General features: G+C 50.2%; 98 protein-coding genes, 2 tRNA genes and 1 riboswitch (2 of these 101 running past the window's edge). Of the genes, 50 read left to right on the top strand and 50 right to left on the bottom strand.

The window, feature by feature from the left end; all coding sequences use genetic code 11:
- A protein-coding gene (locus C7T94_RS13225) for an AI-2E family transporter (protein ID WP_107215767.1) crosses the window boundary here: on the bottom strand, window positions 1–839 show its 5' portion. The gene continues 295 nt to the left of window position 1, outside the view; 839 of the gene's 1,134 nt are visible here — the first part of the coding sequence; it begins with the start codon at window positions 837–839; its stop codon lies off the left edge, out of view.
- Window positions 840–978: 139 nt separating this feature from the next.
- On the opposite strand from C7T94_RS13225, the gene mgrA reads away from it, so the two are divergent.
- Window positions 979–1,971: an L-glyceraldehyde 3-phosphate reductase gene (gene mgrA / locus C7T94_RS13220; RefSeq protein WP_107215766.1), complete on the top strand. Its 993-nt coding sequence runs from the start codon at window positions 979–981 to the stop codon at window positions 1,969–1,971.
- On the opposite strand, the gene C7T94_RS13215 is transcribed toward mgrA, so the two are convergent.
- Window positions 1,968–3,734, bottom strand: coding sequence for a helix-hairpin-helix domain-containing protein (locus tag C7T94_RS13215; protein WP_317046922.1), 1,767 nt, complete (start codon window positions 3,732–3,734; stop codon window positions 1,968–1,970). The genes mgrA and C7T94_RS13215 overlap by 4 nt on opposite strands.
- Here C7T94_RS13215 and C7T94_RS13210 point away from each other — a divergent pair.
- Window positions 3,733–4,371: a hypothetical protein gene (locus C7T94_RS13210; protein ID WP_107215765.1), complete on the top strand. Its 639-nt coding sequence runs from the start codon at window positions 3,733–3,735 to the stop codon at window positions 4,369–4,371. The genes C7T94_RS13215 and C7T94_RS13210 overlap by 2 nt on opposite strands.
- A gap of 15 nt (window positions 4,372–4,386) precedes the next feature.
- Here C7T94_RS13210 and sppA read toward each other — a convergent pair whose 3' ends face one another.
- The gene (gene sppA / locus C7T94_RS13205; RefSeq protein ID WP_107215764.1) at window positions 4,387–6,153 is read right to left on the bottom strand and encodes a signal peptide peptidase SppA; all 1,767 of its coding nucleotides are present in this window, start codon (window positions 6,151–6,153) and stop codon (window positions 4,387–4,389) included.
- Between the two features lie 53 nt (window positions 6,154–6,206).
- Here sppA and folK point away from each other — a divergent pair, with 53 nt between their 5' ends.
- Entirely contained in the window at window positions 6,207–6,701 is a 495-nt protein-coding gene (gene folK / locus C7T94_RS13200; RefSeq protein WP_107215763.1) for a 2-amino-4-hydroxy-6-hydroxymethyldihydropteridine diphosphokinase, read from the top strand.
- 18 nt (window positions 6,702–6,719) lie between these two features.
- Window positions 6,720–7,103 carry an Hpt domain-containing protein gene (locus C7T94_RS13195; RefSeq protein WP_107215762.1) on the top strand — a complete coding sequence of 128 codons (384 nt, stop codon included), beginning with the start codon at window positions 6,720–6,722 and terminating at the stop codon, window positions 7,101–7,103.
- A 37-nt stretch (window positions 7,104–7,140) separates the two neighbouring features.
- Here C7T94_RS13195 and pssA read toward each other — a convergent pair whose 3' ends face one another.
- Together pssA and rho are read right to left on the bottom strand one after the other, a co-directional pair.
- Window positions 7,141–7,827, bottom strand: a complete 687-nt coding sequence (gene pssA / locus C7T94_RS13190) for a CDP-diacylglycerol--serine O-phosphatidyltransferase (protein WP_107215761.1) — start codon at window positions 7,825–7,827, stop codon at window positions 7,141–7,143.
- A gap of 64 nt (window positions 7,828–7,891) precedes the next feature.
- A complete protein-coding gene (gene rho, locus C7T94_RS13185) occupies window positions 7,892–9,523 on the bottom strand; it encodes a transcription termination factor Rho (RefSeq protein WP_107215760.1) in 1,632 nt (543 codons plus the stop codon).
- 266 nt (window positions 9,524–9,789) lie between these two features.
- Here rho and pyrF point away from each other — a divergent pair, with 266 nt between their 5' ends.
- The 3 genes from pyrF to C7T94_RS13170 are packed head-to-tail and all read left to right on the top strand — an operon-like array spanning window position 9,790 to window position 12,177.
- On the top strand, window positions 9,790–10,623 hold the full coding sequence (gene pyrF, locus C7T94_RS13180; protein ID WP_107216118.1) for an orotidine-5'-phosphate decarboxylase: 834 nt from the start codon (window positions 9,790–9,792) through the stop codon (window positions 10,621–10,623).
- A 47-nt stretch (window positions 10,624–10,670) separates the two neighbouring features.
- Window positions 10,671–11,954, top strand: a complete 1,284-nt coding sequence (locus C7T94_RS13175) for a DUF2851 family protein (protein WP_107215759.1) — start codon at window positions 10,671–10,673, stop codon at window positions 11,952–11,954.
- Between the two features lies 1 nt (window position 11,955).
- The gene (locus tag C7T94_RS13170; RefSeq protein ID WP_107215758.1) at window positions 11,956–12,177 is read left to right on the top strand and encodes a PspC domain-containing protein; all 222 of its coding nucleotides are present in this window, start codon (window positions 11,956–11,958) and stop codon (window positions 12,175–12,177) included.
- On the opposite strand, the gene C7T94_RS13165 is transcribed toward C7T94_RS13170, so the two are convergent.
- On the bottom strand, window positions 12,174–12,824 hold the full coding sequence (locus C7T94_RS13165) for an ankyrin repeat domain-containing protein (protein WP_107215757.1): 651 nt from the start codon (window positions 12,822–12,824) through the stop codon (window positions 12,174–12,176). The genes C7T94_RS13170 and C7T94_RS13165 overlap by 4 nt on opposite strands.
- Window positions 12,825–13,107: 283 nt before the next feature.
- On the opposite strand from C7T94_RS13165, the gene C7T94_RS13160 reads away from it, so the two are divergent.
- The 10 genes from C7T94_RS13160 (at window position 13,108) to C7T94_RS13115 (ending at window position 21,011) form a co-directional block, all read left to right on the top strand.
- A complete protein-coding gene (locus C7T94_RS13160; RefSeq protein ID WP_107215756.1) occupies window positions 13,108–15,645 on the top strand; it encodes a DNA translocase FtsK in 2,538 nt (845 codons plus the stop codon).
- 11 nt (window positions 15,646–15,656) lie between these two features.
- On the top strand, window positions 15,657–16,304 hold the full coding sequence (locus C7T94_RS13155) for an outer membrane lipoprotein periplasmic chaperone LolA1 (protein WP_107215755.1): 648 nt from the start codon (window positions 15,657–15,659) through the stop codon (window positions 16,302–16,304).
- A 69-nt stretch (window positions 16,305–16,373) separates the two neighbouring features.
- Window positions 16,374–16,646 (top strand): hypothetical protein, encoded by a 273-nt coding sequence (locus C7T94_RS13150; protein WP_107215754.1) that lies wholly within the window; start codon window positions 16,374–16,376, stop codon window positions 16,644–16,646.
- Window positions 16,647–16,687: 41 nt separating this feature from the next.
- Window positions 16,688–17,482, top strand: coding sequence for an MBL fold metallo-hydrolase (locus C7T94_RS13145; RefSeq protein ID WP_107215753.1), 795 nt, complete (start codon window positions 16,688–16,690; stop codon window positions 17,480–17,482).
- A 91-nt stretch (window positions 17,483–17,573) separates the two neighbouring features.
- Window positions 17,574–17,656: transfer RNA gene (locus tag C7T94_RS13140), tRNA-Leu, on the top strand.
- Window positions 17,657–17,677: 21 nt separating this feature from the next.
- Window positions 17,678–17,761: transfer RNA gene (locus tag C7T94_RS13135), tRNA-Leu, on the top strand.
- Between the two features lie 232 nt (window positions 17,762–17,993).
- Window positions 17,994–18,425, top strand: a complete 432-nt coding sequence (locus C7T94_RS13130) for a DUF2147 domain-containing protein (RefSeq protein ID WP_107215752.1) — start codon at window positions 17,994–17,996, stop codon at window positions 18,423–18,425.
- Entirely contained in the window at window positions 18,425–19,444 is a 1,020-nt protein-coding gene (locus C7T94_RS13125; RefSeq protein ID WP_107215751.1) for a WD40/YVTN/BNR-like repeat-containing protein, read from the top strand. The genes C7T94_RS13130 and C7T94_RS13125 overlap by 1 nt, the downstream gene beginning before the upstream one ends.
- A 96-nt stretch (window positions 19,445–19,540) precedes the next feature.
- Window positions 19,541–19,954, top strand: coding sequence for a response regulator (locus tag C7T94_RS13120; RefSeq protein ID WP_107215750.1), 414 nt, complete (start codon window positions 19,541–19,543; stop codon window positions 19,952–19,954).
- A gap of 4 nt (window positions 19,955–19,958) precedes the next feature.
- Window positions 19,959–21,011 carry a sugar transferase gene (locus C7T94_RS13115; RefSeq protein WP_107215749.1) on the top strand — a complete coding sequence of 351 codons (1,053 nt, stop codon included), beginning with the start codon at window positions 19,959–19,961 and terminating at the stop codon, window positions 21,009–21,011.
- A 3-nt stretch (window positions 21,012–21,014) separates the two neighbouring features.
- On the opposite strand, the gene tatA is transcribed toward C7T94_RS13115, so the two are convergent.
- Together tatA and C7T94_RS13105 are read right to left on the bottom strand one after the other, a co-directional pair.
- Window positions 21,015–21,152 carry a twin-arginine translocase TatA/TatE family subunit gene (tatA, locus tag C7T94_RS13110; protein WP_107216117.1) on the bottom strand — a complete coding sequence of 46 codons (138 nt, stop codon included), beginning with the start codon at window positions 21,150–21,152 and terminating at the stop codon, window positions 21,015–21,017.
- A gap of 19 nt (window positions 21,153–21,171) precedes the next feature.
- A complete protein-coding gene (locus C7T94_RS13105) occupies window positions 21,172–22,008 on the bottom strand; it encodes an SDR family oxidoreductase (RefSeq protein WP_162618678.1) in 837 nt (278 codons plus the stop codon).
- Between the two features lie 68 nt (window positions 22,009–22,076).
- Between C7T94_RS13105 and C7T94_RS13100 the strand changes: the two genes are divergently transcribed.
- On the top strand, window positions 22,077–22,619 hold the full coding sequence (locus tag C7T94_RS13100; protein ID WP_107215747.1) for a hypothetical protein: 543 nt from the start codon (window positions 22,077–22,079) through the stop codon (window positions 22,617–22,619).
- A 57-nt stretch (window positions 22,620–22,676) separates the two neighbouring features.
- Here the strand turns inward: C7T94_RS13100 and C7T94_RS13095 are convergent, their stop codons facing one another.
- Complete coding sequence (locus tag C7T94_RS13095; RefSeq protein ID WP_107215746.1) at window positions 22,677–24,014, bottom strand: sigma-54-dependent transcriptional regulator; 1,338 nt, start codon at window positions 24,012–24,014, stop codon at window positions 22,677–22,679.
- Between the two features lie 88 nt (window positions 24,015–24,102).
- Window positions 24,103–24,414, bottom strand: coding sequence for a hypothetical protein (locus C7T94_RS13090; RefSeq protein ID WP_107215745.1), 312 nt, complete (start codon window positions 24,412–24,414; stop codon window positions 24,103–24,105).
- 256 nt (window positions 24,415–24,670) lie between these two features.
- On the opposite strand from C7T94_RS13090, the gene C7T94_RS13085 reads away from it, so the two are divergent.
- A complete protein-coding gene (locus C7T94_RS13085; RefSeq protein ID WP_204353279.1) occupies window positions 24,671–27,175 on the top strand; it encodes a S9 family peptidase in 2,505 nt (834 codons plus the stop codon).
- A 111-nt stretch (window positions 27,176–27,286) separates the two neighbouring features.
- On the opposite strand, the gene C7T94_RS13080 is transcribed toward C7T94_RS13085, so the two are convergent.
- On the bottom strand, window positions 27,287–27,886 hold the full coding sequence (locus C7T94_RS13080) for an outer membrane beta-barrel protein (RefSeq protein WP_107215744.1): 600 nt from the start codon (window positions 27,884–27,886) through the stop codon (window positions 27,287–27,289).
- 398 nt (window positions 27,887–28,284) lie between these two features.
- On the opposite strand from C7T94_RS13080, the gene C7T94_RS13075 reads away from it, so the two are divergent.
- Entirely contained in the window at window positions 28,285–29,757 is a 1,473-nt protein-coding gene (locus tag C7T94_RS13075; protein WP_107215743.1) for a glycoside hydrolase family 130 protein, read from the top strand.
- On the opposite strand, the gene C7T94_RS13070 is transcribed toward C7T94_RS13075, so the two are convergent.
- The 8 genes from C7T94_RS13070 to C7T94_RS13040 all read right to left on the bottom strand — a co-directional run bounded on the left by C7T94_RS13070 (window position 29,752) and on the right by C7T94_RS13040 (window position 43,031).
- Window positions 29,752–30,765 (bottom strand): glycosyltransferase family 4 protein, encoded by a 1,014-nt coding sequence (locus C7T94_RS13070; protein WP_239495011.1) that lies wholly within the window; start codon window positions 30,763–30,765, stop codon window positions 29,752–29,754. The genes C7T94_RS13075 and C7T94_RS13070 overlap by 6 nt on opposite strands.
- Window positions 30,766–33,033 (bottom strand): glycosyltransferase family 4 protein, encoded by a 2,268-nt coding sequence (locus C7T94_RS13065; RefSeq protein WP_107215742.1) that lies wholly within the window; start codon window positions 33,031–33,033, stop codon window positions 30,766–30,768.
- 224 nt (window positions 33,034–33,257) lie between these two features.
- Window positions 33,258–36,788, bottom strand: a complete 3,531-nt coding sequence (gene smc / locus C7T94_RS13060) for a chromosome segregation protein SMC (protein WP_107215741.1) — start codon at window positions 36,786–36,788, stop codon at window positions 33,258–33,260.
- A gap of 125 nt (window positions 36,789–36,913) precedes the next feature.
- The gene (locus C7T94_RS13055; protein WP_162618677.1) at window positions 36,914–37,606 is read right to left on the bottom strand and encodes an ATP-binding cassette domain-containing protein; all 693 of its coding nucleotides are present in this window, start codon (window positions 37,604–37,606) and stop codon (window positions 36,914–36,916) included.
- Window positions 37,594–37,905: a hypothetical protein gene (locus C7T94_RS19380; RefSeq protein ID WP_162618676.1), complete on the bottom strand. Its 312-nt coding sequence runs from the start codon at window positions 37,903–37,905 to the stop codon at window positions 37,594–37,596. Before C7T94_RS19380 ends, C7T94_RS13055 begins: the two co-directional genes overlap by 13 nt.
- A gap of 61 nt (window positions 37,906–37,966) precedes the next feature.
- Complete coding sequence (locus tag C7T94_RS13050) at window positions 37,967–39,412, bottom strand: glyceraldehyde-3-phosphate dehydrogenase (RefSeq protein ID WP_107215739.1); 1,446 nt, start codon at window positions 39,410–39,412, stop codon at window positions 37,967–37,969.
- Between the two features lie 100 nt (window positions 39,413–39,512).
- Window positions 39,513–40,373 carry a sigma-70 family RNA polymerase sigma factor gene (locus C7T94_RS13045; RefSeq protein ID WP_010601359.1) on the bottom strand — a complete coding sequence of 287 codons (861 nt, stop codon included), beginning with the start codon at window positions 40,371–40,373 and terminating at the stop codon, window positions 39,513–39,515.
- A 399-nt stretch (window positions 40,374–40,772) separates the two neighbouring features.
- A complete protein-coding gene (locus C7T94_RS13040; protein ID WP_107215738.1) occupies window positions 40,773–43,031 on the bottom strand; it encodes an ATP-binding cassette domain-containing protein in 2,259 nt (752 codons plus the stop codon).
- A 155-nt stretch (window positions 43,032–43,186) separates the two neighbouring features.
- On the opposite strand from C7T94_RS13040, the gene C7T94_RS13035 reads away from it, so the two are divergent.
- Window positions 43,187–43,747, top strand: coding sequence for a helix-turn-helix domain-containing protein (locus C7T94_RS13035; RefSeq protein ID WP_107215737.1), 561 nt, complete (start codon window positions 43,187–43,189; stop codon window positions 43,745–43,747).
- Between the two features lie 77 nt (window positions 43,748–43,824).
- Complete coding sequence (locus C7T94_RS13030) at window positions 43,825–46,557, top strand: heavy metal translocating P-type ATPase (protein ID WP_107215736.1); 2,733 nt, start codon at window positions 43,825–43,827, stop codon at window positions 46,555–46,557.
- Window positions 46,558–46,647: 90 nt separating this feature from the next.
- Here C7T94_RS13030 and C7T94_RS13025 read toward each other — a convergent pair whose 3' ends face one another.
- From C7T94_RS13025 to C7T94_RS12945, 18 genes are all read right to left on the bottom strand, one after another.
- Entirely contained in the window at window positions 46,648–47,277 is a 630-nt protein-coding gene (locus C7T94_RS13025; RefSeq protein WP_107215735.1) for a hypothetical protein, read from the bottom strand.
- 57 nt (window positions 47,278–47,334) lie between these two features.
- A complete protein-coding gene (locus C7T94_RS13020) occupies window positions 47,335–48,423 on the bottom strand; it encodes a hypothetical protein (RefSeq protein WP_107215734.1) in 1,089 nt (362 codons plus the stop codon).
- Complete coding sequence (locus C7T94_RS13015) at window positions 48,420–51,101, bottom strand: OmpA family protein (RefSeq protein ID WP_107215733.1); 2,682 nt, start codon at window positions 51,099–51,101, stop codon at window positions 48,420–48,422. The genes C7T94_RS13020 and C7T94_RS13015 overlap by 4 nt, the downstream gene beginning before the upstream one ends.
- Before the next feature lie 3 nt (window positions 51,102–51,104).
- A complete protein-coding gene (locus C7T94_RS13010) occupies window positions 51,105–51,584 on the bottom strand; it encodes a DUF4280 domain-containing protein (RefSeq protein WP_107215732.1) in 480 nt (159 codons plus the stop codon).
- 5 nt (window positions 51,585–51,589) lie between these two features.
- A complete protein-coding gene (locus C7T94_RS13005; protein ID WP_107215731.1) occupies window positions 51,590–52,537 on the bottom strand; it encodes a hypothetical protein in 948 nt (315 codons plus the stop codon).
- Window positions 52,521–53,372: a hypothetical protein gene (locus tag C7T94_RS13000; protein ID WP_162618675.1), complete on the bottom strand. Its 852-nt coding sequence runs from the start codon at window positions 53,370–53,372 to the stop codon at window positions 52,521–52,523. The genes C7T94_RS13005 and C7T94_RS13000 overlap by 17 nt, the downstream gene beginning before the upstream one ends.
- A gap of 98 nt (window positions 53,373–53,470) precedes the next feature.
- Entirely contained in the window at window positions 53,471–54,679 is a 1,209-nt protein-coding gene (locus C7T94_RS19530; protein WP_204353278.1) for a hypothetical protein, read from the bottom strand.
- Window positions 54,680–54,681: 2 nt separating this feature from the next.
- Window positions 54,682–54,831, bottom strand: coding sequence for a hypothetical protein (locus C7T94_RS19375; RefSeq protein WP_162618674.1), 150 nt, complete (start codon window positions 54,829–54,831; stop codon window positions 54,682–54,684).
- A 28-nt stretch (window positions 54,832–54,859) separates the two neighbouring features.
- Window positions 54,860–56,722: a type VI secretion system Vgr family protein gene (locus C7T94_RS12990; protein ID WP_107215729.1), complete on the bottom strand. Its 1,863-nt coding sequence runs from the start codon at window positions 56,720–56,722 to the stop codon at window positions 54,860–54,862.
- A 245-nt stretch (window positions 56,723–56,967) separates the two neighbouring features.
- On the bottom strand, window positions 56,968–57,648 hold the full coding sequence (locus C7T94_RS12985) for a hypothetical protein (RefSeq protein WP_107215728.1): 681 nt from the start codon (window positions 57,646–57,648) through the stop codon (window positions 56,968–56,970).
- 403 nt (window positions 57,649–58,051) lie between these two features.
- The gene (locus C7T94_RS12980; protein WP_107215727.1) at window positions 58,052–58,642 is read right to left on the bottom strand and encodes an NAD(P)H-dependent oxidoreductase; all 591 of its coding nucleotides are present in this window, start codon (window positions 58,640–58,642) and stop codon (window positions 58,052–58,054) included.
- Window positions 58,643–58,769: 127 nt separating this feature from the next.
- Window positions 58,770–60,155: a DUF5458 family protein gene (locus C7T94_RS12975; RefSeq protein ID WP_107215726.1), complete on the bottom strand. Its 1,386-nt coding sequence runs from the start codon at window positions 60,153–60,155 to the stop codon at window positions 58,770–58,772.
- Between the two features lie 33 nt (window positions 60,156–60,188).
- Window positions 60,189–60,635 (bottom strand): hypothetical protein, encoded by a 447-nt coding sequence (locus C7T94_RS12970; RefSeq protein WP_107215725.1) that lies wholly within the window; start codon window positions 60,633–60,635, stop codon window positions 60,189–60,191.
- 52 nt (window positions 60,636–60,687) lie between these two features.
- The gene (locus C7T94_RS12965) at window positions 60,688–63,213 is read right to left on the bottom strand and encodes an ATP-dependent Clp protease ATP-binding subunit (RefSeq protein WP_107215724.1); all 2,526 of its coding nucleotides are present in this window, start codon (window positions 63,211–63,213) and stop codon (window positions 60,688–60,690) included.
- Window positions 63,214–63,231: 18 nt separating this feature from the next.
- Complete coding sequence (gene tssR, locus C7T94_RS12960) at window positions 63,232–65,601, bottom strand: type VI secretion system protein TssR domain-containing protein (RefSeq protein WP_107215723.1); 2,370 nt, start codon at window positions 65,599–65,601, stop codon at window positions 63,232–63,234.
- A gap of 36 nt (window positions 65,602–65,637) precedes the next feature.
- Window positions 65,638–66,606 carry a PKD domain-containing protein gene (locus C7T94_RS12955; RefSeq protein ID WP_107215722.1) on the bottom strand — a complete coding sequence of 323 codons (969 nt, stop codon included), beginning with the start codon at window positions 66,604–66,606 and terminating at the stop codon, window positions 65,638–65,640.
- 42 nt (window positions 66,607–66,648) lie between these two features.
- Window positions 66,649–67,134 (bottom strand): type VI secretion system transmembrane protein TssO, encoded by a 486-nt coding sequence (locus C7T94_RS12950; RefSeq protein WP_107215721.1) that lies wholly within the window; start codon window positions 67,132–67,134, stop codon window positions 66,649–66,651.
- A gap of 10 nt (window positions 67,135–67,144) precedes the next feature.
- The gene (locus tag C7T94_RS12945; RefSeq protein ID WP_107215720.1) at window positions 67,145–67,657 is read right to left on the bottom strand and encodes a type VI secretion system TssO; all 513 of its coding nucleotides are present in this window, start codon (window positions 67,655–67,657) and stop codon (window positions 67,145–67,147) included.
- A gap of 182 nt (window positions 67,658–67,839) precedes the next feature.
- Here C7T94_RS12945 and C7T94_RS12940 point away from each other — a divergent pair, with 182 nt between their 5' ends.
- Both C7T94_RS12940 and C7T94_RS12935 read left to right on the top strand, forming a co-directional pair.
- Entirely contained in the window at window positions 67,840–68,274 is a 435-nt protein-coding gene (locus C7T94_RS12940; RefSeq protein WP_107215719.1) for a GPW/gp25 family protein, read from the top strand.
- Window positions 68,275–68,353: 79 nt separating this feature from the next.
- Complete coding sequence (locus tag C7T94_RS12935) at window positions 68,354–70,228, top strand: type VI secretion system baseplate subunit TssF (protein ID WP_107215718.1); 1,875 nt, start codon at window positions 68,354–68,356, stop codon at window positions 70,226–70,228.
- Here the strand turns inward: C7T94_RS12935 and C7T94_RS12930 are convergent.
- A complete protein-coding gene (locus C7T94_RS12930; protein WP_107215717.1) occupies window positions 70,223–71,161 on the bottom strand; it encodes a type VI secretion system baseplate subunit TssG in 939 nt (312 codons plus the stop codon). The two genes, C7T94_RS12935 and C7T94_RS12930, sit on opposite strands and share 6 nt — an antisense overlap.
- Before the next feature lie 116 nt (window positions 71,162–71,277).
- On the opposite strand from C7T94_RS12930, the gene C7T94_RS12925 reads away from it, so the two are divergent.
- From C7T94_RS12925 to C7T94_RS12860, 14 genes are all read left to right on the top strand, one after another.
- Complete coding sequence (locus C7T94_RS12925; RefSeq protein WP_107215716.1) at window positions 71,278–72,171, top strand: TssN family type VI secretion system protein; 894 nt, start codon at window positions 71,278–71,280, stop codon at window positions 72,169–72,171.
- A 22-nt stretch (window positions 72,172–72,193) separates the two neighbouring features.
- Window positions 72,194–73,348, top strand: coding sequence for a hypothetical protein (locus tag C7T94_RS12920; protein ID WP_107215715.1), 1,155 nt, complete (start codon window positions 72,194–72,196; stop codon window positions 73,346–73,348).
- A 55-nt stretch (window positions 73,349–73,403) separates the two neighbouring features.
- Entirely contained in the window at window positions 73,404–73,928 is a 525-nt protein-coding gene (locus tag C7T94_RS12915) for a DUF2911 domain-containing protein (protein WP_204353277.1), read from the top strand.
- Between the two features lie 82 nt (window positions 73,929–74,010).
- The gene (locus C7T94_RS12910; RefSeq protein ID WP_107215714.1) at window positions 74,011–74,448 is read left to right on the top strand and encodes an RrF2 family transcriptional regulator; all 438 of its coding nucleotides are present in this window, start codon (window positions 74,011–74,013) and stop codon (window positions 74,446–74,448) included.
- Between the two features lie 172 nt (window positions 74,449–74,620).
- Window positions 74,621–76,714 carry a HEPN domain-containing protein gene (locus tag C7T94_RS12905; RefSeq protein WP_107215713.1) on the top strand — a complete coding sequence of 698 codons (2,094 nt, stop codon included), beginning with the start codon at window positions 74,621–74,623 and terminating at the stop codon, window positions 76,712–76,714.
- Entirely contained in the window at window positions 76,711–77,481 is a 771-nt protein-coding gene (gene cobA, locus C7T94_RS12900; protein ID WP_107215712.1) for a uroporphyrinogen-III C-methyltransferase, read from the top strand. The genes C7T94_RS12905 and cobA overlap by 4 nt, the downstream gene beginning before the upstream one ends.
- Complete coding sequence (locus C7T94_RS12895) at window positions 77,429–78,970, top strand: TSUP family transporter (protein ID WP_317046920.1); 1,542 nt, start codon at window positions 77,429–77,431, stop codon at window positions 78,968–78,970. The genes cobA and C7T94_RS12895 overlap by 53 nt, the downstream gene beginning before the upstream one ends.
- A gap of 4 nt (window positions 78,971–78,974) precedes the next feature.
- Complete coding sequence (locus C7T94_RS12890; protein ID WP_107215710.1) at window positions 78,975–79,676, top strand: phosphoadenylyl-sulfate reductase; 702 nt, start codon at window positions 78,975–78,977, stop codon at window positions 79,674–79,676.
- 15 nt (window positions 79,677–79,691) lie between these two features.
- Window positions 79,692–80,597, top strand: a complete 906-nt coding sequence (gene cysD / locus C7T94_RS12885) for a sulfate adenylyltransferase subunit CysD (RefSeq protein ID WP_107215709.1) — start codon at window positions 79,692–79,694, stop codon at window positions 80,595–80,597.
- Between the two features lie 33 nt (window positions 80,598–80,630).
- Window positions 80,631–81,881 (top strand): sulfate adenylyltransferase subunit 1, encoded by a 1,251-nt coding sequence (locus tag C7T94_RS12880; RefSeq protein WP_107215708.1) that lies wholly within the window; start codon window positions 80,631–80,633, stop codon window positions 81,879–81,881.
- 184 nt (window positions 81,882–82,065) lie between these two features.
- A complete protein-coding gene (locus C7T94_RS12875) occupies window positions 82,066–83,427 on the top strand; it encodes a 3-keto-disaccharide hydrolase (RefSeq protein ID WP_107215707.1) in 1,362 nt (453 codons plus the stop codon).
- A gap of 63 nt (window positions 83,428–83,490) precedes the next feature.
- Window positions 83,491–84,849, top strand: a complete 1,359-nt coding sequence (locus tag C7T94_RS12870) for a Gfo/Idh/MocA family protein (RefSeq protein ID WP_107215706.1) — start codon at window positions 83,491–83,493, stop codon at window positions 84,847–84,849.
- A gap of 21 nt (window positions 84,850–84,870) precedes the next feature.
- Window positions 84,871–85,980 (top strand): glycoside hydrolase family 130 protein, encoded by a 1,110-nt coding sequence (locus C7T94_RS12865; protein ID WP_107215705.1) that lies wholly within the window; start codon window positions 84,871–84,873, stop codon window positions 85,978–85,980.
- A gap of 35 nt (window positions 85,981–86,015) precedes the next feature.
- Complete coding sequence (locus C7T94_RS12860) at window positions 86,016–87,425, top strand: serine hydrolase (protein WP_107215704.1); 1,410 nt, start codon at window positions 86,016–86,018, stop codon at window positions 87,423–87,425.
- Here the strand turns inward: C7T94_RS12860 and C7T94_RS12855 are convergent.
- The gene (locus C7T94_RS12855) at window positions 87,422–88,063 is read right to left on the bottom strand and encodes a beta/alpha barrel domain-containing protein (protein WP_107215703.1); all 642 of its coding nucleotides are present in this window, start codon (window positions 88,061–88,063) and stop codon (window positions 87,422–87,424) included. The two genes, C7T94_RS12860 and C7T94_RS12855, sit on opposite strands and share 4 nt — an antisense overlap.
- A gap of 20 nt (window positions 88,064–88,083) precedes the next feature.
- Window positions 88,084–89,079, bottom strand: coding sequence for a sugar kinase (locus tag C7T94_RS12850; RefSeq protein WP_107216113.1), 996 nt, complete (start codon window positions 89,077–89,079; stop codon window positions 88,084–88,086).
- Between the two features lie 183 nt (window positions 89,080–89,262).
- Between C7T94_RS12850 and C7T94_RS12845 the strand changes: the two genes are divergently transcribed.
- Genes C7T94_RS12845 through C7T94_RS12830 form a run of 4 tightly spaced genes read left to right on the top strand, consistent with a single transcriptional unit; the run spans window position 89,263 to window position 94,082 of the window.
- Window positions 89,263–90,087 carry an SDR family oxidoreductase gene (locus tag C7T94_RS12845; protein ID WP_107215702.1) on the top strand — a complete coding sequence of 275 codons (825 nt, stop codon included), beginning with the start codon at window positions 89,263–89,265 and terminating at the stop codon, window positions 90,085–90,087.
- A gap of 13 nt (window positions 90,088–90,100) precedes the next feature.
- Entirely contained in the window at window positions 90,101–91,270 is a 1,170-nt protein-coding gene (uxuA, locus tag C7T94_RS12840; protein WP_107215701.1) for a mannonate dehydratase, read from the top strand.
- 1 nt (window position 91,271) lies between these two features.
- A complete protein-coding gene (gene uxaC / locus C7T94_RS12835; RefSeq protein WP_107215700.1) occupies window positions 91,272–92,675 on the top strand; it encodes a glucuronate isomerase in 1,404 nt (467 codons plus the stop codon).
- Between the two features lie 33 nt (window positions 92,676–92,708).
- On the top strand, window positions 92,709–94,082 hold the full coding sequence (locus C7T94_RS12830) for an MFS transporter (protein ID WP_107215699.1): 1,374 nt from the start codon (window positions 92,709–92,711) through the stop codon (window positions 94,080–94,082).
- Here the strand turns inward: C7T94_RS12830 and C7T94_RS12825 are convergent.
- A complete protein-coding gene (locus C7T94_RS12825) occupies window positions 94,057–95,109 on the bottom strand; it encodes a LacI family DNA-binding transcriptional regulator (RefSeq protein ID WP_107216112.1) in 1,053 nt (350 codons plus the stop codon). The two genes, C7T94_RS12830 and C7T94_RS12825, sit on opposite strands and share 26 nt — an antisense overlap.
- A gap of 89 nt (window positions 95,110–95,198) precedes the next feature.
- Here C7T94_RS12825 and C7T94_RS12820 point away from each other — a divergent pair, with 89 nt between their 5' ends.
- Entirely contained in the window at window positions 95,199–96,023 is an 825-nt protein-coding gene (locus C7T94_RS12820) for a class I SAM-dependent methyltransferase (RefSeq protein ID WP_107215698.1), read from the top strand.
- Between the two features lie 6 nt (window positions 96,024–96,029).
- Here C7T94_RS12820 and C7T94_RS12815 read toward each other — a convergent pair whose 3' ends face one another.
- Complete coding sequence (locus C7T94_RS12815) at window positions 96,030–96,683, bottom strand: YceH family protein (RefSeq protein WP_107215697.1); 654 nt, start codon at window positions 96,681–96,683, stop codon at window positions 96,030–96,032.
- A gap of 117 nt (window positions 96,684–96,800) precedes the next feature.
- Here C7T94_RS12815 and C7T94_RS12810 point away from each other — a divergent pair, with 117 nt between their 5' ends.
- Genes C7T94_RS12810 through C7T94_RS12800 form a run of 3 tightly spaced genes read left to right on the top strand, consistent with a single transcriptional unit; the run spans window position 96,801 to window position 98,200 of the window.
- Window positions 96,801–97,283: a DinB family protein gene (locus C7T94_RS12810; RefSeq protein ID WP_107215696.1), complete on the top strand. Its 483-nt coding sequence runs from the start codon at window positions 96,801–96,803 to the stop codon at window positions 97,281–97,283.
- Between the two features lie 11 nt (window positions 97,284–97,294).
- Complete coding sequence (locus C7T94_RS12805) at window positions 97,295–97,729, top strand: hypothetical protein (protein ID WP_107215695.1); 435 nt, start codon at window positions 97,295–97,297, stop codon at window positions 97,727–97,729.
- Window positions 97,730–97,738: 9 nt separating this feature from the next.
- Window positions 97,739–98,200 (top strand): MaoC family dehydratase, encoded by a 462-nt coding sequence (locus C7T94_RS12800; protein ID WP_107215694.1) that lies wholly within the window; start codon window positions 97,739–97,741, stop codon window positions 98,198–98,200.
- Between the two features lie 40 nt (window positions 98,201–98,240).
- Here the strand turns inward: C7T94_RS12800 and C7T94_RS12795 are convergent, their stop codons facing one another.
- The 3 genes from C7T94_RS12795 to C7T94_RS12785 form a co-directional block, all read right to left on the bottom strand.
- Window positions 98,241–99,182 carry an MlaD family protein gene (locus C7T94_RS12795; RefSeq protein ID WP_107215693.1) on the bottom strand — a complete coding sequence of 314 codons (942 nt, stop codon included), beginning with the start codon at window positions 99,180–99,182 and terminating at the stop codon, window positions 98,241–98,243.
- A 208-nt stretch (window positions 99,183–99,390) separates the two neighbouring features.
- Window positions 99,391–100,185 (bottom strand): N-acetylmuramoyl-L-alanine amidase family protein, encoded by a 795-nt coding sequence (locus C7T94_RS12790; RefSeq protein ID WP_239495010.1) that lies wholly within the window; start codon window positions 100,183–100,185, stop codon window positions 99,391–99,393.
- 120 nt (window positions 100,186–100,305) lie between these two features.
- On the bottom strand, window positions 100,306–101,205 hold the full coding sequence (locus tag C7T94_RS12785; RefSeq protein WP_239495009.1) for an N-acetylmuramoyl-L-alanine amidase family protein: 900 nt from the start codon (window positions 101,203–101,205) through the stop codon (window positions 100,306–100,308).
- Window positions 101,206–101,312: 107 nt separating this feature from the next.
- Here C7T94_RS12785 and C7T94_RS12780 point away from each other — a divergent pair, with 107 nt between their 5' ends.
- The 3 genes from C7T94_RS12780 to C7T94_RS12770 are packed head-to-tail and all read left to right on the top strand — an operon-like array spanning window position 101,313 to window position 106,627.
- Entirely contained in the window at window positions 101,313–103,973 is a 2,661-nt protein-coding gene (locus tag C7T94_RS12780) for a putative LPS assembly protein LptD (protein ID WP_239495008.1), read from the top strand.
- Between the two features lie 9 nt (window positions 103,974–103,982).
- Complete coding sequence (locus C7T94_RS12775) at window positions 103,983–105,230, top strand: competence/damage-inducible protein A (RefSeq protein ID WP_107215690.1); 1,248 nt, start codon at window positions 103,983–103,985, stop codon at window positions 105,228–105,230.
- A gap of 56 nt (window positions 105,231–105,286) precedes the next feature.
- The gene (locus C7T94_RS12770; protein ID WP_107215689.1) at window positions 105,287–106,627 is read left to right on the top strand and encodes a dihydrolipoamide acetyltransferase family protein; all 1,341 of its coding nucleotides are present in this window, start codon (window positions 105,287–105,289) and stop codon (window positions 106,625–106,627) included.
- Between the two features lie 183 nt (window positions 106,628–106,810).
- On the opposite strand, the gene C7T94_RS12765 is transcribed toward C7T94_RS12770, so the two are convergent.
- The 5 genes from C7T94_RS12765 to C7T94_RS12745 all read right to left on the bottom strand — a co-directional run bounded on the left by C7T94_RS12765 (window position 106,811) and on the right by C7T94_RS12745 (window position 114,387).
- A complete protein-coding gene (locus C7T94_RS12765; protein WP_107215688.1) occupies window positions 106,811–108,049 on the bottom strand; it encodes a homoserine dehydrogenase in 1,239 nt (412 codons plus the stop codon).
- Between the two features lies 1 nt (window position 108,050).
- Complete coding sequence (locus tag C7T94_RS12760; RefSeq protein ID WP_107215687.1) at window positions 108,051–109,109, bottom strand: homoserine O-acetyltransferase family protein; 1,059 nt, start codon at window positions 109,107–109,109, stop codon at window positions 108,051–108,053.
- A 26-nt stretch (window positions 109,110–109,135) separates the two neighbouring features.
- Window positions 109,136–110,437 carry an O-acetylhomoserine aminocarboxypropyltransferase/cysteine synthase family protein gene (locus C7T94_RS12755; RefSeq protein WP_107215686.1) on the bottom strand — a complete coding sequence of 434 codons (1,302 nt, stop codon included), beginning with the start codon at window positions 110,435–110,437 and terminating at the stop codon, window positions 109,136–109,138.
- A 249-nt stretch (window positions 110,438–110,686) separates the two neighbouring features.
- Window positions 110,687–110,798, bottom strand: a riboswitch (SAM riboswitch).
- Window positions 110,799–110,928: 130 nt separating this feature from the next.
- Window positions 110,929–112,110 (bottom strand): AIR synthase related protein, encoded by a 1,182-nt coding sequence (locus tag C7T94_RS12750; RefSeq protein WP_107215685.1) that lies wholly within the window; start codon window positions 112,108–112,110, stop codon window positions 110,929–110,931.
- A gap of 93 nt (window positions 112,111–112,203) precedes the next feature.
- Window positions 112,204–114,387, bottom strand: a complete 2,184-nt coding sequence (locus tag C7T94_RS12745; RefSeq protein ID WP_107215684.1) for a glutamine synthetase III family protein — start codon at window positions 114,385–114,387, stop codon at window positions 112,204–112,206.
- Window positions 114,388–114,596: 209 nt separating this feature from the next.
- Between C7T94_RS12745 and C7T94_RS12740 the strand changes: the two genes are divergently transcribed.
- A protein-coding gene (locus tag C7T94_RS12740; RefSeq protein ID WP_162618673.1) for an energy transducer TonB crosses the window boundary here: on the top strand, window positions 114,597–115,343 show its 5' portion. It continues 72 nt past the right edge of the window; 747 of the gene's 819 nt are visible here — the first part of the coding sequence; the start codon lies at window positions 114,597–114,599; its stop codon lies beyond the right edge, outside the window.

Below are 115,343 nucleotides of genomic sequence, written 5' to 3'. Positions count from 1 at the left end.
TCGAGAAACTGCACGAATGCAATGACGGCAAGTACAGTGACAACCGGCCAGAGCTCCTGGGAAGAGGCCAGGGTAATCAACACCCCGATTATATTCCCGATCAGGGCACCAACGTATGGAATAAGATTCAGCAGCGCAAAGATTACGCCGATCAGCAGCGCATGTTTGATGCCGATAATAAGCAAAATACCACCCAGGAGTATCGTCATATACGTAACCTGGATCAGCAGCCCGACCAGGTAACTTTTGATAATCGATTCAGTCTCGTATATAGCTTCTTTTACTTTATCATGCTGCTCAACCTTAAACCACATAAAAATAAAGCGCAAAAGTATATCCTTGTAGAACAGCATCAGGTAAATGTATATAGGCAACAAGCCGATAAATACGAATGTAGACGAAACGGAACTGGCCGCGCCGCCCGCAAGTCCGCCTGCCATGTTCAGCAGGTCATTGCTTTTCTCGTCGAGGAACTTCCGTTGCTCGGTCGTTGAATAATTGGTCAGGTTTTCGATCCAGGTACTTAATGAATTGATGTGCAGCGTGACATTCTTTTTAATCTGCGGAAAGTCCTGAGCCAGTATGCCCAACTGCGAAGAAAAAAACCAACCCAGACCGCCAAAGACGATGGCAACAAGCAGGATCGGAAGCACAATGGCCAGGACCTCGGGAAACTTTTTTCGCTTCAGGAACCTGAACATCGGCAAGAGCATGATGCTGATAAAAAAAGCCATAAGAACCGGCATGATGATGTGGTTGCCGATGACCAGGACCGTGCCGATGGCCAGCAGTCCGAGAAGTTCAATAGCGCGTTTTACGGTGAGCGGGAAATCCTTCATTTCATAGAGTTTGCTTGATTTTAAACAGGATTCGCAGTCGAATGTTTTAAAAGGCTTATGGGCTTGCCAGGACTGGTACCAATACAGTTTTGCCGCTTGGCAAATTTTGGTAAGTTTGCGCTACCAAAAACCCTGAACCATGACCTACTTGCCTAACCCTGGCCGTTATACTGATATGCAATACCGCCGCTGCGGGAACAGCGGATTGAAACTTCCGGCACTGTCACTTGGCCTGTGGCACAACTTCGGGGGAGTAAATAATTTCGAAAACGGCCGTGCCATGGTTCATACGGCGTTCAACCTTGGCGTAACACACTTTGATCTGGCCAATAACTACGGGCCGCCTCCGGGCTCGGCAGAAGAGAACTTTGGCCGTATATTGGAAAAAGATTTTTCGAATTATCGCGATGAGCTCATCATTTCCTCAAAAGCGGGTTACACCATGTGGGACGGACCTTACGGTGACTGGGGCTCGAAGAAATACCTGGTATCCAGCCTTGACCAGAGCCTGAAACGCATGAAGCTCGATTATGTCGATATCTTTTATCACCACAGGCCAGATCCCCAGACCCCGCTCGAGGAAACCATGGCTGCTCTTGACCTGATCGTGAGGCAAGGCAAGGCGCTGTATGTCGGGATTTCAAATTATGCAGCTCCCGAAGCAGAAAGGGCAATTCAAATCCTGAATTCGCTGGGCACACCCTGTCTCATTCACCAGCCCAAATACTCCATGTTTGAACGCTGGGCAGAAGGGGGACTGATGGACCTGCTCGGCCGCGAAGGTGTAGGCTGTATCCCTTTTTCTCCGCTTGCACAAGGTCTTCTGACGGATAAGTACCTGCACGGTATCCCGGCAGATTCGCGCGTTGCCACGAGTGGTCAATTTCTCAACGAGAGCCACATCACACCAGCCAGTGTTGAAAAGGCGACGCGGCTGAATGAAATTGCGGTACAGCGAAACCAGAAACTGGCCCAAATGGCACTCTCATGGCTGCTTAAAGACGAACGGGTCACCTCGGTGCTGATCGGTGCAAGCCGGCCTGAACAGATTGCCGAATCGGTAGCCTGTATGCACAACATCGATTTCAGTGCGGCCGAACTCGAAGCTATAGAAGCGATCCTGGCCGCTTAAATGCGGCTTTTCCGATCGTTAAAATAGGCTTCGATCTCAGATCGGTTCAGTGCATTCAGACAGGCGGTTTTGCTCAGGCCGCCTTTGCGGCCAACCAGTACGCCATAACGCATGTCATGAAACCCCTCGTTCCGGTGGGCATCGGGATTAATGGATAGCATGACGCCGCGGTCCAGCGCGTACCGGTGCCAGCGCCAGTCCAGGTCGAGCCGAAGCGGGTTGGAATTGATCTCAATCACTACGCCGTTTGCCGCACAGGCATCAATGATTTTTCTGTAATCAACCGGGTAACCTGATCGCGTAAGGAGCAGGCGGCCGGTAGGGTGACCAAGAATGGTGGTGTATGGGTTCTCAATTGCCTTAATGAGCCGCTGGGTGGCCTTTTGCTCGTCCATTTTCAGGTTGCTGTGTATCGATGCAACAACAAAGTCAAAGGTTTTCAGTACGTCATCAGGATAATCCAGCGCGCCATCGCTTAAAATGTCGCTCTCAATGCCTTTGAAAATTTTGAAACCTTCCAGGCGGGCGTTCAGGGCTTCAATTTCCAGGTGCTGCGCGGCCACACGCTCTTCGTACAATCCATGTGCATAAACGGCGGTCCTTGAGTGGTCAGAAATGCCCAGGTATTCCAGTTTGAGTACATCGCGGCAAAAGACAGCCATTTCTTCCAGGCTGTGCACGCCGTCGCTCCAGGTAGAGTGGTTGTGAATTGAGCCCTTCAGATCCTCGAGCCGGATCAGTTCAGGCAGGTTACCGGCTTCTGCCTGGCTAAGGTACGTATCGTCTTCGCGCAGTTCTGGAGCTACGAAGGCCAGCCCGGCTGCCGCGTAAATCGCTGCTTCATTTTCAAAATGCCGGGCGGCAACGCGGCTCAGCACCGCTTCAACATGTGCCGCACTGCCCGTTTTCCTGAAATATTCAATATAAAAATCACGCAGATCGCAGAAAAAGAGGTTTACCTGCATGCCATCTGTCGTCTGGCCCGCATAGTGGCTTTCGCCGGCGGGGATCAGAGGAACATCTTCAAATTGCGGCAGGCGGCTTTCTACTTCTTCCCGGCGGGAGGTAGCCAGGATAAAGTCCAGTCCGTCAATCACTTCGTCGCAACGCCTGAAAGCGCCGCCAAGGCCAAGAAGGGCATGCTCATCCAGCGGGTGCAGCCATGCTGACAAAGCCTGGTGCAGGGCAGTCGCTGCCGGCTCAGCCCGGGCATACAAGAACCGGCCGTTTCCTGCAAGTTTGAATTCAATGGCTTTTTTGATCTCTTCCTGGGTTTTTAAGCCGAAACCTTTCGCTTCAATCAGCCGGTTCTCATTGCAGGCATAATACAGTTCACCAACCGTTTCTATGCCCAGTGTTCGCCAGATGATGGCGATTTTTTTTGGACCGATCCCCTTTATGCCCATCATTTCGACGATACCGGCAGGGGTGAGCGCGAACAGTTCGTCCATCTCGCGCATGCTTCCTGTGGTTAGCAGCTCACTGATTTTCGAAGCAATACTTTTCCCGATGCCATCAATCTTTGACAGTTCCTCTTCGCTTTTTGAATCAAGGCGGAAAGGCAGCTTGTCAGCTTTGAAGGCGGCATTGGCGACGGATCTGATCTTGAACGGGTTTTGTTCGTGCAGTTCCATCAGTTGAGACAGTGTGCGCAGGCTGCGGGAAATGGCTTTGTTCTCCATACGGCTAAAATAGAAAAAAGCGGCTGCGCAGCCAACGGTGTTGATAAAACAGATTGGCCGACCCGGCTGTTCAATGTTCATGAAAAAGTATGTTTTTCTGAGCCTGCTCGGCCTCGTGCTGGGCACGGCCTGCACCAGGCCGAAGCAGAAACAGGCCGAGCAGCTGGACGCAGCGGCCTCCCGCAAGGATTCTGTATCTGTCGCCGACATTCCCGAACAAAAACTCGTCGTACCGGGTGCTGCGGTCGGCATGCTCGACATCGGCACCGACATGCAGGAAATTTTCCAGAAGTTGGGCAAGCCCGATGCAGGCGACGCAGCCATGGGCAGGGCCTGGTCAGTCTGGTATCATCCCGACTCAACCAGCCAGGTGAACGACGATGAACTTAACCTGTTTTCCGCTTATGCAGACAGTGGCATGGTGAAGAAAGAGGTCAGGCAGATCCGGGTCACTTCACCAGAATACCGGACAGATCTGGGCATCGGCGTTGGCTCTCCCTATGAAGAGATGAAGAAACAATATCCTGCCGTTCGCGAGGTGCAGCGGCTGGTAAACATGCGCCGAGGCGATACATTGGTCGTTTACGACGACGTGCAGCAAGGGATTGCTTTCGATGTATGCAAACGCCGGGTCTTCGCGCTGACTGTGCACCGCAGGAGTACGCCCATGCAGCATGGTTATCTTACGCTGAAACCCGGATGGAAACCGGTCAGGTAGCCGCTTGCCGTTTGCTTATTTTAGCATTACTTCGAAAGGCATTTTTGCCAGAATACCCGACCGGCTCGTGATTGATCTAATCTGTTGATATACGGGGTACTGTGCACCCAGTTCTTCTTTAATCCAGGCCGTGCGGATCTTGTCTGTACTGTTGTCAAGGAGTGATTGCAGCGGACTGATGATCTCAGGATATTCGACCACCCGGTAGCTTTTAAGGCCTGCTTTCTTACCCGCGGCAGCAATGGCATCCTGAAATGAGCCGAGACGGTCAGCAAGTCCGATGCGTACGGCATCTGTACCCACCCAAACGTGTCCGCCGCCTATGCTATCAATATAAGCCGTCGTTTTTTTGCGGCCATCGGCAACCCGTTTAACGAAGCCTTTATAAATCCGGTTTAGCTCAGCCTGAATGATGGCGCGTTCTGCCGGGGTCATGGGGCGGTTGGTACTCATGATGTCAGCATATTTGCCTGTCTTTACGCCGTCGAAAGTAACACCGAGTTTTTCATTCATCAGCCGCTGAAAGTTGGGGATGATGCCGAAAACGCCTATTGAGCCTGTAATGGTGTTCGGCTGAACGATGATGCTGTCGGCCGCGCAGCCGATGTAATAACCACCTGATGCGGCAACATCACCGAATGAAGCGATGACCGGTTTGCTTTTCCTGGTCAGCACCACCTCGCGCCAAATCACATCAGAGGCGAGCGCACTGCCGCCGGGCGAGTTTACCCGGATGACAACCGCTTTAACTTTTTTATCCTGTCTTGCTTTCCTGATGGCTCGCGAAATGCGTTCAGAGCCTATCGTTTCGTCATCGCCCTCGCCACCGGTGATATCGCCATTGGCATAGATGACCGCGACGCGGTCTGTGGTCTCCGCTTTTTCGGCAGCATTCTGGGCATAATCGTTAATGGTTACTGAACTGATCGTTTCGTCGGCGGCGGTTCCGCTGAGCTTCTTGAGCTCGTTCAGCACTTCGTCTTTGTACCGGAGCGCATCTACAACTTTGAAGCGCAGGGCATCGGCAGGTGTCTGAACCAGCAATTCGTTGGCTATCTGTGCCAGGCTGTCTTTTTGCAATTTTCTTGCCGTGGCAATATCGCCTAGAAAGGTCTGGTAAAGCCCGTTAACATAGGCTGTGACCTGCTTGCGGTTGTAGTCGCTCATTTTGTCGTATAAGAACGGTTCTACAGCGCTTTTGTAATTCCCTACCCGGATAACCTGGGCTTCAATGCCAAGCTTTTCCAGTGCTCCTTTGAAAAAAGTAAGTTCTGAACTGAAGCCTTTCAGCTCAAGGGTACCCTCGGGATGGAGGTAAACCTTATCGGCAGCGGAGGCCAGGTAATACGCGCCTTGTGTATAGATCTCGCTATAGGCGATGACCTGTTTTTTACTGCTGCGGAAATCGAGAATTGCATTCCTGACCTCGCGCATGGTGGCAAGTCCGGCATTGGGCGCGCTTACATTTACGTAAACACAGCGAATGTTGTCATCTGTCTTCGCTTTTTTAAGCGCACGGATCACATCTGCAAAACCGAGTTTCTTTGAGCCTTCGCCACCCAGGCCGGGAACATTTGCCAGTGGATTTTTGGTGGTGCGTTCACCGATCTCCTGGTCAAGGTTCAAAAAGAGCACAGAGTTTTTTGAGACTTCGACGCTCTTTTCATCGTCTGCTGCACTGATGATCACTCCGATAATAACGAAAAAAACGAGAAACAAGAGGAATATCGATATAAAGAAACCCAGTATTGTTGCAAAAAGCGTCCGAAAAAATGCTCTCATGTGGTAGTTAAATATTTATTTTGTAAAGGTATAAAAATAGATCAGAGACCTACATGCTGTCAGACGTCAAGAATGCGTATTTGTTACTGGGAAGTAACCTGGGCGACCGCCCGCAACACCTGCATAATGCCATTGCGATGATCGCGGAGCGGGCGGGTGTGGTAAGCGCAACATCATCTACTTACGAGACGGCAGCTTGGGGGAAAACCGATCAGCCGGCTTTCCTGAACCTGGCGGTAGCATTGCAAACGAGGCTCGGGCCGTTGCAGTTGCTCGGGCAGGTGCTGTCTATTGAACAGGAACTGGGGCGGGTGCGCCATGAAAAGTGGGGCGAACGCGTCATTGATATTGACATCATTTTCTATGATGACGAGGTTGTGGCCATCGAGGGCAAACTGCATATTCCTCACCCAGAACTTCAGAACCGCAAATTCGTCCTGGCACCCCTGGCCGAAATCGCTCCGGAGCTACGGCATCCGGTTTCAGGTTTTACGGTCACAGAGATGTTGGCAAAAATAGATGACCCGCTTGCGGTTACAAAGATTTAATTCTATAGATTTGTCTCTATGATAGATGCCAGTAAAAATTCCCAGCCGGTAGATCTTTCTTACCTGAGCGACATGGCCGGCGATAGCCCGGAGTTCATGATTGAAATGATTGACCTGTTCAAGTCTCAGACTCCGGTTTACATTGCCGAACTGGAACAGGCCGTGAAGGAAAACGATTGGGCAAAAGTGTCTATGCACGCGCACCGGGTCAAACCAACGTTTATTTATGTTGGCCGTGATGACGCCAAGAACCACATGCAAATGATGGAGAACAATGCAAAGAATGGAGAGGACCTGGACAAGATGCCCCACGCGCTTGACGAGATTAAATCCATGCTCGAAGTCCTGTACCAGCAGCTTGCCGTAGCCCGAAGGGCGCTTGAACAAAGGGTTGGCTCTTAAGGCTGATTTCGAAATCTCACCGGCGCTGCCGGTTTTTTTATGCCAGTCTCTTTTTTTTCCGGAAGTGCAGGAGGGAAAATGCCAGGTACAACACAAGTACAAACGGTACCGCTGCAAACTGCAGCACCGCCAAAAGAACTGCTGACAATAGCAGGAAGATGTATTTGAACTTGTTGTCTTTCCAGGAGACCGAGCCCATTTTTAATGAAAAAATGCGGAGTTCGCTAACAAGCAGCAGGCTGCACACAACCGCAATAGACAGCAGGAGCAGGGTCGAACCGATCAGGTGGGGGTAGTCGGCCGCGATAAAGGGCAGGGAAACGATAAACAAGGTGTTCATCGGGGTATTCAGGCCTATAAAGTCTTCAGTTTGTCGTTCGTCGATATTAAATTTCGCAAGCCGCAATGCTGAAAATATGGTAATCAAAAAGCCAAAGTAAGGCAACAGCGGTGATGTGAAATCAGACGTGCCGAGCAACTTAAACATAACAACCCCCGGCAGGAATCCGAAACTTACCATATCAGCGAGCGAGTCGAGTTCCTTGCCGATGGCTGATTTCACACGAAGCAACCGTGCAGCGAAACCATCAAAAAAATCGAAAATTCCAGAAATAAGCACGCAATATGCGCTGGCTTGCAATTCGCCGCGAAAAGCCAGGACGATGCCAACGCATCCGGCCGCCAGATTGGCACAGGTCAGGGCGTTGGGAATATGTTTTTTCATGCCTCGAAATTAAAAAAAGCCGGCAAATACTGCCGGCTTTTAATGTCGGTTTGCCGTGGCTGGCTTATGAATTCATTGAAATCAGGAACTCTTCGTTGGTTTTAGTGCCTTTAATCTGCCCCTGGACAAACTCCATCGCCTCCTGGGCATTCATGTCGGCAAGGTGATTGCGCAGAATCCAGACGCGCTGCAACGTGTCGCGGTCATGAAGCAGATCGTCGCGGCGGGTACTCGAAGCGGTAATGTCGATAGCCGGGAAGATCCGTTTGTTGGAGAGCTTGCGGTCAAGCTGCAGCTCCATGTTACCTGTACCCTTGAATTCTTCGAAAATAACTTCGTCCATTTTCGATCCCGTATCGGTCAGGGCGGTAGCCAGAATGGTCAGTGAGCCACCCCGTTCAATGTTACGTGCCGCACCAAAAAATCTCTTTGGTTTGTGTAATGCATTTGCATCGACACCACCCGAAAGAATTTTACCCGACGCAGGTGCAACGGTGTTGTAAGCCCTGGCCAGCCTGGTAATCGAATCGAGCAGGATCACCACGTCATGGCCGCTTTCAACAAGCCGTTTGGCTTTCTCAAGCACAATATTGGCAATCTTTACATGGCGGTCTGCCGGTTCGTCGAAAGTAGAAGAGATCACTTCAGCACGCACACTGCGCGCCATATCGGTTACTTCTTCAGGCCGCTCGTCAATGAGCAGGATAATCAGATATACCTCGGGGTGGTTTTTAGCTATCGAGTTCGCAACCTCTTTAAGGAGGTTGGTTTTTCCTGTCTTCGGCTGTGCAACGATCAAACCGCGCTGCCCTTTGCCAATTGGCGTGAACAGGTCCATGATGCGTGTAGAATAGTTGCTGGAATCTGTAAACAGGTTCAGTCTTTCAGTTGGGAAAAGGGGGGTCAGGTAGTCGAAAGGAACGCGGTCACGTACATCTGCCGGCAGGCGGCCGTTAATGGTCTCCACTCGAACCAGTGGGAAATATTTTTCGCCTTCTTTCGGCGGGCGGATACTTCCTTTTACCGTGTCGCCGGTCTTCAGGCCAAATAACTTGATCTGTGACTGCGAAACATAAATATCATCGGGAGAGGTCAGGTAGTTGTAATCTGCCGATCGCAGGAAGCCATAACCATCGGGCATGATCTCCAACACGCCCTCGTTGGTGATGACATTGTCGAAATCGAGGTTGGAATAACTGTTCTCGTTTTTTCCCTGATTCTGATGGTTCTGGTTGCTCTTATTGTGGTTGCGGCTTTCGTCTTTCTGCTGGTGCCGGTTGCGCTGTTGTTCAGCTGCAGCGGCTTCTTCTGCCGCTTTATATGGATCTGTTTCTACAGGTGCCGCAGGGCTTTCCGTGCGCGCCTCCCGTTCCGGTTGTTCAAAAAGGGTAACGCTATCAGCAGGCGACTTGGCAGGAGCGGCATCTTTGCTGATCCTGGCCCGCTTGCGCGATGGTTTTTCGGCTGTTTCTGCTTTTTCTGGCCTGGATGCCCTCACTTTCGGAGTGGCAACGGCAACCTCCGGTTCTGGTTCGGGGGCAGCTTGCGGCGTTGCTGCCGCCTGTTGCTGAAAGTACATGATGCCTTCTACCAGGTCGATTTTTCGAAGTTTATCGGCATTTTCGATACCAAACGACTTGGCAAGCTCACGTAACTCGGGTGTGAGTTTATCATTTAGGTCTGTTTTGCTAAACATTGAATTGTGTGTTACAAGAAAATTGAATAATTATTCTGTCTGATGAACAAGGTAAAAAATGCTAAAGCTATTTTGGGAAGCTGAAATTGCTAGATTTTTCCGAGATGGTCAGACAAACTTTTGAGAATTATGGTGCAATTGTATGGATTTGTTAAGTAATCTACAAGAGAAAATTAAAATTGTTTGAAAAAAATAACCTAGCGTACAAAGCATTTTATATAAAACACGCCTGCAAAATCAGCATATTTGCAGCCAAAACACCGTTTATGACCAAGGCGCAACTCTTCGACCAAATCAAACTGAAACGCTCTTTTTTATGTATCGGACTGGATCCGGTGCTTGAGAACCTGCCAGAACACTTGCTCGACGATGAAGATCCGATATTTTCATTTAATAAAGCAATCATCGATGCAACCGAAGACCTCTGCGTAGCTTATAAACCCAATACGGCTTTTTATGAAATGTATGGCACAAAAGGCTGGAATTCCCTTCAGAAGACCTGGAGTTACTTCAGCAAAGACCTTTTTACCATTGCAGATGCAAAAAGGGGCGACATAGGCAACACATCAAAAATGTATGCAGCCGCCTTTTTTAACGAAGAAAGGTCGGGCATGGGGTTCGATGCCGTCACTGTAGCCCCTTACATGGGCAGTGATTCTGTCGTGCCTTTTCTGAACCACGAGCACAAATGGGTTATCCTGCTCGCGCTGACTTCCAACGCAGGCAGTACAGACTTCCAGTCTTTGCACGTGGGCGGGAAAAACAGGTTATACGAAGAAGTCATTGCCCGCTCTTCAAAATGGGGCAATTCAGAGCAGATCATGTATGTTGTCGGGGCAACAAAGGCAGATGCCTTTGAAAGCTTGCGTGCACTGGCGCCTGATAGCTTCTTCCTGGTACCGGGCATTGGCGCACAGGGTGGCAGTCTGGCCGAGGTATGTCGTTTTGGACTGAACAAAACATGCGGCCTGCTGGTCAATTCTGCCCGCCAGATTATTTACGCCGGCAAGGGGACCGATTTTGCGGAGATGGCCCGGGCCGAGGCACTAAAGGTGCAGCAGGAGATGGAAGTTATATTGCACCAACACGACCTGATATAAACTAAAAATTAATTTTATTTCTTATGTAATAAAAATTATCTTCGGGGATGGATTTTTCCGAAGAATTTCTTCATTATGTCTGGCGTTTCAGACGCTATGATCCGGTAGCGCTTGTTTGCGATGGCGCACGTGTTCAGGTGATCAGCCCGGGAACATACCAACACAACTCAGGTCCGGATTTCAATTTGGCCCGTGTACGCATCGGAGCCACGTTATGGGTAGGTGATGTGGAAATTCATCTTAAAACTTCAGACTGGCTGCTGCACGGACATCAGCAAGACAAATCATATAACAATGTCATTCTTCATGTGGTCTACGAGCATGACCGCGAGATCAGCCGGCCTGACGGAAGCCCGCTGCCGGTCTTGCCCCTTGCAGGCCACATCCCGCTTCAACTGGTCAGCAGTTACAACCGGCTCCAGCTGTCTGCTGCCTATTTTCCATGTGCAGGCAACATTGCAGCAGTAAGCAAAACGGTTGTCAGGGCGGCACTGACGCGGCAGCTGGTTGCGCGGATGGAGAAAAAATCGTCAGAAGTGCTGCAGGTGCTTTCGGCCTTGCGCGGCGATTGGGAAGAGACTTTTTATCGGTTCTTAGCCAGGAATTTCGGTTTCAAGATAAACGCCCAGCCCTTCGAATTGCTAGCGCAGCTTATGCCTTACCGCATTTTGGGCCGCTGCCGAGGCAACCGTTTTCAGATGGAAGCGCTGCTGTTTGGTGTGGCAGGCATGCTCGACCACCTGCGCAGCACAGACACCTACCCGCTGAAACTGCGCAATGAGTTTTCATTCCTTCAGAAGAAATACCGCCTGAAAAAAGTGCCTTTATCTATGTGGAAATTCATGCGCATGCGACCGCAAAATTTTCCTTCGCTGCGCATTGCCCAGTTTGCGGCCCTGCTCAACCGGCCTGCACCGCTGTTTTCTGCTGTCCTGGCGTTACGCAAGCCCGAAGACATTGCTGCGGTATTTGGCAGGAGCAACATGCATGAGTTCTGGAAAACGCATTATCATTTTGGCAAACCAGCCGGCCAGGTAGGCAGCCAGCTGGGAAGAGATTCGATAGAAAATGTACTGATCAATACAGTTTCCCTGTTTTTGTTCGTTTATGGCAGATACACAGACAATGATATTTACGTACAGGCCGGGCTTGAATTGCTTGAATTTCTTCAGCCCGAAAATAATGCCATTGTGCGCCATTACCGCGGGGCTGGTCTGGAGATAGACAATGCTTTCTTCTCGCAGGCCGTTCTGGAGTTGAAAAAAAACTGGTGCGACGAAAAAAAATGTGTACATTGTAGTATAGGAATCAACCTGTTAAAAAACGTTTGATATGTTCCAGCGAATCGTGACCTATTTTGAGCAACAAAGCTTCGGCGTTTGTACGTATCTCGCAGAGCGGCTGAAACTTTCTACTGGCCGTGTGCGGCTGTTTTTTATTTATTCATCATTCCTGGCAGTCGGTTTCCCTATTGTATTTTATGTGCTGGCGGCTTTTGTTCTGGATGTAAGGCGGTACATGAGAAAAATTAGAACCCGTATCTGGGACCTTTAGTCTTCCAGTATTTTCGCTATTTCGATAAGGCCGGCATCGTGCGCCAGGTCTGCTGGTAGTTTTCCACCTTCCATTCTTGCGTCTGTCCGGGCGCCATATTCAAGGAGTAAAATAATCAAGGCTATATTCCCTGTTGCCGCCGCCGAATGCAGCGGCGTCATCCCGGCCTGTTGTATCACATTAACGTTTGCGCCGGCATGAAGCAGGAGTGATGCAATGGCTGTATCGCCAGCCGCGGCGGCCGAGTGTAGGGGGTAAACATCGTAACCATTTGCAGATGGAATGTTGCAGTCAGCACCACGGCTTAATAAAATTTTTACTGCGTCTTCCCTGCAAAAATAGCAGGCCAGGCCAAGGGCCGTGAACCCATCGCTCGAATGCCGGTTTACCAGTCCGGGTTCACTGAACAATAGCTCGGACAGGGCAGACAGATCGCCGATCGCGGCGGCCTCGTATATACTAAGCGGACCGCTGAACTCAGCCAGGAGTGATGCCAACGCGGTCTGCTTATAATAACAGGCCAGCAACAGGGGGCTTACACCGTATGAGGTTTGACGGGTAGCCAGTTCAGGCTGATTCATCAGGAGGGATTGCAGACCTGCACGATCTCCTGAAGCAATCAGGCTTTCGACAATCGGATTGTCCATAAGCAGCAGTGTTTGGTTTGTTAAATATAGAAACAAAGTGCAAGAGTAGGTATCCGGCGTGCAGCAAAAAAAATCCGCCCGGTTTACCGGGCGGAACAAAACCTAAAACAAAATTAGTTTCATTGGCTGAAACTTCATTGGTGCTATTGTAAACATCTGACTCGCATGGCAACCAAAGGTTTAACGGAATTTTATGATGGTAGTTACTGGTCAGGATAATTTGATCGATGTAAGCAGTTCAGCGGATATCTTTTATATTTGTTGCTGGCATTAAATTTAGAAAATGGCGTTGAAGGGCAATCAATTCAGAAACAATACTTTCAAGAACCCAGGCGATAGGACGGCTGAGCGGGGAACGGGCAGGTCCCGGCAAAAAACGATCAGCTTTCCCCAGCTTGATATGCACGACGGCCGCGTGTTTAAAATCGCCGGCCTGCTGCTTGTGCTGCTGGCTTTTTATTTTCTGGGCGCTTTTACCTCATACCTGTTTACCTGGCGCGATGACCAGAGTTATGTTATTGATGCCAATGGCGGTTGGAGTAACTTGTTCCGGACGGTCGAGGAACTGAAAGATGCAGGCGTAACGACGCCTGTTGTTCAAAACTGGCTGGGCAAAGTCGGCGCGTTGCTGTCTCACCAATTTATCTATGAATGGTTTGGCCTGGCTTCTTTTCTTTTTGTGTTCGTTTTTTTTGTGGCCGGATACCGCCTGCTTTTTAAGGTCCGGGTGCTGCCAATGGGCAAAACACTGGCCTATAGTTTTTTTTTCCTGATATTTATATCGGTGTTCCTCGGCTTTGCACAAAGCTTTTTTAAAGATACCCCGCATTTTATTGAAGGTGAATTTGGTTACTGGACCAACAGGTTGCTGGCCGCCCAGATTGGTACGGCAGGGGTAGGCGGGGTTCTTGCATTTGCTTTCCTTACGCTGCTGATCGTTGCTTATAACATCGACTTTAAACTTCCTGAAAGGAAAGCACGGCCGGCTTTTGTCCCCGATACAAGCGACGACATCGAGCTTGAAAACGAAGTGCGTTCAGAACCGGTTGAGTTCCCCTTGCGTGCCAGGGCTGAGCCGGTTAAGCGTCGCGAGCAAAACGTGGTGCTGACGCCCGGCCGTTTTGAGGCAGAAGAAACTGTAGTTGATTTCCCTGTTGAAGCGCCGGAACCGGCGGCTCCTGTAGAAAATGTTTTCCAGCCGGTGCCCCTGGCTGTAACCCCGATACCCGAGCCAGACAAGCCAGAGCCGGAACTCACCATAGAGAAGTCTGAAGAAGAGCGCAAGGCTGAAGACCTGGTGGAGCAATTCGGTAATTATGACCCTACGCTCGATCTTTCCAGCTACCGGTATCCGACACTGGACCTGCTTGAAAACTATGGCTCAAATAAAATATCAGTAAACGCCGAAGAACTGGAGGCCAATAAGAACAAGATTGTCGAAACGCTGAATCACTACAACATTGAAATCGATAAGATCAAGGCTACGATCGGTCCGACAGTAACGCTATATGAAATTATACCGGCACCGGGCGTGCGGATTTCAAAAATTAAAAACCTGGAAGACGATATTGCGCTTTCGCTGGCTGCACTGGGTATCCGTATCATTGCACCCATGCCTGGTAAGGGTACCATCGGGATTGAAGTTCCCAACCAGCACCCGGAAATGGTAGCCATGAGAAGCGTACTCGCGACCGAGAAGTTCCAGCAGACCACGATGGATCTGCCTATAGCACTTGGCAAAACCATTTCTAACGAAGTTTACATTGCCGATCTCGCCAAGATGCCTCACCTGCTCGTTGCAGGGGCCACAGGCCAGGGTAAATCGGTTGGCATCAACTCGATCCTTGTTTCACTGCTTTATAAAAAGCACCCTTCTCAGCTCAAATTTGTACTGGTCGATCCTAAAAAGGTGGAACTGACGCTATTCAATAAAATTGAGCGGCATTTCCTGGCCAAATTGCCCGGTGAAGCCGATGCAATCATCACCGATACCAAAAAAGTGATCAATACACTGAATTCACTTTGTATTGAAATGGACCAGCGCTATGACCTGCTTAAAGATGCACAGGTACGTAATCTGAAGGAATACAATGACAAATTCATAAAAAGGAAACTGAATCCGAACAACGGACACCGATTCCTTCCTTTTATTGTCCTGATCATCGATGAGTTTGCTGACCTCATGATGACCGCCGGCAAAGAGGTTGAAACGCCGATTGCGCGTCTGGCGCAGCTGGCCCGGGCCATCGGAGTACACCTGGTACTGGCCACGCAGCGGCCTTCGGTGAACATCATTACGGGTACCATCAAAGCGAATTTCCCCGCGCGTCTGGCTTTCAGGGTGCTGTCTAAAATCGATTCACGCACGATCCTGGACAGCGGGGGGGCCGATCAGCTCATTGGCCGGGGCGATATGCTGCTCGCCACCGGCAGCGACCTGATCAGGCTCCAATGTGCTTTCGTTGATACCCCAGAGGTTGACCGCGTTTCAGAATACATTGGCAACCAGCGCGGGTACTCAGAGGCATACCAGCTGCCTGAATACCATGATGAGGCGGCAGAAAGCAGCGCCAAAGACTTTGATCCCGACGATCGTGACCCCATGTTTGAAGATGCAGCGCGGCTTATCGTCTTGCACCAGCAGGGATCAACCTCACTGATACAGCGTAAGCTGAAGCTTGGATACAACCGTGCCGGCCGCATCATTGACCAACTGGAAGCGGCAGGGGTGGTAGGGCCGTTCGAAGGAAGCAAGGCCCGTGAGGTACTGCTGCCTGACGAATATGCTTTGGAACAGTTCTTGACTAACCTCAATAACTGAAAATTTAAAAGATGAAGAAGATCATTCTGACCCTCCTGATCGCAGCCGGGGTAACCGGCCTGCAGGCCCAGTCAGACACAAAAGCAAAAGCGATTCTAGCAGAGGTAAGTAAAAAATACCGTTCTTACGACGTTGTCAAGAGTGACTTTACTCTTACTGTCTCCAATGCCAAAACCAAAGCAAAACAAACCCAGCAGGGTACTTTGCTGGTTAAAGCGAATTCAAATAAATACAAAGTCAGCATGCCCGGTCAGGAGCTGATCAGCGACGGTAAAAGCCAATGGACATACCTGAAAGATGATAAGGAAGTACAGGTAAGCGATGCTGATAACAGCAGCGATGCCTTGAACCCGGCTAAAATCTTCACGATTTTTGAGCGCGGGTTTAAACCCGCTTATACAGGCCAGAAAAAGCTGGGCACAAAAGTTTACGAACTGATCGACCTGGTTGCCCTGGATGCCAGAAAGCCGTTTTCAAAAATCAAACTAACAGTAGACAAAGCAGGAAAACAGATTTCGAACGTCGTGCTTTACGATAAAAACGGCAACACCTATACCTATAACGTGCGTTCATTCACGCCAAACGTGAAAGTGCCTGAAACCGCTTTCGCCTTTGATGCAAAAAAACACCCTGGTGTGGAAGTGGTAGACCTTCGGTAAGCACAATTTAACTGGCTAGAAAAAGGTTTGTGGGCGTACCCGCAAACCTTTTTTATTACATTTGCTTTCATGAGTTTGCCAATGACCAACCATACGCTGGAAAAGCTGGAGCAGCTTTTTGCAGCATCAGGTTACAAGATCAGGTATGAAAAAGGGAACTTCAAATCAGGCTCGTGTGTTCTCGAGCATAGCAAGGTCGTTGTCATTAACCGGTTTTCGAACCTGGAAGGCAAGATACAGGCTATGGTCAACCTGCTGAGACGCGGAGAAACAGACCTGAGCGTACTCGACGAAAAACAGAAACAATTTTATCTTTCACTTACACAGAGTGAATTATTTTAGGGACCGGTTCAGTACCCGGGGCTGAAAGCTGACAGATATATATGAAAATAACTTTTTTGGGTACGGGAACTTCTCAGGGCATCCCTGTTATTACCTGTCCATGCGAGGTCTGCCATTCGACAGATCCAAGAGACAAGCGGCTGCGGGTATCGGTTTTTATTGAGACCGGTACAGAGTCGATCTGCATAGACAGCGGACCTGATTTTCGATACCAAATGCTTCGCGCTGGCGTGCAGGATCTCGATGCCATCATCTATACGCACGAGCACAAGGACCATATTGCCGGGCTGGACGATATCAGGCCATTCAATTACCTTCGGCACAAGCACATTGATATTTATGCGGTAGAGCGGGTTCAGCAGGCGTTAAAACGGGAGTTCTCTTACATTTTTGCCGAAACGAAATACCCGGGGCTGCCACAGATTAACCTGCATGAGATCCATAACGGGCATCCTTTTGCCATTGGCAGCACAGCGGTCAGGCCGTTTCGCATCATGCATCACCTGCTGCCCATTACCGGTTACAGGATCGGCGGCTTCGTTTACATTACAGATGCAAAAATGGTTCCCGACGAATCTTTTGCCGAACTGGAAAATTGCGATGTCCTGGTCATCAACGCCCTGCAGCGGCAGCCGCACATTTCACATTTTACTTTCGATGAGGCGCTCGCATTTGCCGCCAGGGCAGGGGCAAAACGAACCTACCTTACGCACATGAGCCATAATCTCGGTAAACACGCCGATGTTGAAAGCGAACTGCCGGATGGTGTATTTCTCGCGCATGACGGACTGGTGCTGAATCTGAGCCAGGAAGATGAAAATAACCACTTGATTTAAAGGAACTAAGCTTTTGTACCAAAAAAACCTGAAAAAAAACCAACAAATAGTTTTGTCGTCTTTGTATTAAGCCTATATTTGCACCACAATAACCCGGGTGGCGAAATTGGTAGACGCACCATCTTGAGGGGGTGGCGCCCTACGGGCGTGGCAGTTCGAATCTGCTCCCGGGTACAGTTCTTGAAAATATTGAATGCCCGGATGGCGAAATTGGTAAACGTTGCGGTCTCAGAAGCCGTTGGAAGAAGTTCCTTGAGAGTTCGAGTCTCTCTCCGGGCACAGTCATCGAAATCAAGCAGGTAAGCCTTAATCTGCTTGATACATTCAGCTTTCATTTTTAATTTTGTGCATCGGCAGTCGGGCCAGTGCAACGCCTGCTCTCGCATGTAGTTCTCTACACCCAATCACTGTCGGGGTATACTTCCAGGCAAACAAAATCAGCTTTTTTTTCTTATTCATTGCGTATTCTGTACCCAGTTTCATAAATTAGAATCCCTAACCATAAAAGAACATGAACAAATTTTTTGCATGCCTGCTGCTCATCACATCTGTGTCTCTAGGCGCATTTGCCCAAAACAAAGATGCCATTATTGGGCGTTGGCTTAACCCTTCCGGTGAAGGACAGATCGAGATATACAAGAGAGGAACGAAATACTTCGGTAAACTCGCCTGGATGAAAGAACCGAACGAGAATGGCAAACCAAAGTTAGATGCAAAAAATCCGGATGCTAAACTGCGCAGCCGCCAGCTGCTTAATCTTGAAATTTTGCGCGACTTTGAATTTGAAGACGGGGAATGGACAAACGGGAAAATATATGACCCCAAGTCGGGCAAAACCTATAGTTGCAACATCAGCCTGAAAGGCCAGGATAAAATGAGCGTTAGGGGTTACATCGGGATTTCGCTCATAGGCAGGTCCGAAACTTTCACCCGCGTAAAATAGTGAGGTTTTTAGTTCTTTGCTTGCTTTGTTTACCGCTGCTGAGCAGCGCGCAGGAATTCACGCTTACCCAGGTGGCTTCAGGAAAAGGCACCAGCCTTCGTGGCCTTTCTGCGGTAAATGACAGTACTGTTTGGGTCAGTGGCAGCAACGGCTGGATCGGGCGTACTGTAACCGCAGGTGTGGAATGGCAATGGGTACAACCCCGGGGTTTTGAAAAACTTGATTTCCGGGACATCGAGGCCTTTGACGACCAAAATGCAATCGCCGTAAATGCAGGTTCTCCAGCTTATATCCTTCTGACGACTGATGGCGGGCAGAATTGGGAAAAGGTATATGAAAATACTGATTCGGCTATTTTTCTGGACGGCATGGCGTTTTGGGGGCGCATGAACGGGATCGTGTTTGGCGATCCCATCGGTAACAAAATGCCTATACTCAAAACAACAGATGGCGGCAAAACCTGGCAGGAAGTTTCAGAAAATATGAAGTTCGATCTGGCCAGAGGTGAGGCGTCGTTCGCAGCAAGCGGCACAACGATCAAAGCGCTGCCGGGCGGACGTACCTGGATCGCCACGGGCGGCGCGACTTCAAATATTTACTTTTCCCCCGACTATGGGACCACCTGGGAGCGCTACGCCCTGCCGATTCTGCAGGGAACCGACAGTACTGGTCCTTTTTCCATCGATTTTCTGGACCGCAACCGCGGACTGGCTGTTGGTGGCGACTATAAAAAAGACAAGGAAAACACGAACAACGTGTTGCTAACGACCGATGGCGGGAAAACCTGGCGAAAGCCGTCCCGTCCCGTAAAGGGTTACCGTTCGGGAGTCGTCTTTTATTCTGAAAAATATGCATTTGCCACCGGGACTTCAGGTACAGATGTTTCGCTGGACGGAGGCAACAGCTGGCTCAATATTTCGTCCAGAAGTTTTAATGCTGTACAGCGTGCGGGCACGGGCAAATCTGTTTGGCTGGCCGGTACCGAGGGCAGTATCTACGTGCTCGGCTTTAATCCCTAAAAGTTGCTGATTTCAATTAAATTTATGTAAAAAAGCTGTGCACCGTAGATTTTTGGTATATTTGAATACCTATAGCTGTTGAATTGTTGAAATTCTATGCCCGTTTTTGCAAACCCTTCCCCGTCAGATAAGAAAAGAATTCTCATTGTAGATGATGAACCCAGCATCCTGAAATTGCTGAACTTCATCCTGTCGCCGATTTACCAGGTTTTTACGGTAACGAGCGGCTACAATGCACACCTTTGGCTCGAAGAAGGGAACATGCCAGACTTGATCATTTCCGATATGAACATGCCGCATTTTGACGGCCAGTCTTTCATGAAGAGCATCAAGATCAGCGGGTTTTACAGGGACATTCCCCTGGTCATTCTTTCTGCAGCAGAAGACCTGCAGATGATTGTAAAAGAGATGCCATTTACGGTTGAGGCCTTCCTGCCAAAACCATTCAATCCCGAGGTATTGAAAAATAAGATTTCTGAAATTTTGAGCGAAGATTATGTCCAGCACTAGTCCCATGAGCAGGAGCCACGATCGGAGCCGGGTTGTTTATTCAGGCAGCCGGGCTGAACACTTTCTGGGCAGCAAGATCGATGATTTTGAAATGCACCTTGTCGGTGATCTTGAAAACCTTCGTTCTTATCTCGATACGCTGACCATATTTACCGCTCCTGATGTGATCATGATGGAGGTGGAAGCCGAAAATCCGGTACTCAGCATGGTTCATTACATTAAAGATAACCTGCTCACCGCCGGTATCATCATCATCCTGCTTTCAGAAAAAAAAGACCCCGCCCTGCGAAAAAAAGCCATTGAAGCGAAAGTGCATGACCTGTATTTTTCGCCTTTTAACCCGGCAGACCTCGAAGAGCGGCTTGACTTTCTTGTTCGTTTCAGGCTGATTCGACCTAACCTGGCCAACCTGAATAATGCGAAGGTCGTCCCATACCGGATACCCACGCTCAAACGGGTTTTCGATATCGTGGCCTCGGTTGGTATCCTGCTCATGCTTTCTCCACTCATGCTCATCATTGCTATTCTGATCAAACTCGACTCGAAAGGACCGCTGATCTATAAGAGTAAACGAGTGGGTACGGGGTATAGGATATTTGATTTTTATAAGTTCCGATCTATGAAGGTAGGTGCTGACGCGCAGCTGAAAGAACTGGCAGCGCTTAACCAATATGCTGACAAGGCTGAAGGTGGTGCTTTCTTTAAACTGAAAGACGACCCGCGGGTAACCAAGCTTGGGAATTTTATCCGCAAGACCAGCATAGATGAGCTGCCTCAGCTCTTTAATGTATTAAAAGGAGATATGTCGCTGGTCGGCAACCGGCCATTGCCGCTTTACGAAGCTGAAATGCTGACTTCAAACGAATGGTCCATGCGGTTTTTGGGGCCGTCAGGGCTGACCGGTCTATGGCAAATCAGCAAACGGGGAAAAGCAGACATGTCAGAAACGGAACGCAAAAAGCTGGATAACTTCTATGCCAGGAATTATTCCATTCTTTTCGACCTGAAAATTCTCCTTGGAACGATTCCGGCGCTGTTCCAAAAGGAAAAAGTCTGACGCTTACTGGTCTTTTCCTTCCTTACCTGCTTTAAATTCGCGTACAGATTTACCGATGCCGTTCATTAATTCGGGCAGTTTTCTGCCTCCGAAGATCAGGACAAGGATGACGGCGATTAAAAGAATTTCGGTGGCGCTCATGGACTGGTTTTTGAGCAATTTACGTATTTTTTTCTGAAAGCCTGTCAGGTGCGAATCCTTCCAGCGGCGAAAAATGAAAGTTGAGTTCATTCGCGGCACGGTTTGCATGCACCACTTTCCATTTTTTTGCTTCTTCACGGAACTCAGGCAGGGCAAGTCCCGCCCGCAATGCCGCGTAACGATAATAGTCCTGTTTGGCAGGGTGGGAGGGGCTGCAGGCATTGTAAACCCCACCAAAAGTTTGCTTACGGATTAGCTGGCAGATGAAATTCACGGCATCCTGCAATGAAAGCATGTTGACCGGTGCCTGGCCATCAGGCAGGCCGGTTTTTCCGGCAAAAAACCGGGCCGGGTCGCGACCGGGTCCGAACAGTCCGCCGCAACGCACTATGGTCGCCGTACCTGGAAAGTTCTGCGCAGCCAGCTCTGCCTGACGAATATTGATGCCTCCGGGCGTATCCGGCTCACTGCTCTCCTGCTCATCGAAATGCCGGCAGGCGTCCGGATACACGCCGGTTGAACTGGTCATGATAACCTGGCCTATGCCTGCCTGCGCTGCCTGATCGAGCAGGCTTTGTACCCTGGCCGCGTACAAACTTCCCAGTCCCGACTTGTTCCCGGGCGGAATGTTGATCAGAAGCAGATCAGCATTCAGCAGGCCGTTATGCAGCAACAACTGGTCAGTTCCGGCCTCAACCAGGTAGGCGTCGATGCCTGCATCACGCAAAAGCGGCACTTTTTCGGCGGTCGTGGTAGAGCCCCGTACCCGGTAACCCGAATCCATGAGCAACTTTGCCAGCGGCAGGCCCAGCCAGCCGCATCCTATTATACTTATTGTGCTGATCGTATGGTTCATATTTGTAACAAACTTAGTGTTTTTGGCCGCGGGAACTTCAGCAAGCAATAATTTTCTAATTTCATAGCATGAAAAAATCAATACTTATCATCGCTGCCGCTGCATTGATGGCTGCATGCGGACCTAAGAAAGAGGAGGGATTTACGCATAAAACAGACGTATTCCTCGAAAACAAAGTTGGAAATTATCTTGCCAAACATCCGGACTGGAAATCGACAGAAGACAAAGATGCCGAAGTAACCAGCGATTTCCGGGACAGCGTAATTATCTGGAGCAATGACGACCGGTTTTTTGAAAACCTGCCGCTCGAACTTAAAAAACTGGAAAATGAAAAGGTACAGAACCAGGATGTTAAAATTGCTTATTTCGAAACCTTCAATGATCCTACGAGGGTAAAGGAATCTTTACTGAACGACATGCGCCTGACCATTCGGGGAATCGTGCCACCAAGCCAGGTTGCCCAGCTTAAGGAAGGACAGCGTTACACCATTTCGGCTTCCATGTACAAACAAGGTCGCAAAAAAGATGTAAGCTATACCAAGGAGGAAAAATCGCAGGTTTTTGACCTTGGTTCTTATACGTTTGCAGTTACTGGTGTAAAACCGTTATAGATTTCGCCAGCAGCATAAATGGTTTAGGCCCCGCAGCTTAAACCATTTTCTTAGGGCCTACTCGATCCCGTATCGCTCCATTTTATTGTAAAGCGTTTTCCTGTCAATATTCAGCAGTTTGGCTGCCTGCGATTTATTGTGCTTTACTTTGATCAGCGTTTCCTGGATCAGCACTTTTTCGTTTTGTTCGTTCTGGGCTTTCAGATCTGAATGGTTGCTGCGCTGTGGCTGCCGAATGGCATAGATCATTTCTTCGGGCAGGGACGATTTTTCGGCCACATGGCCCGGGGTAAGCAGAACCATTCGTTTGATCACGTTTTTCAGTTCCCGCAGGTTTCCTGGCCAGTCATATTGCAACAGGATTTCCATGGCATCAGGAGCAACCTGCTCCACCCGCCGTTCCAGTTCCCGGTTAGCCAGGTTGATAAAGTGCTGAATAAACAGTTTCAGATCGCCGCCCCGTTCTCGCAAGGGTGGCAACTGGATCTTAAACTCATTTAACCGGTGGTACAAGTCCTCACGAAACTCTCCATTCGCAATGCTGTTGACGAGGTCATCATTCGTGGCAGATACGATCCGCACGTCTACGGGAATATTTTTTGTACTGCCCAGCGGCTGGATAATGCGTTCCTGCAGCGCCCTGAGCAATTTGACCTGTACCTCGTAACTCAGGTTGCCAATTTCGTCCAGGAAGAGCGTTCCGCCTTCTGCCGCTTCAAAGCGGCCCTTTTTGTCGTTTAAAGCGCCGGTAAAGGCTCCCTTGACGTGTCCGAACAGCTCACTTGCCGCCAGGTCTTTTGATAGCGCCCCGCAGTCAATGGCAATAAACGGCTTGTTTTTTCTTTTGCTTTGCTGATGAAGGGTTCGGGCAGCATGTTCTTTCCCGGTGCCGCTTTCGCCCTGAATGATCACAGACATGTCGGTTGGCGCTACGAGATTGATGTGCTCGTAAAGCCTGGCGGCAACAGCACTTTTCCCTCTGATCAGGTCATCTTCCGGCAGCGCCGTCCCAGCTGGCAACGGGCCAGGCGCCATTTTTTTATTCAGTGCCTGCTGCAACACCATCAGCAGCTCGTCAGGATTTACCGGCTTGGTAATATAGTCAAGCGCTCCCATCTGAATGGATTTCACCGCAATCCGAACATCATTGAAGCCGGTCATCATAATGGCGGGAATGTTGAGTTGGTAGTCCCGTATGTGACTCATCACATCCAGCCCGGTACCGTCGGGCAGGCGGTAGTCGGTCAGGATCAGGTCGAACTGTTCAGGCACAGCCTGCCTGGTAAATGACCTGGTGTCGTAAAGTACCTGAACCTCATGGCCATGTTTGCCCAGGAATGCTTCTAGTATCTGAGAGAAAGTCGTATCATCTTCGATTATCAGTATTCTGGCCATGGGTAGTTTCGCTATAGAATACCGCAAAAATACAAAAGCCGGAGTAAATCCGGCCTTTGTATTTGTTAATCATAGGTGTATAGGGTGCTTATTGGATCACTTTTCCGTCTTTGTCGATTTTAAGTGAGGCAGTTTCCTGCTCTTTTTTAACATCGATCCAGTAGTAAGAAACGTTGTTCGCTTCAGTTACCAGGAAGGCTGCTGATGGAGTCCATGCTTTGTACGGATCTTTCTGTAACGTAGCTTTCACCGAATCAGGAAGTTCTTCCAGTTTTACAGGTTCTTTTTTAGAACTGTCCTGCTGTGCAACGATTGCGGTTGAAACGTTAACATCTTTTGCACTTACTGTTGCTACTCCTGCGAAAGCCAAAAACGCGGCTGATAAAATGAACTTTTTCATAGATTTTGTATTTAAAATTTTTAGTTGCACATCGCTGTGCCATGCCAGATAAGGTTACATAATGATGCCAACAGCCATTATTTTATCTAAGTCGTTATTTTACAGGTTGTTATCTGTGTGTGTCAGGATTTTGCGTTGTGGACTTTTTCTACAGTTTGTGGCGATAGTAGCCAGATTCAGCAACCAACGCGATTATTATGTTACATTTTTCCCAATCCTGCAGCTGAACATTATTTTTACGGCTTATTCCAAACAAATGAAGAAACAAGTATGCTTTGCTGCTTTGCTCAGCATGTGGGGCGTAGCATTGCAGGCACAAGACCGCGGCCCGGCAGCAGTGGCCGAACGCCAGCCTGTTACAAAGGCTAATTACCAGGCGGCGGCCAGATTTTCGCCGCAAAAGTTAAAGAAGATGATCTACTCAACCCAAGTAGATGCGCATTGGTTGAAACAGAGCAACCGTTTTTGGTATGAGTACGAAACGCCGTCGGGTAAATACTGGTACCTTGTAGATCCGGCCAAGCGGGAAAAGAAAAAGATGTTCGACCCGGCAAAGATCGCTGCCGAGGTGACGCTGATCATGCGTGACCCTTTTGATGCGCAGCACCTGCCTCTGGAGAACCTGAAGTTCTCACCAGACGAGCGCAGCGTCACATTTGAACTGACCGGTACCACCGAGGAGGTGAAGAAAGACCGGAAAGACAAAAAAGCCGCAGACTCCATGCAGCGTAAAATCTATTCATTCAAATATGATCTTGAATCCGCTAAGCTTACAGAGATCCCAAATTACAGCAAACCGAAACCAAGGCCACGCTGGGGTTCGGTAGCTCCCGACTCTTCTGCCATTATTTATTCAAAAAATTACAACCTGTATTGGATGGATAAAGTCAATTACAGGAAAGCCATACAGAACGAAGAAGACAGCACGATCGTTGAACACCAGCTAACGAAAGACGGCGAGAAATTTTATGCTTACGGTTCAAACGGTGACGGAGAAAACAACGAAGAGAACGAGAAAAACAACAAAAAACGGCGACCTGCTTACGTGCTTTGGTCGCCCGATGCCAAATACTTCATTTTAAGCCGCAGCGACTCCCGCAAAGTCAAGGACCTTTGGGTCATTAACAGCATCACAAACGGGAGGCCTACACTGGAAAGTTATAAATACCAGATGCCCGGAGAAAAGGAAGCACCAATTGACGAGATCCTGCTCTTTGATTTTGCGGCCAAAAGTTATAAAAAGCTGAACACGACCGCTTTCAAAGACCAGAGCATCGGTGTCTGGAGCCAGCCGTTTTTAAACAAGGACCGGGACAACGAATTCAGGCCATCAATCTGGCTGGGCGATAACAACCGCTTTTATCTTTCGCGCACCAGCCGCGACCTCAAACGCATCGATGTGTGCGTAGCAGACATTCGCACGGGTGCGATCAAGCCACTGATCGAGGAACGTTTCAATACCTATGTCGAAATTAACCGCCCCGGGCTGGTCGGCAACGGCAAAGAGATCATTCATTGGTCTGAGCGTGATGGCTGGGCACATTTCTACCTGTTTGATGGCGAAGGCAAACTTAAAAACCAGATCACCAAAGGCGCTTTTCACTGCGAGAACATTGTCAACATAGATGAAAGAAACCGGGTGCTGTATTTCACTGCTAACGGACGGGAAGACAAGGAGGATCCGTATTTTGTACACCTGTACAAGGTCAACTTTGACGGTTCCGGGCTTAAATTGCTGAATGCCGGCGATTTTGAGCACCGCAGCAGCATGAGCGACGACAGTAATTTTTTTGTAGACAACTATTCACGCGTAAATACGGTGCCCAAGTCGACACTGTATGACAACACCGGGAAAAAAGTCATGGAACTGGAAACAGCAGATCTGTCATTGCTGATGGCTTCAGGATACAAGTTCCCCGAGCCGTTTAAAGTGAAAGCAGACGACGGGATTACCGATATTTACGGGGTCATGTATAAACCCTTCGATTTTGATCCCAACAAAAAATACCCGATCATCGAATACGTTTATCCTGGTCCGCAGACAGAGGCGGTAGACAAGGCTTTCAGTCGAGCAATGGACCGCACCGACCGCCTTGCGCAGTTTGGTTACGTGGTCATAACAGTAGGCAACCGCGGCGGAAACCCGGCGCGGTCCAAGTGGTACCATACTTTCGGTTACGGCAACCTGCGCGATTATGGCCTGGCTGATAAAAAAGCAGCAGTCGAGCAGCTGGCGGCACGCTATCCTTTCATTGATGACCAGAAGGTGGGCATTACCGGGCATTCAGGCGGCGGGTTCATGTCTACCGCAGCCATGCTCGTGTACCCTGAGTTCTTTAAGGTCGCCGTATCTAACGCAGGCAACCATGACAATAGCATCTACAACCGTTGGTGGAGCGAAAAACATCATGGCGTGAAGGAGATCGTTTCTGCGAAAGGCGATACAACTTTTAAATATGCGATTGATAAAAACCCTGACCTTGCTAAAAACCTGAAAGGGCATCTCATGCTGATGACCGGCGACATTGACAACAACGTGCATCCGGCAAATACAATCAGGGTTGCAAATGCCCTGATGAAGGCGGGTAAACGTTTCGAGTTTGTGATTGTACCGGGGCAGCGTCACGGATTCGGCGAACTGACTGAGTACACGTTCTGGAAACTTTCAGACCACTTCAATAAATACCTGATCGGCGACTTTAGCGGCAGCGCCCAGACCGATATGGTCGAGATGGACCGCGATATAGAAAAGAAGAGATAACTTCATAAATCGTTCTGAGAGTCGGTTTAAGTTCAGATAACTTTCAGCTCAGAACATGACGCAAAAAGCCCCGGGTCATCCCCGGGGCTTTTTTATTTCAGTGCTGTATTACTAGAAGTGGAACTGAACGCCCAGTTTAGGTGCGAAGAAGTTTCCATTAACGCTGAAAGAGTTGGTGGTCGATTTTGCACCTGAACCCTCAGCTTTTAACTGCTCATTTTCCCAGCTAAGGCCTTGAACTGAAAATTCAATACCTACGCTTTTGGTTGGGAAGAAAGCGAAACCTGGAGACAGTGCAACGCCGATATTGGTTGTTGTTCCCAGTTTAGGACCAACCTCGCCAGCTGCGTCTACATCTTTAGCACTTCCGAACGCCATCGGAACTGACAACTGTCCGAAGAATTTGAATTGTCCTGACAGGTCAGTATAGTAACGTGCAAAAGGAGCAACTACAAATGCCTGATCTTCAGTGTCGCCGATTTGTTTGCTGTACGAATAACCAACACCGGTACCGATCGCAATGTTGTTGTCTACAAAGTAACCGATGCTTGGAACAACCTGGAAGCTAACGTCTGATTTAGGTGCACCTTCCGCTTTGGTCGAGTTGAAGCTTACATTACCACCCAGGATCACCTTGCCTTGTTCAGTCTGAGCGCTGGCGCCATAAGTTAAACCTGCTACTGCTACCAACGATAATAATAATTTTTTCATTTTGATATGTTTTTAAATTTTCAATGGTCTTTGAGTTGTTTATATTTCTTGACCATTTGTGGCATATAGTCAATCGCTGTGCCAGACAGAAACTTTGTTTTAGCCTATGCTACACAGCTTTTTCCTAAACGTTTGACTACAAGCTTTCTAAAATTTTAAAAACTGACCAAAATTATACTGTACTGACACTGGGACTTTTTTATGACATTTCCTGCGCTGCCACAAACAATACGGACTGACTAATTTTGTAAAACTGTCAGTTTTTTTACGACCATTATGGCAGCGTGTGGCAGGCTTTCTCTGACAAGGCAGCATTCAGATGAACCGGCAGGGCACTGCTGTTTAAAAAAAATGCCTTTATAAAAACAATTGCGGGTAACACAAACGTTTTATTGGTTATGAGACTATCTATAGAGCGCAAACCTGTTAAGGTTTACCCGGACCCTAAACGCGTTATTGCACGTTTTTTTTACAATGGAGATGACCGGGCCAAAGATGTGATCAGGCATGTGATCGCCTTGTCAGAAAGAGAAGTTTTTTCAATTATCTCGCCGCTGCTTCAGGAATACTCCAAACGACACCGTAACATTACAAAAATACTGAACAAGCACTGTAAAAAAATTCGTGCAAGTATTGAAGACTGCGGGATCGATTACGATACGCTGGACAAATACCAGAAGCTCCTGATCGGATCTTACTTTACGCACGAGTATTCTATTGAATCAGCAGCGTTTTTTAACCCCTCAATCGTTGAGGACCCTGACCAGACTGACCTGGTGGCCGGCGAGAAACGGGTCATCATCAGTTTCCGGGCAGTAGGAGAAGGCCACATTTCATCCGTAGTGTTCAGGCGGGCGCTGATAGACAAGCACAACAACATTAAGGTCATTGAAGCCGGAAACTATATAGATGAAGCAGAGGTGATCAAAAATGCGGTATATAACAAAAAGCTGTTCCTGAAAAAAGCAGCCGATGCAAATATCAATGCGTTGGTACTTGATGAAATAGACGGAAAACTGCAGGAAAAATTTGACTATTCGGTATTGAGGCGGCTGGTGGTCGATTCCCAGAACATGGCAGACGATGACCTTAAAAAGCTGGAATACGATAAAGTGCTTTGGCTGTCAGATACCTATCACGAGATCAGTTTTTCGCGCGATACAGACATTTCTGACCGGATCATTTTTCCGATATCTGAATTTGAGCGCAAAGGCATCGAAGATGCGCGGTTTGTCCGCTTTACGAAAGACGACGGCTCAATCATTTATTATGCAACCTATACGGCCTATGATGGCGCTATGATCATGCCCAAGCTGCTGCAGACCACAGATTTTTATGACTTCAAGGTTAGCCCGTTACATGGGGCAGGCGCACGCAACAAGAACCTCGCCCTGTTTCCGCGTAAGATTAAAGGCAAATATGTCATGATGTCGCGGATAGACGGGGTAAACAACTACCTGATGTATTCAGATAAGATTACCATCTGGGACAATCCTGTTATTCTGCAGCAACCGAAGTTTACCTGGGAGTATATACAGATCGGTAATTGTGGCTCACCGATTGAAACGGAGGACGGTTGGCTGGTTATTACACATGGGGTTGGGCCGATGCGGCGATATGTGCTGGGTGTGAGCCTTTTGGATCTTGAAGATCCCTCAAAAGAAATAGGCCGCCTGCGTGAACCGCTCCTCATTCCAAATGATGACGAGCGCGAAGGGTATGTGCCCAATGTGCTGTATTCTTGCGGAGCGATCATTCATAACAATGAGCTGATCATTCCTTACGGATTGTCAGACTATTGTTCTTCATTTGCAACTGTTAAATTGAACGAGCTGCTGGATAAACTCAAAAGCCAAGATTGCAGTTTATAAAATGCGGTTATAGAGCTCCATGTAATCTGCAACCATTTTCTCGGTCGAGAAACACGCAATTGCACGGGTCCTGCAAGCCATCCGGTCAAGGTTTGAAAGCGCCTTGACCGCCTCGGCAGCCCCGTCTACATCATGGACCAGGAACCCGGTCTTTCCGTCTTCGATCAGTTCAGGCATGGACCCGCGGTTAAAAGCAATAACGGGCGTGCCACAGCACATGGACTCAGCTACGCTCAGTCCAAAAGGCTCGTCGAATGAAATAGGGTGCAGCAGGCATGCAGCGCTGCCAAGCAAAGTATTTCGTTTCTCAGGGCCCGCCGATCCCACATAACGGATCTGGTCGCTAAGCCTGGGCTCAACCTTTTCTTCGAAATAGCGCCTGTCCTGCACAATCCCTGCCATAATGAGTTCACGCCCGCTTTGCAGCGCAATATCAATGGCTTCTGCCGCCCCCTTATCCGGATGGATGCGTCCAAAAAATAGCAGGTAATCTTCAGGTGTCTCTGTAAATTCGAAATCGCCCACTGAGATGCCATTATAAATGTTTGCTGCATAAGACAGGCTGGCATGGCGGTTAGCCATGCTGATCGACACGTAGTTTACATGACCATCATATTTCTGGTAAACAGGTAAGATCTGATCAGATGAAAAGCCATGGATCGTCGTAACCATAGGGGTGGTTATGAGCCTGGAGTAGGTGAGGGGTAGAAAATCGAAATGGTTGTGAACCAGGTCAAATTCTGAGGCCCTTTCCATGACATTGCTGATATGAAGGCACTCGAGCACCTTGGCATCCTGGCCAGGCTGATCTTCATACCCAACAGCGACAACAGCATCCAACCGGCCAGTTGTCATTGAGTCGCCGGTGGCGAACAGTGTCACATCATGGCCGGCAGCCACAAGTCCTTCGCAGAGGTTCGAAGCCATTTGTTCCCAGGGGCCATAATGCCTGGGCGGTGTACGCCAGGCTACCGGCGACAGTACCGCAATCTTTAAACGTGCAGACATCTAGGCTACGAAACTCGAGTTCTCCTGTCTTTCTTCAGTATACTGATGCTCAAGCGCAAGCGCTTTCAGGATCATGAGGTGCGAGATGAGGTAGGCCAGTGTACTTTCGGCACCCTGGTTCCGGTTTACGCCGTGCGGCTGCAGGCCATCGCCGCAACCTTTTGTCTCATAATCATATAAGGGAAGGCGCAGGCTGTTCTCACCGAGGAACCACTGGTAACAGAGGTTCATTTGTTTGATGTAATCATAATCATGCGTCACCTCATATGCCTGATAGTACAGCAGGACCATGGCCATAGACTCGATGGCCTGTTGGTCGTAAACCGCCATATCGCTGTTTTTATAGAACCAGCCATCATTGCCAATAGGGTTGAGGTATCCTTTACTCAGCGTCTTTTCATACAGGAAATCCATAGCCTCGAGCGCGATTTCAAGAGATTCGCGGTTGTCAGATACCTGGTAGTGATGCAGCAAAGCCAGTGGCAGGATTGCATTGTCATATGTCAGGCCGCTCTCGAACCAGTGCCAGTTCTCATCGCTGGCTTCCCGGTAAGCTTTTTTAAGTTGTGCCGCACGCGCGTCGAGTTCTGCTGCCACGCCCAGGTTGTATGGATTGACTTTGAGGTAATATGCAATGCCAATCATTGTATTGGCAATGCCGCGTAAGTATTGTAGTGTCGAAAAATGTGGGATCGATTTAACGAAGAGGTCTTCAGCAAATTCCTTGTAAGAGTTATTCGGCGCATTGCTGATCAGGAAACCCAGGGCCCAGATGGTGCGGCCAAATGAATCTTCAGACCCTACCTCGTCAAGGTAGTTCCGGTTAAAACTCAGGAAATTGCGAAAGTTACCATCTTCCCGCTGCATGTATTGAATATAACTCAGGTAAATGGGCAGCAGGTCAAGTGCCACTTTACTCTTGTTCTGCTGGTAAGAAAGCAGGGCCATGATCAGGGCACGTGCGTTATCGTCCAGGCAGTAACCCTCTTTCAGGTTTGGAATTCCGTACTTGGCATGCTGCACAATGCCGGTATCATCTGTAAGGCGCAGAACGTGGCTCAGGCTAAAGGTAGGCATCATGTCGGCATCAATCACCGGCTTGCGGACCCGGGTGTGTGCCTCTGCTTCGCGAATGGCTTCACGAAAAGCATTGATGTAAATTTTACCGATTTGCGGCCAGCGAAGTTTAAGCCCGTATGTGTAGGCGTTCTCTTTCAGCCGCTGCAGCTTTTCTGGCGCATCAAGCAGACCAGTCACCATATCGGCCAGCCCGGTGTTGTCTTTAAAAGCGAACAGTTCGCCGCGGTTGTCGGCCAGCAGCTCCTGCGCATGCCAGTATGGTGTGGACAGAACGGCCGCACCCGCGCCAACTGCATACGATAACGTGCCGCTGGTAATCTGGGCCTCATTGAGGTAGGGTGTTATATAGATTGTTGCTGCAGAAAGGTAATTGTGTAATTCATCTTCCTCCACGAATTTATTGATGAACATCAGGTGGTTTTCAACATTCAGCTGCCTGGCCAGGCGCTTCAGGCTGTCCCGGTATTCTTCACCATTGCTTTTGACAACGCCCGGATGGGTATTGCCCAGGATCACGTAGTTCACTTCAGGGTGTTTAGCAACGATGTCAGGTAATGCCCGGATTACAGTTTCCAGCCCCTTATTCCGGCTAATCAGGCCAAATGTCAGCAACACCTTACGTCCTTTGAAAGGAAGTGACTGCTCTACCGGATTCACGACCGGCGTATTGATATCAGGCACGCCGTGCTCCACAAACTGGATCTTGTGTGCCGGGATGCTGTAAATATCTGTAAGGAAACCAATAGCGCGGTGGCTCATAACCAGAATGCGGCTCGCATACTTGGCAATTTCCCGGATAATCGTTTTTTGGGTATAACTTGGCTCCCGCAACACCGTATGCAACACGACGATCAGCGGTTTTTTCAGCCTGGCTATAAGCGGCAATACGTAAACACCATTGTCGCCTCCAAAAATCCCGAATTCGTGTTCAAGCAGTACCGCATCTGCAAGACTGGTATTGATATAGTCTGCCGCCTTAATGTAATCGTTTTGGTTTTCCTGGCGAACAACATATTTAACTTCTTCAGGGTACTCATACATATCTGTAGTCTCACCATCATTCATCGCAATCACATAGGAAGATTGCTGATTTTGCTGGCCGCCGTTCATGGCTGCAAACAGATTCTGATTGAAAGTCGCAATCCCGCACGCACGTGGAGGGTAAGTCGATATATAAGCTATTTTCATGGATATTATTGGTCGTTTTAGGCGTTTTAGCCACCTTAATAACACATTCTGACCAAAAAAGTTCTGAGAGCGATGTAAAAGATTGGCCCCGAAATCGTTAAACACGGGCTGCAAGGGGGAAGGGCAGGTGCTCTGAAAAGAACGTATAATTAAAGCCCTTGATTATGAGTAAGTTATTTTATTCGAACAATTACCGGGAAAACAGGACTTGGCAAGCTAAGCTGTCATGCAACTTCCCGAAGGTCGACGGCGACCACCCTCGATACGCCCTGCTCGACCATTGTTACACCATAGATGATATCGGTCGATGCGATCGTGCGCTTGTTGTGCGACACAATAATAAATTGGGACCGATCAGAAAATTTGCGGATGATCTTGTTGAATTTGTCAATGTTCGTGTCGTCAAGCGGCGCGTCAACCTCATCAAAGATACAGAAGGGCGCCGGTTTGAGGAGGTAGAGGGAGAACAGCAGGGCAGTGGCAGTAAGGGTTTTTTCCCCACCCGAAAGCTGGTTGATAGACAGCGGGCGCTTACCTTTCGGACGGGCTACGATATCAATATCAGCGTCGAGCGGGTTTTTCTCGTCAGAAAGGATCAGGTCGCAGTTGTCTTCTTCGTTAAAAAGCGAGCGGAAAACATTGATGAAATGTTCCCGTGCCTGTGTAAAGGCCTGCATAAATTTTTCCCTGGCGGTATCGTCAATTTCTTTGATCGTTTGGAGTAAATCGTTCTTTGCTGACAAAAGGTCTTTCTTTTGGGTCTGAATGAACTCAAAACGTTCACTCATTTCCTGGAAGGCCTCCATGGCCATGCTGTTGATTGACCCAAAGTCGTCCAGCTGGCGTTTCATCCGGTCTACTTTTTCTCGCAACTGTAATTCGTTGTCGGTGCTTTCAACTTCCTGTTCAAGCAGTGCCGCGATGTCGATGTTAAATTCTACAGCAAGCCTTTCCTTCAGTGCATTCAGTTCAATGCGCAGGTTGTTTTTCTGGTCTTTCAAGGCATTGATCAGGTAATCGGTCTCTTCGCGGTTTTTTCGCAGCGCGGCCGCACTGTTTTCGTGCTCATTGATTGTGCCTTTATCTGTGTAATACGCTTCTTCGGCTTCCGTTACCGCCGCTTCCATCTCTTCACGCTGCTTGTACATCTCGAGCAGCTGGTCATCGTTCAGGTCGGTATGCTGTACCGTTGCACCGATCTCATTCTTTACGACCCGTAATTCCTCCCTGTTCTGGCCTAACTTTTTAGCCAGGCTCTCCTGCTGCACATGCCGGTAGTCGAGGTCTTTTTCCAGCCCCGATAACTTATTTTGCTGCTGGTGAAACCGGATATTCAATGCATTATATCTGCTCGCGGCTTCATTGACCTCATCGGCAGTTTCATTGTAAGCCAGCTGAAGTTCCTGCAATGCAAGGTAGGCCTGATGGTGCTGCTGCTGCAAGCCGACCAAGCGCGGGAGTTTTTCGTGCAATTGTGCCTCTATCACGGCGATCTTGTTCAGAATATCGGATTTGCGGTTTTCGCTGCTCGTTATAAATTCATGATATTGGTCGCGGCGTGTGCTGACAGATACCTTTTCGTTACCCAGACGGTTGAGTTCCTGCTTAAGGCGTTCGATCTCCGTACTTTTTGATGCCGCTTTCGAAGAGCGGATCAGTTCTTGCGCAGCCGAGATCCCTGCATTGAGGGTGGCAATTTCTTTTTCGCTCTCCTTGATCTGCCGGGCAAGGTTTTCCAGGTTTTTTGCCCTCCCTATGCGTTTGCCTTCAAACAGGCCCACAGACCCACCCGATAAGGTAAACCTGCTTTTCGCAAATTTGCCGTTTCTTGCCAGCAGGGTAACTGTTGGCTGCCGGGACGATTGGAAAACGGCCTCATCGTCGCCGACAGATAAGTACACCTGCTGCAACAGCAATTCGCACAGTTTCCGGTAACGCGCATCGCATTCTACAACAGCAAGCGCGGGAACGAAACCGTCAATTTCCTGCAGGTTTGGCTGGCGTTCAGGAATGTCTTCGAGAATAAAGAAATTGGCCCTGCCGCGACTCGAAGCAGTGAGCAGGTCAATTGCCTGAAGCGCGTCGGCATAACGCTCAACTACATAATGGTTCATTACGGGCTCCAGGTAGTTTTCAATCGCAATGCGGTAAGCTTCGCTGCAAAACAAAATATCTGAAAGCAGCGGCGCATTTTTTGCCCAGCTGGTGTTTTTTTTCAGGAAACGGATCGACTCCGGAAATCCTTCCAGACTGTCTACGAGTGATTTTGTCAGGTTGTATTCATTTTGCCTGGCATCTTTGGCGCGGCTTTGCACCGCAAGCTGTTCTTTGTGAAGCGACATAGCGGCCTCGGCGCCTGTTACCAGCTCATTGATCCGCGCTTCTTCTGCCGCCATCCCGTCGAGCAGTGCCTGTTTCTGGGTCATGGTCAGCTCCAGCTCGGCCAGTGCATGGTTGAACGCCTTCAGTTCGGCGCTTTTTGCGGTCGTATCGTCGACATTGCGGTTGCCTTCCTGCGTAAGGGTTTCTTTCTGAATGTTTAGAATGTCGATCTCCTTTTGGGCCTGGTAAATCTGGTTCTGAAGTTCGTTCCCATTTTTTGACTGGTCATCGACCCGGTTTTTTTCAAGCTGCTGCCGTTCACGCAGGGCCTCCAGTCCTTGTTTCAATCCCTGTAGCTCGGCTTCAATTTTCTTCAGCGTTTCGGTCTCGGTCAAAAGCTCCTCATTCAGCCGCTTCAGGTTATACTTGACGTGATTTTCCTGGTTGGTATCGCGTTCGATTTCTTCGGCAAGTTTTTGCTCCTTTTCCCGAAGGTATTTCATTTGTTCGTTCTTTATCTTCTTCTCGCTCTCGTAGGCCCGGATCCTGGCAACAAACTCATTCGTAGCCTTCTGTTGAACCGAGAGGTTTTTTTCTTTTTGTATGATGTTCAACTTAAGCAGCTGCAGGGTCGCTTCGAGCTTATCGATCTCCCCGCTTTGCTCGGCGCGAAGTGCCACCTGACGTGCTTCCTTGTTTTCAAGTGTTTCCAGTTCCTGCCTGAAGCCACCAATGCGCAGGCTGGCCAGTTGCACGCTCAGTTCTTTGTATTGGTCTTTCAGTTTATAATACCGCTCTGCTTTTTTTGCCTGGTTTTCGAGTGTTTTCAAATTTTTATCGATCTCAACAAGCAGGTCTTCCACCCGTTCCAGGTCAGATTCGGTATCCTTAAGTTTGCTGAAGGTTTGCTTTTTGCGGAGTTTATATTTGGAAATACCCGATGCCTCTTCGAAAAGGTTGCGGCGCGAGTGTTCTTTGTTGGCAATGATCTCATCGACCATTTTCAGTTCAATGATCGAGTAACTGTCAGAGCCGACACCGGTATCAAGAAAAAGGTCAGTAATATCTTTTAACCGGCACTGTACATCGTTGATGCGGTACTCGCTGTCGCCATTGCGGTACAGTTTCCTGGTAATCGTGATCTGCGAAAAAGAGGTGGGCAGCACGTTCCTGGTGTTGTCAAAGCTAAGCGAAACTTCGGCAAGCTGTGCAGGCTTCCGGTTGCGTGTGCCATTGAAAATGATGTTCTCCATTTTTTCAGAACGCAGCATCCTGGTGCTCTGCTCGCCGAGCACCCAGCGTATGGCATCGACCACATTTGATTTTCCGCAGCCATTGGGGCCAACAATAGCCGTAACCCCTTCGTTGAAGTTGATATTGACCTTGTCGCCGAAGCTCTTAAACCCCTTAATCTCTAACCGCGTTAATTGCATTTTGCCTGGAAAAACGAGGGTCAATAATACGAAAAAAGAGAGAAATTTACGCTCAGAATGGTTTGCGTATGCCGGCCGGCCTTTAACGTGTTGTAACTACTTGTTTTACAATCTAGTCCTGACTTTCAGAGAGGTGATGGGAAGCTCTCGCTTTCGGGAATGAATGCTCCCTGGGGCAGGTAGCCGTAGCGAACCAGTTCTTCGGGTGCACGGATCGTGTAGTTGCTGTTGTTGTGCAGCAGAATGAGGTCATCGCTGCAGCTGATCAGCTGCGCATACCGGTGGTCGGTCAGGACAAAGGCCTTGTGTGCTTTCATGGCCTTGATATGCTGCATAGCTTCTTCGGCGAGCAGGGGCGACAGGTTGGCGAAGGGCTCATCGAGCAGTACAAAAGGGGCATCTGAATAGATCGCAGCCAGCACAAATAAAAAGCGCCGCTCGCCGCCCGATAAGGTATGTATTCCCATATTCAGCCTGTCTTTAACGAACGGCAGGGCGCTCAGCACTTCGCGGTATTTGAAACAGCTAATGCCGATAAAGCTGCCGGTATGCAGCTGTGCGGGTATTTCATAGTTTTGGCTTAACAGGTGTAAAAGGCCGCTCCGGTACGGGCGGTTATAGTGTCGGCCATTTATTCTCACATGCTGAAACGATGCCGGCTCTATACCATACACGATCTTCAGCAAAGTCGATTTTCCAGAGCCGTTGCGCCCCAGCAATCCGGTTACCCTGCCGGTCTGGCAGCTCAGGTAAACACCATTCAGCACTTGCCGGGAACCGAAACTTTTGGTAATGCTGTCGGCAGTCAGCGTCTGCATAAAATGGCCAGGATTGCGAGTACCAAAAAAATGCAGAGATCGATCCCCAGGCTGCCTGCGAAAAGGCTGCGCATGCTGAAACCCATGTTCCTGTAAAACAGGTGTGTTCGGGAAGCCCTGACGTAATGCAATGCCAAACTGCCGGCATAACCGCCTGCCTTTACAAAGGGAAGCAAAATGTATGCAGCCGCCAGGTTTTTGGAGGCAACGATGAAAAACAGACCGGCCAGGCTGAACACGGCATTGAGCGGCCATAACCGCGCATACAAAAATAGACTGACCTGGAAATACCGCTGCATTGCAAACGAATATAACAAGAAAAGTCCGGCACTGCGGCCGGACCCTGGTAAAATAGCTACATTAATAATACGTAAGGCGAACCACGCCGGCCAGCTTTTTGGCCAGTCTGATGACCTGGCGGGTATATCCGTATTCATTGTCGTACCAGACATACAGGATAAGCGACTTGCCATCCTGCGAAATGATGGTAGCCGGGCCATCAACAACCGCCGGATGGCTGTTCCCGATACTATCACTGCTGACCACTTCATTGGATACCGAATACTCGATCTGCTCAGACAGGGGGCCGAACAGGGAAGCGCTGCGCAACAGCGTGCCTACCTCTTCCAGGCTTACGGCTTTTGCAAGCGTCAGGTTCAGGATAGCGAGCGAGCCGTTGGGCGTTGGCACCCGAACGGCGTTACCGGTCAGTTTCCCGGCAAGCTCTGGCAGTACCTGTGCTACTGCCTTATCTGCGCCGGTTTCAGTGATCACCAGGTTGAGTGCTGCAGACCGGCCACGCCTGTATTTTGGATGGTAGTTATCAAGCAGGTTCTGGTCATTCGTGTAGGCATGTACGGTTTCGATATGGCCTTTTCTGATACTGACATGATTGTGAATAACCTGCAATACGGGCACAATGGCATTGGTGGTGCAGGAGGCAGCTGAAAACACCGATTCAGGACCAGGATAGCCGGCATCATTGATTCCACATACAATATTCGGTACATCACCTTTAGCCGGCGCGGTCAGCAGCACCTGAGCAATCCCCTTCGCCGCCAGGTGACGGCTCAGTCCGGTGCGGTCGCGAAAAACGCCTGTATTGTCGATCAGCAATGCATCGCTAATGCCGTACTGCGTATAATCGACATCTTCCGGGGCTGGAGCAGCAATGAAGAAGATGGCTTGTCCGTTAATGATGAGCGCCTGCCGGGGTACATCAATTTTAACTGTCCCCTGAAAGGGGCCATGGACCGAATCGGTACGAAAGAGTTCGGCACGTTTGATCAGTTCCTTTTCACTGCAGGAGCGGGTCACAATAGCGCGCAGTCGCAACTGTTCGCCCTTACCGGTTTGCCTGATCAGCTCCCTGGCCGCCAGCCGGCCAATGCGCCCGAAACCATATAGCACCACGTCTTTCGGCTGAAGGTTGCGTTTTTCCCTGCCTATGTGGTCTTTTAACCTGACACCGAGAAAGTCCCTTACAGCAGGAAAGCGGCTGTGTTCATCCTGCCATTCGGCGCAGAGGCGGCCCAGGTCAATGCGGGAAGGCGCAAGGTTGCAGGAGGTCAGTGTTTCGGCAATTTCAAGGGTATCATACACGGAGATTGACCTGCCGCTCACTTCGCTTGCATACTGGTGGTGTGCAAGGATTTCGCTGCTGCCGATATCAAATAGCGGTTTGCGGAAAAGCACGAGTTCGACAGAACGTTCAAACCACAGCGTGCCAACCAGGTTGATCAGGGAAACGGCGCACCGCTCCCTATCAATCCAATGCTGAAATTCAGCCTGGTAATTGTTGCTCATACAGTTTTTTTATTTGGTTGAAATAATAAGTGCCCAAAAATAAAAAAGATCGGCTTAGTGGCCGATCTTTCTGTATGATTTTTCCCGAGTGGCTAAAAATTTAACCAAGGTATGATTTTAGGATCTTGCTTCGTGAGGTATGACGCAGCCGCTGAAGTGCTTTGTCTTTGATCTGACGCACACGCTCGCGTGTCAGGTTAAATTTCTCGCCAATCTCCTCCAGGGACAGTGGGTGGTTCGAACCCAGGCCAAAGAACAAAACGATAATTTCGCGTTCGCGCTCTGTAAGCGTAGAAAGAGAACGTTTGATCTCTTCAGAGAGCGACTCATTGATCAGCGAACTATCGGTGTTCGGCTCGTGGTTTTCAAGAACGTCGAGCAGTGTGTTTTCCTCGCCCTGTACAAAAGGGGCATCCATAGACACATGGCGGCCGGAGTTGCTGAGCGTATCGGAAATTTTGTCGACAGTAGTTTCCAGGATATCTGCCAGTTCTTCAGGTGAAGGCTCCCGCTCATACTCCTGTTCGAGCTTTGAAAAGGCTTTGCTGATCTTGCTTAAAGATCCGACCTGGTTCAATGGAAGCCTTACAATACGGCTTTGTTCTGCAATAGCCTGAAGAATAGACTGGCGAATCCACCAAACAGCATAAGAAATGAACTTGAAACCTTTTGTTTCGTCAAAACGTTTGGCAGCCTTGATCAGACCGAGATTTCCTTCGTTGATCAGGTCTCCAAGTGTAAGCCCTTGATTCTGATATTGTTTTGCCACCGATACGACGAACCGGAGGTTGGTCTTTGTTAAACGTTCTAAAGCAGCCTGGTCACCCTCCCTGATCTTTCTTGCCAGAATAACTTCTTCTTCGGCTGTAATCAAATCTACCTTGCCGATTTCGTGAAGGTATTTATCCAAAGACTGACTTTCACGGTTGGTGATAGATTGCGTTATCTTGAGTTGTCTCATTTATTACGTGCGTGCTCCTTAAAATTATGAACGTGCAAAGTTACGGTTTCTCGTGGTATTCTGAAAGATAATTTGTTGAAAACGTAGGGGTTTGCATCTTATATTTGTAATTTTAGCTTACATCAAAAATTATTCCATAAACCGCTCCTGCCGCTTTATTCCTGCATCGTTCCTTGTTATAACACGAGGGCTCAAAGACTGTTTTGATAGAAATGAAAATGCCTTTAGCACACATATACAATGTGTTGGAAAGCACAGTCACCGGAATGAAATGTTTTCAATTTGCTGACACCGGTCCTGGCATGTTCCTGACTTTACAAATGCCGGCTAAAGTAAACTGCCAGTCTGACAAGAAGCTGAAGCAAATCGACTACAACCGTTTCCATAGCAGATCCTTTGCTAATAAGCCGCCTGTACAAATCGCCGCAAGTGCCTGCCCGTGAGCGATCCTTCGTGCTTGCAGAGTTCCTCCGGTGTGCCCTCGAACACAATCTCTCCGCCCAGGGTGCCGGCGCCGGGACCCATGTCAATGATCCAGTCAGCCTGGCGTATCACATCTAAATTGTGTTCAATCAGCAGCACAGAATTGCCCCGGTCAATAAGTTCCCTGAATATGATCATCAGCTTATCAATATCAGCGGGGTGGAGGCCGGTGGTGGGCTCGTCAAAAACGAAAAATCCGGAATCTTGGTCCATTTCGATGGCCAGCTTGAGGCGCTGGCGTTCGCCGCCTGAAAAAGTGTCGAGCGACTGTCCAAGGCTCATATAACCTAAACCGGTATGTTCCAGTTTGCGCAAAACAGCAGCCATTGGCTGTTCTTTAAAAAAAGCAAGTGCCTCGCTTACGTCCATTTCCATTACTTCGGCAATGTTCCTGCCCTTGTACTGATATCCCAGCACCGCATCTTTGTAGCCGCTTCCCTGGCAAACTTCGCAGGTTTCGACCACATCATCCATGAAGGCCAGGTCGAGGACCTGCTTACCCAGTCCCTTGCATTCGGGACAGGCACCTTCAGAATTTCTGCTGAAAAGGGCCGGGGATACCTGGTTGGCCGCAGCGAACAGTGTCCTGATCTCGTCGAAAATCCCCGAATAGGAGGCGAGGTGCGACCTTCGCGATCCGCGAAGCGGCTGCTGGTCAATGACGCGCAGTGCTGGAAGCTGCCTGGACAGGGCATGATTGATCAGGCTGCTTTTACCAGACCCAGCAACGCCTGTTACTACCGTTAAAATGCCTGTAGCAATGCGGACACTGACGTTTTTCAGGTTGTGGTCGTTTGCGTGGCTGATCTCCACATACCCGGTTGCCGCGACAGGCTGGGTATTAAGCTTTCTTTCCTGCCTGAAATATTGTCCGGTCTGCCCTTTAGACCGTCTGAGGCCGTTTAGGGAACCATCAAAGACGATTTTGCCGCCAAGCCTGCCCGCGCCCGGCCCCATATCTATAATGTGGTCTGCGATGGCAATCACATCGGGATCATGTTCTACAATCAGGATGGTGTTGCCCTTATCGCGCAGCTGTTTCATTTGTCTGTTCAGCCTGTCCACATCGGCCGGGTGCAGGCCGGTACTTGGCTCATCAAATATGTAAACCAGGTTGGTCAGGCTGCTGCCCAGGTGTTTGACCATCTTGATGCGCTGCGATTCGCCACCGGAAAGGGTTGATGTTTCCCGGTCAAGACTGAGGTAGGAGAGACCGACGTCCTGCAGGTGGCCGAGTTTGGAAATCAGCAAGCGTACAACCCCCTGCATGTTGCGGTCACTGATGCCGGCAATAAAGTCACGAAGCTGATCGATCTGCATGGCAGAACAGTCTGCAATGTTTTTCCCTTTAATGCGGCAGGTCAGCACATCTTCATTTAGCCGGGCCCCATTACAGGCCGGGCAGACTTGTCGCACGACAACCCGGTTAATGTCAGAAGAATACCGGGCAAGTTCTTTTGACTCCTTTTTCAGAAAACCACGGCGGATACGCGGCAGTACACCCTCGTAAAGCACGGTTTTGCCCCAGTCGTTTGCCGGATGCTGCGGTTTGTGCGGCGCTGCATGCAGCAGCATGTCCCACTCAGAATCGCTGTATTCCTCCAGTTTTTTATCGTTATCAAAATATCCTGAACGCACATAACGCAACCAGCGATAGGACCCGGGGGTGAACGTGGGAAAGAGGATCGCCCCTTCGTTAAGCGATTTTTCCCGGTCAAACAGTTTTGCTGTATCTATATCTGATATTTTTCCCAGGCCTTCGCAACGGGGGCACATGCCCTGGGGGTTATTGAACGAGAACCGGGATGAGTAACCGATAAAAGGTTTTCCGAACCGCGAAAACAGCAGGCGCAGCAAGGCGTAAATATCTGTAGCCGTGCCGAGCGTTGACCGGGCGTTTCCGCCGATCTTTTTCTGGTTGATGATGATGGCCACATTCAGGTTGCTGATGCTTTCCACTTCAGGCCGGGGCATCTGCGGCAGCCGGTTGCGAATGTAACTGTCATACGTGTCATTCAGTTCGCGCTGCGCTTCTGCACCGATCGTTTCAAAAACCAGCGATGATTTGCCGGAACCGGAGACCCCGGTAAAAACGGTAATTTTGTTTTTCGGAATGGCGACTGAGACATTCTTTAAATTATTGCCATTCGCATTCTTTACAACGATTGAGTTCATGGGATGGGGATAATAAGTTAAGCAAAAACGAACTTGCGGTCAAATTGTTCGGACACAATCAGGATAAAATTGTACAAATAAAACTTCAAATTCTGTAAGGCAGCGCGGCGGGCCCGGCTTAACTTTGGTCTGCACATAACCGTAGCTGATTCAATATGAAGCTTTACATCAAAAATATGGTTTGCGACCGGTGTAAGCTCGCGGTTCAGGCTGTATTCAGTGAGCTGGGCCATCCTGTGCTGCACATGCAGCTCGGCGAGGCAGAGACTGCGACCGACCTGACAGCCACCGAAAAGGAAGAACTGGAACGGCGACTTACCGCACTCGGATTTGAACTAATCGGCGACAAAACAAGCCGCCTCATTGAGCAGGTTAAAACGCTGATCATTGATCTTGTTCAAAAGCAGCATGGGGAACTGCAGCAAAATCTTTCCGACTACCTGTCTTCCCGCGTTGGCAAAGATTACCATGTGCTCAGTTCGCTTTTCTCGACCGTTGAGGGCATCACGATCGAAAAGTTTTACATTGCCCACAAGATCGAGAAGGTAAAAGAACTGCTCGTTTATGATGAACTCTCACTCAGCGAGATTGCCTACCGGCTGAATTATTCAAGTGTCGCTTACCTCAGCAGCCAGTTTAAGAAAGTGACCGGTCTTACGCCAAGCCATTTTAAGAAGATCAAAGGCCAAAAGCGTAAATCGCTGAACGATGTATAAAATCACAAAATTTCTGCACAAAACCATAACAAGCGCGGCTCCGGCTTTACCGAAATTTGTTGTATAACAAATAAGATATGAAAACGCAACCTAAACAGACCGTTATCCTGCCCCTGGAGGGAGTGGAAAGCGGGCATTGCGCAAATATTGTAGAAAAAGGGCTGGCTGGCCTAACGGGTGTTCAGGACAGCCGGGTCGAGCTGAATAACCAGCGCGCGATTGTACAGATGGACACTAGCCTGGCACTGAAGGATGTAGTCCGTACGGTGCGCGACCTGGGTTATGGCGTGACTGCTCTGAAAAGCAGTTTTCCGGTCCTGGGTATGACCTGCGCTTCGTGCGCCGTTAGTGTTCAGACATTATTGTCCAGGCAGCCCGGTGTGGTCAATGCAACTGTGAATTATGCGGCAGCCACCGTGCAGATTGAATACCTGGCTGATGAGACCGGCCCGGCCGCCTTCAGGCAAACACTGCAGGCTATAGGGTACGACCTGTTTGCTGACGAAGCGGATGGCACATCGTCACTCGAAGCTGTCAGGCACCAAAGCCTGGTGTTGCTCAGGCGCAAAGCCTGGCTGGCCATTGCGCTTTCTGTGCCCCTGGCAGCTATTGGTATGTTTTTTATGGACATGCCTTATGCCAACTACATCATGTGGGCGCTTGCAAGCCCCATTGTACTTTGGGTGGGAAAAGATTTTTTCGTCAATGCCTGGAAGCAGGCCCGGCATGGCTCTGCGAACATGGATACGCTTGTGGCCCTAAGTACAGGCGTGGCATACGGATTCAGTGTCTTTAACACCCTGTTTCCGGAGGTATGGCATGCACACGGACTGCACGGGCATGTATATTTCGAGGCTGCCGGCGTTGTCATAGCCTTTATATTGCTTGGCAAGCTGCTCGAAGAACGGGCAAAAGGCAACACCTCGTCGGCCATAAAAAAGCTTATCGGTATGCAACCGAAGTTTGTTAACCTGATCGCTCCCTCTGGCGAAGAAACACAGGTTGAAATTGCAAACGTGAAACCCGGCGATACCGTTCTGGTTCGGCCAGGGGAAAAGATCGCCGTTGACGGGGTGCTGGAATCAGGCGCTTCATACGTAGACGAAAGTATGCTATCTGGCGAGCCTGTGCCGGTATTGAAACAGACCGGCGATACCGCATACGCTGGTACCCTGAATCAAAAAGGCAGTTTTCGCCTGCGGGCAAGCAAGGCTGCGGGAGAAAGTCTGCTCGCCCAGATTATCCGGACGGTCCAGGATGCCCAGGGCAGCAAAGCACCTGTTCAAAAACTGGTAGACCGCATTGCGGCCGTTTTTGTGCCGGTTGTCCTGGAAACAGCGGTCATTTCATTTCTCACATGGTACGTATGGGGAGGTGAAGATGGCCTCACCCGCGGATTGCTGGCTTTTGTTACGGTCCTGGTTATTGCCTGTCCGTGTGCACTTGGCCTGGCAACACCTACTGCTGTCATGGTAGGGGTGGGCAAGGGTGCGGAGCAGGGAATTTTAATCCGGAACGCAGAAAGCCTTGAACTTGCCAGGCAGATTGATACCATTGTTCTGGACAAAACGGGTACCATCACCGAAGGGAAACCCCGGGTTACAAACGAATGGTGGCTTGATCCTTCAGCAGACATAAAAGGCGTGTTGAAGGGGCTTGAACAGGCATCAGAACATCCGTTGGCGGGGGCGGTGGTCAGCCACCTGCAGGGAATCACATCAGTACCGGTATCCGGTTTTCAAAGCCATACCGGCGAAGGTGTTTCGGGTCTGGTAACAGACAAAACCTACTTTGCCGGCAGTAAGGACATGCTATCGCGCCGGCAAATCAACTTGCGTCCAGACTTGCTGCAGCAGGCCAAAAAATGGCAGGCGCAGGAAAAAACGGTGGTCTGGTTTGCAGACGCAGCGCATGTACTGGCCATTTTTGCAATCTCAGACCAGGTTAAAGCCGGGTCGGCGGCTGCCATTGCCACGATGAAAGAATTGGGCATGCAGGTCTATATGCTTACCGGCGACCAGGAGCCAACAGCCCGGGCCATTGCAGCGCAGGTCGGTCTGGCCAATGCTGAGGTTGTTGCCGGTGTGCTGCCGAATGAAAAGGCAGACTTCATTTCCCGGCTTCAGCAAGCGGGCAAGAAAGTAGCTATGGTCGGCGATGGTATTAATGACAGCCCGGCACTGGCGCAGGCAGATGTTAGCATTGCTATGGGTAAAGGGAGTGATGTAGCTATCGATATAGCCAAAATGACCATCATTTCTTCAGACCTGGGCAAGGTGCCTGAAGCCATACAGCTGTCCAGGGAAACCATCAAGACCATCAGGCAGAACCTGTTCTGGGCTTTTATTTACAACCTGATCGGTATCCCGCTTGCCGCGGGGATTCTTTACCCGCTGAACGGTTTCCTCCTGAGCCCGATGGTTGCAGGCGCAGCCATGGCCTTGAGCAGCGTAAGCGTGGTTGCCAACAGCCTGAGGTTAAAAATGAAGAGCGCTCATGGGCAGGCCAATCCGGCCAATGTAGAGGAAGTAGCCGGCCATGAAAAAGTAAAATTGTTAATTGAACAAAATACAGATCATATGGAAACAACAACAAACAAGGGGTCACTGACCTTCAAAACAAATATCAATTGCGGCGGCTGTGTGGCCGGCGTAACGCCTGCGCTGAACAAGGTTGCCGGAGAAGGCAAGTGGCGTGTAGATACAGACAATCCTGAAAAGATACTTCAGGTAGAAGGTTCTGACGCGAGTGCAGCAGAAATTGAATCGGCAGTGAAATCGGCTGGTTTTAAAATCGAACCGGTTCACTAATCCGCCCGTCGCCGGGTTATGCCCGGTTGCAGCTTTAAGATAAAAGGCCGATGCACATGATGTGTATCGGCCTTTATTTTTTTTTCGTACCTAGCGCTGTTTTTCCGGAAACTTCGTCTCAAAATATTGCCTGATCGTACTCATGCCCGGGTCGTTGCGGTTCGCCATGCGGGTATTCTTTTTCACGACCACAAAACTAACGGGCTGGTCGGCCTTGCCGTTGGGATCAAAGATCTGTCCGGGGAAAACGAAGAGCCATGCGCCTGTCGGCAAGTCCCATGAATAAGCAGCCTGTGGCCCGCCCGATTCGTGTTCACGAAAGCGTGGATACGCTTTTTTTAGCTGGGTAATGATCTCCTGGCTTTTCTGTTTGTCTGATGAGATGTATTTAAAGCCCAGGTAAGCCGCCTGGTCTTGGCCGCCGGCATAGGCCATCAGCGCAGGCTGACTGCCCTGAGCGCTTGATTCTGAGCCCCCTGCGGGCAGTGCAATGCCTGCAAGCGTGTATTGAGCCGGCTTTTCAATCGCGTAGCCCAAAAGTCCGAAACCAAGGTCGCGTACGTGTTTTGCCTTAACATCCACACCAGGTAAAGCGTCGAGCGGGCTGTCAAACCGGAGCGTCAGCAGGTCACTTTTTTTTACCTGGCAAGCCAGCGTAAACAAAAGAATGCCTGCAAGCAAGAGCGTTTTATGCGGGATAATTTTTTTAATGCTGATCATAGGAGTGAGATGTATGCTCTAAATTCAATTTGAAAACTAATTGGGTTAAAAGGTATTTCAGATCACCGATAATTTCGATCCTTTGTGCTTACGCTGGAACCGGAAATCCATGTAAATAACGTCATTTGGGTCATTCCTGTTTTTAAACCGGATCGCGCCTTCTCCGTCCGTATTGTTGACAAGCGCGACGAGTTTGCCATAACCCTGGTAGTCCAGGCGACAGGTCTCGGGCAGCAACGGTTGCAGTTCGTAAGCCTCATCGCGGATCAGCTTCACAAATTCCTGTTCCCGGAGTTTTTTTTCATTGTCCCTGTAGAACAGCGTTTGAGTAATCAGCTCTTCCCGTTCTGTGACCAGCTTAAGGTAAGCAGCGGCATCCCGTGCGGAGAGGTGGGCATGAATTTCCCGAGATATTTCAAGCACTTCCCTGCGAATATTTTTGTCTTCATCATCCTGCTCCTTTTGCAGGTTAACCGATTCGCGCCAGCCGGTATGGGCAAAGGGCAGCTCTGCGTCGAAGGTGCGGCGCCACTCGTAGGCCTGGAGGCCTTTGAACCGGTCTGGTTGCTTGGCCACGTAATCGCCTTCATAGCCCACCTGGTTTTCATGGTCCCATTTCTCGATCCATTGCTTATCTGCCTGGTTAATCTGGATGCCATTGTGGCTGTTCATCGCCGGATCGTAAACCGGCTTTCTGAAGGTTTCCCGCGTAAAATGTGAGAATTTAAGGTTAACGTAACCTTCGTCGCCGAAGACCGGTTGTCCGAACTTAGGGTACATCCTGACTTTGACCTCATGTTTGCCGGGACTGAGCAAAAGCTGGTTGATGTCATGGTCCCCATTCATGCCGCCGCCGTTCCTGGTAATTTCTCCCATGGTACGCAGCAGCAGGACATCGTCTACAAAAACCTCGAACTGGCAGGCCATGTTGTCTATATAAATCCTGTGAATGCGCTTCTCAGCAATATGGGGCTCTTTTTTTACCGGGTATTCCATCGTTTCATTTAGTTTGCGCACAGACAGCGCGCCTTGTTTCCAAAATAAAGTTTGATCGCTGCCCCCGTTTTCCGGGCTGGCTGAGCTTTGCCGGCAGGCTGCGGCTAGCAGAGTCAGGGCAATCAGGACAGCGATCTTTATGCCGCTCATGGCAGAATGTACTGTTTCGTCAGGTTTGGCACATCGGCTTTCAAAAACGGCTCCTTGTCATTGCTGAATTTCAGCATGCGCTTAAACCCGCCCACCACAATTTCTGCCTCGAAGGTAAAAATGAGGCCTGAGAAACCGAGTTCTGGTTTGTAAAATACGCCTTTCTCATCAGAGTCTAGCGTCATTTTGGCGGCGAAGTAGGCTTTGGCGGCACCCTGTGCACGCAGCTGAACCTCAACCTCCATAAACCAGGACTTGTATTTTACCTCGAAGCTGATGCGCAGGGTAATTTCGACGCCCATTTGTGCGCCCAGGTCCAGCGAGCCGGCTTTTACGCCTGTCAGGCTGTTGATCTCCAGTGCTTTGAAGTCGAAGTCGAGTTTGCCGTAAAATTTAGCTTCGAAAGTGATTCCGCCATGCAGGGCGCTGAGCGCCAGTTCTGCACCGGTAATCATGGCTGCGACCAGCGGATGAAGCCTGCTGCCGACTGCAAGCAGGTCGATTACAAACTGGGCACCAATGAGGGGATCACCCTTGAAATTCAGCTTTCCGACCGTTGCGATTTTACCAACATGTTTTCCTTCGCCTTTGGCCAGGTTCCAGGTGATGGCCGCGTTGAGAGAGGGCGCCTGCACCTCGAACATAAAGGGAGGGCTGAGCGGGCTTTTTTTAACCGCGCCGCCAACCGAATTTTTGACCTTGTCGGCAATCTCCTTGTACTTGACAAATACGTTTAGCACCCGCCTCAGCTTTTTCGCAAATTCAACGCCTACTTCCGCTTTTGAGCCTTTTGCGTCCCATTCAGCCTGCAGTTTGAGGCCGAATTTTGTCATCATCTCGGGGCTGTTTTTAACCCTTTTCGATTCCATCCCCGCAGAAACCGCTTTCGACTGCGCCTTTCTGCGGTCACGGATAAGATCCTGGACAGCGTCTGGTTTAGGGTCGTTCCGGCTATACTCAGGCAAGTTGCCATGGGTGTAGGCCGCAGGATTTGTAAAATTGAACGAGAATTCCAGCGTCCATTCAATGTCGGGGTAGGCCTGGATCGAGACAGTCGGATTATTTTCGACTGCAAAGTACCGGCACGAATGGATATGCACCAGGTACTCATTGGCAGAACTGTAAATGCCGCTGGCGGTGATCTTGTTGCTCGGCCAAATGTACTGTATGGGCATTGGGTTTGCCTTGCTGATGCCTGACACTGCCGGAACGCCAATGCTGCCCTCGTTCTGTGCTTTTTTCTCGTTCAGGTTATATAAGGTCAGCATCCGGGTATGTTTGGTCCGCTCGTAACAGGCCTTTGTATCAAAATTTACCGGCTGCACGGTAATAGTCTTGGGTGTGGAGCCAACGATTGTCTGGTAGATAATCGTTTCTGCATTGTGCGCGTAGTATTCGAAACTGATGTCTACCCGCCTGTTGTTGACATAGCTAAGTTCATTTTTGTACTTGATATTATCTCTTCCCATTTTATCATCGGTGGGGTTCGCTTCCCCCCGGCCAATGGTCGAGATCCGTGCCGGGTCGAGTTTGCCACGGATGAAAAATTCCTTTACCGTCTTTGCACGGTTCATAGACAGGACGTTGTTGTGGTTCTGCTTGCCGATCACGCAGGCAAACCCCTCCAGCTGGATCGAACTGTGGCGGTGTTCCAGCAGAAACTGCAGTATATTGTTGAGTTTCTTGAGGCTGGCAGCAGACAGTTCGGTGCTGTCGTAGTTAAAAACGATAGATTCGAGCGTCTTCTCGCGCCGCGGCTGTAGTTTTTTCGCACCCCGGCCATTATCAAAGATGAGGATCGGCTTGCCGTCTTCGATCACCTTGATCTGTTCGAACTTGCACAACTCGTACCTGACGGCGCTTTTGTCGGGCTGATAGATGGTTACCGGCGTACGGTTTTGCGGGCGCTCCACCACTTGCGACATGACCTTCTTTTTAATCCGCAGAAACCGGGCGTGCGCGCTGTCGCCCCTGTCGTCTTCAATATACTTCCCGGTAGCCGGGTGAATCACCCTGACGTAGAACTCCTCCACAGCCGCCGGGTCGCCAATAGACTGATACCAGGAATAGGTATTCGGAATGCGGAGGTTGATCTCGCCATTAATGACGTTGACATAATAAATTTTCCTGGTCACCTCGTCGTCTTTAGGCAAAAGACCCATGGCAGCACGCAGTCTTCTGTAAACCCGTACTTCGACATTTTTGTAACCATTCAGTCCCTCTGTAAAAAGGCGCAGCCAAAGAAGCTCCCCATATGAGAAATGATAGTCTTTGCGTACATCGGGTCCGCCTTCTACGCGGGTCCACCGGCTGTCGACCAGTCGCGCCGGGGCATGTCCCCGAAACCTTAAACCCGATTTGCCATCGAAATTTCCGCTCCAGGATGCCTCGATATACCAGGTATAAGGACCGCAAAGGCGTCTTGGTACCTTGTAAGCGTATTTGAAGGTTCCCGGAATGGTGCGCTGGTGCTCAATATACCCTTTGCCATTGAATATTGCCCATTTAACATTTTTTGCCTTTTCCGGCTGACTGGTTCCTTCATGCCACTCAGAGATCTTGAACCACACGAACTGATCGGGCGCAACAACCAGCAACTGGTTCGGAACCGGTCCTTTGGCAGCATTGTAAACTTTTCCTTCGCCGGTCCACGCAATCTTTTTTATTCCTTTTGCCATATCTTAAGCTTTCACTTGAACCTCGGTTTCCCCGAAGCATTCGGGCGTATCTTCAATTGTTTCTGACAGCGGGTTGAGCTGCGCCTGAACGTTTTTGTCTGCATTTGCAAAGTTTTGTGCAGAGGGTTCAGCTTTTTGCCCATGCTGAATAATCTCGATGCAGTCTTTGCCGCCAACAGGGCAGGTTGCCTTGCTGTCTTCGAGCAAGACCTTGCCACCATTTGACAAGATTGTGTCTTCATAATATGCCGACCATTCGGTCACCACAGCATTGCAGGGCCGGTTGTTCATTTTTGAACAGGATCCGAACATGTTTTTTTCGAAGGTGGCGCCAATATCTTTGGTTGTGGCAATAGGTTTTGTGCTGCCTTCCTGATCATTTGCATATTCCTTTGCGTGCGTAAGCACTTTTAACTTGTCTGGCGCCGAGCCGAACTTGCACATGCACTGCGCGCCCTGAACTACAATGTGTTTTTCTGCCATGTCTTTTAGTTGAAAAGCCGCTCCCAAAAACTTTTTCTGCGCGGGCCGTCAATTACCAGCAGGTTCGAACCTGTCGAATCTGCCGCCAGGTCTGATCCGAAATCTTCATCAAAGGCACTGCCCGGCTCCGGAAGCAGGTTGATGCGAACTTTGGCGATGGTGATTCTGCCCTGCAGGTAACTGTGGTCTGCCGCCAGCGAAATAATGTGGCGGTGGCGGGGGTGGAGTACATACCGTGCCTGGTAGCTGCCTTCAGGAGGCTGCACATGCAGCAAGTCCGGTTCGAGCGCCAGCAGCTGACCTTCGTGCAAGAGTTCGATGGCGCCAAAGCTGTTGGGCAGCTTTTCCAACTGCTCAGCGGTCTGGTAACCGAGCACATCAAAACCGCGCGTCAGCGGAAAGCTAAATAATTGTTCCCCCGTATTGTTCATGTCATATTTTTTATAGATCGGACTGAAGAAGCTTTGCAGGAACCAATCATTGCGCAGCAAAGCAGTCTGGACGCTCGCCTGATCGGCCAGAAGTTTCTCCATTCGTTCCAGGTAACTACCCGTCAGTTCGCCTTCGTAAGCTTCCTGAATGCGCTCACGAATTGCCGGCCAGCGCGACACAATCTCCTGGTGGTTGCAGACCGCCTCGAACGCGCCGTTGCGGCTAACGGCGATCGTGAGCGGATAAAAAACTTTACCCGCTTCATAAGCCAGCTGATCAGCCACCAGGTCGGGCAAGGTTTCATTTACAAACACTTCACCAATCCGTCGCACTTCGAAACGTGCCAGATGGTCTTCTCCTGGTTCAAGCCGGGTTACCTGCACCTCGTATTTCACTTCATTGGTTGCAGTTTCCTCTTCGAAGGTCAGGCGTACACCGTAACGCAGCGACTGTCCTGGTGGCCATTTCAGCCTCAGCACATTGCCGCCATCGAGCAATACAGGCTTATTCTCTGCTTCCATTCTTGGTGCGTACGGTTAATTTCAATAGTTCTGCCTGCGCCAGGTTCATGGACGCAACCGGCTGTGCCGGGTTTTTATAAAGTATTGCCGAGAGCTCCGTTTCCCGGTTCTTGCCGGTCTCTACAATATGGTCCTGCCACTTGACCCTTTCTGCGCTGGCAGGCTGCAGGGTCATTTTTCTTTCGGTGATCTGCCGGTCCTCGATGTTCCGGTATACCTTCATCGCGATGGCGCCGCCGGCAGGATAACTGAGTTGCTTGCGAAACCGCACATCATCGCCCGATGCTGCTTTAACCGACAATAATTTTCCATCTTTTCCATAGTCATACACACAGTTCCAGGTGTCTTTGATGTCGTCAGACTGGCTGCGCGGCGTTACGATGCTGGCGCTTCGCAGGCGCTTATCGAGCCGTGCCCGTGTTGTGAGGAGAAGCGGGTGCACCAGGTCGACCGGATAATCGCCAATATTATCCTCGAGCAGGCCGAAAACGCCCATTACGGATTGATCTGTATAGATTTGCTGCCTGACTTGTTTATAATATTCCGGGTAAAGCAGGTACAAGTCGCGACGGTTGATCCGGATGCTGTAATCCTTGTCGTTGAAATCCATTGTTAAGCTGTCTGCCAATTCGCTGTTTGTATTAAGCGCCCGTGCGCGCAATACGGCCGTATTCCCGCCTGTTTGCAGGGTGTAGCCGGTGGCTTCAGATAAAGCGCCTTTTGCCACGAGGTAAACATTCAGGCTGTCGCCCCGCTGGTTGCGCACGTAAATAAACTGGCTCGTGTCGCGGGTGCTGACACCGTCCTGCTGCACGGTGGTAACTTTACTGATCAAAGTGGCCCGGTGCGGCCCGCCCGGACCGTCAACAGGTATGTCACTGCGGCAGAATGCCGTCAGCAAGACCAAAATAGGTATGTAAGACAGGTTCATCATTATGGAGCTCGTCTGGGTGGCGGTTGTGGTCTGCCGGGTTCCTGGCCCTGCCCGGGCCCTTGCGGTTGTCCCGGCTGCGGTGGCCCCGGTCTTTGCCCCGGCTGCTGCGGTTGCCCTGGTCGTTGTTGTCCAGGCTGTTGTGGTTGGCCGGGCCGTTGTTGCCCGGGATGCTGCGGTTGCCCAGGCCGTTGTTGTCCGGGCTGTTGTGGTTGTCCGGGCCGTTGTTGCCCCGGTTGCTGTGGTTGGCCGGGCTGCTGGGCAGGCTGCGGTTGCCCCGGCTGCGGCTGACCGCCCTGTTGCGGGGTTGCAGACGTAAGCCGGGTGGGGGTGATCTTCCAGAAAATACTTTTACCGGCAGTGATCGTAGCCGAGATGCCGTTGGGCGTTCGCACGCCCGTTTCATAATAAAAGCTGCCGCTGGTCCAGTATTGCTGGTCCTCGAAGTCAGCAGCGGGAATCTGGTAACGGATTTTCGCTTTCTCGCGCCCGCGGCGGTCTTTTACCGTAACGTGTTCGTGTGTTCCGGGATCGTTTTGGGTGTTATGATTTCCTGAATCCCCATAAGTTGTTGAGGTCACACCCTGGGCGGCCAGGAAATCATCATAAATCGCTTTTGGAATCTCGATAAATTTATACTCGTCGAACTTGTTCTGCCCCAGTTTGTTGTAAGGATTCTGTTCTGAGTTTCCCCAGGCCAGGAAGTCCGTGCCATCCCAGAATTCAGCCCCGTTGGTCAGGTCTTCCAGGCCATGCAGCACATCGAGCACCGCATATCTGGCCAGCTTAGATTTTTCATCGTTTTCATCTGCCAGTTCCTGTTTGCTCGGTACCGAAGAATAGCCCGAAGCGAGAAGCGCACGCCATGTTCTTTTTGTGGTCTCCGAGCGGTTGTAACTGGTAAAGGCGATACAACGTAACTCCCGGATGTCAGTTTCGCCCGATTCGTGGTGGACGATGTATGATATGTAACGGAAATCAGAATGACTCAGCGCTTTCTCGTCGTACTTCACAAGGAAAGTTTCATCGTTTATATCTTCCCATTTCGAAGCTGCTGCCGCTGCCTCATATTTCTCCCTGTCGGTCGTAAAAATTTTGGCACTGCCCGTTGTGCCGCCAAGGTATTCTCCCCGCCGGGTATAGTAGACATATCGTGTTGAGTCTTTGGGGTCCTCTGTAGGACTGTAAGTTCCGAACTGAACGTTTGCCATAGTTAACTTTCCTTTCCGCCCTGTCCAACAACCCGCTTGTTGCTGGCCAGCACCAAGTTTTTTTTCCGGGCTTCCACATTTATTCTGCCTGCAATCTTTTGCAGCGTCTTGCCTACTGTCAGTTCATACCCGGACTTAACCCGGATTGTCATATTGTTGCATGTTTTGGAGATCGCCATCTTAGAACATTTTAGATTTCTCAGCACTGTTTACTTCCACGGTTTTACCGCTCTGCAGGGTCATATTTTCCTGCTGACTGAAGAGAACGATCTCGCTGGCCAGTTCGTTTGACACGTCTGACTGGCGCATGAAATCTTTAGTGACCGACTCTTTCCTCGTATCTGAACTTTCCTGAATGTCGCCGCTGGCGCTTAATGCATAATTGTTGCCCGCAGTTACCGAGATGTCTTTTTGAACAGATGTGCTCTGGCTGTTGCCTACGCTGGTACTCTGGTCTTTCCCCACAGAAATGTTCATGTTCTCCTCGACATTGATCTGCATGTTCTTGCAATTCAGGCTCATGTTCTCGAGCGCCGTTACGGTGATGTTGTTCCCTTTTGTGTCGATGTGGATAATATTATTGTGAATGTCGGTAATCTTGATACCCTGGGTCGACTCGTTGTCATCGAACTCGATCAGGTGACCACTGCGCGTCATGATGCTTTTGAGGTGGTTCTGAATCAGCGGACTGCTGTCCACATTGCTTTTGTGGTAAACGCTTCCGATCACCACCGGGCGTGCCACATTGCCTTCTTCAAAAGCGATCATGACCTGGTCGTCAATTTCAGGGATGGCGAAGAAGCCGCGGTTCGATCCCCGGTCGCCGGTGCCGGCGTTCGGGCTGACCACACGCAGCCATTCGCTTACATCGTTCGTTTTGCATTTCCACTGGAAGCTGATCTTGATGCGGCCCAGGCCTTGGGGATCATTGTTGTCTACCACTTTAGCTAGCTGCATTTCAGGCAGCGGTTCCTGCCAGTCGTGTACCACGATCTTTTCTGAGTTCGCCACGATACCCTCGAACGTGTTGTGGTAAATTCCTGTGCCTTCAATATGGTGAACAACGCCGGTTACCAGGTATTTGCCAAGGCTTTGGGTGTTGAACGCCAACTCCTGGCGCAGGCTCATGGAGATATCTACCACCGTTCCTATTCCGACCATCGGATTATCGCCACCGCCCTTGATGTTTAACAGGTTGCTTACCCGCGCTTTTTCTTCGTTCTCGACATACTCACGGATGTCTGAACTGCTGTCTACGCGGATCTGTGCCGGCTGATTATACACCTTGCTAAAGGTGCTGTTCGATGCACGGACCGCGTGAACCAGATCAGGCTGGCCTTCGGCTTTTCCTGCACTCTCGCTTTCCAGGATCGTGTCCTGCCTGGAATCGTACGAAAAGCGTTTGCTTTTTATCGGCGCGACTTCCATGCCATACTGCAGGTTCTGCACATCCCGTCCGTAAAACAACGCAACTTCCTTCAAATCGTCGGGTTTACCGAAATGCAATTGCTGCCCGTCATAGAAAAACCATTCATGATACGTTGCCGAAAGTCGGTTCAAAAAACTGAAATCGCTTTCCTTGTACTGAATAACGTAATCGATCGCAGCTTTTCGGCTGGAATTGGTTACAAGTTTCAAATCGTTGGTTGCCGTATCTTCTATAGCTATCTGGGCAATCGTATTGAGGTCTTTGTCCAGGTAGGAGCCCAGGTCGCGCCCCCGGTCAATAAGAATGGTGGGGCTGTAACCACTAACGATGATAATGCCATGGTAACCATGACTTTGAGCCAACTCGACCTTGGTCACGATACCAGAAAAGAGCTGCATCTGCCCCTGTGTATAACCAAACGAAGCGGTGAGCGACTTGCCCATGAAATTTCTGCAGGAATCAAGACTGATGAGTCCCGGCGCGCCCATCTTATCGTGATTGAATCGCAGTTCGAACTCGTGATGGGCGTTGAACTTCTGCTTGAGTCTGAATGATGCGAAATGCAAGATCGGGGCGTCTTCGATGTTGATCTCAGCAATTAATTTCTTTTCCATGGATAGCTGGGTTTTTTCAATAATGTTGCCTGAATGCGCTGGTATCTGTTGTTAGAGGAACGGAATATATGGGACCGGGCGTGAGGTGGCTCGATACCTGGTAGAGGCCGCTGCCGGAAGATGTCTGGCATGCGGGACAGAACGGCCTGTTTGCCATAGCTACCGCAACAAGCCGGCAGGCCACGCAGTTTTTGCTGCTAACCTCTGGCGGTGCGATTGAAACAAATGACGACCCCCTCATGCTTTCAATATCTTGGTATCTGAATAATGCCGCGGTTTTCGAGACCCTTTAGTACCACGGCTGCGCCGAGTGGTCCGGTCGCTGAAGCCGGAGGAGGGAAGCCCGTTCTGAAAGCGAGGACCGATGGGTGGTTCGAGCCACTCCAAAGGTCTGAACTGTTCGCATTGCTCCGGTCGCTGTTGTGCCGTTCGAAAACCCGCAGGATGTTTGGAAGTGTCCAGCATTTAACGGCGTCTCCCTTTAGGGTACGGCGAATCGCTGCCACGGGGTCTCGCAATGCGCCCGAAATGGGTATCATACGCTGACCTGGCGAACTCAGTGGGTTTCGCAGACCGCCGGTTCGCCCTGAACGCAGCCTTTGGTTCAGGTCAACCTGTTCGTGGTAATGGAGGCAAGCCACCACATACCAGGGCATGGAAACCTGCGAGCCTGCAAAGTCAGTTCTTGCAGCGGCTGCCACAGGCGTGGATGGCGCATAACTGAATGCCGAAAAGCCGCTTGCAGCCGGCGCATACGCTGATGCCGGTACAGTCTGTGGCGGCGTGAAAAGCTGGTCACGCAATTGCGTGTAAAGTGTTTTTCCGGCTAATATTTTATTGTCAATGAGCATATTCAGCTCCGGCACGCGTGCAGGTGCGATCACGCATGAATCGAAAAGCCGGATGTATTCTAAATCGCTGAGCATAGATGATTGTTGCTTTTTCCAGACATACCACCTGCATTGCAAGAAACGCCAGGTGTTTAAACACCCAGCTTACAACGGCTGGTATGCGTTCGGACTTTTTCTCTACGAGGATTGATAACAAAAAATTAATGCTGCGTGAGGAGAATGCCGGGAAAGACAAATCCTGAAATCGGTGTTTAGGCTCGTTTTCATAGAGAGTAAGTAAGTATTCAAATGGTAGTGCAGGCCTGATCACATTGCCAAAGCAGGGGATGAAGTTGTGTCAGGTTATTTGGAAAACGTCAAAAACTTTGCCGTTATTATGTAAAGTTCAGGATGTTGAAAAATACTTATTGCTAAAATGATGGAAGCAGGTCCCGGATTTCAATGCGCAGGGGTATTTATATTGCGTTAGGCAGAAGGGCTATATTAAGTCAGTGCCAAACTTTTCCATCTTTCTCAGCCATTTTTTGCTGTAATCATTCTCAAGCGAAAGGAGGTGACCGATGGTACTGGTATGTACCGGGCTGATGCGGCAGTTCTCAAAGGTGGTGCGCTTGATAGAAAGATACGTGGTTTTTCTGTTCTGTTTCCAGTCTTCGAAAGTTGCCTGGTCGAGGATCGATACGATTCTTGCCGACTTGCCGCTGAAATTGTTGTTGAAGCTTTGCCGCTGGAAGGTAAAGACACTGTCTGGCAAAAACAGGCGATCAAAGAATCCCTTTACTTTGGCCGGTATAACATCTACGTAGACAGGACAGAAGAGCACGATGTGGTTAGCGCGTTTGATCGCATCAAATGACTTTTGTAAGTCAGGCTCGAGATCCGCAGCCTGTCGGTTAATGAACTGCTTGTTCGAATTGAAGATGAGGTCGACAATGGCGATCTCCTTAACAATGGCGCCACTTTTTACTGCTCCGTTCACGTACGCATCGATGAGAAAACGAGTGGATTCAGATTTTTCAAGGTCGGCGTTCAGGATCAGCAATTGTTTCATGTGTGTTCCCCGGTCCATTTGGACCGGGTTACAAAATTATAAAGAAATCATTAAGTCCAAAGGTTTGCAGCGCTTTACCCGAAACCAGGGCGGCACCAAACAAAAAAACCGGCAGTTGCCGGTTTGAATATGGATAGCGTAGGGGCTACTGTTGTTTGTATTCACTGGCCCAGGTTGTGCTTTCATCTTCTCCTTTATGGCCGTCCAGTTTTACAACGAAACTTTTGGCAGGGAAGTAGGGCGTAATGTGAATGTCTAAGTGGATGCGGTCTTTTTGCGTCTCATCCCGTTCAAAACGCATGATTTTGAATCGCTCGATCAGGCGCTCGGGACCCTGAATGCCGTCCAGGAATTTTACAATCTGGCTGCGCAGGTCCTGTTCGGTTTTTGAAGTCCAGTTTTCGAAGGCGCGCCTGTTCAGGAAATCGAAAAGCACTTTCGTAATGTAGTCAAACACCCGAACCACAGAATAGGTCTGCAGGCCAATGTTGTCGCCATTGAAAAGTGTTTTGGCTGAAAAAGCCATAACCTTTCCATATTCGTTCACCATCGGTACCAGTCCGATCCGCTCCAGGTGTGAGATCTCGCTTTTTTTCAAATCGAATTTGACGCCGTCGACCTCGTTAATGGCACCGTGTTTTTTACCGGCCGTAACCTGCGACATGAGCGTGTAGTACATTTTTCCGGCAAGGGCGGCAGACCCAGGCACGGTCAGGTCATCTTCTTCGCCTACCTCGTCTACTTTGCCGCGGCCCACAAGCCAGTTGCAGGTCATGATCACGTTAGAGCGGAATGCGTCGCCACCGGTATAATTGGCAGCTGAAAAAAGGTCGATCACATCATCGGGCTGATCCAGGTCGGCGAAATCGGTAACAAGCATCGCTTTGTTGTTGTAGGCAATTTTGCCCCAGCGTTCCAGCACCTTATTCGAGCCCATATAACCGGGAATAACCACCAGCGAATAATTTTCGCGCAGGTCCAGCCGGTCATACTTTTGTTTAAGCTCTTCGGCTACATAATCGATGAAACGCGGATTGTCCAGATCGGTCAGCTGGTCCATTGCAGCGTTCATGATCACGACGTTTTTCAGCTTGTCTTCTTCTGTATTTTTATAAAACAGGTGTACGCTGCGGTAAGCCTGTTCCAGTTCACGGGTGCTTTTGAGCGCTTCTGCAATATTCTTATTCAGGTTTTCCTCTGCGTTCTGCAGTTTTTCGGTGCTCTTTTCGACCATGTCTGCGACGGAGTTCGAACCTTCAAGCACCTCGATCCAAAGCTGTATTTTTTTCTTCAGCTCCTCGCGTTCCTTTTTCTTTTCATCGCCCGTCAGGAAAATCTGTTTCCTTGCTTTGCGTTCCGGGTTCAGGTTTTGAAGCCCGTCGACGGTTGCTTCCAGGAGGTCGAATCCGCCGACTCGCGCGAGTTTGTCCAGGCTTTCCTGCAGGCCTATGGTTTTCGCCGGGCGGTCTGCTGTTTTGAATTGCGACTCAGCGGCGCCTGGGGTTATGTTTTGTTCTTGTGGAGTTGCCATAATGTGGTCGTGTTAGATCGTCAGTTCAGGTGATTATTTGTTCTGCTCCAGCTCTGCAACAAAATTCTTAAGTGCGCTGATGAAAGCTTCTTTGGTTTCTTCATTGTCGAGCGTCGATTTCAGGGTCTTATTAGATTTAAGCTGTTTGATCACGTTCAAAGACATTTCCTTTTCAAGGTTCACATTGCTGAGGTGCTCGCTCTGGTTCACGATGTTTTTAACAGAAAAATCGCCGAGGTTGCTGAAACTCAGGGTCTCTGATTTTACAGAACCGTCCTGGCGCTCGAAAGAAACATCGACTTTTGGTTTATAATAGTCGAAAACATCTTCAACCGTTCTTAGTCCTTCAACTTTTTCCGGCTTAATGGGTTCGTTATCGGTTAGTTTTTGAATGAAGAGCGTTTTATTGTGCGCAATGTCAGCAAATGCTTCAGAGGTATCGATTTTTTTCTCGTTCCCGCCAATTTCATAATTGAACATAGTCTTGTTTTTTAGTTTTAATTCGATTCGTTATTTATGATGACTGCATTCGTTATATAACAGTCAACAGGTCATTTTGTTGTTCCATCATGTCTGAAGAAGGAAGGATTTCCCACTCGAGCGCATCTTCATGCTCATTTTTGGTGATTTTTACGGTTTGTCCCTTCTTCAGTTCTCCTGAAATGATGTATTTGGAAATAGGTCTTCTGAGCTGATTTCTGATCACTCCAGACAACTGCCTGGCCCCGTATTTGGGGGTAAAGCCACTGAGTGCGATCATTTTACGCGCTTCGTCATCCATCTCAAAATTGATGCCTTGTTTTTCCAGCGCGTCGATCAGGCTGCGCAGCTGGATGTTAAAGATATCAACGACATGTTTTTCGCTGATCGGCGCGAAGGGTACGATCTCAGACAAACGGGCAAGAAATTCCGGCCTGAAATGTCCGGCCATGATCTCCATCAACTGGCTGTGTGCAGGAATTTTGCCTTCAGCAATTTGTGCGGCAATCCATTCGCTGCCAATGTTTGAGGTAAACAGGATCAGCGCATTTGAGAAATCACCTTCTTTGCCGAGCCGGTCATGCATGTGCCCCTCGTCCAGGATCTGAAGAAAGGTATCGAACACCGAAGGATGTGCTTTTTCGATCTCATCGAAGAGCAGTACCGAGTAGGGCTGCTGCCTGATTTTATTGACCAGCAGGCCGCCCTCTTCGTACCCCACGTAACCCGGAGGCGCGCCATAGAGCAAGGCAGCCGAATGTTCTTCCTTGAACTCAGACATGTCGAAACGGATCATTGCTTTTTCATCATTAAAGAGAAATTCCGCAATTGACTTGGCCAGTTCGGTTTTTCCCGTGCCGGTTGGACCGAGAAGGAAAAACGAGCCGATGGGCTGGCCTTTTTTGTTCAGGCCGCTGCGCGATTCCAGGATGGCGTCTGCAACAGCCTTAAGAGCCTGGTCCTGGCCAACGACGCGTTTTTTCAGGTAGCCTTCCATGTTCATCAGTTTTTCCTTTTCGCCGGCCTGAAGTTTGCCCATCGGGATACCTGTCTTGTAAGAAACGACCGAGGCAATGTCTTGCGGCGTAACCTCGAGCCGCACCGTTTCAGCAAAACCCCGCAGTTCCCCGAGGCTGCGCGAAATAAATTCGTCGAATTCTGCAGCTTCTTCAAAGGTATCTGTCTGCGTTTCGTCTGTCAGCAAACCGAGCAGAACAGGGCTGAGTTTGTGCTGCATCTGGCTGTAAAGCCAGCGGTATTCGGCAAGCTGTTCATCGGAAGGTGTGTTTTCCTGGTCGCGAAGCTGCGCGAGCGACCCGTCAAGTTCGTCGAGCACGCGGGCCGACGTATCGTTCATCATTTTCAGGGCAGCCATGGTGCGGTCAAGCAGGTCGAAAGCCGAATCGGGCAGCCGGCGGTCTTTCATATACCTTTTAGCCAGCCGTACACATTCTGCAACGGTTTTTTCGGCAACGGTAAGGCCGTGGTGGGTTTCATAACGGTCTTTTAGTGTGTCGAGCATTTTTACGGCTGCGGCATCGCCGGGCTCGCTGACCTGTAAAATTTCAAACCGGCGGCTGAAAGCCTGCTCAGGTTCGATGATTTTCCGGTACTCATCCATCGTGGTCGCTCCGATTACGGTAAGCTCTCCACGGGCAAGCTCGGGTTTCAACAGGTTTCCTGCACCACCGCCCATAGGGCCTTTCTGGTCAAGGAGTGTATGGATCTCATCGATAAAGAGCACTGCCTTGTCGAATTGCTTGATCTCACGGATGATGTTTTTCAGGCGGTCTTCAATTTCGCCTTTGTATGAAGCGCCCGCGATCAGTGCGCCCAGGTCCAGTTCGAATAACTGGATGTCTGTCAGTGCAGCGGGAACATTTCCTTTTACAATGTCGAGCGCAAAACCGTCTACGAGCGCGGTTTTTCCAACCCCTGCATCGCCGGTAATGATTACATTAGGCTTGCTGCGCCGGCACAGGATCTCCATCATTTGCCGCGTTTCTTTATCCCGGCCAATGATGGGATCGGTCTTTCCCTCGCGCGCCAGGCTGATCCTGTCACTGCAGTACTTCAGCAAGGCGCCCATGGTTTTAGAGGCGCTGCCTGAAGCAGCGTTCTGAGCCGGCTGGATGCTTTGCTGAACCTCTTCGTCTTTAATGTACAGGTCGAGCATTTCCCGCTCTTTGATCGGAAATGATTTCAGCTGCTCGACGCTGAAGCCCACATTGGGTTTGGCGAGCGCGGTGAGCACGCAGACCGGTGTGATGAGGTCGAGGCCGAGTTTGATGCGTACGTTGTCGGCCTCTTCGAAAATAACAGGAATTTCGGCGCTGCCCCGGGGCTCTTCGCCGGCGCTGGCCTTCTCAAGTTCATCGATCCGCACTTCTGCCCATTCAGATAAATAAGCAGCATCCTTTCCGATCGATTCAAGAAAGGCCCGAATACCTACTTCTGTGTGCATCAGTCCTTTAAGAAGATGCGCCGGGCCGAATACCGCATTCTTGTATTCACGGGCCAGCGCTTGCGCCACCCGGACCGCGGTTTTAACCGATTCGCTTAAATTGCTGGGGTTCATGATTGTCGGGTTGGGGGTTTATTTAGCGGCTTCTGCTGGGCTGAAATTGCTTTCTGTAATGTAATAGTAGGTTTTACCATTCGAGATAAACTGCTGCTCGATCTGGGTATTCCGTTTAATGCGCTGTGACGAGTCGATGAGGAATTTGATGTACTGCTCAAACTCTTGCTGAGACATTGTTCCAGGCCGTTTCAGGTCGACGACACGGAATTTACCGAGCTGTTCGTTCTGAAGAGGCAAACCGGTTACCGTCTTAAAGTAATTTTGCAGGCTCATGCGTTTAATGTCTCCGCGCGAAAGCTTCAGGTCCAGCTGATTTTTAGGAATACTGATATAGTTGGATACGAGTTTACTGCGGAAAGATCCCTGGTCGGCCTGGAGGTTTTCTCCGATCATGAGCGAAAAGATGTCGTTTAACTGCTTGTACTCCATGCTGTTTAGCAAAATGGTGTATTGCAGTGCGTCACGGTGCTCGGAGACCGTACTGGCGCGGGCAGCCGTGGGGATATAGTATTTGAAGGCATTATGCGGCATGCGGTCGGCTACGGTTGCATCGACGGGGCTTTGCAGTACGCTTTCTACAGCTGGGGTCAAGTTTTTTCTCTCAATGCCTGTGAGCCTGAAAGCGCTGTCCAGGCTGCTGATCTGCGTGGTAATGTCCATGTCGGTCTCTTTCATAAACCGGCGCAGGGCCACGTTCATGGCGTCATTCGACTTGACCATACCTTTGGTCGGGAAAACCACGGCACCCTGGATCAGGCTGTTTGCAGGATAGTCAAGGTAATAAGAAATGGAGTCCTGCCGCGTCGTGTTGTACGGCTGCATGGTGGTCAGGCCTTCACCCTTTACCATATAGTTTTTCTTCATGTCGGCCGACTTAAAAGCGGCTTCTGAGACAAGCTTACGCGACTGAATAACGAAATTATTAAAAGAAGGATCAAAGGCGCTGTACAGCTGGATGGCCAGGATGCGGGCATTGGCACCGGCTACCTCTTCACTGAGTTTGCTGAGCTGGTAGCTGCTTTGGCTTTCGCTGCCCGTGCTGCCGATCAGAACGATGAGGTTGGTTTCTTTGTCCTTGCCGTTAAACAGGCCAAGTGCGCTGCGAACACCTTCAAAAACAGGCTGTTCTGTTACCCGGCCGTTGCAGCGCTCGGTATTTTTCGATTCGTTGGAGAAAAACCGCATCAGTTCCCGGTAGTCGGTGCTGATGCCCTGGTTGGTTACACCGGCGGCGGGGCAGTTGCCACCTCCGCGGTACACAACCCCGCCATAACGGATGTTGTGTTTTTTACCAAACTCGTTGAAAACATTCTCGAAAGACTGGATCGTATTGGTCAGACTGGAAAAGTAATTTGTCATCGGGCTGCCGCCATCGATCACAAATACCACATTGATATTGTGAATGTTCCGGCGAAGCTTCAGGTATTCCAGGTAGGGGAGTGCGGTACCCTTAATGCTGATCACCTTGTTCTGCGATTTCTCGTAAACGTCGTAGGCCGTACCAACTGTGTATTCATTTCCCTCTGCATCAGACACCACCGGGATGCTTCTCAACACAACGTTATTCGGCTGCAGGAGCGGATCAGCCTGGTAACCCTGCCCGCCACGAAGCCCGGCATTTATCGAAGTTGCAACAGAGTCGTAGCCATTGGTAGTCTGCAGATCGCGCGGACTGATAAAGAGCCGGTCTCCCCAGCTGTGAATCACATCTGCCGACACCCAACCATACATGCTTTTCCGTGCACTGTCTGCAATTAGCTGGTCGTCGCCGCCGATCAGGTATTTTTTGCCGTCTTCAGACTTTTTGTAGATGTAGGCAATTTCATGCAGGCGGATCTTCGTGGCCCGGTCTTTCAGGTCTGGCGTGGTGTAGACGAATACGGAATCTGTATTGTCGAAATAGAAACGCGGTTCAGTAAGCGGGTTTTTCCCGTTCACGATACTGATCGCTTTGCTGGCATAGCCCGACCGGGGGTTAGAGTATGCGCGCTGCCAAAGCAGCAATTTAGACTTGGGCAGCCAGCCATAACTGATGGCTGTTTTTTTATCTGTAATCTTGCGCCCGCGTACCATGCCGGCCTTGTATTTGACCAGTTTCAGGTAACCGTTCATTTCTTTCGAAACATAGAACGATTCCATGAAATTCAGTTTTTTCATGATGAGGCTTCCACCCGGCGCGGTGGTGGTATAATTCTCATCGCGGTCAGAAAAGACGATCCACGGCAGGCTGCTGTTGCCTTCAGTTTCATTGATGTCTGTGCCGGCGGCTGGTTTTTCGAAGTTCCTGGGCATATATTTCACCTTTTTGCCGAAGGCGGCCGGGCTCTGCGCCTGCAGGCCCAGTGCGCAAAGCAGGAGGATGGAGAGTGCGTATGTTTTTTTCATAAGTTCAGGGGGCATGATGGTTAATGAGCAGATGGTCTATTTAGATGATTTTGTTGCTTCGGCGGCAGCAGTATTGGCCGTGTGCTGTTTGATATTTAGCAAGGTTGCGCAGGCCGAATTTGGTGCTACAGTCACCTGCGCCTCGTCGATCACAATCTCGCCGCCAAACGTGAGGCCCATGCAATAGGAATAAAAGTCCTTTTGTTTTTTCTCACCGTTCTGGTCTATCGCAACAGTTACTTTTTCCTTGTTGCACATGTATTTCCTGACCAGGTAGTAATAATGTGTATTGAAGTCGGCACCATTGGCAATAGCCTGCAGCCTGGCCCGGATATCATCGACCACTTTGCGCTCACCTTCGCCGGGAGCTACGATTTCGCCGTTCAGGTCGGCATTCGGATCTGTGATCTCAATAACATGGTAAAGCGGTCTGCGGGTCTGGTCATTCATCAGTTTAACCCAGTACCGGCCGGGGGCCCGGTAAGTGTAAAGGGCAGTGCGTCCCGTAATGTCAACGCGGCCGGTTTCGCCGAATGACCACTGGAAAATCTTGGCATTTCCCTCAGCTTCGAGGCGGACCTGTTCATTGATCACCCCCGATGTTGGTCCGCTGATCGTAACCAGCGTATCGATGGTGCTGCGTACCGTATCGCGAACGTTGACCGGGTACTGCTGTTTCAACTCGCCGTCTACGGTCAGGCGAACAATGTATGCGCCCGCTTTTCGGTAGCGGTAACTGCCATTCTGGGTAGTTGACTTGTCGCCGTTGCCAAATTCCCAAAGCCATTTTTTTGCGCCTTTGGTGTTGTCTGTGTAAACGAGGTCTTCGTTCAGGTCAATCTCATCTTTGAGGATCTGGGCATCAATAGCTTTGTTATCGAATATCGAGCTTTTGAACAGGAAGATGCCGCCTGCTAGCAGGAGAATAGCGACCAGGATGTACAGGATAATGTAGCCGGTAGAATTGCTGTTAACCGCTCTGCCGCTGGTATTGGTGTCTGTCATAGGTTGAGGTGGGGGTTAGAGTTAATTTGAATGCATGGTAGATTACCTGGAAATGAGCGATTGCTGCAGTTGCCTGCGTGTCATGATGCAATCTTCGAGGTTCCGGTTGTAAGTATCTATGTCGTTGTAGTTTTGTTTCAGTTCCACCTTATCAAAAAACAGGCGGTTGTAAAACTGGGCGGCATGGAGGAATGTTTTGTACCGCTGGTCGCTCGCACGGCGGTCGTAATGTGACCGGATCGCATCGATAGATGTGGTAATATCTGCCTGAAGAAAAACCGCCTGCACTTTCGGGTCGAAATGCACGATCTGCTTATAAGTGGTGTCGATTGCCGGCATGACCTCCTTAACGAGTTCCTCGTATTCGGTATTTTGCTTCAGGCGGCTGGCTAATTCCTGTTTGGATATCTGGCGTGAGGGGCCGAAGTCATAAAAGATGCCGAAGCACAGCACAGCTGTGGTAAGCAGGAACACCGCTACCAAAAATAAAAACTGCTCCCGGCGCTCTTTAGTACTGAGTTTTATCATATCTGTCTGGTTATCGGCCCCGGTTTATTTTTACTTCTGCCGCTTTGTTATTTCGCAGGCAAGCCTTCAGCTGGTCTTTTAAAGTCTCAATCTGGTATCCTGTCATGGACAGGGAATCCTGAACGCCGGCCATTGTGGCCACATTGTCGCTAAGCTTATCGTACAGCTTAAAACTCGGCGCGGGGCTTTCGTTGTCCTTGATCAATGTTTTGATACGTACGTTCGCATCTTTGATATCGGTAAGCATAACTGCTTGCCTGTTCATCTCTTCGGCGTTCGTAACGGTGAATGTAGAAAGTTCCCGGAAACGAAGCAGTGCAATGTCGAAGTTCCTGTTGATTTCCTTTCTGAGGCTGATGAGTTTGTCGGTTTCCTTTACTTTGGCGCTGAGCAGCTCATATTCATGTGCAGAGGCTCTGAAATAGAAGAACACACAGAGAACAGCGAACAGCAGTAGGAATATAAAATTTAAGACAAACACCCGGTAAGACTTTTTCAGTTCGTAGGCGTTAATAGGCTTCATAAACGAGGTTCAATTTAGGCGCAGGCAGTTTTTTTGGACTGCCTTTTGTTTTAGTGCTTTCAGTTCTGTTTGAGAGACGTCAACTGAGCAAATCAGGTATCCGCTTACGCCATATCTGGCAGGTAGGCGAGATCAAGACCCTGAACCAGTCAACAATTTTTGTTCCATTTAAATAAGCGCCAATGGCCGCAAGTTTTTACAGCAAGCCTTTCAACTTTAAAAATATCTTTGAGCAGCGGGAATTTCAGGAAGCTGATCTGGGTAAATCCATATCGAACAATATCCAGCTGATCATTTTTACCCGCTACGGGGAACATCGTTTTAATCCTGATTTTGGCTGTGAGATCTGGGATCTTGATTTTGAGCTGATTGTGAGCGAAACAATTTGGGAAGAGAAATTCAGAAAGTCCCTGTTCCGTTCTATTACCGAGTATGAAAAACGCCTGTACGATGTTACTGTTGAGGTTAAAATGAGTGAAGTTGAAAAATTTTACCCGCAACGAAATGTAACGGAAATCAAAAAGAAGGTGGATATTGTAGTGAAGGGAAAAATAAATTCGACAGGAGAAAAATATTTTTTCAGCACAGCGCTTTTTTTAAGTCCGCTGACGAGCTAAAAGTGTTCTCAATTGCAGAAAACACTGCTCATTTTTCTGGACAACATCGCGGCGTGCCGCTGAATCACTGAACTAATCAATGGACAAGATATTTTATTCCTCTAAAGATGAGATCCGCAACCGGATCCTGAAGAATGCCCGCGATTTCTGGGGCGTACGCAATGCAACCGATTTTGATCCGCTGGTCAAATTGCTGCTCGAGGCACTGAGCTCCGAACTCTTTGCTGTTTCGAACGATGTCAAAAACCTTGAAAACAGGATCCTAGACAAAATTTCGAGAATTCTGTCATCAGATATTCTGACCAGCCCGTTGCCGGCCCATGGCATCCTGCAGGCGCTTCCGGTCGAGGCATCGGAAATACTGGGCCCGCACCAGAGTTTTATCTACCAGAAAAAGTTGAAACAGCCCGATGGAAAGGGGGAAGACAAAACGGTCGATATTTCTTTCAGTCCGCTGGCGCGAACGCGCATATTCAATGCAAAAATTCGTTTTTCTGCTGCCGGGTCTCACTTGTTTAAACTTGAGGATAACGGGTTCAAGACGGTTGCAGCCAATACGTTACCGGGATATACGGTGGGCCAGAACAGCCTTTACCTGGCGCTGGAGTGCGACACCCGGCTGGCATCACCCGAAGGTATGAGCTTTTATTTTGATTGGCGCAATTACCGCGTTCAGGATGATGCATATGAGCTGCTTGCGCTGAGCAGGTGGTTTGCCGGCAACGCTGAAATGGAAATGCTGCGCGACGCTTTTTTTATCCGCGACCAGCGTGCAGAGGCGCTTGCGCCTTTCAGAAACCAGAACCTCATGTACCGGCTTACCGAAGACGTGCAAAGTCACTACCGGAACCGGTTTTTAACCATCAGTCAGGAAGGCGCCTCAGGCCTGGCCGGCATGCTTGTTCCGTATCCCGAAGCTTTCAATGGCGTCTTCCAGCCAGCTGCGCTCGGCATTTTGAACAAACCCCTGTTCTGGATCAGGATCGAGCTGCCTGCAGCGATTACCGCACAAATGATCGAAGAACTGCAGGTTTCCGTGAATGCCTTTCCGGTTGTCAATAAAAAACTGCGCGAGATCAAACACCGGCTGCGCACCATGACAACGATCATCCCGGTTAAAACTGAGGGTCATGAGCAGCTTCTCGCCGTAGACAGCCTGAAAGACAAGCAGGGAAACAGCTATAAAGAGGTCCCTTTTGCCGACGAGGATGAGCGTGCCGACGGCTCGTTCACCATTCGCTACGGTGGAACTGAACGTTTTGACAGCCGCAATGCGCGCGAGCTTGTCGAATACCTGTTCGAATTGCTGCGTGATGAGAAGGCTGCCTTTTATTCTTATGGTTCTGACTTTCTGAACAATACGCTTAAAAGCCTGGAGCAGACGCTGTCGCTGATCGAACAGAAGACGCTGAACCAAAGCGCCAATTTCAGGGAGCTTCTCAACTACGTTGTCGTTAAACCAGTTCATGAAACCGATATTATGTTCCTGGATTACTGGCTAACCGATGCCGAACTTGGCAACAAGATCAAGGCCGGCAGCAAACTGCTGCCCCTCAAGACTACGGGCGTACGGCCGGATGGTGTGAGCCTGCTGAGCACCACGCTTGGCGGCCGTTCGCGGCTGAATTCTAGTGACCGTATACAGGCTTACAAGTATGGCCTGACAACGGCAGACCGGATCGTGACCAAGTCAGATATCGTCAATTTCTGTCTTTTGGAACTGGGCGACCGAATCCAGTCAGTTGATATACGTAAAGGACTTTTTGCATCAAAGAACCCGAAAGAAGGATTTATCCGCACAACCGACATCTTTCTGCGGCCTGCGGAATCTGCCAGGCTGCAGGCCGAGGAATGGGAGTCGCTTCTTGAGTTAACGCGTTCCCGGTTGCTGGCGCGAAGCAGCATGGATGCACACTTTCGGTTGATGCTGGAGCCGGGGAGATCCGGTTTATAAATAGACGGTATATCCGAGGTAGGCGTTTTGCTGGTCGTCGCCGATCGAACCATTCCTGTCTTCAGCTGAGGCTTCCAAAATCACTTCATAAGCGGTATCGAAAGGCAGGAGGTAGGAGGCTACCAGTTCGGTGATTTTTGTATTGATGCCCTCGGGCAGGAAGTCTAGCAGGTTTTCAGTGTGGCAGGGCCCAATGTTGATGAGCACCCGGTCTTCATCACTTTCAAATGTATCGCCAGCTACACAATCAACGCCGAGCGTACCGTGGCCAAGCCGGAACTGCATGCCTTCATCTATGGCGCTTTTGCGGCCCGGCGAGCGGTCGCGCTCCAGAGTCACGGGTACCGAAAATAAGACCTGCAGCAACTGGCCCATGAACGCCAGGTCGTTCCGCTTTTCATGAATAACGGGTAGAAAGTGCATCCAAACAATGCTCTGGTCACGGTTAAAAAGGTCAAACTCAGGCCATTTGTTTCTGAAAATACCCGTCAGGTTATCAAAACTGGTTTTTTTATCCAGCCGGCTTTCATAACGCTCCAGCACAATCCGCAGGTTGTTCAGTTCGGCCTCGAAAGGCATGAAAAATTTTCGCGCTTGTTTTTCTTCTTCACGACGCTGCTGCACATCGCGGATCATCTCTTCTTCAGACAAGGCGCCTTTGCGGGCAAAGGGCTCGTGAAACATGCCTTCAGGAAGCATGTCGTAGAAACCTTCGCGGTTAGCCTCTATACGCAGGCACTCGAGCAGTCTTACTTCAGAAAAGTAAGTTTGCACCGCTGCAATTTCCTTGCTGAAAGAGCGACGGTCTGCAGACCGCGGCAAAACCACCACCTGCTCGGCAGAAAGCTGTCCATTTTCAATGATTTCCGCTGCCCTGGCAACCGCTTTGTAATCTGTAGATAAGTCGTTCGTTTCTTTGAGGCCTGGATTCATGTAAGTAGATGGCGTTAAGAAATAGCGACCCGGAATAATTGTGCCAGAAATTCATCAGCCCCGCGAATTTTAAGGTACTATATTTGCTTAAAGAAATTACCTCTTTAAAACTACTAATGGACGTAAAATCATTCTTCATCCGCTACCTTTTATTTCCACTCATTTTCATCATCTCGGCCGCGGTTATGGCGGTCATCAATAAAAAAAACAAGTTCCTCAACAACAAGCGGTTAATCGTCTGTGTCCTGGTTACGGCGATCGCGCTTGCCCTGCCGGGTTTTATGGGTATGCTTGGCTTCGACTTTATGCCCTGGGGTTATATCATCTGTCAGATTTATTACCTGGGCATGGGCAGTCTGCTCGTGTACCTGCTTACAAAGTATTACCCGGCAGAGTTGAATGACAGAAAATTTTTCATTTTTTTTGCCTTGCTGATCTCGGCACTGCTCGGTGTATACCTGTATCAGCTTGCCTTCAATTGGCTCAGCGATCTGCGCATGGGCCTGTGGGCTGCTACCGCTGCCAGCGTGTTTTTTCTGCCCTTGGTTTTCTGGTGGACGTATGTGGCCTTTATCAGCATTCCGACAGAGATATACAAGATCTGGCAATACCCGCCAACACCGCTGCGCATTGATATGGAGCACCTGGATTTTGACCGGCTCCTGGTACTCGAGCTCGAGCTTTATAAAAATACCAATGACGCTGAACCCCTGAAGGTGAAAGTAAAGGCGCCTGAGAACATGAATTTTGGGATTTGGTTTCATAAATTTATAGACGATTACAACCTGAAGTTCCCTAAAAACCCGATCGAATTCAGAAATGAGGAAAACCAGACTTATAAGTGGATGTTCTTTGTAAAAACTTCATTCTTCAAAAAGAATCTTTTCCTGGATCCGGATCTCGACATTACGCGGAACGGTATCAATGAAAAGATGACCATTTATGCCAAGCGCGTTTCAGAAAATGTAGCCATGATACAGCCAGGCGAGGAGCAGGCCGTTTTTATTTAATCCAAATCAATAATTTAACGTAATGATATCTCCGCTGAAATATAAACCTGTTAACTGGGTCGATGGCATGAAGTTGTCAGGTGCCCACTTTACAAGTACCGACCATTTTATCCAGGACTTTGTCAGGGACGCTTCATCCATTTACCTTAACAACAGCAATTATGGTCTGCTGCCGCCCTTTGCAGGCAAAAACAGCTCGCACGACATTGACATCATTGAAAAGGCGACCAACCATGTCGAGGTTCGTGTCAGACACTGCAACGCCATAACAGCAGAAGGCTGCCGGATTGATCTGGCAGGCAATGACCTGAATGAACATATTGTATACAACCATTATTTTACGCCCGAGCAAATGGAGGGTGCATTGCATACTTCATTTCATGTGCTGCTCGTTGTAAACCCTTTTGACCGGCAACCAGCCGGCGTTCCTGATACAGCAGAAAACCCGCCCCGCTACCCGGAAATTCGCAAAAGATATAGCATTACCGTGCTGCCGGCTGCCGAAATCTCGCGCGATACCGCCGATGGGTTCCACCTCACCATTGGGAAACTTTACCTGGAATCGGGCCGTATATCGGTAGACCGGTCCTATATTCCGCCCAGTGCAACAATCATCAGTCATCCGCTGCTGATCCGTTACTACGAACTCCTCAATTCGCTCATCAACGAACTGCAACAAGCTGCCTTCCGGATCATTGATAAAACGACCGGGAAAGACTCCATTACGCCTCTGGGCCGAAACATCAGGTTGCTTTCTGAAAAGATGCTCGATTACCTGGCGCAGATCTTTTATGCTTACCGCAATGTGGCCTACCAGCAGACACCCATGACCGTACCCGGTTATTTCTCTACACTGGCGCACGTTTTTTTTACCGGTGTTAAACAGATCGAGACCAGGGAGCGCGAAGAAATGCTTAAATACTTTTACGAGTGGAAAGATGTGACTCCCGGCAATTTCGAAGAACTGCTGGCCCGCACCATAGAGCTGGTTTACGATCACAAAGACATCAATTCGGCATTCAGTATGGTGGAAGAGTTTATGCGGGTACTTGTTGCGCTGTGGAATAAACTCAGTACACTCGAGTACATTGGTCAGCGCCGCGAAAATATCGTGGTTGCCGAACAGCAAATGGTTCAGCAGGTACAAACCCGCAAAACCTGGACACTGCTCGACTAAAATAATTTTTTATTTAAGTACGGCGACTTATATTTATAAACTAGAAAACAAAGACATGAATCTCTTCAAACATTCAATTACAGGCCTGGCATTTGCCGGCACCGTGCTGGTCTCTGCCATGACTTATGCACAGGATGCCAAGCCAAAGCCGAGCCCGGCCGAGACGGTCACTGGCAAAGTTAAAGGTGCAAACATTACCATCAGCTACAGCAGCCCCGCGGTTAAAGGCCGTGAGATCTGGGGTGCCATGGAGAAATACGATGCCGTATGGCGCGCAGGTGCGAACGAAGCTACCACGGTTGAAACTGACAAAGACCTGAGCGTAAATGGAAAGCCATTACCGGCAGGCAAGTATGCCTTTTTCGTGATTCCGAAGCAGGGCGATACCTGGACTGTTATCTTCAACAAGGAGCCTAAACAATGGGGCGCGTATAAATATGACCAGGCAAAAGATCAGCTTCGTGCCGATGTGAAAATCCAGCGGGTTGCGGCAGTTCAGGAACGCTTGGAATACGAAATTACCAAAAGCGGTTTCGTACTGAAGTGGGAAAAAGTAGCTGTTCCGGTTACCCTGAAATAAACACCTTACGAAACCCGCGCAGCTGCGGCTTTGCCCCGGCTGCGCGGGTTTTTTCATAAAGATTTGTTAGTTTTGTGCCTGCATGCTTTCTAAAAAGACCAAATACGCAATCAAAGCCCTGGTGGCACTAGGTAAAAATGCCGGTCAGCCGCCTGTCCAGATCTCAAGAATTGCGGAAGAAGAGCACATCCCTAAAAAATTCCTCGAGCAGATCCTGCTCGACCTGCGCAACAGCGGATTTCTGTATAGCAAAAAAGGGGCGGGTGGAGGCTACAGCCTGAACAAACCGGCCAGCGATATTTACCTGGTCGATGTGATGCGCATCACAGACGGACCAATTGCCATGGTGCCCTGTGCCAGCTTAAAGTTTTACCACAAGTGTGATGAATGTCACGACGAAGTGACCTGCGGCATTCGCAATGTCTTTATTGACGTGAGAGATGCAACGTTGAAAATCCTGAGCGAAACCAGTATCGCCGATATTATATCGCGCGAAGGCGGACTAAAAATCGGCATCTGATCCCGATTTTTTTTGATTAAAAACACGACTATATCCATATACTTTATATATTTGCTTAATTTACAAAACAGGAGGGGTCCGGTGTGTTGCTTCATGCCCTGGCATGCTGAAACCGGCCGGATGCCGTGCTTGTCCGGACGCCTGTCCGGAAAGCCGCTAAATAAAGACGAATATGCAAAGTTTCAGGACCGAGCTGGAAAATCCGCTCGTTGAACAGGATATCATTGACCTCGATAAAAAAATCAGGCTGTTTCGCGAGGGCGTTATACACGAAGAAAAATTCAGAAGCCTGCGTTTAGCCAGGGGCGTTTACGGACAGCGCCAGCCGGGGGTACAAATGGTGCGGATCAAACTGCCTTTTGGCCGGGTTACCTTCAGGCAATTTCTGCGGATAGCCGACATTTCAGACGAATATGCAAGCAGCAACCTGCATCTGACCACCCGTCAGGACATCCAAATCCACTATGTAAGCCTTGACCGTACGCCCGAACTCTGGGCAAAACTGTCTGAGGATGATATTACGCTTCGCGAGGCTTGCGGCAATACCGTTCGCAATGTGACCTCTTCGCCGGCGGCTGGGATTGACCCGAAAGAACCGTTTGATGTATCACCCTACGCACAGGCTACCTTCGCTTATTTTCTTCGCAACCCCATTTGCCAGGAAATGGGCAGAAAGTTTAAGATCGCCTTTTCGTCTTCCGAAGACGATACGGCCTTTAGCTATATCCATGATCTCGGTTTTATCCCGAAAATAAATGCCGCAGGTGAGCGCGGCTTCCGTGTGCTGTTTGCAGGTGGACTTGGTGCCCAGCCGGTGCTTGCCCACCTGGTGCATGATTTTCTGCACGAAGACCAGGTCATTCCTTACATTGAGTCTACGCTCAGGGTTTTTGACCGGTATGGCGAGCGCAACAACAGAAACAAGGCGCGTTTTAAATTCCTTGTCCAGAAACTCGGCCTTGATGAAGTGCTGCGCCTGATTGATGAGGAGCGTACAGCCAATAAAGTAAAAACTTATAAAATTGACCGCGAGGTTGTGGCCGATCCCGCGCTGCCTGCAACACAGGCAGACAATCCCGCGCCTATTGCCGATGAGGCCCACTACCAGGCCTGGCTGAAGACCAACGTTTTCGAACAGAAACAGCCTGGTTTCTATGGCGTTTACTTAAAAATATTAAAAGGCGATATTCCGACGGCGCAGGCCCGCGAACTGGTCGAAGCCATACGGCCGTACGCTGCAGACGAGATGCGCATTACCCAGAACCAGGGCCTGCTGCTTAAATATGTCAGGGCAGAATACCTTTCGCATCTGTACGTTGCACTGCACCGGTTGGGTTATACTGCGCTTGGTTTTGACAGCCTGGCTGATATTACCACTTGTCCGGGCACCGATACCTGCAACCTGGGTATATCGAACAGCATGACGCTGGCGGCCGTACTGGAAGATCTTGTTTATCAGGAATATCCGGAATTTATTTACGACAAGCAACTGAAGGTCAAGATCAGCGGGTGCATGAATTCCTGCGGACAGCACGGCCTGGCCGAGATCGGTTTTCACGGCAGCTCGCTGAAGGCAGCCGGCAAGGTGGTACCCGCTGTGCAGGTGATGCTGGGCGGCGGCACGGTTGGCGACGGGATAGGCCGGGTCGCTGAACGGGTAATCAAAGTTCCCTCGAAACGGGCTACAGATGTACTGCGGGTGGTTTTGAACGACTACCGTGCGGAACGCACCGGTACCGAAAATTTTCATACATATTACGACCGGCAGGGCAAGGATTATTTTTACCGCCTGCTGAAACCGCTTGCCGACCTTAGCACACTGCAGCCGGAGGAGTTTGTAGACTGGGGTCATGAAGAAACATTCGAAACGGCGATTGGCGTTGGCGAGTGTGCTGGTGTCATGATTGACCTGGTCGCTACCCTGCTGCTCGAGTCTGAAGAAAAACTTGGCTGGTCTGAAGCTTCCTTGCAGCAGGGCGCCTGGGCAGATGCCATTTATCATGCCTATGCCGTGTTTGTAGGTTCAGCAAAGGCACTCCTGCTGGATAAGGCGGTGAACAGCAGCACCCAGGCTGGCGTGATCCGGGAATTTGACGAACGTTACGTGCAGACGGGTGAGATCGAACTAACAGGGAGTTTCAGTGAGCTTGTTCTTCAGATTAACAAGAATGAGCCGTCAGAAGTCTTTGCGAAACAATATTTTACCCTGGCCGTGGATTTCTTAAATCAGGTCAGGACCAAAAGAGAGGCGGTTGTACAATCATGAGACAGAAAGAACCAAGAATAACGCTCGTGGGCGCAGGCCCGGGAGATCCCGACCTGATTACACTCAAAGGGCTGAAAGCCCTGCAAACAGCCGATGTGGTATTGTACGATGCGCTGGTAGGAGATGCCATGCTGGATCACGTACCTGCCGGTGCGGTGAAAATCTATGTGGGCAAAAGATCAGGCGAACACGCATATGCACAGGAAACCATCAATAAACTGATGGTCGATTATGCACTCAATTACGGGCATGTGGTGCGGCTGAAAGGCGGCGACCCTTTTGTTTTTGGCCGTGGCTTCGAAGAGCTTGAGTTTGCTGCCGCACACCAGATCCCAGCAGCTGTTGTACCTGGCATTTCCAGCTCCATCGCGGTAGCCGGACTGCAGCAAATTCCGGTTACACACCGGGGTATGAGCGAAAGTTTCTGGGTAGTGACGGGCACGACCGCGGCAGGCGCACTCTCTGCCGATATCTATGATGCAGCCAGGTCAAACGCCACTGTAGTGGTGCTCATGGGACTAAAAAAGCTGGAAGAAATTGCTGCTGTGTTTACTGCGGAAGGCAAACACGATCTTCCGGTTGCCATCATCCAGGACGGCTCAACGAAAAACGAACGCATTGTAACGGCCCCGGTTAGCAGAATCTGTGCTGCTGCCCGCAGCGAGCAGGTGAAAGCGCCGGCTGTGCTGATCTTTGGCGAAGTCGTTTCCCTACATGCGTCTTTCAAACCGCTTCAACAGCTATATGCAGGAGTTGCTGAAAAATAGGGAGGCACCGGCGGGCATTGATACGGATGGGGGAAACGAGCTTTTTCCGGTCTTTATCAAACTCAACCAATTGCATACGGTGCTTGTTGGCGCGGGAAATGTTGGCCTTGAGAAACTGACCGCTATTCTGCGCAACAGTGCCGCAGCAAGGGTAACCGTTGTTGCCGAAGCCGTAATGCCCCAGGTAACGCAGCTGGCTGCAGCTTACCCGCGGGTATCGATCATACAAAAGGCCTTCGAATCAGCAGACCTGGATGCCGCCGACCTCGTTGTAGCTGCAACTGCCGACAACAGTCTGAACAAACTGATCCAGGAAGCGGCGCATGCACGTAAGCTGCTGCTCAACGTAGCCGATAAACCGGAGCTCTGCGATTTTTACCTGGGCTCGGTGGTCAGAAAAGGCGACCTCAAGATCGCCATTTCAACAAACGGCAAGTCGCCGACCATTGCCAAACGGTTGCGGGAACTTCTTGATGAGAATTTACCGGGCGATATCGATATCACGCTCCAGCAAATGCATGCGCTTCGCGAAACGTTGAAAGGCGATTTCTCGCAAAAGGTGCGCAAACTCAACGCTGTGACCGAGGTACTTGTTAAGCCTGATCTGGAGCGCAAGATCAAATACAATTTCAAGTGGCTGGTCTGGGTCGTTATGGTTGGTTTTATTGCAGCAGTCGGCGCAACACTCTGGTATAAAGAACCAGCATTTCAGCAGTTTCTGATCACCATAGATCCCATTTTTTACTGGTTCCTTCTGGGCGGGTTTGTTTTTGCACTGATCGACGGAGCCATCGGCATGTCGTACGGCGTTACATCCGCTTCGTTTTCATTGGCTATGGGCATACCACCTGCCTCGGCAAGCATGGCGATCCATTTGTCTGAAGTGCTCAGCAACGGCATTGCGGGTTGGATGCACTACCGCATGGGCAACGTCAACTGGAAACTCTTTAAGATCTTAATCATCCCCGGTGTTACGGGAGCGGTATTGGGGGCCTTCCTGCTTTCATCGCTTGAGCATCTGAGCCATTACACCAAGCCTGTTGTGGCTTTATACACGCTCATCCTCGGCGGCATTATCCTGAAGAAAGCGTTCAGCATCCGCCGGAGGCGAAAGAACGAGAAGATCAAACAGATCGGGGTCACAGGGTTTTTCGGCGGTTTTATCGATGCGGCCTTTGGCGGCGGCTGGGGGTCGATCGTACTTTCAAGCCTGATTGCCGGCGGGCGCCACCCGCTGTTTTCTTTGGGAACAGTGAAAATTACGCGTTTTTTTATCGCCATTCTTAGCTCACTGACCTTTTTTACAATGCTGGGCGGCGCGTACTGGGAAGCGGTAACGGGTCTCATCATCGGAAGCGCGATCGCTGCACCCATTGCAGCAAAAGTGTCAAATAAAATTTCGGCAAAAACGATCATGGTGGCTGTTGGCTTTATCGTCATGGCGGTAAGCCTTCGAAGCCTGATTTTACTTATTTTAAAACTAGTTTAGCAGCATGAGAGATATAGGGCCATTGTTGGAAGAAGTAAGGGGAAAAGATCCTGTATCGGCGCTGTCCCTGCTTTCAGAGAAATACAGAGACAGGATCGTATTCTCGACCAGTTTCGGCTGGGAAGACCAGGTCATTACGCACCTGATCTTTAGCAACAATCTTCCCATTAAGGTTTTTACACTGGAAACGGGCAGGCTGTTTCCCGAAACCTATTATGTATGGAACCGCACGCTGGAGATTTACGGCAAAAAGATTGAGCCGTATTTTCCCAGGCCCGACCTGCTCCAGGAAATGGTTGGCACAAAGGGGCCCAGCAGTTTTTATGAGTCTGTTGAAAACAGAAAAGAATGCTGTTATATTCGCAAGATTGAGCCTTTAAAACGTGCGCTGACGGGTAACGAGTGCTGGATTACGGGGATTCGCGCCGACCAGAGTGCCAACCGGGAAGAAATGCACGAGGTGGAGTGGGATGAAGGGAACCAGTTATTCAAGTATCACCCGCTTTTTCACTGGAGCCTCGACGAGGTCAAAGCTTATATTAAAACGAACAACATCGTTTACAATACACTGCACGACCGCGGTTTTCCAAGCATTGGCTGTGCCCCCTGTACACGTGCGGTAGCACCCGGTGAAGATTTTCGCGCAGGCCGGTGGTGGTGGGAAGACCAAAGCAAAAAAGAATGTGGTTTGCATGCCACGCATTAACACGCAAAAAAGAACATGAGCAGATACAATTTAGATTATTTAGATGAGTTAGAAGCTGAGGCCATTCACATCCTGCGCGAGGTAGCGGGACAGTTCGAAAAACCCGCGCTGCTTTTTTCGGGCGGAAAAGACTCAATTACCCTGGTGCGACTGGCAGAGAAAGCCTTCCGTCCGGGTAAATTTCCTTTCCCGCTGGTACACATTGATACCGGTCATAATTTCGAAGAAACCATCGATTACCGGGACCGGATGATTGAACGGATCGGCGAAAGACTGATCGTGGGGCACGTACAGGATTCGATTGACCAGGGAAAGGTCATTGAACAGACGGGTAAGAACGCCAGCCGGAACGCGCTGCAAACGGTCACACTGCTGGACACCATTTCCGCTCACGGCTTTGATGCCTGTATCGGTGGCGCACGGCGCGACGAAGAAAAGGCCAGGGCAAAGGAGCGCATTTTTTCGGTGCGCGATGAGTTTGGACAATGGGATCCGAAAAGGCAGCGTCCTGAACTCTGGAACATTTATAATGGCCGCATACACAAGGGCGAAAATGTAAGGGTCTTCCCGATCAGCAACTGGACCGAACTGGATGTCTGGAATTACATTCGCCGGGAGGGCATCGAGCTGCCGAGCATCTATTTTGCGCATGAGCGTGACTGTATTGTCAGGAACGGTCAGTGGATGGCCGCTTCTCCTTTCCTGAATATGGATGAGGAAGATGTTGTTTACCACAAGAAAGTGCGTTTCCGCACGGTGGGCGATATGTCCTGCACAGCAGCTGTTGAGTCTGACGCCGACCAGATCGATGACATCATTGCAGAGATCAGTGCATCGAAGATCAGTGAGCGCGGTGCAAGATTGGACGACAAGGTCTCTGAAGCGGCCATGGAAGACCGCAAAAAAGGCGGGTATTTTTAATTTTCAAACCTCGGCTTGCCCGAACCATTACATATGAACATTTTAAAATTTTTTACGGCAGGTAGTGTAGATGACGGAAAAAGCACCCTGATTGGCCGCATGCTGTACGATACGGGTTCAATCCTGGCTGACCAGCTGGAAGCGCTGCAAAGCTCTAACCGCAAGAACGACGACGGCACCATCGACCTGGCTATTTTAACCGACGGTCTCCGCGCCGAACGCGAACAGGGTATTACAATCGACGTAGCCTATAAGTACTTCCAGACAGACAAACGTAAGTTTATCATTGCCGATACGCCAGGCCATATTCAGTATACCAGGAACATGGTGACGGGCGCGTCGACCGCGAGGCTTGCCATTATCCTGATTGATGCCAGGAACGGCGTCGTTGAGCAAACCATTCGACATTCGTACCTGGTGTCGCTGCTCGGCATTAAACATATCGTAGTCTGCATCAATAAGATGGATATGGTAGATTACAGTGAAACTGTATTCACTGCGATCACGGAGAAATACCGTGCGCTGGCAGCACAGCTGAACCTGAATGATGTGAACTTTATACCGGTAAGTGCGCTGAAAGGTGATAACGTGGTCCAGAAATCTGAGCGCATGGTCTGGTATGAGGGCCAAAGCCTGCTGCATTTCCTGGAAACCGTCGAAATTGAGGCGAATGACGATGCCCGATTGTCGCGATTCCCGGTTCAGTGGGTGATCAGGCCGCAAACCGACGAACTTCACGACTACCGGGGATATGCCGGTCGTATTGCCGCCGGCACTTTCAGGGTGAACGACCGCGTCACGGTACTTCCCGGCGGGAGCAGCTCAGTCATTTCGAAAATTGAAATGTTTGACCAGCAGCCACAGGAGGCCCATGCCGGTCAGTCAGTCACCATTCACCTGGAAGATGACATCGACATCAGCCGCGGTGACCTGATCGTCAATGCAGCAAACCAGCCACTCCAGTCAAAAATGATCGAAGCCGATCTGTGCTGGATGGACGCACGTGCACTCGATACTTCTTTAACCTATTTCCTGCAGCACAACAGTAAACTGACACGCTGCAAGATCAGCGAGATTATCTATAAAGTTGATATCAATACCCTTGAAAAACACAGTTCAGACGAGTTCAAACTGAACGATATAGGCCGTGTGGTTATTAAAACCGCAGACGAGCTGCCCTTTGACCTGTACGATGAAAGCCGCGAAAACGGCGCAGCCATCCTGGTCGACAGCCGCAATAATTTAACGGTAGGGGCAGTGATGTTCCGTGCCGCGGTGGCTTAGCGGCTAACAAACAAGTACTAAAGCCCGTTTCTGGAAAGGAAGCGGGCTTTTTTGTTACGCAATCGTTTTCGTAAATTTTTCGTGTATTTCTCTCTTCGCGGCATATAATTTCCTAAAATTGAGTTACTAACCGCCCGGAAGGGCAACCAGATATAGACCTGATTATTAACTCCAATTCTGATATATGAAAATGAAATTCCTGTTGCCCTGTTTGTTTGTAGCCGTTTCCTTTCATGCTGCCGTGCATGCCCAGGGTAACCGGGGCTGGGAAAACCTCTTTAACGGCAAGGACCTGTCGGGCTGGAAACAGCTGAACGGCAAAGCAAAATATGAAGTAAAAAACGGCGAGATCGTAGGCACGACCGTCTCGGGCGAACCCAACTCGTTTCTTGCCACGCAAAAGAACTATGGTGATTTTGTTTTGGAGCTTGAACTGTTCGTCGATCCGGCGATGAATTCCGGCATCCAGTTCAGAAGCGAAAGCCGTTCTGATTACCAGAACGGGCGCGTGCACGGTTACCAGGCAGAAGTTGACCCCTCAGAACGCGCCTGGAGCGGAGGTATTTACGATGAGGCCAGGCGTGGCTGGCTCTACCCGATGGAGCTTAATCCGCTTGGTAAAAACGCGTTTAAAAATAACCAGTGGAACAAGTACAAGATCGAATGTATCGGCAACCAGATCCGCATCTGGTTAAATGGTGTGCCTACCGCGTGCCTGGTCGACGACAAAACGCGTGAGGGGTTCATTGCCCTGCAGGTACACTCGATCGGGAAAAATGATCAGCCCGGCAAGCAAATCAGGTGGCGCAACATCCGCATCCAGACCGGTAATATCAAAGCAGCACCTGCCGACCGCATCTTTGTGGTCAATACCATACCTAACTATTTGTCGCCCCTTGAAAAAAGCCAGGGTTTCGGATTGTTGTGGGATGGGAAAACGACGCGGGGCTGGCGCGGCGCCTACAAAAAGACTTTCCCGGAAAAGGGCTGGGCTATAGCCGATGGCGAGCTGAGCGTGGTCAAGGCTGATGGTGGTGAGTCGACAAACGGCGGAGACATCGTTACCGAAAAACAATATGCGGCCTTCGAGCTGAAGTTCGATTTTCGCCTGACCAAAGGTGCAAACAGCGGTGTGAAATATTTTGTAACCGAAAGTGAGGGCAACAAAGGCTCGGCAATCGGGCTGGAATACCAGGTGCTTGACGATGAGGTGCATCCTGATGCAAAACTCGGTCGCGAAGGTAACCGCACCCTGGCCTCGCTTTACGACCTGATGAAATCTAAACGGCCGACCAATGTATTGCGGCCAATCGGCGAATGGAACCAGGGCGTATTGAAGGTGTTTCCGGACAAGCGCGTGGAACACTGGCTCAATGGCCAGAAGGTCATTGAGTACACACGTGGATCGAAAGCGTTCCTGGACCTCGTTGCCTTGAGTAAATACAAAAACTGGCCGAACTTCGGCATGGCGCCGAAAGGACACATCTTGCTGCAGGACCATGGCGATCGGGTATCGTTCAGAAGCATCAAGATCAAAGAACTATAGGCGCGGGGACCACCTTTCGGTTGCTCAGCGGCCTCCACACAGACCAAATAATCAAACCAAGACATGTCAACAACGAGAAGAGACTTTATTAAACAATCGGCCATAGCCACCGCGGGGACTTACCTTGGCGCCATGGGCTTCAGTGCCAAAAGTTATGCAAACATCATCGGTGCAAATGACCGGGTGCGGGTAGGGGTTGTCGGTTTTTCCGACCGGTTCAAAGACACCCTGCTTCCCTGTTTCCTTCACCACAACAAAGAATTGAATTTTGATATCGTGGCCGTTTCAGACCTCTGGAACTATCGCCGGGGGCTGGGCGTTGACCACCTTAAATCCAAGTTCGGTCATGACATTACCGGCTGTCGCAACAATGAAGAACTGTACGGCCTGAAAGACATCGACGCTGTGATCGTTAGCACAGCCGATTTTCAGCATGCTGTGCACGCCATCGAAGCTGTGCAGGCAAAGTGCGACGTGTATTGCGAAAAGCCTTTTGCCGAAACCATGGAAGACAACCGCGCGGCGCTGAAAGCCATTAAAGCATCGAAGCAGGTGGTCCAGATCGGTTCGCAGCGCAGAAGCGGCAACAACTACAAGGCTGCTGCTAATTTTATTAAGGATGGTAAGTTCGGCGCCATCACCATGGTTGAGCTCAGCTGGAATGTTAACCAGCCTGGCCGCTGGCGCAGACCAGCCCTGGTCGAGAGACTCCGTGAGCAGGATACCGATTGGAAACGTTTCCTGATTAACCGGCCATTCGAGGCCTGGGATCCTCGCAAATACCTGGAGTACCGTCTGTTCTGGCCCTATTCTTCGGGCATGCCCGGACAATGGATGTCGCACCAGATCGATACGGTGCACTGGTTTACCGGCCTCCAGCATCCGCGCAGCGTCACTGCCAACGGCGGCATTTACCAGTGGAAGGACGGACGCCGCAACTGGGACACCACAACAGCGGTATTTGATTATGGCCCGCAGAATGATCCGCAAAACGGTTTCCAGGTTGTCTTCACCTCGCGCATGCACAATGGAGATGAGCGTCCGGCCGAAATTTATTATTCAAATGGCGGCGAACTGAACCTCATTACCAATAAGATATCGCCCAAAGGCGGTTTGACTGAAAATGCTGCAAAAGCGATGAACATGAAGGCGAACCTGCTTGCCGAAGCGAGCCTGCCCAGCCTGGCATCGCCGGTTGCAGCCTCGGCAAACACCGGCGGCGATGCCCTGAGTTCGGCGCATATGCGCAACTGGATGGAATGCATCAGAAGCCGCAAAGAAACGAATGCGCCGGTCGAGGCAGGCTATTACCATTCCATTGCCAACATCATGACCAACGCTGCAGTTCGTACCGGCGGCAAGGCTACCTTCGACGAAAAGCGGCAGGAAGTGCTGGTTAACGGAAAGGTTTTTAAATATTAATCTGCAAGAAATGCACACCTCATGAGAAGATTCCTGTTATTCCTGTTGCTGCCGCTTAACCTTACTGCTGCCGCACAACAGTCTTCAGCACTTCCAGAATGGGCCTTCGGGCCCTTTTTGCGTCCACAAGGTCTGAACCCGGTAATTTCGCCTGATACCTCTACCTATTTTAATGACCCCATGACGGGCCGCAGAATTGCCTGGCAATCGAATGATACCTTCAACCCGGCGGCCGCCCTGAAAGACGGAAAAATTTATGTGCTCTACCGGGCAGAAGATAAATCGGGTATTGCCATCGGTCACCGAACCTCACGCATTGGCCTGGCCGAAAGCAAAGACGGACTGCGGTTTACCCGCCGTGCCACGCCGGTGCTCTACCCCGATGTCGATGAACAGCAAGCGTTTGAATGGAAAGGCGGCTGTGAAGATCCCCGCGTCAGCGTTACTGAAGACGGCACCTACCTCATGCTGTATACGCAATGGAACAACAAAACGCCCAGGATAGGAGCAGCGACCAGCAAAGACCTTGTGCACTGGAAAAAACACGGACCCGCTTTTGAGGCCGCGTATGGCGGCCGCTTTCACAACATCGCTTCCAAGTCGGCATCGGTCCTGACCCGGATCAAAGACGGCAGGCAGGTCATGGCCAGGATCAACGGCAAATACCTCATGTACTGGGGCGAGCGTCACGTTTACGCTGCGGTGTCGACCGACCTGGTTAACTGGGAACCGGTTACCAACCAGGATGGAAGTCTGAAAATCCTGATGTCGCCCAGAAAAGGCTATTTCGACAGTGACCTGACCGAATGCGGTCCCCCCGCAATATGGACTGAAAAAGGGGTCGTGCTGCTGTATAATGGCAAGAACCTGGGTAATGATAATGCCAGCCCGGACTTTCCGAAAAACACCTATACCGCCGGGCAGGCCTTGTTCGACGCCCGCGACCCGCTGCGGTTTGTATCCCGGCTTGACAAACCTTTCTTTTTTCCGGTTGAGGAGTTTGAGAAAAGCGGCCAATACCCCGCGGGAACAGTCTTCATAGAAGGTATGGTGCTCAAAGACGGGAAATGGTTTCTGTATTACGGCTGTGCAGACTCTAGGGTAAGCGTGGCTGTGGCACCAGTCAGATAGTTGGCTGCGCATTTTACTTTTCCGATATTAGGGACATGAAGAAAATACTCCGGGCGCTGCTGATCCTGGCTTTAGCGCCTTTTTGCAGCCTGCATGCGCAGCAACAAGGGCTGGCCGACTCGCTTTTCAGCCGGCTTACCGAATCTTATAATGCTGCGCGGTACCCGGAGCTTTACCAGATGCTTAGTGATACCTTCAGACAGCGGGTGCCTGAAAAGGATATCACAGCCTTCTTTGCAAACGCTTTGCGCGCAGGCCTGGGGAACATGGTCTCGGGGCAGGTTGTTCACCGGGAAAACGGACAGTTTTACTACCTGGTCAGGTTTGAGCGGGGTTCCCGGTCTTTTATCTTTATGCCCGATGCGGCGAAAAAAATCGCATTCATGATGTGGCGCCCGCTTCGTGAAACCGCCCAGATCTATACCAACAACCCGCGCAATACCGGTTTTTTAAAGCAGGCCGACAGCCTGGTACGTGGATTTATGTCGGTAGCAGGCAATTCGGCATTGGCCATGGCGGTGGCGACCGGCCGCAGAACCGATACCCTTTACTACGGGACGCCCGCGTTTGACCATGCCGAACACACAACAGGAACTACGGTTTTTGAGATAGGATCCATTACCAAAACCTTCACCGGCGCGGCCCTCGCTGCTGCCCTGAACGCGGGCAAACTTAACCTGGATGATGATATCAGAAAATTCTTACCCGGATCGTATCCTGATCTGCATCGCCAGGGCAGGGCCGTCAGGATAAGAGACCTGGCCACGCACCGTTCAGGTTTGCCGCGGATGCCTGCCGACTTTGAAACACAGCCGGGTTACTCTGCCGATGACCCATACCGGTCTTACAGCAGGGAGGCCTTGCTGGGTTACCTCCGGCTTGTAAAGCCCGATACCGTGCCCGGCACGCGGGAGGTGTACAGCAATCTTGGCATCGCCGTGCTTGGTCTTGTGCTTGAACGAGCTGTCAAAGCGCCTGTTGCCGAACAGATCAGTGCTAAAATCCTTCAGCCGCTAGAGATGCAGCATACTTCATTCGCACCGAAGGCCGCGGAAGCCACCCTCGCCAGAGGTTACAGCGGACAAACGGGAAAGGCCGCGGGGTACTGGACAATGAATGTCTTTGATCCTGCAGGCGGGCTTAAATCGACGCTACCTGATATGCTCAACTACCTCAGGGCCAACATGGAACGAAAAGAGCCGGTCTTGCGTACCGCACAGCTGGCGGTTGCGGGCTCGGGCCCGCGAAAATCGGGACTGTGCTGGGTGCTGGATGGGGATGACGGACTGGTTTGGCACAATGGCGGCACGGCAGGTTTCAGGTCCTTCCTGGGCTTTAATCCCTCGAAGGCAACGGGAATCGTCGTGTTGAGCAACTCAGATACCAGCGTTGATGCGCTTGCAGGGAAACTTTTGAAAATGCTTGGCGGCAGTGTACAGCACTAAAGGGGCAGCGCCTTTATAAGTTGTTCGCACCGCAGGCTGAGCTGCCCGAAGCCGGCTTCATTTGTACCGGCAAACAGCTTGGAACCGAGCCCCACGGCGCTTGCACCCGCATCAAACCAGGTTGTGATGCTTTCCCTGTTCGGTTCAACACCCCCCGTGGGCATGAACTTCAACCCGCTGAAGAGCGGCTTAATGGCTTTGAGAAACCCTGTACCGAGCGTATCTCCGGGAAATAACTTCACAAGGTTGGCGCCCAGGTCTTCCGCCAGGGCAATTTCGGTAGGCGTCATGCAGCCAGGTATCCAGAGTATGCCCGGTTGGGCAGCCACTGCCGCCACTTCGCGGCTAACGATCGGGCTGACAATAAAATCGGCACCAATTGAAATGAACTGGTCTGCATCTGCAGCGGTTTTAATCGTACCGATTCCCATTTTGAGGTCAGGCATTTCCTGGTCGCGTAGTTGCAGCAATTGCCTGAAATTGTCTGCGGCAGCCGCGCCACGGTTGGTAAATTCGAAGGTGCGTATGCCCCCGCTGTAGCAGGCACGCAATATCGACGCACAGGTTTCGGGATTGTCGTTGTAATAAACCGGTATAACCGGTACATGTAAAATATCTTGTAATTGAGTTGCTTGCATGTTTTTTCTAAATAAAAGAATCAGATAGCCCCGTCGCCGAAATCGCCGGCTACGAATAGTTTTTTGTAACCTGCTGCCGTAGCCAGGTCAATGACCTCCTGGCCCGTTTTGCCCGTGCAAAGTGCAAAAAGCAGGCCGGCCATAAAGGCATCGCCGCTGCCAATGCGGTCTACAACACTGGTTGTTTCATAAACCGCAGAATTGAAGTTTCCGTTTTTTTGATGATAGGTACCGTAAAAAAGGTTATGTGCCGGGTTGTCCATAAACCTGAATGTGTAGGCCACATGCCGGCAGTTGGGAAAAGCCCCCATGAGCAGGGCTGCCGACCGCGCAGCCTCTTCCCGGTAAACGACAGGCGGTGTGGAGCGTTCCAGGCCATCGCTTACCGCGATGCCGAGCATTTTACCGGCCGCCCAGATATTTCCCATAACCACGTCACATTGTGACACCAGTTCGGGCATCACTTCAATCGGCTCTTTGCCAAAATCCCAAAGGCGGTTCCGGTAATTCAGGTCGACCGAAATGCTGAGCCCCAGCTTTCTTGCGGTCTGGAGGGCTTCGGCACAAACACCAGCCATATGCGGATTCAGGGCAGGGGTGAGGGCCGTCCAGTGAAAACGGGTGTAGGAACGCAGTACCGTTTCCCAGTCGATCATGCCGGGCCGCAGGTCTGAGAACGATGAATATTTCCGGTCGTACACGACCTCGCCTTTGCTCAGCCCATCTGCAGACAACAAAAAGTATTGCCCGAGGCGGTCACCACCGCGCAATACGTGGCTGGTATCGACACCACGACGCTCCAGTTCAGCGAGCGCCTGGGCGGCCAGTGCATTGTCGGGAATCCTGCTCAGGTAAGCGCAAGGCACTCCCCATCGACCAAGCGATGCGGCAGCGTTTGCCTCTGCACCGCCTACGAAGACACGCGCGAGGTTTTCATCTTTAATAAAAGCCTGCCCCGTCGAACTAAAGCGTAAAAGGAGTTCCCCGAAAATTAAGATGTGTTCTTCCTGGCTCATGGTCGTCTGGTATGTTGTAAAATTGCCGAAAATGGCCGATACGGTCAACGCTCATAACCATTTATTTACGCAAACGTTTTCGTAAATATTTTAGCTGCTGTTCCCGTGAGCGGCAAAATATTTTATTAAAATTGAACTCCTTAACCGGAGTTATTCACGGTTAACAACCAAATATCAGCCGCTATGACAGGTCATCAGAATCCATTTTCACTGGAAGGAAAAGTAGTTGTAATTACCGGGGCAACGGGCGTACTCGGCGAAGCGTTTGTGCAGGCCGTTGCGCAGGCGGGTGCCCGGGTGGCGGTAATTGGCCGGAACGAGGAGCGTGCCCATGCGCGTGTGGCCATGGCTCAGGCCGCGGGCGCCGAAGCCATGGCGCTGATCTGCGATGTACTCGACGAGCAGGCACTCGTATCGGCCCGCGACAAGATCCTTGCTGCCTGGGGCAGGATAGATGGGCTGGTTAATGCCGCAGGAGGCAACATACCCGGCGCCGTTATTGCACCCGACCAGGATCTCTTCGCCGCCAATATGAACGATACCAGGCAGGCCGTCGATCTTAATCTGTTCGGCACTGTTTTGCCAACGCATATTTTTGGCAAAGTGATCGCAGCGCAGGGCAAAGGAAGCATCATTAATATTTCTTCGCTCGCGGCCCAGCGGCCCATTACCCGGGTACTCGGCTATACCATTGCCAAAACGGCTATTGAAGGTTATACCCGGTGGATGGCCGTAGAGCTGGCGCAACGCTACGGCGATCAGGTACGGGTCAACGCGATTGCCCCGGGGGTGTTTCTTACTGAACAAAACCGCGACCTGCTGACCAATAAGGACGGATCTTATACCGACCGTGCACAGAAATTTGTAAACAATACGCCCTACGGCCGACTCGGCAACCCCGTCGAACTGACCGGCACCCTTGTCTACCTGCTCAGTGATGCGTCAGGATTTGTAAACGGCGAGACCATCGTGGTCGACGGCGGCTTTAACGCATACAGCGGCGTCTAAAAATAACGATAGCATGAAACTAAAACAAAGCTGGAGATGGTACGGGCCGAATGATCCCGTTACCTTACAGGATGTTAAACAGGCCGGCGCAACGGGCGTGGTCACGGCCCTGCACCACATTCCGCATGGAGCGATCTGGCCGCTTGAAGATATTCTGGAGCGTAAAAATATCATAGAAGATGCCGGGCTGGAATGGGTTGTGGTCGAAAGCGTGCCGGTGCACGAGGCGATTAAAACGCGCCGTGCCGATGCCGACAAATACATTGAAAACTATAAAGTGAGCCTTCAGAACCTGGCACAGTGTGGTATCAAAACTGTTTGTTACAATTTCATGCCTGTACTGGACTGGACACGTACGCAACTTGACCTGGTTATGCATGACGGTTCTAAGGCGCTGTATTTTAACTGGACAGACCTCGCTGTTTTCGATCTTTACATTTTCAGGCGGGCAGGCGCAGCGGCAGATTACTCAGAAAAAGTCAGGGAAGCGGCGCGTCTTCGCTTTGAGGCCATGGACGATGACGAAAAGGAGATGCTAACCACGAACATTCTCATGGGCATTCCCAACGAAGGAAACATTGAAATGGAAACGCTGCGCAGCAGTATTGAAGAGTACCAGCAGATTGGGCGGGAAGGACTGCAGAAAAACCTGGTATACTTTCTTTCTTCCATTGCCGAAGTTTGCAACACTTCGGGCATCCGGATGACCATCCATCCCGACGACCCGCCTTATCCCATTCTTGGCCTGCCGCGCATTGTGAGCTGCAAGGAAGATTTTCAATACCTGTTGGGAGCGGTAGACCAGCCTTTTAACGGAGTCTGTTTTTGTACCGGTTCGCTGGGGGCCGGCGCCGCCAACCACCTTCCGGATATCTTCGAAGCCGTTAAATCGCGCGTTTATTTTGCGCACCTGCGCAACGTGACCAAAGATGATGAAGGAAACTTTTATGAAGCCGACCACCTCGGGGGCGACGTAAACATGTACACGATCATGAAAGCACTGGTGGAAGAGAACGACAAGCGCCTTGAGCCCATTCCGTTCCGGCCCGATCACGGCCACCAAATGCTCGATGACCTGGCAAAGGTAACCAACCCCGGTTATTCGGCAATCGGGAGGCTGCGTGGCCTGGCCGAACTTCGCGGCCTTGAACTGGGTATTACAGGACGTTATGGCTTAGACTGACATGAATGCATTCATAAACGATCGATTTTTGCTGCAAAGCGAACTTGCGGTAAAGTTGTACAATGACTATGCGAAAGATCTGCCGGTCATTGACTATCATTCCCATCTTCCGCCCGATGTTATCGCGGTCAATGCGCCTTTCGGGAACATCTCGAAAGTCTGGCTTGCCGGCGATCATTATAAGTGGCGCGCCATGCGCACCCTTGGCGTAGCTGAGCGCAACATTACCGGCACAGCGACAGACCGGGAAAAATTCCGGTCCTGGGCGGCCTGCGTTCCGTATACGCTGCGCAGTCCGCTGTACCACTGGACACACATGGAACTCAAAAATCCGTTTGGCATTTCAGAACTGCTTGATGAAAAAAATGCCGACAGGATCTATGACCAAACCTCGGAAATTCTGCAGACAACCGCTTTTCTTCCGCAGTCGCTGCTCGGGCATTACCGGGTTGAGATGCTCGGGACCACAGACGATCCTGCAGACACGCTGGAATTTCACGGCAGGATCGCTGCGGCCGGGTTCAAAACGCGCGTGCTTCCTTCTTTCCGGCCAGACAAATGTTTCGGTCTTGGCCAGGGACAGGCATTTCGCGAATATATCGAGCGGCTTGCTGCCGCCGCAGGTGGTACCATTTCCTCGCTCGACCAGCTAAAACAGGCGCTGGAAAAGCGGATTGACTTTTTTCATGCCGCCGGCTGCCGGATCTCTGATCATGGGCTGAGTCAGATTCCGGTTGCAGAACACGACGATGAACAACTGGACCGCGTGCTGCGGGCGGTTCTGAATGGTAATGATGCAGAAGGTGCGCAGTTTGCCGATGCCTTTACTTTTCACCTGCTCCTCTTCCTGGGCCAATGTTATGCAAAAAGGGGATGGGTACAACAGTTCCACCTCGGTGCAATCAGGAACAACAACAGCGCCAAGATGGCTGCCATTGGTGCAGATGCTGGTTACGATTCGATCGGAGATTATCCGCAGGCGACAGGACTGTCAAGGCTATTTAATCGGCTGGAGGCCGAAAATGGTCTTGCGAAAACGGTCATTTACAACTTGAACCCGGCAGATAATGCTGTGTTTGCAACAATGATCGGTAATTTCCAGGGCGAGGGCATCAGGGGGAAGATCCAGTTTGGTTCTGGCTGGTGGTTCCTTGACCAGCTCGACGGCATGGAACAACAAATGAACAGTCTGTCGAACATGGGGTTAATATCCTGCTTTATCGGCATGCTGACCGATTCGCGCAGCTTCTTGTCTTATTCAAGGCACGACTATTTCAGGCGATTGCTCTGCCAGCTTTTTGCCGAAGACATGCGGAAAGGCCTTATTCCGAATGATCCGGACTGGACCGGTAAGATTATCCAGGACATTTGTTATTACAACGCCAAAGCGTACTTCAATTTTTAACGGTCATCCCTGCCAAACCAGACAAACCAAGTCATGAGCCAAACAAAAACAGGCAATTACAGATGGGTCGTATGCGGCCTGCTGTTCTTCGCAACCACCATTAATTACCTGGACCGGCAGGTACTCAGCCTGCTCCACCCAATGCTTGAAGAGCAGTTTGGCTGGAGCAACAAAGATTATGCGGCCATTACCTCGGCCTTCCAATTCGTATACGCCATTTCCATGCTGTTCGCGGGCCGCATCATAGACCGTCTTGGCACCAAAAATGGCTATACCCTCGCATTGGTGGTCTGGTCGCTCGGCGCCATTCTTCATGCCTTCGCCCTGCCGCTTGGCGAAGGGCTGATGCGCATTCTGGGTAACCTGGGTTTTGCCGCCATGTCGGTCTCGGTGCTTGGTTTTATTGTGGCCCGCGCAGCGCTAGGCTTCGGTGAATCGGGTAACTTCCCTGCAGCGATCAAAGCGACGGCCGAGTATTTTCCTAAACGCGAGCGTGCGCTGGCTACAGGCGTTTTCAATTCAGGGACTAATGTCGGCGCCATTCTGGCACCACTTACCGTGCCGTGGATTGCTGCTACCTGGGGTTGGCAAAGTGCCTTCCTGATCATCGGGGCAGTGGGTTTCCTGTGGCTGATCTTCTGGTTCTGGCTGTATGAAAAGCCTGAGAAACAAAAGCGCCTGTCGAAATCAGAACTGGAGCATATTTACAGCGACGAGCCGCGGGCGTCGGAACAATCGACCCTGCAGGAAGAAAAACAGGCAGAAAAGGTTTCCTGGTTAAAACTCCTTACCTTCAGGCAGACCTGGGCATTTGCACTGGGTAAGTTCCTGACAGACGGGATCTGGTGGTTTTTCCTGTTCTGGCTTCCGGGTTACCTGAAGTCGCAGTATGGTCTGACCGGTACCGACATCATGCTGCCGCTGGCCGTATTGTACAGCATGACCATGTTCGGCAGCATTGGCGGTGGCTGGTTCCCGATGTATTTTATTAAAAAAGGATACCTGCCCTACGATGGCCGCATGCGCGCCATGCTGATCATCGCTTTGTTCCCGCTCGTGGTACTTGCGGCGCAGCCGCTCGGACATTTGAGCTACTGGCTGCCCGTGCTCCTGATCGGTGTAGGCGCTTCCGCTCACCAGGCCTGGTCAGCAAACATCTTTACAACCGTATCAGATATGTTTCCGAAGAAAACGGTCGGCTCTGTTACCGGCATTGGCGGAATGGCGGGAGGAATGGGTGGCGTTGTGGTTTCGCTGCTTGGCGGTACACTCTTTGACCATTACAAGGCACTAGGGCATATTGAAACCGGCTATACCATTATGTTTACCATTTGCGCGGTTGCTTACCTTATTGCCTGGTCTGTGATGAAACTGCTGGTGCCTAAGATGAAACTCGTAAATCTTTAAGCCGGTCTGAAGACGCCCGGATGTGCATCTGGGTGTCCATCAAAACGGTTTCGAATTCCTGACGGACGGCTTTGCCTGTGAGCAGGCCGATCAGCCTGACTGCTGCAAGGTATCCGATTTCCTCGCCTGGCTGGCTGATCGTGCTCAGCGGCGGATTAAATACATCGGCGAGCCGTGTGTTGCTGAACCCGATGAGTGCAAGTTCCTGTGGAATTTTTACCTGCATGCCGGTCAGGATACTCAGGCAGGAAATGCTGATCTGGTCGCTTCCGGCAAGAATCGCATCGGGCCGCGCCGGACCGCGCATCATTTTCCTGAGTGCACGAGCCAGGGCTTCGGGCACACCGGTCTGTGCATTGATCTTCAGTTCGGCTACCTGGTAATTGCTTTCAGGAATGCCGCGTTCGGCCAGGGCGGTCAGAAAACCGTTCAACCGCTGCGTGGCGAAATTAAGCTCAGTACCTGCGTGAATATAGGCCAGCTGCTTATAACGCTTGTTCAGCAGGTGCATGGTAGCATCGTAGGCCCCTTTGAAATTGTTTGCACCCACCTGGTGCGTCTGGATACGGTCGCTGATGCGGTCAAACAAAACCACCGGTATGCCGCGCTGCTGCACGGCAAGCAGCGGCGAGAAATCCGTTGTCTCGAGCGCAGGCGAGATCAGCAGGCCATCAATGCCATTGGCAAGAAGAAGCTCGATGGCCGACTGCTCCTGCAGAAACGATTCCTTGCTTTGCATGATCATGATCTGATAACCCTTTTCCTGGCAAGCGCGGTCAATTCCCTCCAGCATACCCGAAACGAAAGGGTTGTCAATGGCGCAGACGATAACGCCAATCGTGCCTGACCGGCCTTCTTTGAGGCCTTTGGCCAACCGGTTTGGGAAATAATGGTGGTTGTGCGCAAATTCCAGTACACGCCTTTTGGTATCTTCTCCGATCTCGTGGCTGTCGCGCAACGCTTTTGATACGGTCGATACCGAAAGCCCGAGCGCCTGGGCAATGTCTTTTAGTCTGATTTTGGCCATGCTGTTCTGTGTGCTAATATACAGCAGTTGGCCGCATTTTGCGGTACCGTAAGAATGTCTTTTATTTGTGCCGTTTAATACCAAAAATTATGGGCAGCAAACAGCTGATCGATCCTGCGATCGAAGAATTTTATTCAGGCGGCTCGGAAGAAGCCAGGTTGCAACTGGGACTGGGACCACTGGAGCTGGAGCGGAACAAAGAATTGATCGGCCGGTTTCTGCCAGAAGGCGGAGGCGCCATCGCCGATGTTGGCGGTGGTCCTGGTGTGTATGCTGCCTGGCTGGCAAACCTGGGGCATGAGGTTACACTCATCGACCCGGTTACGCGGCACGTTGCCGCAGCCAGAAATAAAGCAGCAAAAATGCGCAGGCCTTTCCGTGCGCTGGAGGCCGAGGCCAGAAACCTGCCATTGGCAGACCGGAGTATGGATCTCGTTGTTCTGCACGGGCCGCTTTACCACCTGCAGGAGCGGGCCGACCGCCTGAAGGCGCTGCTCGAAGCCAGGAGGGTGCTCAAACCGCAGGGCGTGGTGCTGGCTTTTGCCATTAACCACAGTGCCTCGACAGTCGTCGGCCTCCTGAACGGTATGATTCACCAGCCAGGTTTCCGCGACATGTGCCTGGCCGAGCTGCAGACAGGCCTGCATGAGCCCCTGGGAAATACACCGGGTATGCTGCCGAAAGCCTTTTTTCATCGGCCTGAAGAACTGAAAGCTGAACTGGAGGAGGCAGGGTTTTCTGCACCGGCTTTGTTTGCGGTGGAAGGAATGATCTGGCTGGACAGCAAATACTTTGAGACCAGGGGTGACCAGCAGAAGAAAGAGGCCATGTTTGGTTTACTTCGTGCCACCGAAACAAATGAGGCGCTCCTGGCCTGGAGCCCGCACATGATGGGGGTGGGGAGAACCAGTTAAAAGCAGTTACATCAGCTGGCTGTACAAGGCTTCCAGTTTTTCTTTAACTGCAGCGAGTTCGCTTTCCAGTTCTGCTACGCGCGCCTCAAGCCCGCCTGAAACCGGCTGTGTACCGGACGCATCATCTGGAAAGTCAAGGTCAGCTGTATGCTCTCCGCTAAAGAGGTGGTAATAACGCTGTTCCTTTTGCCCCGGCCGCCTGGGCAATGCTCTCACATAAGCTGGCTGGTCCTGGCTCAGTTTTTCAAGCATAGCGGTTACCTCGTCTAAATTCTCGAACTCATGCATGCGGCCTGAGTTGGTGTTCAGCTCACCCGGTGTCTGCGGGCCGCGCAAAAATAAAAGGCTGATCAATGCAACCTCGGCAGGCAAGAGCGGGAAAACGATGGCAAAATTATGTTTGAACTTCACTGCACGGCTTGATCCGCCGGTGGCGGTTGATATGAGGCCCTTACGTTTCAGGCTGTCGAGCGTTAGCGTAACGGTTTGTTCATCATAGTTCACAACCGGCTTTCTGGATGTTTTCTGGTTGCAGGCAGCTGTGAGGCTGTTGATGGTCATCGGGTAATAATCGGGAGTGGTTTTAGCCTTTTCCATCAGGGAGCCCAACACGCGTATTTCTTCTGCTGTGAGCTGCGGCAGATTTTCAGTGTATTCCATGGCTAAAGATACTGAACAACTGACAGAAACAAAGCTTTTGTCAGATCTAAGCGCGACAAGCAGGTCTTTGAAAACTGGCTGCCTGTGCCGGCTGCATTTTGTTTATTATCTTGCGCCATGAATTCACGTGATTTTGAAGCCAAAATTGAGACTGTGCGTAAAACCAGGCGCTACCTGTTGTCGCTTGTAGAAGGTCTCAGCCTGGAAGCGCTCAATGCGATTCCTGAGGGTTTCTCGAACAATATTTTATGGAACTTAGGTCACTTAGTTGCCGCGCAGCAGGGCATTTGTTACCTGCGTGCCGGGCGGGATATGCGGGTCGATCAAAGTTATTTCGAAGCATACAGGCCGGGTAGCGTACCCCGCGAACCTGCCACCGAGCAAACCCGGGCGCGCATCAACGCGTTGCTTTTCAGCACACTCGACGAGTTGGAGGCCGACATTAACGCTGGTGTTTTTGAGCATTATGAACCGCTTCAAACCCGTTATGGCGTAGCGATCAGCCACATTGGCGATGCGGTCTCCTTCCTGCTTTTTCACGAAGGACTGCATAGTGGCTACATCATGGCCCTGAAGCGGGCTGTAGCGGGCAAAGCGTGAGGGTTCCGTGTATGATACATGGCTGCAAGCTGACGCTCTCATTGGGTGAGCAGTCTGTTCATATAGAAAACGATGCCGCGCTCCAAGCGCTGCTTGCACAGGACACCGAAGGGCGGACATTCGAACTTGCGCAATTGCTGAAACAGCTCTATTTGAATCATAAAGGCGAACAGCTGCGCATACCGCTCAGGTCGCTGGAAGTAGAAATATGGGGTCATATGTATTGGGACCTGCAAACGCGCAGGCTGTGCAAAGTGTTCTCTGCCGGCATCTTCAGAAAACTTTTTGCCTTCCTGCTGCGGCCTACGGCCTGGATCGACTGCGGGGCCCGGGGACAGGACAGCAACCGGCGTTTGTGGGATTTTTTAGCTGAAAGGCCCTTTCTGGCGAAGCTATTAAACCCCGGCCGGCTTATAAACAAGCAACAGAATAACATACATAAATAAACGTAAACTATGGTCGTGATCAGAAATCACCAGGAATTTGAGTCACATTTAGGAAAAGAATTTGGCATCTCTGACTGGCATACCATTACCCAGGAACAGGTAAATCAATTTGCAGACGCCACGCTTGACCACCAGTGGATTCATACCGATCCGGACCGTGCAGCGGTTGAAAGTCCTTTCAAAACAACTATCGCTCATGGTTATTTAAGCCTCTCGCTCATTCCTTACTTGTGGAAACAAGTGGTTGATGTGCAGAACCTCAAAATGGAAATCAATTACGGCATAGAAAGCCTGCGGTTTGGTCAGCCGGTATTGGTAAACAGCGAAGTGAGGCTCCGCGTCAGGCTGTCGGGCATTCTCAACCTGCGCGGTGTCACAAAATCGACCATTGCAATAGAACTGGAAATCAGGGATCAGAAAAAGCCTGCTTTTACAGGCGAGGCGGTCTTTCTGTATCATTTTAACGGATAGGGATACCTTAAAAAAAATCCCGGCCTAAACCGGGATTATTTTATTTCTTACCTCCGAAAACCGAAAAGTGAACATATCGTTTCGGATTTTCTTTCAGGTCAATAATGAGTTTGTTCAGATTGTCTGAAGCCGCGTTCAGGTTGTCATACATCTTGTTGTCGTTGATGAGCAAACCGAGGCTGCCCTGACCGCTGTTGATTTTGGTTACTACGCTTTGCAGATCGGCGACCGCTTTGTTCGCATTGTCTATGGTCTGCTTAAAATTGGCTGCCGCTAACTGGTCGCTGACAGAGCCGAGGTTGTCAAGAATGGCTGTAATCTTCTGGTTGTTGTTGCGCAGGTTGCTGGAAATTGATTCGACGTTCGACAGGATTGCCGAAATCTTCTGCCCTTCGGTACCAACCATGTTGTCCACCTTTTTAGACGTGCCCTCGAGTGAGGCCAGGGTGGCGGCAATGCTGTTGAAACTGCGGTCTATATTTCGTTGAAAATTCGGGTTGAGGATCGAGTTCACGCTTGAAAGAATCGAATCCATTTTCCCGATGATCACTTCTGCCTTTTTCTGAACCGGCTGAACGGATTCCATCAGGTTCTTTTCTACGTTTGCGTTCAGCGTATCGCCGTCCTGTGCAAACTTATTTCCCGACCCCAGGTCCATGACAATGGCTTTGCTGCCGAGCAGATCGGTACTTTCCAGGCGGGCTACACTGTTTGTGGGTATCTCATAGGTGCCTTTGATCTTCAGCGTAGCCAGGATGGTGCCGTTAGGCTCCAGCTGTAACTTATCTACCCGGCCAATCTGGAACCCGTTAATGAGCACGGGTTTAGATACACTTAGTCCATCTACCTTGGTGTAGCGTGCATAGAGTACGGTTTCATCAGAAAAGATCGAATTGCCCTTTAAAAAATTGTAACCAATGATCAGCATCGCAATCGCGAATGCAGCGAGTATACCTACCTTGGTTTCGTTTGCTATCTTCATGTATATCTTTGTGTTATGGGCCGTAGGGCGATCGGTGTTATGTTTAGTTGCGTGCTTTTGTTCCGGCTGTACCGAAGTTTCAGAACCGCATTCAGCCCCGGATCATGGATCAGGAAGTATGCCCGGCTCTTCAGTTTCCGGTTTTGATGTAAACACCAAAGTTCTGATTTCGTTTTAAAAATAGCAAAACCAGCCAGATAATTCGGAATTATTTTCCTTCGAGATCGGCCTTATACGTTTTGACAGCCTTAACGATCGCATCGGTAATTTCATCCTGTCCTTTGTCAGAATTGATGTATTTTTCCTCTTCGGGATGGGATATGAAACCAATTTCAGTGAGGATGGCAGGCATTCCGCAACGTTGCAGGATCAGAATTCCCTGTTCCTTAACGCCACGGTTTTCACGGCCGTCGGCAATGTAGTTGGCCTGGACCAGTTTGGCCAGTTTCAGGCTCTTGTCCCGGTAAGCATTTTTGAAAAGCGACAGGATAATAAACGTGGCCGGATCGTTTGGATCGTACCCATCATATTTCTGCTTGTAATTCTTTTCCAGTTTGATGTCAGCATTTTCACGGATGGCCGCATCCTGCTCATTCAAGCGGTGCGAACCGGCCACAAAAGTTTCGACGCCCTTTACAGCGCTGTTCCTGACCGACCGGTATTTTGGTACTTTTTTTCCGTTCTTCAAAGTTGTAAAACCGTCCTTGACCTGAACATTGCCCATTGAATTGCAGTGTATCGAGATAAAGATATCAGCCTTGTTGCTGTTGGCAATTTCAGCGCGCCTTAAAAAATCGACGTCAACATCGGTCGTCCGGGTGTAAATGATCCGTACACCGGGCAAGGCCTCTTTCAGTTTTTTGCCAAGCTTCAGCGTTACCTCGAGTGCTACCTGCTTTTCTGTTGAAAACGCCCCCGCAGCCCCCGGTTTACGTCCGCCGTGCCCGGCGTCGAGCACAATGGTCTTCATTTTATAGCCCTGGGCATTTAAGCGGCAGGGCATCAGAAATATGATGTTTAAAAGGAGCAGGCTAAAAAGTCGGACGGATTTTTGCAACATCAATTTTTTTGCCTTTAAAGGATTCAGACCGCTGAAAGGTTTTTCTTTTTTTTAAAATTCTATTTAATTCTGAACCTGTATGGGTTTGGTCTCTACGCTGTTCTGGTACGATTTGATGGCATTGACCAGGCACGTGACGATCTCATCCTGTCCCTCGGCAGAGTTCATGTACTCTTCTTCTTCCGGATTGCTGATGAAACCGATCTCGGTAAGTACGGCCGGCATTCCTGCCCGCGCAAGGACGGCCAGGCTCTTCTCCTGAACACCCCGGTTAACGCGGCCAACCCGGATGTATTCATCCTGCATAAACTTGGCTACCTTAAGACTTTGTACCCGGTTGTTCTTTTTCATCAGCGATACGATGATATCGTTTTCCGGATTCTGGTCTTCCAGGCCTTCGTAATTTTTTTCGTAGTCTTTTTCGAGGAGCATGGCGGCATTTTCACGCTTAATGACCTCATCCTGTTCGCTTAAACGCCCGCTGCCCGAAACGAAAGTTTCGGTGCCTTTTGTAGAAGTGCTTTTTCGGTACGTCGTTTGCCTGATCGGAATCCGGGAACCGCCTTTGCCTTTTTTATATCCGGTTATGACGGTGCTGGCACGAAGCGGCATATCGTTACAGTGTATGCTGATAAACAGGTCGGCATTTACTTTATTGGCCAGGCCAATGCGTTCGTATAGCGGTACAAAGACATCTTCGGTACGGGTGTAAACGACACGTACGCCGGGCAGCTTTTCTTCGATTGCTTTACCCAGCTTCAGGGCCACCTGCAGGGCGACTGCTTTCTCGGTAGAATATTCCCCGTGCGTGGCGCCGTCTTTGCCGCCGTGACCGGCATCAACAACGATGGTTTTTAATTTGTAATCCTGCGCAACTGACTGATTTACAGATGTAAAAGCACTAAGGGCCAAAAATACCAATCCGAATAATTTATTAAGTCCCGGCAATGGTATATTTTTCATTAATTTTGAACGTTTTTGGTTAAGCATTGATGCAAAAATAACATTCGTACACGAATTTGAAACTCCTATATTCTATCCTTTTTTCGGGCACGGTACTTTTATTAACATTGGTTAGTCAGATTTCGTATGCATCACGAACTGTTTTTTTTCAGCAAATCATCAAAAAACAGGACACAGCAAGACGCAGTAACCAGAAAACGACCTTACCTGGAGATACAGCCGTAAAAACTATCGGCGATACGACCAGGAAAGCTGCCGGGGGTTTAGATGCCCAGGTAGAATATAAGGCAGAAGATTCAACAGTAGTCGACCACAAAAGCGGCATGGTTCACTTGTATGGCAAAGCCCGGGTTAATTACCAGGGTTTTGAACTGGATGCTGAATACATTCGTTATGACTCCAAGAACAACCTGATTTTTGCAAGGGGTGTTTACGACCCTGTCACCCGCAAGTATACTGGCCGGCCTATCTTTAAAATGGAGGGGCAGAGTACTTCGCTGGCAGATTCGCTGCTTTACAACACGAAAACCGGTAAAGGCAATGTCTTCAATCCGTTTACCGAACAGGAAGGCGGTTTTTTCTCGGGCGGAATCTCCAAAAAACAGATCGACGACGAGATTCACGTAAAAAACGTGCTTTACAGCACCTGTAACCTGCCGTATCCACATACACACTTTGGTATTAACATTACCAAAGGTATTGTAACCGAGCGGCAGATTGTAACCGGACCTGTATACCTCGAGGTAGAGCATGTGCCCTTGCCCCTGGGTCTGCCCTTCGGTTTTTTTCCCAAGCCCAACAAGCGCTCATCGGGTATTATTTTTCCAAACTTTGGCGAGGATGCAACACGCGGTTTCTTTGCCCGCGACTTTGGTTACTACCTGGGGCTAAATGACTACTGGGATGCCAAACTTTTGGGTACGATCTTTACCCGTGGCTCTTACGAAACCAGTTTGCTGACCAATTATACCAAGCGTTACAAATACAACGGAAGCCTCAGTTTCAGGTACAATAACCTGATCTCGGGTACAGAAGGTACCGCCGACTATGCAAAACAAAAGGATTTTAACCTCTCCTGGAGCCATTCGCAGAATGCGAATGCGCGCCCGGGTACAACGTTCAGTGCATCGGTAAATCTGGGTACCAGCGGTTATTTCCGCAACTCTGCCGCTGCAAACACCTATGACCCGCGCGCCATCACGCAAAATATCATGAATTCAAGTATTTCTTATGGCAAAGTGTTCGGCGATGGGAAATACAATTTTACAGCTTCACTTGGCCACAGCCAGAATACGCAGAGCCAGCAGGTGGACCTGCAATTGCCAAACTTCAACTTCAGTGTGGCCACCTTCAGCCCTTTCGACAAAAAAGACCGGGTCGGAGACCCAAACATTCTGCAGAAGATTAATGTGGGTTACAGCCTGAGGGGAAGCAATTCGATCTCGGTAAAAGAATACGATCTTTTCAAACGCGAAACGCTGAATAAGTTCCGGAACGGACTGGCACACAGCATTCCGATCAGCACAAATTTTAACGTGCTGCGTTATTTCAACTTCACGCTTTCATCGTCCATCAATGAATACTGGTACCTGCAAAGCATCAACAAGACGTTCTTTAAGCAGGAAAACGGACAAGACCTCGTCAGGACTGATACGGTAAACGGTTTTCGCCGCGGCGGAGACTGGAACCTGAGCACGAGCATGTCGACCAAAATCTACTCTCAGGCTAATTTCAAAAGTACCGGCAAGATCAGGGCACTGCGGCATGTTATGACACCCAGCTTCAGTCTGACCTATAACCCCGATTTTACCGACCCCGCGCGCGGCTATTATAAAGAGGCGCGGTATACCGACCTTAACCCGCTCATCAACAACACCCCGGTATTGGACGCTCAGGGTAACGTACAACGGTATTCGGTGTTTGAGAATGGTATTTTCGGCGGGCCGTCGGCACGGAAAGCAGCATCTCTTGGCTTTTCGATGGACAACACAGTTGAAATGAAGGTCGCCTCTTCAAAAGACACCACCGGAACGGGGGAGCGAAAAATCCCGATCATACAGGGGCTGTCGGTCAGCGCCAATTACAACTTTGTGGCACCGAATTTCAAGCTGTCAGATATTCCTGTGAGCGGGCGATCGCAGTTGAGCGAAAAATTAACGGTAAACTATAATGCCAACTTCAGTCCGTATAGTGTACGCAAAGATTCGCTCGGCGGATCCGTTTTGCTTGACCGCTACACCTGGAAAGACGGGAAGCTGCCGCGGTTGACAACTTTCGGACTCTCGTTCGACTACAGTTTCAATTCTGAAGCGGTAAAGAGCAAGAACAAGAACCTGGATGCAGTAAAGAACCAGACTGCGCCGGAAACACGCACCCAGGAACAAATCGATGCTCTGAACCAGATCAGCCGGGACCCAAATGCATTTGTTGATTTCAACATTCCCTGGAACTTCGCATTTTCGTATTCCTTCCAGTATTCAAATCCCTTATCGACCACCCCAACCATTACAAATACACTCAATTTTAACGGGGATTTTAACGTAACACCCAAGTGGAAAGTGCAGTTTACCTCGGGCTACGATTTCAAGGCCAAGGATCTGGCCATGACCAATATTTCCATTTACCGCGACCTGCACTGCTGGGACCTCAGTTTCAGCTGGACACCTTTCGGGCAATACCAAAGTTATTCAGTAGATCTGAAGGTGAAGGCATCAATCCTGCAGGACCTCAAGCTGAGTAAAAGAAAAGCTTTCTACACACGTTTTTAAACCACGCATATGCTAGCGGAAATCATCACCATTGGAGACGAGATCCTGATCGGTCAGATCGTCGACACCAATTCTGCCTGGATGGGCCGGCAGCTTAACCTGGCGGGCATCGCGGTTAAACAGATCACTTCCGTATCTGACGACGCCGCCCACATCAGCGAAGCACTGGCTGCGGCCCAAAAGCGTGCACAGGTCATTTTGATAACCGGGGGCCTCGGGCCAACCAAAGATGACATTACAAAATTTACCCTCGCAGCGTATTTCAAGATGGGCATGCGCCGTGATGCTGAAACGCTGGCACATGTCGAGTCTTTTTTTAAGCGTTCAAACCGGCCAATGCTCGAAACCAATATCAGACAGGCCGACGTTCCCGATGGCTGCACGGTTATTCAGAACAGGAATGGTACGGCGCCATGCATGTGGTTCGAGCAGGGCGGAAGCATTGTGGTCTCCATGCCAGGTGTGCCTTTCGAAATGATGTACCTGATGGATGAAGAGATCATTCCCAGGTTAAAGCAGCGATTTGCCTTGCCGGCCATTCACCACCGTACCATTCTGACTTCCGGGCTGGGCGAATCTTTCCTGGCAGCGCAGATAGCCGACCTGGAGGATGCGCTTCCGTCGCATATAAAACTCGCATACCTGCCTAAACTGGGACAAGTACGCCTGCGGCTGTCGGCCCGGGGGGAGGACGAAGCAGCACTGGCAGCGGAAACCGACTTACACGCACAGGCTATGATGTCGCGCCTGGCCGGGCACGTGGTCATTGATCGTGACATTCCGCTGGAAAAAGCCCTGATCGACCAGTTAAAAGAACGGAACCTGACCGTGTCTACCGCCGAAAGCTGTACAGGTGGATACATTGCACACCTCATAACCCAGCATCCGGGTTGTTCTGCCGTGTTCAAAGGAGGGGTAGTCTCTTACGCTGCTGAACTGAAACAGTCGGTACTTGGCGTAAGCGCAGAAACGCTCGCGCGGTTCGGCGAGGTAAGCGAAGAGACAGCCCGGGAAATGGCCTCAGGCGCTGTACAGCATTTTCATACTGACTTTGCAGTAGCCGTAACCGGCATTGCAGGACCTGACGGCGCTGTACCCGGCAAACCGGTTGGAACCGTCTGGATCGCTGTCGCCAGCCCGAATGGTTGTGTGGCCAGGCTTCACCAGTTCAACAGCAAACGTGTACAAAACATTGAACGGTCTGCTGCCGCCGCGCTCACGATGCTGCTGAATGAGTTACGGAGCGCACAGAATTAATTGGCAGAAAAGCTTACTTTTGCCTCGTTAATTGTCTTTTTACAAGAACGATCTTTATGGCTCAATACGAATTACTGTTACCGAAAATGGGAGAAAGCGTTGCCGAGGCAACGGTGATCAAATGGTTAAAGCAACCGGGCGAAAGCATCGCACTGGATGACGCCGTGCTAGAGATCGCTACCGATAAGGTAGACTCAGAAGTGCCCTCGCCGGTGGCAGGAAAGTTGGTCAGACAGCTTGCAGCTGAAGACGAAGTTGTCCAGGTTGGAGCAGTCATCGCGATCATCGAAACCGAAGATGATGCTTCAGGCCCTGCTGGTGCTGAAAATCCATTTGCAGATACAACCAGCGCTCAGGCCGAAACAGAGACCGTGCCGGGCGTTGCCCAGCTGGAGCAGCGTAAAGACGCTGAGCCTGTTTCATCGGGATCAGACCGTTTCTATTCTCCGCTTGTGAAGAGCATTGCAGCAGAAGAGGGCATATCGGCCGCCGAACTTGATGCCATTAAAGGCAGCGGTGCGGAAGGCCGCCTTACAAAAGACGACCTGCTTCGTTATGTAGCCGCACGGAGGCCGGAACCTGGTGCCCCGGCGCCATCAGCTCAACCCGCTGCGGCGATCGCGCCTGCACATAAAGAACCTGCACCGGCTGCGGCGAGTCCTGCACCTGCTGCGAATCCGGTTTCGGGCGGGGATGAGATCATAGAAATGGACCGCATGAGAAAACTCATTGCCGACCACATGGTCATGAGTAAACAAACCTCTCCGCATGTCACCTCTTTCGTAGAAGCCGACGTGACCAATATGGTGTTGTGGCGTGAAAAAGTAAAGAAGACTTTTGAAAAGCGTGAAAGTGAGAAGATCACATTTACACCTTTATTCATAGAGGCTGTGGCCAAAGCTATAAAGGACTTCCCGATGATTAACGTTTCTGTTCAGGGAAGCCAGATTATCCGCAAAAAAGACATCAATATAGGCATGGCTACCGCTCTGCCAAGCGGTAACCTGATCGTACCGGTCATTAAACGCGCCGATCAGTTCAACCTGGTAGGGCTTACCAAGTCAGTGAATGACCTGGCCGGCCGCGCACGCATATCGCGCCTGAAGCCAGATGAGACACAGGGTGGTACCTTTACGCTGACTAACGTAGGTTCATTCGGCAATGTTATGGGAACGCCGATCATTAACCAGCCGCAGGTTGCTATTCTTGCCGTTGGTGCCATTAAAAAGAAGCCCGCCGTTCTGGAAACAGAGCATGGCGATGTAATCGCCATTAGGCACATGATGTTCCTTTCGCTTTCTTATGACCACCGCGTGGTCGATGGTTCGCTTGGTGGCATGTTTGTGCGCCGGGTAGCCGATTATCTGGAGCAGTGGGATATGAACAGGGAGGTCTGAGGGCCCGGGACCAGGAATCAAGGCGGGGAATAATGGCCCCATCGTCCTGAAATTCTCGCTCAGCTATATCAAAGAAACGTTCGTGAATTCCATGAATTGACCTCCCGGTCAACTCATAGCCATAAAAAGCAAAAGCCGGACTCGCTCCGGCTTTTTGCTAACAACAAAACAAATAAAAGTTAACTATGAAACGGCTTCAGCAAAAGTTGCCGAAACGACTTTCTCTTCTTTGTAGATCTGCCTGCCCGTGTAGGCGATAAATACACCTTCATCAAGCAGCAGTTCGCGGTTGGCGATCAGGCTTTCCAGTTTTACTGTACCAATTACATATTTAAAACTGTGTGAGGAATGCCGCTCGCTGATGTCATCAAAATTGAGAATCTTGATCAGGTCTTCATCGGTATAGCGCAGGTAAACCTCGAGCAATACATTGCCAGTATGCGTAACCTCCGTTTTCTGGTGGTATTTTTTATACTCGTACTTGTAATCGTAACGCAGGGCGGCAATGTCTGAAAGTACCGCCGCACCGGTCGGATGACCGCCCGCACCCTTGCCAAAAAAGAACTGTTTATCGGCAAAAGCGGCTTGAACCGTTACGCCGTTGTATTCGTTTTCAACGTTATACAGGAAATCGTCTGTGGTGACCAGTTTGGGCAATACGTAGGTAACAACCTGTTTGGTGCTGACCTTACGTGCGGTTGGAATGAGTTTGATCTTGTAGTTTTTTTCGCGCGCAAAACGAATGTCATGTACCGAAAGGTTCTGGATACCGATATTCAGAATTTTATCAGGGTTGATGAAAAGTCCGTAAGCATGGGCCGTCGCAATCGCCAGTTTGTACTTCGGGTCGTAGCCGCCCACGTCGAGAATCGGGTTGGTTTCGGCAAAGCCGAGATCCTGTGCCTGTTTCAGCGCTACGTCGTAATCAAGGCCTTCGTTAAATATTTTTGAGAGGATAAAGTTCGACGATCCATTGAAAATGCCGCTAACGGCATGCAGCAATTCGTTGTCGTAATACTCTTCAAGGTTTCTGATGATGGGTATACTGCCGCAAACGGCACCTTCGTACAGCAATGAGCTGCCATGTTTTTCCTGCAGCTCAACCAGCTCGGTCAGGTGTTCTGCAATCATTTTTTTATTTGCCGAGACGACGTTTTTACCGCTTTTTAATGCACGGGTAACAATCCGGTAAGCCGCATCGGCATCGTTGATGAGCTCCACGATGGTGTTTATTTCATCGTTTTCAAGGATCTCATCATGGTTCGTGGTGAAAAGGTGATGATCGAGGCTGCGCTTCTTTTTCGGATCTTTAATGGCAATTTTTACGATCTCCAGGTTCAGGCTCTGGCTCTGGATAATGTCCAGAAGGCCCTGGCCTACAACGCCGAACCCAAATAACCCTATCTTGAGGTTTTTACTCATTTTATGCTGTTTTGTGTAATTTGACAATTTTCTTTTTTGCGCTCTCGCGGATGAAATTTCCGATCAGGTTGGTGAGCGTATCGGTTTCGATCAGGAAGCCGTCATGACCGTAAGCCGAGTCGATGGTGGCCAGGGCTGCGCCGTCGATGTGGGCAGCGAGATACCGTTGTTCGGTTACCGGGAACAGAAAGTCGTTTTCAATCCCGATCACCAGCGTTTTTGCTTTGACCTGCTTTAACGCCTCTGCAATGCTCTGCCTGCCGCGGCCAACATTATGGCTGTCCATCGCTTTGCTCAGGTACCAGTAACTATAGGCATTGAACCGGTTAACCAGCTTTTCGCCCTGGTAGTTCTGGTATGAGGCCGCACGGAAATGGTCGGTCTTTTCATTGACACTTTCTACCTGCGTAGCATTGTACGCGGCATAGGTCCGGTACGACAGGAGGGCTATGCTGCGGGCAGCTTTCAGTCCTTTGGCACCACCGTTTGGCTGATTTGCATAAAACGTGCGGTCGGTACTGATGGCCAGGCGCTGGCTTTCATTGAAAGCAATGCCCCAGGGCGAGTGCGCTGCATTCGTAGCGATCAATATCAGATTTTCAATGCGGGAAGGTTCCAGAATACTCCATTCAAGCGCCTGCTGCCCGCCAAGGGAACCCCCGATCAGCAATTTGATCGCGCCGATACCGAGGCTGTCTGCCAGCAGCTTATGGGCCTGCACCATGTCGCGGATGCTGATTGCCGGGAAAGACAGGTAATAAGGCTGACCGGTAACCGGGTTGGTGCTTAGCGGGCTGGTACTGCCATAATGTGAGCCCAGAACGTTTGCGCAGATGATGAAATGTTCTTTTGGGTTAAAGAGCGCGTTCTCGCCAAAAAGCCCGTCCCACCAGTCAAAGACGTCCGCGTTGGCAGTCAATGCATGACACACCCAGATCACATTATCCCTATCTGCGTTAAGCGTGCCGTAGGTCTGGTAAGCAAGTTCCAGCTTACGTAGCTTTTTGCCGCTTTCGAGCTTGAACTGCTTTGAATGTGTATATATTTTTTGTGTACTCATTGTTTCGTTGTATACAACCCGGTTAATTAGCTGACCTGGCTAAAAGCCTGTTCAAAATCTGCCTTGATGTCATCGATGTGTTCCAGGCCGACCGAAACACGCAGCAGGTTTGGCGTTACGCCTGCCGCAACCTGTTCGGCATCGCTGAGCTGCTGGTGGGTGGTAGCAGAAGGCTGGATAATGACCGTCTTCGCATCGCCCACATTGGCCAGGTGGGTAACCAGTTTCAGGTTGTCTATAACCTTGCTGGCGTCTGCCTTGTCGCCTTTCAGCTCGAAGGAGAGCACAGCCCCAAAGCCGTTGCTCAGGTATCTTTTAGCCAGTTGGTGGTACGGGCTGCTTTCCAGGCCTGGGTAGTTCACTTTGGCTACCTGCGGGTGCTGTTCCAGCCACTGCGCCAGCGCAAGGGTATTGTCTACGTGCCTTTGCACCCTGAGCGACAAAGTTTCCAGCCCCTGAAGAAGCAGGAACGAATTGAATGGTGCCAGCGCCGGGCCAAGATCGCGCAGGCCCTCGACCCGGGCGCGGATGGCGAACTGGATGTTGCCAAAAGGCCCGCCGATGCCAAAAACATCATTAAAGACCAGGCCGTGGTAACCTTCAGAAGGTTCGGTAAACTGCCTGTACTTGCCGTTGCCCCAGTTGTAATTGCCCCCGTCTACGATCACGCCTCCAATACTGGTACCATGACCTCCGATCCATTTCGTGGCCGACTGAACAACCACATGGGCACCATGCTGTAAAGGTTTGAAGAGGTATCCGGCGGCACCGAAGGTATTATCTACCACAACAGGTAGGTCATATTTCCCCGCCAGGGTAGCCAGTTTTTCAAAATCTGCAATGCTGAATGAGGGATTGCCGATGGTTTCTAGATAAATTGCTTTTGTTTTGTCATCAATCTGCGACTCAAAAGTGCTGAGGTCGTCGATGCTGGCGAACCGGGTTTCTATGCCAAGGCGTTTAAAGGCAACCTTGAATTGGTTGTAGGTTCCTCCATATAAATGGTTGCTGGATACGAAATTGTCGCCGGCTTCAAGGATGTTGTTCAGCGCAATGAATTGTGCCGCCTGTCCTGATGCCACCGCCAGAGCCGCAACGCCGCCTTCGAGCGCTGCTACCCGTTTCTCAAACACATCTGTGGTCGGGTTCATGATGCGCGTGTAAATATTGCCGAACTCTTTCAGGGCAAAAAGATTAGCGCCATGCTCAGCGCTGTTGAAAGCGTACGATGTAGTCTGGTAAATGGGCACGGCACGTGACCCTGTTGTCGGATCTGTTTCCTGGCCTGCGTGTATCTGTAATGTTTCGAATTTGTATGTGGCTGACATAATGAGGTATTTTAATAAAGTTGTTTGTGGACTGTGCATGTAGCGTTGCGACGTACCCCTGGCAGGGCCTTCCGGTTTGTATAGGTATATAACAAAAAGGAAGATTTTCAGATTAATGCATGCAACAGCGCATACAGAAAATCTGCTGGTCTAAACGGGAAATGCTGGAAAAGGAAAAGCTCCCTGCCGGTACGGTAAGCACGGCATGCTGCGGAGCGGATGTAGAAAATAATGCTTTCATCGTGTTGCAATTTATATTTGCCCGCAAATTATTCTGCTAGGCCAGGAATTGGCACCTTCTCCTCTCGGGAGGGTTGCCAGTGGGTCTCGGAGCCTGTCTCTCGCCACTTCTTTATAAATCAAAACCCTGCGGTCTGACTATGATTTAGCTATACTGCCAAATAATGTTTCAAAAGTCGGAAATTATTTGATATGCACCAAATTAAATTTTGAAAAAAAAACAAATCGCTGATTGTCAGATCTGTTGGCAATTAGCTGTAACGGAACGTGCCGTGTTCGCTTTCAATGGTAACGCTTTTTCCTTCGCCGGCTTCAACGTAACCTACAATCCTGGCACCAATGCCAAATTGCTCGGCGGTTGCAATAATCTCATCGGCACGTTCGGGAGTTACATACAGTTCCATCCGGTGGCCCATGTTAAATACCTTGTACATTTCGGCCCAGTCGGTGCGCGATTCTTCCTGGATCATACTAAAAAGCGGCGGGGTAGGGAACAGGTTATTTTTAACTACGTGCAGCCCCTCATTTATAAAGTGTAACACTTTGGTTTGAGCGCCGCCGCTGCAATGCACGATGCCATTGATTCCCTGCCTGCCATTTTCCAGGATGCTTTTGATAACGGGTGCGTAGGTACGGGTCGGTGACAGGACCAGTTTGCCTGCCGTAACGCTTCCGAAACCCTCAATCTGAACCGTGTCGGTCAGTTTTCGGCTTCCCGAAAAAACGAGGTTGTAAGGAACGGCCGGATCATAACTTTCAGGATAAGCATCGGCCACCGCCTTTCCAAAAACGTCATGCCGTGCCGAAGTCAGGCCATTTGAGCCCATACCGCCGTTGTATTCCGTTTCATAGCTTGCTTTTCCGCTCGATGCAAGCCCAACAATGACGTCGCCGGCGCTGATGCGGTCGTTGCTGATCACATCGTCGCGCTTCATGCGGCAGGTCACGGTAGAGTCGACAATGATGGTGCGCACAAGGTCGCCCACATCGGCCGTTTCGCCACCCGTCGAATAAATGGAGATGCCCAGGCCGCGAAGTTCTGCAAGGATCTCTTCGGTTCCGTTGATCACGGCGGCGATGACATCGCCCGGGATCAGGTTTTTATTGCGGCCAATGGTAGATGACAGCAGGATCTGGTCAGTAGCGCCCACGCAGATGAGGTCGTCCAGGTTCATGATGATGGCATCCTGTGCAATGCCTTTCCAGACAGAAGCGTCGCCGGTTTCTTTCCAGTATACGTAAGCCAGCGAAGACTTTGTGCCGGCGCCATCTGCGTGCATGATGTTGCAGTAGGTTTCGTCGTTTCCGAGCACGTCTGGAATGATCTTGCAAAATGCTTTCGGGAAGATTCCTTTGTCTATGTTTTTGATGGCATTGTGCACATCTTCTTTCGAGGCAGAAACGCCTCGCTGGTTGTACCGGTTATCGCTCATGTTGCTGCAAAGATAAAATTTTCGCCATGGATTGATCAAAAAAATAACCCCGGGTACTGCACCCGGGGTTATCTTTAAAAAGAGGTTGGTCGGCTATTTCAGGAACAACAGTTCTCTGAATTTTGGCAACGGCCAAACGCTGTCGTCAACGATCTGCTCCAGTTTATCAACATGGTAACGGATGGTCTCAAAGTAAGACTTGACCTTTTCGTCGTACGCGATTGATTTTTCACGCGTATCGTCGATTTTGTTGGTTGCTTTGCGTTCTTCCAGCATCGAGTCAATGTTTGATTTTACCTGGCCCAGGTGCTCTGAAAGTTTGTTTACAATGCCGAGCGGAACAGCAACTGCCTCATCGTTCAATCCGAGTTCTTTGAGTCCTTTAACATTTTCAATCAGTGTGTTCTGGTAGGCAATGGCCGCAGGAATGATGGAAGTGTTGGCCACCTCGCCCATGACACGGGCTTCGATCTGGAGCTTTTTGTAGTAGTTTTCCAGCATGATCTCATGACGTGCGTGCAGTTCGCGTTTGCTGAAAATATTTGTAGCTGTGAACAGGGCGGTGGTCTTTTCGCTTACATAAGCATCCAGCGCCTTCGGTGTAGTCTTGATGTTGGACAAGCCGCGCAGGTTTGCTTCATCTTCCCACTCCTGGCTGTAACCATTGCCTTCAAAACGAATGTTTTTAGACTCCTTGATATATTTTTTGATCACAGTTAACAAAGCGATGTCTTTTTTATCGCCTTTTTTGATCAGCTTGTCTACTTCAACCTTAAATTTCGTCAATTGTTCGGCAACGATGGCATTCAAGACAGTCATCGGCGCTGAAGAGTTGGCAGAAGAACCTACGGCACGCAACTCAAACTTGTTGCCGGTGAAGGCAAACGGCGAGGTGCGGTTGCGGTCGGTATTGTCAAGCAGGATTTGCGGAATCTTAGGAATACCCAGCCACAGTGCGTTGTCTTCCTTGATTTTTTTGCTGATTCTCGAGTGCTCGATCTCGTCAAGTACTTCGTTCAGCTGCTGACCCAGGAAGATTGAAATGATTGCAGGCGGCGCTTCGTTTGCGCCGAGGCGGTGGTCATTGCTTACTGAAGCGATGCTTGCACGGAGCAGGTCTGCGTGTTCGTGAACGGCTTTGATTGTATTGACAAAGAAGGTAAGGAACATCAGGTTATTTTTCGGCGTTTTACCAGGTGCCAGCAAGTTTTTGCCGGTATTGGTAATCATGCTCCAGTTGTTGTGTTTACCTGATCCGTTAATACCTGCATACGGTTTTTCGTGCAGCAGTACACGGAAATGGTGGCGGCGGGCTACCTTTTCCATCAAGTCCATGAGCAGCTGGTTGTGGTCAATAGCCAGGTTAATCTCCTCATAGATTGGCGCGCACTCGAACTGTGAAGGCGCAACCTCGTTGTGACGGGTTTTCAAAGGAATACCCAGTTTCAGTGCTTCGTTTTCGAAGTCGACCATAAACGTAAATACGCGGTCAGGAATGGAACCGAAATAATGGTCTTCAAGTTGTTGTCCTTTAGCGCTCATGTGACCGAACAACGCACGGCCGGTCAGCACGAGGTCGGGGCGTGCATTGAACAGCGACTCATCTACCAGGAAATATTCCTGTTCGATACCGAGTGAGGCGTTCACTTTGGTAATACCTTTATCAAAATACTGGCAAACATCTACAGCGGCCTTGTCAAGTGCTGCGAGTGCCTTCAGCAAGGGGGCTTTATAATCAAGTGCTTCGCCGGTGTAAGAAACAAACACAGTTGGGATACAAAGCGTTTTGCCGGCTTTGTTTTCCATGATGAAGGCTGGCGACGACGGGTCCCAGGCGGTGTAACCGCGGGCCTCGAAAGTATTACGGATGCCGCCGTTCGGGAAACTTGATGCATCGGGTTCCTGCTGAACCAGCGCGGCGCCAGAGAATTTCTCGATTGCGCCGTCAGAACTTGGCTCGAAGAACGCATCGTGTTTTTCTGCAGTGGTTCCGGTTAACGGCTGAAACCAGTGTGTATAGTGTGTGGCGCCCTTAGACATCGCCCAGGATTTCATTGCTGTCGCAATCTGGTTGGCTTCCTCTTGGCCGATCAGTTCGCCCTGATCGATGGCAATGGTCAGTTTTTCATAAACTTCCTTTGATAAGAAATCTCTCATTTTTCTCTTATCAAATACATTCAAGCCAAAAAAGTCAGAAATTTTTGCCGAAGGTGATTTTACCTCAGGTGAAATTCTGGTTTGAGCCTCCTTTAATGCGATTGTTCTAAGACTTTTCATTTATTGTTTAGTTTTTTTTGCCAAAAATAACATTATCATTCATAAAACATTCAAAATATGGGACTAAATTTTTGAAAAAGACATGAAAAATCGTAAAACTACTTGATGCGTTTCTTCCGCTCACCGCGATAGCCCGGCAATTTTTTTTGCCGGCCCTTATGGAATTAGAAAATTGCAGACATCATCAGCTTAAATCAAAACCTCAAACCATGTTTAACTCCGCACTAAATGTATACAAGACCGAGTGGCTCGAGATTGTATTCAACAACAGAAACAAACAATACGGTGCTTACCAATTGCGTGCTGCCTCTTCGCGCATCCTCCTGTTTGCCTTGACGCTCTCTTCAGTGCTCTTTACCTGCGCTTTTCTCGCTCCTGTCATCTACAGCAAACTCTTTCCAAAAACCGAAGCAGTCGTTGATACAGCAACAGTCGTTGAACTGGACCCGGTTCATGACATGCGGCCACCGAATGACGAAGAGCCGCCCAAGCCACAGGAAACGACGACAGAAAAGATCAAGTCTGTTAAATTCAGTTCAAATATCGTCGTGGTAAACAAGGCTGTCACAGATGTGCCCCCAACCATAGATGAGCTAAAAAATGCCGCCATCTCGACTATAACCCAGGACGGTCTTGAAAATGTGCAGATCGCGCTGCCCCAAGCCGAGGCAGACCAGGCAGGCAGCGGAACGGCAGTGGCAGCGACCGGGTCTGATGAAATTTACAGCGCGGCGGGGGTACAGGTCTATCCGAAATTCGTAGGCGGGCAGCCGGCCTGGGAGAAATACATTCAGCGCAACCTGCAGTATCCGCAGGAAGAAGTGACGGGAAAAGTCCAGCTCAGTTTCGTTGTCGAGAAAGACGGCAGCGTAAGCCAGGTTCAGGTATTAAAAAGTTTAAATGCGGCATGCGATGCAGAAGCCATCCGGGTGATCAGCAAGTCGCCGAAGTGGATT

Source organism: Pedobacter yulinensis, from assembly GCF_003029735.1.
In the GTDB taxonomy this organism is placed as follows: domain Bacteria; phylum Bacteroidota; class Bacteroidia; order Sphingobacteriales; family Sphingobacteriaceae; genus Pedobacter; species Pedobacter yulinensis.
Note: the sequence above shows the minus strand (reverse complement) of the source record. Positions and strands in the feature narration are given on the sequence as shown.

Bases quoted from the DNA above. Each gene is read 5' to 3' on its own strand.
- mgrA (WP_107215766.1), top strand. From the start codon at position 979: ATGACCTACTTGCCTAACCCTGGCCGTTATACTGATATGCAATACCGC.
- C7T94_RS13210 (WP_107215765.1), top strand. From the start codon at position 3,733: ATGAAAAAGTATGTTTTTCTGAGCCTGCTCGGCCTCGTGCTGGGCACG.
- C7T94_RS13215 (WP_317046922.1), bottom strand. From the start codon at position 3,734: ATGAACATTGAACAGCCGGGTCGGCCAATCTGTTTTATCAACACCGTT.
- sppA (WP_107215764.1), bottom strand. From the start codon at position 6,153: ATGAGAGCATTTTTTCGGACGCTTTTTGCAACAATACTGGGTTTCTTT.
- folK (WP_107215763.1), top strand. From the start codon at position 6,207: ATGCTGTCAGACGTCAAGAATGCGTATTTGTTACTGGGAAGTAACCTG.
- C7T94_RS13195 (WP_107215762.1), top strand. From the start codon at position 6,720: ATGATAGATGCCAGTAAAAATTCCCAGCCGGTAGATCTTTCTTACCTG.
- pssA (WP_107215761.1), bottom strand. From the start codon at position 7,827: ATGAAAAAACATATTCCCAACGCCCTGACCTGTGCCAATCTGGCGGCC.
- rho (WP_107215760.1), bottom strand. From the start codon at position 9,523: ATGTTTAGCAAAACAGACCTAAATGATAAACTCACACCCGAGTTACGT.
- pyrF (WP_107216118.1), top strand. From the start codon at position 9,790: ATGACCAAGGCGCAACTCTTCGACCAAATCAAACTGAAACGCTCTTTT.
- C7T94_RS13175 (WP_107215759.1), top strand. From the start codon at position 10,671: ATGGATTTTTCCGAAGAATTTCTTCATTATGTCTGGCGTTTCAGACGC.
- C7T94_RS13170 (WP_107215758.1), top strand. From the start codon at position 11,956: ATGTTCCAGCGAATCGTGACCTATTTTGAGCAACAAAGCTTCGGCGTT.
- C7T94_RS13165 (WP_107215757.1), bottom strand. From the start codon at position 12,824: ATGGACAATCCGATTGTCGAAAGCCTGATTGCTTCAGGAGATCGTGCA.
- C7T94_RS13160 (WP_107215756.1), top strand. From the start codon at position 13,108: ATGGCGTTGAAGGGCAATCAATTCAGAAACAATACTTTCAAGAACCCA.
- C7T94_RS13155 (WP_107215755.1), top strand. From the start codon at position 15,657: ATGAAGAAGATCATTCTGACCCTCCTGATCGCAGCCGGGGTAACCGGC.
- C7T94_RS13150 (WP_107215754.1), top strand. From the start codon at position 16,374: ATGAGTTTGCCAATGACCAACCATACGCTGGAAAAGCTGGAGCAGCTT.
- C7T94_RS13145 (WP_107215753.1), top strand. From the start codon at position 16,688: ATGAAAATAACTTTTTTGGGTACGGGAACTTCTCAGGGCATCCCTGTT.
- C7T94_RS13130 (WP_107215752.1), top strand. From the start codon at position 17,994: ATGAACAAATTTTTTGCATGCCTGCTGCTCATCACATCTGTGTCTCTA.
- C7T94_RS13120 (WP_107215750.1), top strand. From the start codon at position 19,541: ATGCCCGTTTTTGCAAACCCTTCCCCGTCAGATAAGAAAAGAATTCTC.
- C7T94_RS13115 (WP_107215749.1), top strand. From the start codon at position 19,959: ATGAGCAGGAGCCACGATCGGAGCCGGGTTGTTTATTCAGGCAGCCGG.
- tatA (WP_107216117.1), bottom strand. From the start codon at position 21,152: ATGAGCGCCACCGAAATTCTTTTAATCGCCGTCATCCTTGTCCTGATC.
- C7T94_RS13105 (WP_162618678.1), bottom strand. From the start codon at position 22,008: ATGAACCATACGATCAGCACAATAAGTATAATAGGATGCGGCTGGCTG.
- C7T94_RS13100 (WP_107215747.1), top strand. From the start codon at position 22,077: ATGAAAAAATCAATACTTATCATCGCTGCCGCTGCATTGATGGCTGCA.
- C7T94_RS13095 (WP_107215746.1), bottom strand. From the start codon at position 24,014: ATGGCCAGAATACTGATAATCGAAGATGATACGACTTTCTCTCAGATA.
- C7T94_RS13090 (WP_107215745.1), bottom strand. From the start codon at position 24,414: ATGAAAAAGTTCATTTTATCAGCCGCGTTTTTGGCTTTCGCAGGAGTA.
- C7T94_RS13085 (WP_204353279.1), top strand. From the start codon at position 24,671: ATGAAGAAACAAGTATGCTTTGCTGCTTTGCTCAGCATGTGGGGCGTA.
- C7T94_RS13080 (WP_107215744.1), bottom strand. From the start codon at position 27,886: ATGAAAAAATTATTATTATCGTTGGTAGCAGTAGCAGGTTTAACTTAT.
- C7T94_RS13075 (WP_107215743.1), top strand. From the start codon at position 28,285: ATGAGACTATCTATAGAGCGCAAACCTGTTAAGGTTTACCCGGACCCT.
- C7T94_RS13070 (WP_239495011.1), bottom strand. From the start codon at position 30,765: ATGTCTGCACGTTTAAAGATTGCGGTACTGTCGCCGGTAGCCTGGCGT.
- C7T94_RS13065 (WP_107215742.1), bottom strand. From the start codon at position 33,033: ATGAAAATAGCTTATATATCGACTTACCCTCCACGTGCGTGCGGGATT.
- smc (WP_107215741.1), bottom strand. From the start codon at position 36,788: ATGCAATTAACGCGGTTAGAGATTAAGGGGTTTAAGAGCTTCGGCGAC.
- C7T94_RS13055 (WP_162618677.1), bottom strand. From the start codon at position 37,606: ATGCAGACGCTGACTGCCGACAGCATTACCAAAAGTTTCGGTTCCCGG.
- C7T94_RS19380 (WP_162618676.1), bottom strand. From the start codon at position 37,905: ATGCAGCGGTATTTCCAGGTCAGTCTATTTTTGTATGCGCGGTTATGG.
- C7T94_RS13050 (WP_107215739.1), bottom strand. From the start codon at position 39,412: ATGAGCAACAATTACCAGGCTGAATTTCAGCATTGGATTGATAGGGAG.
- C7T94_RS13045 (WP_010601359.1), bottom strand. From the start codon at position 40,373: ATGAGACAACTCAAGATAACGCAATCTATCACCAACCGTGAAAGTCAG.
- C7T94_RS13040 (WP_107215738.1), bottom strand. From the start codon at position 43,031: ATGAACTCAATCGTTGTAAAGAATGCGAATGGCAATAATTTAAAGAAT.
- C7T94_RS13035 (WP_107215737.1), top strand. From the start codon at position 43,187: ATGAAGCTTTACATCAAAAATATGGTTTGCGACCGGTGTAAGCTCGCG.
- C7T94_RS13030 (WP_107215736.1), top strand. From the start codon at position 43,825: ATGAAAACGCAACCTAAACAGACCGTTATCCTGCCCCTGGAGGGAGTG.
- C7T94_RS13025 (WP_107215735.1), bottom strand. From the start codon at position 47,277: ATGATCAGCATTAAAAAAATTATCCCGCATAAAACGCTCTTGCTTGCA.
- C7T94_RS13020 (WP_107215734.1), bottom strand. From the start codon at position 48,423: ATGAGCGGCATAAAGATCGCTGTCCTGATTGCCCTGACTCTGCTAGCC.
- C7T94_RS13015 (WP_107215733.1), bottom strand. From the start codon at position 51,101: ATGGCAAAAGGAATAAAAAAGATTGCGTGGACCGGCGAAGGAAAAGTT.
- C7T94_RS13010 (WP_107215732.1), bottom strand. From the start codon at position 51,584: ATGGCAGAAAAACACATTGTAGTTCAGGGCGCGCAGTGCATGTGCAAG.
- C7T94_RS13005 (WP_107215731.1), bottom strand. From the start codon at position 52,537: ATGGAAGCAGAGAATAAGCCTGTATTGCTCGATGGCGGCAATGTGCTG.
- C7T94_RS19530 (WP_204353278.1), bottom strand. From the start codon at position 54,679: ATGGCAAACGTTCAGTTCGGAACTTACAGTCCTACAGAGGACCCCAAA.
- C7T94_RS19375 (WP_162618674.1), bottom strand. From the start codon at position 54,831: ATGACAATCCGGGTTAAGTCCGGGTATGAACTGACAGTAGGCAAGACG.
- C7T94_RS12990 (WP_107215729.1), bottom strand. From the start codon at position 56,722: ATGGAAAAGAAATTAATTGCTGAGATCAACATCGAAGACGCCCCGATC.
- C7T94_RS12985 (WP_107215728.1), bottom strand. From the start codon at position 57,648: ATGCTCAGCGATTTAGAATACATCCGGCTTTTCGATTCATGCGTGATC.
- C7T94_RS12980 (WP_107215727.1), bottom strand. From the start codon at position 58,642: ATGGACCGGGGAACACACATGAAACAATTGCTGATCCTGAACGCCGAC.
- C7T94_RS12975 (WP_107215726.1), bottom strand. From the start codon at position 60,155: ATGGCAACTCCACAAGAACAAAACATAACCCCAGGCGCCGCTGAGTCG.
- C7T94_RS12970 (WP_107215725.1), bottom strand. From the start codon at position 60,635: ATGTTCAATTATGAAATTGGCGGGAACGAGAAAAAAATCGATACCTCT.
- C7T94_RS12965 (WP_107215724.1), bottom strand. From the start codon at position 63,213: ATGAACCCCAGCAATTTAAGCGAATCGGTTAAAACCGCGGTCCGGGTG.
- tssR (WP_107215723.1), bottom strand. From the start codon at position 65,601: ATGAAAAAAACATACGCACTCTCCATCCTCCTGCTTTGCGCACTGGGC.
- C7T94_RS12955 (WP_107215722.1), bottom strand. From the start codon at position 66,606: ATGACAGACACCAATACCAGCGGCAGAGCGGTTAACAGCAATTCTACC.
- C7T94_RS12950 (WP_107215721.1), bottom strand. From the start codon at position 67,134: ATGATAAAACTCAGTACTAAAGAGCGCCGGGAGCAGTTTTTATTTTTG.
- C7T94_RS12945 (WP_107215720.1), bottom strand. From the start codon at position 67,657: ATGAAGCCTATTAACGCCTACGAACTGAAAAAGTCTTACCGGGTGTTT.
- C7T94_RS12940 (WP_107215719.1), top strand. From the start codon at position 67,840: ATGGCCGCAAGTTTTTACAGCAAGCCTTTCAACTTTAAAAATATCTTT.
- C7T94_RS12935 (WP_107215718.1), top strand. From the start codon at position 68,354: ATGGACAAGATATTTTATTCCTCTAAAGATGAGATCCGCAACCGGATC.
- C7T94_RS12930 (WP_107215717.1), bottom strand. From the start codon at position 71,161: ATGAATCCAGGCCTCAAAGAAACGAACGACTTATCTACAGATTACAAA.
- C7T94_RS12925 (WP_107215716.1), top strand. From the start codon at position 71,278: ATGGACGTAAAATCATTCTTCATCCGCTACCTTTTATTTCCACTCATT.
- C7T94_RS12920 (WP_107215715.1), top strand. From the start codon at position 72,194: ATGATATCTCCGCTGAAATATAAACCTGTTAACTGGGTCGATGGCATG.
- C7T94_RS12915 (WP_204353277.1), top strand. From the start codon at position 73,404: ATGAATCTCTTCAAACATTCAATTACAGGCCTGGCATTTGCCGGCACC.
- C7T94_RS12910 (WP_107215714.1), top strand. From the start codon at position 74,011: ATGCTTTCTAAAAAGACCAAATACGCAATCAAAGCCCTGGTGGCACTA.
- C7T94_RS12905 (WP_107215713.1), top strand. From the start codon at position 74,621: ATGCAAAGTTTCAGGACCGAGCTGGAAAATCCGCTCGTTGAACAGGAT.
- cobA (WP_107215712.1), top strand. From the start codon at position 76,711: ATGAGACAGAAAGAACCAAGAATAACGCTCGTGGGCGCAGGCCCGGGA.
- C7T94_RS12895 (WP_317046920.1), top strand. From the start codon at position 77,429: ATGCGTCTTTCAAACCGCTTCAACAGCTATATGCAGGAGTTGCTGAAA.
- C7T94_RS12890 (WP_107215710.1), top strand. From the start codon at position 78,975: ATGAGAGATATAGGGCCATTGTTGGAAGAAGTAAGGGGAAAAGATCCT.
- cysD (WP_107215709.1), top strand. From the start codon at position 79,692: ATGAGCAGATACAATTTAGATTATTTAGATGAGTTAGAAGCTGAGGCC.
- C7T94_RS12880 (WP_107215708.1), top strand. From the start codon at position 80,631: ATGAACATTTTAAAATTTTTTACGGCAGGTAGTGTAGATGACGGAAAA.
- C7T94_RS12875 (WP_107215707.1), top strand. From the start codon at position 82,066: ATGAAAATGAAATTCCTGTTGCCCTGTTTGTTTGTAGCCGTTTCCTTT.
- C7T94_RS12870 (WP_107215706.1), top strand. From the start codon at position 83,491: ATGTCAACAACGAGAAGAGACTTTATTAAACAATCGGCCATAGCCACC.
- C7T94_RS12865 (WP_107215705.1), top strand. From the start codon at position 84,871: ATGAGAAGATTCCTGTTATTCCTGTTGCTGCCGCTTAACCTTACTGCT.
- C7T94_RS12860 (WP_107215704.1), top strand. From the start codon at position 86,016: ATGAAGAAAATACTCCGGGCGCTGCTGATCCTGGCTTTAGCGCCTTTT.
- C7T94_RS12855 (WP_107215703.1), bottom strand. From the start codon at position 88,063: ATGCAAGCAACTCAATTACAAGATATTTTACATGTACCGGTTATACCG.
- C7T94_RS12850 (WP_107216113.1), bottom strand. From the start codon at position 89,079: ATGAGCCAGGAAGAACACATCTTAATTTTCGGGGAACTCCTTTTACGC.
- C7T94_RS12845 (WP_107215702.1), top strand. From the start codon at position 89,263: ATGACAGGTCATCAGAATCCATTTTCACTGGAAGGAAAAGTAGTTGTA.
- uxuA (WP_107215701.1), top strand. From the start codon at position 90,101: ATGAAACTAAAACAAAGCTGGAGATGGTACGGGCCGAATGATCCCGTT.
- uxaC (WP_107215700.1), top strand. From the start codon at position 91,272: ATGAATGCATTCATAAACGATCGATTTTTGCTGCAAAGCGAACTTGCG.
- C7T94_RS12830 (WP_107215699.1), top strand. From the start codon at position 92,709: ATGAGCCAAACAAAAACAGGCAATTACAGATGGGTCGTATGCGGCCTG.
- C7T94_RS12825 (WP_107216112.1), bottom strand. From the start codon at position 95,109: ATGGCCAAAATCAGACTAAAAGACATTGCCCAGGCGCTCGGGCTTTCG.
- C7T94_RS12820 (WP_107215698.1), top strand. From the start codon at position 95,199: ATGGGCAGCAAACAGCTGATCGATCCTGCGATCGAAGAATTTTATTCA.
- C7T94_RS12815 (WP_107215697.1), bottom strand. From the start codon at position 96,683: ATGGAATACACTGAAAATCTGCCGCAGCTCACAGCAGAAGAAATACGC.
- C7T94_RS12810 (WP_107215696.1), top strand. From the start codon at position 96,801: ATGAATTCACGTGATTTTGAAGCCAAAATTGAGACTGTGCGTAAAACC.
- C7T94_RS12805 (WP_107215695.1), top strand. From the start codon at position 97,295: ATGATACATGGCTGCAAGCTGACGCTCTCATTGGGTGAGCAGTCTGTT.
- C7T94_RS12800 (WP_107215694.1), top strand. From the start codon at position 97,739: ATGGTCGTGATCAGAAATCACCAGGAATTTGAGTCACATTTAGGAAAA.
- C7T94_RS12795 (WP_107215693.1), bottom strand. From the start codon at position 99,182: ATGAAGATAGCAAACGAAACCAAGGTAGGTATACTCGCTGCATTCGCG.
- C7T94_RS12790 (WP_239495010.1), bottom strand. From the start codon at position 100,185: ATGCCCTGCCGCTTAAATGCCCAGGGCTATAAAATGAAGACCATTGTG.
- C7T94_RS12785 (WP_239495009.1), bottom strand. From the start codon at position 101,205: ATGAAAAATATACCATTGCCGGGACTTAATAAATTATTCGGATTGGTA.
- C7T94_RS12775 (WP_107215690.1), top strand. From the start codon at position 103,983: ATGCTAGCGGAAATCATCACCATTGGAGACGAGATCCTGATCGGTCAG.
- C7T94_RS12770 (WP_107215689.1), top strand. From the start codon at position 105,287: ATGGCTCAATACGAATTACTGTTACCGAAAATGGGAGAAAGCGTTGCC.
- C7T94_RS12765 (WP_107215688.1), bottom strand. From the start codon at position 108,049: ATGAGTAAAAACCTCAAGATAGGGTTATTTGGGTTCGGCGTTGTAGGC.
- C7T94_RS12760 (WP_107215687.1), bottom strand. From the start codon at position 109,109: ATGAGTACACAAAAAATATATACACATTCAAAGCAGTTCAAGCTCGAA.
- C7T94_RS12755 (WP_107215686.1), bottom strand. From the start codon at position 110,437: ATGTCAGCCACATACAAATTCGAAACATTACAGATACACGCAGGCCAG.
- C7T94_RS12750 (WP_107215685.1), bottom strand. From the start codon at position 112,110: ATGAGCGATAACCGGTACAACCAGCGAGGCGTTTCTGCCTCGAAAGAA.
- C7T94_RS12745 (WP_107215684.1), bottom strand. From the start codon at position 114,387: ATGAAAAGTCTTAGAACAATCGCATTAAAGGAGGCTCAAACCAGAATT.